Annotated in this window: 115 protein-coding genes and 5 pseudogenes (1 of these 120 only partly in view); 74 read left to right on the top strand and 46 right to left on the bottom strand. The window is 71.1% G+C overall.

Annotated elements, in window-relative coordinates; genetic code table 11:
* The 5 genes from QSK39_RS52725 to QSK39_RS52705 form a co-directional block, all read left to right on the top strand.
* Positions 1-943, top strand: partial view of a glycosyltransferase family 39 protein gene (locus QSK39_RS52725; protein WP_285485411.1) — the 3' portion only. Its footprint begins 530 nt before the window's first position; 943 of the gene's 1,473 nt are visible here — the last part of the coding sequence; the start codon falls outside the window, past its left edge; it ends in the stop codon at positions 941-943.
* A 202-nt stretch (positions 944-1,145) separates the two neighbouring features.
* Positions 1,146-1,718: a TetR/AcrR family transcriptional regulator gene (locus QSK39_RS52720; RefSeq protein WP_285485410.1), complete on the top strand. Its 573-nt coding sequence runs from the start codon at positions 1,146-1,148 to the stop codon at positions 1,716-1,718.
* Between the two features lie 78 nt (positions 1,719-1,796).
* The gene (locus QSK39_RS52715; protein WP_285485409.1) at positions 1,797-2,573 is read left to right on the top strand and encodes an SDR family NAD(P)-dependent oxidoreductase; all 777 of its coding nucleotides are present in this window, start codon (positions 1,797-1,799) and stop codon (positions 2,571-2,573) included.
* A 222-nt stretch (positions 2,574-2,795) separates the two neighbouring features.
* Positions 2,796-3,182: a hypothetical protein gene (locus QSK39_RS52710; RefSeq protein WP_285485408.1), complete on the top strand. Its 387-nt coding sequence runs from the start codon at positions 2,796-2,798 to the stop codon at positions 3,180-3,182.
* Entirely contained in the window at positions 3,179-3,871 is a 693-nt protein-coding gene (locus QSK39_RS52705) for a DUF8548 family protein (RefSeq protein WP_285485407.1), read from the top strand. The genes QSK39_RS52710 and QSK39_RS52705 overlap by 4 nt, the downstream gene beginning before the upstream one ends.
* 52 nt (positions 3,872-3,923) lie before the next feature.
* On the opposite strand, the gene QSK39_RS52700 is transcribed toward QSK39_RS52705, so the two are convergent.
* Positions 3,924-4,691, bottom strand: a complete 768-nt coding sequence (locus QSK39_RS52700; RefSeq protein WP_285485406.1) for an AraC family transcriptional regulator — start codon at positions 4,689-4,691, stop codon at positions 3,924-3,926.
* Positions 4,692-4,800: 109 nt separating this feature from the next.
* On the opposite strand from QSK39_RS52700, the gene QSK39_RS52695 reads away from it, so the two are divergent.
* The 4 genes from QSK39_RS52695 (at position 4,801) to QSK39_RS52680 (ending at position 7,003) form a co-directional block, all read left to right on the top strand.
* Entirely contained in the window at positions 4,801-5,730 is a 930-nt protein-coding gene (locus QSK39_RS52695) for an NADP-dependent oxidoreductase (protein ID WP_285485405.1), read from the top strand.
* A gap of 80 nt (positions 5,731-5,810) precedes the next feature.
* Positions 5,811-6,122 (top strand): hypothetical protein, encoded by a 312-nt coding sequence (locus QSK39_RS52690; RefSeq protein ID WP_285485404.1) that lies wholly within the window; start codon positions 5,811-5,813, stop codon positions 6,120-6,122.
* Positions 6,123-6,164: 42 nt separating this feature from the next.
* Positions 6,165-6,524, top strand: coding sequence for a hypothetical protein (locus QSK39_RS52685; RefSeq protein WP_285485403.1), 360 nt, complete (start codon positions 6,165-6,167; stop codon positions 6,522-6,524).
* 20 nt (positions 6,525-6,544) lie between these two features.
* Positions 6,545-7,003, top strand: a complete 459-nt coding sequence (locus QSK39_RS52680; protein ID WP_285485402.1) for a GNAT family N-acetyltransferase — start codon at positions 6,545-6,547, stop codon at positions 7,001-7,003.
* A 6-nt stretch (positions 7,004-7,009) separates the two neighbouring features.
* On the opposite strand, the gene QSK39_RS52675 is transcribed toward QSK39_RS52680, so the two are convergent.
* The 3 genes from QSK39_RS52675 to QSK39_RS52665 are packed head-to-tail and all read right to left on the bottom strand — an operon-like array spanning position 7,010 to position 8,364.
* Positions 7,010-7,246 carry a muconolactone Delta-isomerase family protein gene (locus QSK39_RS52675; RefSeq protein WP_285485401.1) on the bottom strand — a complete coding sequence of 79 codons (237 nt, stop codon included), beginning with the start codon at positions 7,244-7,246 and terminating at the stop codon, positions 7,010-7,012.
* 57 nt (positions 7,247-7,303) lie between these two features.
* Positions 7,304-7,651 (bottom strand): SgcJ/EcaC family oxidoreductase, encoded by a 348-nt coding sequence (locus QSK39_RS52670; RefSeq protein WP_285485400.1) that lies wholly within the window; start codon positions 7,649-7,651, stop codon positions 7,304-7,306.
* Between the two features lie 5 nt (positions 7,652-7,656).
* Positions 7,657-8,364 carry an SDR family NAD(P)-dependent oxidoreductase gene (locus QSK39_RS52665; RefSeq protein WP_285485399.1) on the bottom strand — a complete coding sequence of 236 codons (708 nt, stop codon included), beginning with the start codon at positions 8,362-8,364 and terminating at the stop codon, positions 7,657-7,659.
* 119 nt (positions 8,365-8,483) lie between these two features.
* Between QSK39_RS52665 and QSK39_RS52660 the strand changes: the two genes are divergently transcribed.
* On the top strand, positions 8,484-9,434 hold the full coding sequence (locus QSK39_RS52660) for a LysR family transcriptional regulator (protein WP_285485398.1): 951 nt from the start codon (positions 8,484-8,486) through the stop codon (positions 9,432-9,434).
* Here the strand turns inward: QSK39_RS52660 and QSK39_RS52655 are convergent.
* Positions 9,385-10,173: an SDR family NAD(P)-dependent oxidoreductase gene (locus QSK39_RS52655; RefSeq protein WP_285485397.1), complete on the bottom strand. Its 789-nt coding sequence runs from the start codon at positions 10,171-10,173 to the stop codon at positions 9,385-9,387. The genes QSK39_RS52660 and QSK39_RS52655 overlap by 50 nt on opposite strands.
* An 87-nt stretch (positions 10,174-10,260) precedes the next feature.
* Between QSK39_RS52655 and QSK39_RS52650 the strand changes: the two genes are divergently transcribed.
* Complete coding sequence (locus QSK39_RS52650) at positions 10,261-11,163, top strand: LysR family transcriptional regulator (protein WP_285485396.1); 903 nt, start codon at positions 10,261-10,263, stop codon at positions 11,161-11,163.
* Positions 11,164-11,219: 56 nt separating this feature from the next.
* Complete coding sequence (locus tag QSK39_RS52645) at positions 11,220-12,071, top strand: helix-turn-helix domain-containing protein (protein ID WP_285485395.1); 852 nt, start codon at positions 11,220-11,222, stop codon at positions 12,069-12,071.
* Between the two features lie 7 nt (positions 12,072-12,078).
* Here the strand turns inward: QSK39_RS52645 and QSK39_RS52640 are convergent, their stop codons facing one another.
* The 3 genes from QSK39_RS52640 to QSK39_RS52630 form a co-directional block, all read right to left on the bottom strand.
* Positions 12,079-12,402 carry a hypothetical protein gene (locus QSK39_RS52640; RefSeq protein ID WP_285485394.1) on the bottom strand — a complete coding sequence of 108 codons (324 nt, stop codon included), beginning with the start codon at positions 12,400-12,402 and terminating at the stop codon, positions 12,079-12,081.
* 68 nt (positions 12,403-12,470) lie between these two features.
* The gene (locus QSK39_RS52635) at positions 12,471-13,976 is read right to left on the bottom strand and encodes an MFS transporter (RefSeq protein ID WP_285485393.1); all 1,506 of its coding nucleotides are present in this window, start codon (positions 13,974-13,976) and stop codon (positions 12,471-12,473) included.
* Between the two features lie 49 nt (positions 13,977-14,025).
* Positions 14,026-14,622, bottom strand: coding sequence for a TetR/AcrR family transcriptional regulator (locus tag QSK39_RS52630; RefSeq protein ID WP_285485392.1), 597 nt, complete (start codon positions 14,620-14,622; stop codon positions 14,026-14,028).
* A 95-nt stretch (positions 14,623-14,717) separates the two neighbouring features.
* Here QSK39_RS52630 and QSK39_RS52625 point away from each other — a divergent pair, with 95 nt between their 5' ends.
* Together QSK39_RS52625 and QSK39_RS52620 are read left to right on the top strand one after the other, a co-directional pair.
* A complete protein-coding gene (locus tag QSK39_RS52625; protein WP_285485391.1) occupies positions 14,718-15,383 on the top strand; it encodes an SDR family NAD(P)-dependent oxidoreductase in 666 nt (221 codons plus the stop codon).
* Positions 15,384-15,419: 36 nt separating this feature from the next.
* Positions 15,420-16,307, top strand: coding sequence for a MurR/RpiR family transcriptional regulator (locus QSK39_RS52620; RefSeq protein WP_285485390.1), 888 nt, complete (start codon positions 15,420-15,422; stop codon positions 16,305-16,307).
* Between the two features lie 6 nt (positions 16,308-16,313).
* Here QSK39_RS52620 and proC read toward each other — a convergent pair whose 3' ends face one another.
* The 8 genes from proC to QSK39_RS52580 form a co-directional block, all read right to left on the bottom strand.
* Positions 16,314-17,087, bottom strand: a complete 774-nt coding sequence (gene proC, locus QSK39_RS52615; protein ID WP_285485389.1) for a pyrroline-5-carboxylate reductase — start codon at positions 17,085-17,087, stop codon at positions 16,314-16,316.
* Complete coding sequence (locus QSK39_RS52610; RefSeq protein WP_285485388.1) at positions 17,084-18,058, bottom strand: proline racemase family protein; 975 nt, start codon at positions 18,056-18,058, stop codon at positions 17,084-17,086. Before QSK39_RS52610 ends, proC begins: the two co-directional genes overlap by 4 nt.
* On the bottom strand, positions 18,055-18,981 hold the full coding sequence (locus tag QSK39_RS52605; protein ID WP_285485387.1) for a threonine ammonia-lyase: 927 nt from the start codon (positions 18,979-18,981) through the stop codon (positions 18,055-18,057). The genes QSK39_RS52610 and QSK39_RS52605 overlap by 4 nt, the downstream gene beginning before the upstream one ends.
* Positions 18,974-20,377, bottom strand: coding sequence for a serine hydrolase domain-containing protein (locus tag QSK39_RS52600; protein WP_285485386.1), 1,404 nt, complete (start codon positions 20,375-20,377; stop codon positions 18,974-18,976). The genes QSK39_RS52605 and QSK39_RS52600 overlap by 8 nt, the downstream gene beginning before the upstream one ends.
* A complete protein-coding gene (locus QSK39_RS52595; RefSeq protein WP_285485385.1) occupies positions 20,374-21,207 on the bottom strand; it encodes a PHB depolymerase family esterase in 834 nt (277 codons plus the stop codon). Before QSK39_RS52595 ends, QSK39_RS52600 begins: the two co-directional genes overlap by 4 nt.
* 29 nt (positions 21,208-21,236) lie before the next feature.
* Positions 21,237-22,436 (bottom strand): CopD family protein, encoded by a 1,200-nt coding sequence (locus tag QSK39_RS52590; protein WP_285485442.1) that lies wholly within the window; start codon positions 22,434-22,436, stop codon positions 21,237-21,239.
* A 158-nt stretch (positions 22,437-22,594) separates the two neighbouring features.
* Positions 22,595-23,491: a MurR/RpiR family transcriptional regulator gene (locus QSK39_RS52585; protein WP_285485384.1), complete on the bottom strand. Its 897-nt coding sequence runs from the start codon at positions 23,489-23,491 to the stop codon at positions 22,595-22,597.
* Between the two features lie 34 nt (positions 23,492-23,525).
* Positions 23,526-24,353: an alpha/beta hydrolase family protein gene (locus QSK39_RS52580; RefSeq protein WP_285485383.1), complete on the bottom strand. Its 828-nt coding sequence runs from the start codon at positions 24,351-24,353 to the stop codon at positions 23,526-23,528.
* 145 nt (positions 24,354-24,498) lie between these two features.
* Here QSK39_RS52580 and QSK39_RS52575 point away from each other — a divergent pair, with 145 nt between their 5' ends.
* From QSK39_RS52575 to QSK39_RS52560, 4 genes are read left to right on the top strand one after another with little or no spacing between them, the layout of a single operon-like run.
* Entirely contained in the window at positions 24,499-25,236 is a 738-nt protein-coding gene (locus QSK39_RS52575; protein WP_285485382.1) for an amino acid ABC transporter ATP-binding protein, read from the top strand.
* Positions 25,237-25,260: 24 nt separating this feature from the next.
* Positions 25,261-26,202 carry a transporter substrate-binding domain-containing protein gene (locus QSK39_RS52570; RefSeq protein WP_285485381.1) on the top strand — a complete coding sequence of 314 codons (942 nt, stop codon included), beginning with the start codon at positions 25,261-25,263 and terminating at the stop codon, positions 26,200-26,202.
* A 12-nt stretch (positions 26,203-26,214) separates the two neighbouring features.
* Entirely contained in the window at positions 26,215-26,859 is a 645-nt protein-coding gene (locus QSK39_RS52565; RefSeq protein ID WP_285485380.1) for an amino acid ABC transporter permease, read from the top strand.
* Positions 26,856-27,710 (top strand): amino acid ABC transporter permease, encoded by an 855-nt coding sequence (locus QSK39_RS52560; RefSeq protein WP_285485379.1) that lies wholly within the window; start codon positions 26,856-26,858, stop codon positions 27,708-27,710. Before QSK39_RS52565 ends, QSK39_RS52560 begins: the two co-directional genes overlap by 4 nt.
* A 62-nt stretch (positions 27,711-27,772) precedes the next feature.
* On the opposite strand, the gene QSK39_RS52555 is transcribed toward QSK39_RS52560, so the two are convergent.
* Both QSK39_RS52555 and QSK39_RS52550 read right to left on the bottom strand, forming a co-directional pair.
* Positions 27,773-28,588 carry a MurR/RpiR family transcriptional regulator gene (locus QSK39_RS52555; protein ID WP_285485378.1) on the bottom strand — a complete coding sequence of 272 codons (816 nt, stop codon included), beginning with the start codon at positions 28,586-28,588 and terminating at the stop codon, positions 27,773-27,775.
* Position 28,589: 1 nt separating this feature from the next.
* Positions 28,590-29,549 carry a threonine/serine dehydratase gene (locus QSK39_RS52550; protein WP_285485377.1) on the bottom strand — a complete coding sequence of 320 codons (960 nt, stop codon included), beginning with the start codon at positions 29,547-29,549 and terminating at the stop codon, positions 28,590-28,592.
* Positions 29,550-29,590: 41 nt separating this feature from the next.
* Between QSK39_RS52550 and acnA the strand changes: the two genes are divergently transcribed.
* From acnA to QSK39_RS52520, 6 genes are all read left to right on the top strand, one after another.
* Positions 29,591-32,149: an aconitate hydratase AcnA gene (acnA, locus tag QSK39_RS52545; RefSeq protein WP_285485376.1), complete on the top strand. Its 2,559-nt coding sequence runs from the start codon at positions 29,591-29,593 to the stop codon at positions 32,147-32,149.
* A complete protein-coding gene (locus QSK39_RS52540; protein WP_285485375.1) occupies positions 32,142-32,780 on the top strand; it encodes an MBL fold metallo-hydrolase in 639 nt (212 codons plus the stop codon). The genes acnA and QSK39_RS52540 overlap by 8 nt, the downstream gene beginning before the upstream one ends.
* Positions 32,777-34,984 (top strand): aminotransferase class III-fold pyridoxal phosphate-dependent enzyme, encoded by a 2,208-nt coding sequence (locus QSK39_RS52535; protein ID WP_285485374.1) that lies wholly within the window; start codon positions 32,777-32,779, stop codon positions 34,982-34,984. Before QSK39_RS52540 ends, QSK39_RS52535 begins: the two co-directional genes overlap by 4 nt.
* Before the next feature lie 9 nt (positions 34,985-34,993).
* A complete protein-coding gene (locus tag QSK39_RS52530; protein ID WP_285485373.1) occupies positions 34,994-35,665 on the top strand; it encodes a GntR family transcriptional regulator in 672 nt (223 codons plus the stop codon).
* Between the two features lie 254 nt (positions 35,666-35,919).
* Positions 35,920-37,044 (top strand): AI-2E family transporter, encoded by a 1,125-nt coding sequence (locus tag QSK39_RS52525; RefSeq protein WP_285485441.1) that lies wholly within the window; start codon positions 35,920-35,922, stop codon positions 37,042-37,044.
* Positions 37,045-37,219: 175 nt separating this feature from the next.
* The gene (locus tag QSK39_RS52520; RefSeq protein ID WP_285485372.1) at positions 37,220-37,390 is read left to right on the top strand and encodes a hypothetical protein; all 171 of its coding nucleotides are present in this window, start codon (positions 37,220-37,222) and stop codon (positions 37,388-37,390) included.
* Positions 37,391-37,475: 85 nt separating this feature from the next.
* Here QSK39_RS52520 and QSK39_RS52515 read toward each other — a convergent pair whose 3' ends face one another.
* Together QSK39_RS52515 and QSK39_RS52510 are read right to left on the bottom strand one after the other, a co-directional pair.
* Positions 37,476-38,405 carry a DMT family transporter gene (locus QSK39_RS52515; RefSeq protein WP_285485371.1) on the bottom strand — a complete coding sequence of 310 codons (930 nt, stop codon included), beginning with the start codon at positions 38,403-38,405 and terminating at the stop codon, positions 37,476-37,478.
* A gap of 593 nt (positions 38,406-38,998) precedes the next feature.
* Positions 38,999-40,393, bottom strand: a complete 1,395-nt coding sequence (locus QSK39_RS52510; protein ID WP_285485370.1) for a helix-turn-helix domain-containing protein — start codon at positions 40,391-40,393, stop codon at positions 38,999-39,001.
* Between the two features lie 684 nt (positions 40,394-41,077).
* Between QSK39_RS52510 and QSK39_RS52505 the strand changes: the two genes are divergently transcribed.
* From QSK39_RS52505 to QSK39_RS52485, 5 genes are read left to right on the top strand one after another with little or no spacing between them, the layout of a single operon-like run.
* Positions 41,078-42,319, top strand: a complete 1,242-nt coding sequence (locus tag QSK39_RS52505) for a cytochrome P450 (protein ID WP_285485369.1) — start codon at positions 41,078-41,080, stop codon at positions 42,317-42,319.
* Positions 42,316-43,557 carry a cytochrome P450 gene (locus QSK39_RS52500; protein ID WP_285485368.1) on the top strand — a complete coding sequence of 414 codons (1,242 nt, stop codon included), beginning with the start codon at positions 42,316-42,318 and terminating at the stop codon, positions 43,555-43,557. Before QSK39_RS52505 ends, QSK39_RS52500 begins: the two co-directional genes overlap by 4 nt.
* A complete protein-coding gene (locus tag QSK39_RS52495) occupies positions 43,554-44,774 on the top strand; it encodes a cytochrome P450 family protein (RefSeq protein ID WP_285485367.1) in 1,221 nt (406 codons plus the stop codon). Before QSK39_RS52500 ends, QSK39_RS52495 begins: the two co-directional genes overlap by 4 nt.
* A 13-nt stretch (positions 44,775-44,787) precedes the next feature.
* Positions 44,788-46,161, top strand: coding sequence for an NDP-hexose 2,3-dehydratase family protein (locus tag QSK39_RS52490; RefSeq protein ID WP_285485366.1), 1,374 nt, complete (start codon positions 44,788-44,790; stop codon positions 46,159-46,161).
* A 13-nt stretch (positions 46,162-46,174) separates the two neighbouring features.
* The gene (locus QSK39_RS52485; RefSeq protein WP_285485365.1) at positions 46,175-46,933 is read left to right on the top strand and encodes an NAD-dependent epimerase/dehydratase family protein; all 759 of its coding nucleotides are present in this window, start codon (positions 46,175-46,177) and stop codon (positions 46,931-46,933) included.
* A gap of 335 nt (positions 46,934-47,268) precedes the next feature.
* On the opposite strand, the gene QSK39_RS52480 is transcribed toward QSK39_RS52485, so the two are convergent.
* Positions 47,269-48,396 carry a nucleotide disphospho-sugar-binding domain-containing protein gene (locus QSK39_RS52480; RefSeq protein ID WP_285485364.1) on the bottom strand — a complete coding sequence of 376 codons (1,128 nt, stop codon included), beginning with the start codon at positions 48,394-48,396 and terminating at the stop codon, positions 47,269-47,271.
* 252 nt (positions 48,397-48,648) lie between these two features.
* Here QSK39_RS52480 and QSK39_RS52475 point away from each other — a divergent pair, with 252 nt between their 5' ends.
* The 3 genes from QSK39_RS52475 to QSK39_RS52465 are packed head-to-tail and all read left to right on the top strand — an operon-like array spanning position 48,649 to position 51,218.
* Positions 48,649-49,413 (top strand): SDR family NAD(P)-dependent oxidoreductase, encoded by a 765-nt coding sequence (locus QSK39_RS52475; protein ID WP_285485363.1) that lies wholly within the window; start codon positions 48,649-48,651, stop codon positions 49,411-49,413.
* A complete protein-coding gene (locus QSK39_RS52470; protein WP_285485362.1) occupies positions 49,400-50,980 on the top strand; it encodes a class I adenylate-forming enzyme family protein in 1,581 nt (526 codons plus the stop codon). The genes QSK39_RS52475 and QSK39_RS52470 overlap by 14 nt, the downstream gene beginning before the upstream one ends.
* Positions 50,981-51,005: 25 nt before the next feature.
* Complete coding sequence (locus tag QSK39_RS52465; RefSeq protein ID WP_285485361.1) at positions 51,006-51,218, top strand: MbtH family protein; 213 nt, start codon at positions 51,006-51,008, stop codon at positions 51,216-51,218.
* A gap of 228 nt (positions 51,219-51,446) precedes the next feature.
* Here the strand turns inward: QSK39_RS52465 and QSK39_RS52460 are convergent, their stop codons facing one another.
* From QSK39_RS52460 to QSK39_RS52450, 3 genes are all read right to left on the bottom strand, one after another.
* The gene (locus QSK39_RS52460; RefSeq protein ID WP_285485360.1) at positions 51,447-52,676 is read right to left on the bottom strand and encodes a cytochrome P450; all 1,230 of its coding nucleotides are present in this window, start codon (positions 52,674-52,676) and stop codon (positions 51,447-51,449) included.
* A 90-nt stretch (positions 52,677-52,766) separates the two neighbouring features.
* Positions 52,767-53,234, bottom strand: coding sequence for a MarR family winged helix-turn-helix transcriptional regulator (locus QSK39_RS52455; protein WP_285485359.1), 468 nt, complete (start codon positions 53,232-53,234; stop codon positions 52,767-52,769).
* Between the two features lie 180 nt (positions 53,235-53,414).
* Complete coding sequence (locus QSK39_RS52450) at positions 53,415-54,791, bottom strand: MFS transporter (protein WP_285485358.1); 1,377 nt, start codon at positions 54,789-54,791, stop codon at positions 53,415-53,417.
* A gap of 75 nt (positions 54,792-54,866) precedes the next feature.
* Here QSK39_RS52450 and QSK39_RS52445 point away from each other — a divergent pair, with 75 nt between their 5' ends.
* Positions 54,867-55,196 carry a MarR family winged helix-turn-helix transcriptional regulator gene (locus QSK39_RS52445; protein ID WP_285485357.1) on the top strand — a complete coding sequence of 110 codons (330 nt, stop codon included), beginning with the start codon at positions 54,867-54,869 and terminating at the stop codon, positions 55,194-55,196.
* Positions 55,130-55,357: a hypothetical protein gene (locus tag QSK39_RS52440; RefSeq protein ID WP_285485356.1), complete on the top strand. Its 228-nt coding sequence runs from the start codon at positions 55,130-55,132 to the stop codon at positions 55,355-55,357. The genes QSK39_RS52445 and QSK39_RS52440 overlap by 67 nt, the downstream gene beginning before the upstream one ends.
* On the opposite strand, the gene QSK39_RS52435 is transcribed toward QSK39_RS52440, so the two are convergent.
* From QSK39_RS52435 to QSK39_RS52425, 3 genes are all read right to left on the bottom strand, one after another.
* Positions 55,333-56,100, bottom strand: coding sequence for an SDR family oxidoreductase (locus tag QSK39_RS52435; RefSeq protein ID WP_285485355.1), 768 nt, complete (start codon positions 56,098-56,100; stop codon positions 55,333-55,335). The two genes, QSK39_RS52440 and QSK39_RS52435, sit on opposite strands and share 25 nt — an antisense overlap.
* 73 nt (positions 56,101-56,173) lie before the next feature.
* Positions 56,174-57,397: a cytochrome P450 gene (locus tag QSK39_RS52430; protein WP_285485354.1), complete on the bottom strand. Its 1,224-nt coding sequence runs from the start codon at positions 57,395-57,397 to the stop codon at positions 56,174-56,176.
* Positions 57,394-59,154 (bottom strand): amino acid adenylation domain-containing protein, encoded by a 1,761-nt coding sequence (locus QSK39_RS52425; protein WP_285485353.1) that lies wholly within the window; start codon positions 59,152-59,154, stop codon positions 57,394-57,396. Before QSK39_RS52425 ends, QSK39_RS52430 begins: the two co-directional genes overlap by 4 nt.
* Before the next feature lie 254 nt (positions 59,155-59,408).
* On the opposite strand from QSK39_RS52425, the gene QSK39_RS52420 reads away from it, so the two are divergent.
* The 20 genes from QSK39_RS52420 (at position 59,409) to QSK39_RS52325 (ending at position 74,121) form a co-directional block, all read left to right on the top strand.
* On the top strand, positions 59,409-59,801 hold the full coding sequence (locus QSK39_RS52420; RefSeq protein WP_285485352.1) for a SchA/CurD-like domain-containing protein: 393 nt from the start codon (positions 59,409-59,411) through the stop codon (positions 59,799-59,801).
* A complete protein-coding gene (locus tag QSK39_RS52415) occupies positions 59,798-60,856 on the top strand; it encodes an amidohydrolase family protein (RefSeq protein WP_285485351.1) in 1,059 nt (352 codons plus the stop codon). Before QSK39_RS52420 ends, QSK39_RS52415 begins: the two co-directional genes overlap by 4 nt.
* On the top strand, positions 60,837-61,700 hold the full coding sequence (locus QSK39_RS52410; protein WP_285485350.1) for a diaminopimelate epimerase: 864 nt from the start codon (positions 60,837-60,839) through the stop codon (positions 61,698-61,700). The genes QSK39_RS52415 and QSK39_RS52410 overlap by 20 nt, the downstream gene beginning before the upstream one ends.
* The gene (locus QSK39_RS52405) at positions 61,697-62,563 is read left to right on the top strand and encodes an NAD(P)-dependent oxidoreductase (RefSeq protein WP_285485349.1); all 867 of its coding nucleotides are present in this window, start codon (positions 61,697-61,699) and stop codon (positions 62,561-62,563) included. Before QSK39_RS52410 ends, QSK39_RS52405 begins: the two co-directional genes overlap by 4 nt.
* A gap of 107 nt (positions 62,564-62,670) precedes the next feature.
* On the top strand, positions 62,671-62,892 hold the full coding sequence (locus tag QSK39_RS52400; RefSeq protein ID WP_285485348.1) for a hypothetical protein: 222 nt from the start codon (positions 62,671-62,673) through the stop codon (positions 62,890-62,892).
* A 30-nt stretch (positions 62,893-62,922) separates the two neighbouring features.
* Complete coding sequence (locus QSK39_RS52395; RefSeq protein ID WP_285485347.1) at positions 62,923-63,678, top strand: SchA/CurD-like domain-containing protein; 756 nt, start codon at positions 62,923-62,925, stop codon at positions 63,676-63,678.
* A 39-nt stretch (positions 63,679-63,717) separates the two neighbouring features.
* Positions 63,718-64,038 (top strand): TcmI family type II polyketide cyclase, encoded by a 321-nt coding sequence (locus QSK39_RS52390; RefSeq protein WP_285485346.1) that lies wholly within the window; start codon positions 63,718-63,720, stop codon positions 64,036-64,038.
* Entirely contained in the window at positions 64,035-64,472 is a 438-nt protein-coding gene (locus QSK39_RS52385) for a cupin domain-containing protein (RefSeq protein ID WP_285485345.1), read from the top strand. The genes QSK39_RS52390 and QSK39_RS52385 overlap by 4 nt, the downstream gene beginning before the upstream one ends.
* On the top strand, positions 64,469-65,692 hold the full coding sequence (locus tag QSK39_RS52380) for a ketosynthase chain-length factor (RefSeq protein WP_285485344.1): 1,224 nt from the start codon (positions 64,469-64,471) through the stop codon (positions 65,690-65,692). Before QSK39_RS52385 ends, QSK39_RS52380 begins: the two co-directional genes overlap by 4 nt.
* Before the next feature lie 19 nt (positions 65,693-65,711).
* Entirely contained in the window at positions 65,712-65,963 is a 252-nt protein-coding gene (locus QSK39_RS52375; RefSeq protein ID WP_285485343.1) for an acyl carrier protein, read from the top strand.
* 2 nt (positions 65,964-65,965) lie between these two features.
* Positions 65,966-66,415 (top strand): SRPBCC family protein, encoded by a 450-nt coding sequence (locus QSK39_RS52370; protein WP_285485342.1) that lies wholly within the window; start codon positions 65,966-65,968, stop codon positions 66,413-66,415.
* A 44-nt stretch (positions 66,416-66,459) separates the two neighbouring features.
* Positions 66,460-67,212: an SDR family NAD(P)-dependent oxidoreductase gene (locus tag QSK39_RS52365; RefSeq protein ID WP_285485341.1), complete on the top strand. Its 753-nt coding sequence runs from the start codon at positions 66,460-66,462 to the stop codon at positions 67,210-67,212.
* A complete protein-coding gene (locus tag QSK39_RS52360) occupies positions 67,212-67,541 on the top strand; it encodes an antibiotic biosynthesis monooxygenase family protein (protein ID WP_285485340.1) in 330 nt (109 codons plus the stop codon). Before QSK39_RS52365 ends, QSK39_RS52360 begins: the two co-directional genes overlap by 1 nt.
* Positions 67,538-67,861, top strand: coding sequence for an antibiotic biosynthesis monooxygenase family protein (locus QSK39_RS52355; protein WP_285485339.1), 324 nt, complete (start codon positions 67,538-67,540; stop codon positions 67,859-67,861). Before QSK39_RS52360 ends, QSK39_RS52355 begins: the two co-directional genes overlap by 4 nt.
* A 35-nt stretch (positions 67,862-67,896) precedes the next feature.
* Entirely contained in the window at positions 67,897-69,171 is a 1,275-nt protein-coding gene (locus QSK39_RS52350) for a beta-ketoacyl-[acyl-carrier-protein] synthase family protein (RefSeq protein ID WP_285485338.1), read from the top strand.
* Positions 69,172-69,205: 34 nt separating this feature from the next.
* Positions 69,206-70,270 carry a methyltransferase gene (locus tag QSK39_RS52345; protein ID WP_285485337.1) on the top strand — a complete coding sequence of 355 codons (1,065 nt, stop codon included), beginning with the start codon at positions 69,206-69,208 and terminating at the stop codon, positions 70,268-70,270.
* Complete coding sequence (locus QSK39_RS52340; RefSeq protein WP_285485336.1) at positions 70,267-71,433, top strand: LLM class flavin-dependent oxidoreductase; 1,167 nt, start codon at positions 70,267-70,269, stop codon at positions 71,431-71,433. Before QSK39_RS52345 ends, QSK39_RS52340 begins: the two co-directional genes overlap by 4 nt.
* Entirely contained in the window at positions 71,430-72,317 is an 888-nt protein-coding gene (locus tag QSK39_RS52335; protein WP_285485335.1) for an NmrA/HSCARG family protein, read from the top strand. Before QSK39_RS52340 ends, QSK39_RS52335 begins: the two co-directional genes overlap by 4 nt.
* A gap of 208 nt (positions 72,318-72,525) precedes the next feature.
* Complete coding sequence (locus tag QSK39_RS52330) at positions 72,526-72,942, top strand: enediyne antibiotic chromoprotein (RefSeq protein WP_285485334.1); 417 nt, start codon at positions 72,526-72,528, stop codon at positions 72,940-72,942.
* Positions 72,943-73,011: 69 nt separating this feature from the next.
* A complete protein-coding gene (locus QSK39_RS52325) occupies positions 73,012-74,121 on the top strand; it encodes a Gfo/Idh/MocA family protein (protein WP_285485333.1) in 1,110 nt (369 codons plus the stop codon).
* Here the strand turns inward: QSK39_RS52325 and QSK39_RS53230 are convergent.
* Positions 74,105-74,161: pseudogene (locus QSK39_RS53230) on the bottom strand (hypothetical protein); the annotation flags it as partial. The gene QSK39_RS52325 and the pseudogene QSK39_RS53230 sit on opposite strands and share 17 nt — an antisense overlap.
* A gap of 36 nt (positions 74,162-74,197) precedes the next feature.
* On the opposite strand from QSK39_RS53230, the pseudogene QSK39_RS52315 reads away from it, so the two are divergent.
* From QSK39_RS52315 to QSK39_RS52300, 4 genes and pseudogenes are all read left to right on the top strand, one after another.
* Positions 74,198-74,491, top strand: a pseudogene (locus QSK39_RS52315) (sigma factor-like helix-turn-helix DNA-binding protein); the annotation flags it as partial.
* A gap of 325 nt (positions 74,492-74,816) precedes the next feature.
* On the top strand, positions 74,817-75,284 hold the full coding sequence (locus QSK39_RS52310) for a hypothetical protein (protein ID WP_285485332.1): 468 nt from the start codon (positions 74,817-74,819) through the stop codon (positions 75,282-75,284).
* Entirely contained in the window at positions 75,281-76,432 is a 1,152-nt protein-coding gene (locus tag QSK39_RS52305) for a tyrosine-type recombinase/integrase (protein WP_285485331.1), read from the top strand. Before QSK39_RS52310 ends, QSK39_RS52305 begins: the two co-directional genes overlap by 4 nt.
* A 389-nt stretch (positions 76,433-76,821) precedes the next feature.
* Positions 76,822-77,139: a hypothetical protein gene (locus QSK39_RS52300; protein ID WP_285485330.1), complete on the top strand. Its 318-nt coding sequence runs from the start codon at positions 76,822-76,824 to the stop codon at positions 77,137-77,139.
* A 784-nt stretch (positions 77,140-77,923) separates the two neighbouring features.
* On the opposite strand, the gene QSK39_RS52295 is transcribed toward QSK39_RS52300, so the two are convergent.
* On the bottom strand, positions 77,924-78,451 hold the full coding sequence (locus tag QSK39_RS52295) for a hypothetical protein (RefSeq protein ID WP_285485329.1): 528 nt from the start codon (positions 78,449-78,451) through the stop codon (positions 77,924-77,926).
* Positions 78,439-80,919 (bottom strand): DEAD/DEAH box helicase, encoded by a 2,481-nt coding sequence (locus QSK39_RS52290; RefSeq protein ID WP_285485328.1) that lies wholly within the window; start codon positions 80,917-80,919, stop codon positions 78,439-78,441. Before QSK39_RS52290 ends, QSK39_RS52295 begins: the two co-directional genes overlap by 13 nt.
* 632 nt (positions 80,920-81,551) lie before the next feature.
* On the opposite strand from QSK39_RS52290, the gene QSK39_RS52285 reads away from it, so the two are divergent.
* Together QSK39_RS52285 and QSK39_RS52280 are read left to right on the top strand one after the other, a co-directional pair.
* Complete coding sequence (locus QSK39_RS52285) at positions 81,552-83,108, top strand: hypothetical protein (RefSeq protein WP_285485327.1); 1,557 nt, start codon at positions 81,552-81,554, stop codon at positions 83,106-83,108.
* 80 nt (positions 83,109-83,188) lie between these two features.
* Complete coding sequence (locus tag QSK39_RS52280) at positions 83,189-84,262, top strand: hypothetical protein (protein ID WP_285485326.1); 1,074 nt, start codon at positions 83,189-83,191, stop codon at positions 84,260-84,262.
* On the opposite strand, the gene QSK39_RS52275 is transcribed toward QSK39_RS52280, so the two are convergent.
* Positions 84,259-85,077, bottom strand: coding sequence for an HNH endonuclease family protein (locus QSK39_RS52275; RefSeq protein WP_285485325.1), 819 nt, complete (start codon positions 85,075-85,077; stop codon positions 84,259-84,261). The two genes, QSK39_RS52280 and QSK39_RS52275, sit on opposite strands and share 4 nt — an antisense overlap.
* Complete coding sequence (locus QSK39_RS52270) at positions 85,074-86,471, bottom strand: AAA family ATPase (RefSeq protein ID WP_285485324.1); 1,398 nt, start codon at positions 86,469-86,471, stop codon at positions 85,074-85,076. Before QSK39_RS52270 ends, QSK39_RS52275 begins: the two co-directional genes overlap by 4 nt.
* Positions 86,472-86,622: 151 nt before the next feature.
* On the opposite strand from QSK39_RS52270, the pseudogene QSK39_RS52265 reads away from it, so the two are divergent.
* The 6 genes and pseudogenes from QSK39_RS52265 to QSK39_RS52240 all read left to right on the top strand — a co-directional run.
* Positions 86,623-86,766, top strand: a pseudogene (locus QSK39_RS52265) (ATP-binding cassette domain-containing protein); the annotation flags it as partial.
* A gap of 62 nt (positions 86,767-86,828) precedes the next feature.
* Positions 86,829-87,284, top strand: coding sequence for an ABC transporter ATP-binding protein (locus QSK39_RS52260; RefSeq protein ID WP_285485323.1), 456 nt, complete (start codon positions 86,829-86,831; stop codon positions 87,282-87,284).
* Positions 87,285-87,335: 51 nt separating this feature from the next.
* Positions 87,336-87,524 carry a hypothetical protein gene (locus QSK39_RS52255; RefSeq protein WP_285485322.1) on the top strand — a complete coding sequence of 63 codons (189 nt, stop codon included), beginning with the start codon at positions 87,336-87,338 and terminating at the stop codon, positions 87,522-87,524.
* Positions 87,521-88,045 carry an ABC transporter permease gene (locus QSK39_RS52250; RefSeq protein ID WP_285485321.1) on the top strand — a complete coding sequence of 175 codons (525 nt, stop codon included), beginning with the start codon at positions 87,521-87,523 and terminating at the stop codon, positions 88,043-88,045. Before QSK39_RS52255 ends, QSK39_RS52250 begins: the two co-directional genes overlap by 4 nt.
* A 483-nt stretch (positions 88,046-88,528) precedes the next feature.
* Positions 88,529-88,795, top strand: a pseudogene (locus QSK39_RS52245) (SDR family NAD(P)-dependent oxidoreductase); the annotation flags it as partial.
* 24 nt (positions 88,796-88,819) lie between these two features.
* Positions 88,820-89,053, top strand: coding sequence for a hypothetical protein (locus QSK39_RS52240; RefSeq protein ID WP_285485320.1), 234 nt, complete (start codon positions 88,820-88,822; stop codon positions 89,051-89,053).
* 299 nt (positions 89,054-89,352) lie between these two features.
* Here the strand turns inward: QSK39_RS52240 and QSK39_RS52235 are convergent, their stop codons facing one another.
* Positions 89,353-90,129, bottom strand: coding sequence for an Ltp family lipoprotein (locus QSK39_RS52235; protein WP_285485319.1), 777 nt, complete (start codon positions 90,127-90,129; stop codon positions 89,353-89,355).
* Between the two features lie 400 nt (positions 90,130-90,529).
* Between QSK39_RS52235 and QSK39_RS52230 the strand changes: the two genes are divergently transcribed.
* Positions 90,530-91,978, top strand: coding sequence for a recombinase family protein (locus tag QSK39_RS52230; protein WP_285485318.1), 1,449 nt, complete (start codon positions 90,530-90,532; stop codon positions 91,976-91,978).
* A gap of 506 nt (positions 91,979-92,484) precedes the next feature.
* Here QSK39_RS52230 and QSK39_RS52225 read toward each other — a convergent pair.
* Positions 92,485-93,201 (bottom strand): anti-sigma factor, encoded by a 717-nt coding sequence (locus QSK39_RS52225; protein WP_285485317.1) that lies wholly within the window; start codon positions 93,199-93,201, stop codon positions 92,485-92,487.
* Complete coding sequence (gene sigK, locus QSK39_RS52220; protein WP_285485316.1) at positions 93,198-93,797, bottom strand: ECF RNA polymerase sigma factor SigK; 600 nt, start codon at positions 93,795-93,797, stop codon at positions 93,198-93,200. Before sigK ends, QSK39_RS52225 begins: the two co-directional genes overlap by 4 nt.
* Before the next feature lie 216 nt (positions 93,798-94,013).
* On the opposite strand from sigK, the gene QSK39_RS52215 reads away from it, so the two are divergent.
* The 3 genes from QSK39_RS52215 to QSK39_RS52205 all read left to right on the top strand — a co-directional run bounded on the left by QSK39_RS52215 (position 94,014) and on the right by QSK39_RS52205 (position 97,412).
* Positions 94,014-94,964, top strand: coding sequence for a beta-ketoacyl-ACP synthase 3 (locus QSK39_RS52215; protein WP_285485315.1), 951 nt, complete (start codon positions 94,014-94,016; stop codon positions 94,962-94,964).
* Positions 94,965-95,043: 79 nt separating this feature from the next.
* Complete coding sequence (locus QSK39_RS52210) at positions 95,044-96,627, top strand: molybdopterin-dependent oxidoreductase (protein WP_285485314.1); 1,584 nt, start codon at positions 95,044-95,046, stop codon at positions 96,625-96,627.
* Between the two features lie 113 nt (positions 96,628-96,740).
* Positions 96,741-97,412 (top strand): fasciclin domain-containing protein, encoded by a 672-nt coding sequence (locus QSK39_RS52205; protein ID WP_285485313.1) that lies wholly within the window; start codon positions 96,741-96,743, stop codon positions 97,410-97,412.
* A 579-nt stretch (positions 97,413-97,991) separates the two neighbouring features.
* Here QSK39_RS52205 and QSK39_RS53225 read toward each other — a convergent pair.
* Together QSK39_RS53225 and QSK39_RS52195 are read right to left on the bottom strand one after the other, a co-directional pair.
* Positions 97,992-98,327 (bottom strand): annotated as a pseudogene (locus tag QSK39_RS53225) (ATP-binding protein); the annotation flags it as partial.
* Between the two features lie 371 nt (positions 98,328-98,698).
* Positions 98,699-99,556 carry an IniB N-terminal domain-containing protein gene (locus QSK39_RS52195; protein ID WP_285485311.1) on the bottom strand — a complete coding sequence of 286 codons (858 nt, stop codon included), beginning with the start codon at positions 99,554-99,556 and terminating at the stop codon, positions 98,699-98,701.
* A gap of 274 nt (positions 99,557-99,830) precedes the next feature.
* On the opposite strand from QSK39_RS52195, the gene QSK39_RS52190 reads away from it, so the two are divergent.
* Complete coding sequence (locus QSK39_RS52190) at positions 99,831-102,230, top strand: helix-turn-helix transcriptional regulator (RefSeq protein ID WP_285485310.1); 2,400 nt, start codon at positions 99,831-99,833, stop codon at positions 102,228-102,230.
* An 83-nt stretch (positions 102,231-102,313) separates the two neighbouring features.
* Here QSK39_RS52190 and QSK39_RS52185 read toward each other — a convergent pair whose 3' ends face one another.
* Together QSK39_RS52185 and QSK39_RS52180 are read right to left on the bottom strand one after the other, a co-directional pair.
* The gene (locus tag QSK39_RS52185; RefSeq protein ID WP_285485309.1) at positions 102,314-102,580 is read right to left on the bottom strand and encodes a hypothetical protein; all 267 of its coding nucleotides are present in this window, start codon (positions 102,578-102,580) and stop codon (positions 102,314-102,316) included.
* A gap of 131 nt (positions 102,581-102,711) precedes the next feature.
* Positions 102,712-102,855 (bottom strand): hypothetical protein, encoded by a 144-nt coding sequence (locus QSK39_RS52180; protein WP_285485308.1) that lies wholly within the window; start codon positions 102,853-102,855, stop codon positions 102,712-102,714.
* A 528-nt stretch (positions 102,856-103,383) separates the two neighbouring features.
* Between QSK39_RS52180 and QSK39_RS52175 the strand changes: the two genes are divergently transcribed.
* Positions 103,384-104,046, top strand: a complete 663-nt coding sequence (locus tag QSK39_RS52175) for a fasciclin domain-containing protein (RefSeq protein ID WP_285485307.1) — start codon at positions 103,384-103,386, stop codon at positions 104,044-104,046.
* A 353-nt stretch (positions 104,047-104,399) separates the two neighbouring features.
* Here QSK39_RS52175 and QSK39_RS52170 read toward each other — a convergent pair whose 3' ends face one another.
* From QSK39_RS52170 to QSK39_RS52140, 7 genes are all read right to left on the bottom strand, one after another.
* Positions 104,400-104,693 carry a hypothetical protein gene (locus QSK39_RS52170; protein WP_285485306.1) on the bottom strand — a complete coding sequence of 98 codons (294 nt, stop codon included), beginning with the start codon at positions 104,691-104,693 and terminating at the stop codon, positions 104,400-104,402.
* Positions 104,694-104,758: 65 nt separating this feature from the next.
* A complete protein-coding gene (locus QSK39_RS52165) occupies positions 104,759-105,685 on the bottom strand; it encodes a YeeE/YedE thiosulfate transporter family protein (RefSeq protein WP_285485305.1) in 927 nt (308 codons plus the stop codon).
* Positions 105,686-105,748: 63 nt separating this feature from the next.
* Positions 105,749-106,381: a hypothetical protein gene (locus QSK39_RS52160; protein ID WP_285485304.1), complete on the bottom strand. Its 633-nt coding sequence runs from the start codon at positions 106,379-106,381 to the stop codon at positions 105,749-105,751.
* A 400-nt stretch (positions 106,382-106,781) separates the two neighbouring features.
* The gene (locus QSK39_RS52155; protein WP_285485303.1) at positions 106,782-107,999 is read right to left on the bottom strand and encodes a hypothetical protein; all 1,218 of its coding nucleotides are present in this window, start codon (positions 107,997-107,999) and stop codon (positions 106,782-106,784) included.
* Positions 108,000-108,184: 185 nt separating this feature from the next.
* Complete coding sequence (locus QSK39_RS52150; RefSeq protein WP_285485302.1) at positions 108,185-108,481, bottom strand: putative quinol monooxygenase; 297 nt, start codon at positions 108,479-108,481, stop codon at positions 108,185-108,187.
* Between the two features lie 23 nt (positions 108,482-108,504).
* A complete protein-coding gene (locus QSK39_RS52145; protein ID WP_285485301.1) occupies positions 108,505-108,840 on the bottom strand; it encodes a twin-arginine translocase TatA/TatE family subunit in 336 nt (111 codons plus the stop codon).
* Positions 108,841-108,903: 63 nt separating this feature from the next.
* Positions 108,904-109,869, bottom strand: coding sequence for a ferritin-like domain-containing protein (locus QSK39_RS52140; protein WP_285485300.1), 966 nt, complete (start codon positions 109,867-109,869; stop codon positions 108,904-108,906).
* Between the two features lie 171 nt (positions 109,870-110,040).
* Between QSK39_RS52140 and QSK39_RS52135 the strand changes: the two genes are divergently transcribed.
* A complete protein-coding gene (locus QSK39_RS52135; protein ID WP_285485299.1) occupies positions 110,041-110,190 on the top strand; it encodes a hypothetical protein in 150 nt (49 codons plus the stop codon).
* Positions 110,191-110,243: 53 nt separating this feature from the next.
* Positions 110,244-111,140 (top strand): hypothetical protein, encoded by an 897-nt coding sequence (locus tag QSK39_RS52130; RefSeq protein ID WP_285485298.1) that lies wholly within the window; start codon positions 110,244-110,246, stop codon positions 111,138-111,140.
* The last annotated feature ends 91 nt before the right edge of the window (positions 111,141-111,231 follow it).

The following is a 111,231-nucleotide window of genomic DNA, read 5'->3' as shown; positions in this document are numbered from 1 at the left end:
CGTGGTCGTCCTGCTGCTCGGCGTCGCGATCGGCCTGCTGGGGTGGCACCGGGACGCGCTGCGCGCACCCGGCCCGTGGCTCGCCGGCGCCGTGGCCGTGCTCCTGGCCGTCCCGAACGTGGTGTGGGACGCGCGCAACGGCTGGCCGAACCTGGCGATGGCGCAGGTGCTGAGCGACCGGACCGGCGGCCCGCTCGGCTCCCTGGCGCAACTGCCCCTGCTGCCGCTGCTCGCGGGTCCGCCGCTCATCGTGCTGTGCGTGCTCGGAGTCCGCCGGCTGGGCTGGGGCCCGGGCCGCGGCCACCGGTGGGCGCTGGCGATCGTGGTGACCGCGATCGTCGTGTTCACCCTCGGCGGCGGCAAGCCCTACTACCCGGCGCCCGCGCTGATCGCGCTGTTCGCGGCCGGCGCGGTGCACGCCGAGGCGACCAGCCGGGGCCGACGCCGCTGGCCCGCCGTGATCGTCCTGTCAGGACTGATCGCCATCGTGATCGGCTACCCTGTCCTGCCGGCCCGCGACCAGAACGCGTTGCGCGCGCTCAACCCCACCGTCATGGAAACGTACGGCTGGCCCGAATTCGCCGGCCAGGTCAAGGCCGCGGAAGACCGGATGCCACCCGGCACCCCGATCTTCACCAGCAACTACGGCGAAGCCGGCGCGCTCACCATCGTCGGCGGACTGACGGAACCGATCCTCAGTGGACAGAACGCCTACAGCTTCTGGGAACCACCGGCCGGCCAACCGGACACCGTGCTGTGCGTCGGCGAGTTCAAAATCTCCTACCTGCGGCGATTCTGGTCGGACGTACGCGAAATCGGGCCGATCACCATGCCGGACGTAATCGGCAACCAGGAGACCGACCACCACGCGGCGATCTACGAGTGCCGGGAGCCGCACGGCACCTGGCAGCAGCTGTGGCCGTCACTGCGCCACTACGACTGAGAAGACCGCGGTGGTCATGTTTTCCACGCCGGCATGCCGAAGACCGGCTTGTGGCAATGGTCGGCAGGTCATAGCCGATAGGGATGGATTTTGATCTTCTCCGGCCCGGTTGGCACGGGCCCCCGCTGCGGCGCACCACTCCACCCGGTGACGCCGGTCACACATCTTGACTGCCTACCAACTAGAAGGTAGAAATTGTCGCGTGACCACGACAGCGGATCGGATCCTGGACAGCGCTCAGACGCTCGTGCAGGTTCGGGGGTACAACGGCTTCTCCTACGCCGACATCAGTGCTGAGCTGTCCATCACGAAGCCGAGCATCCACCACCACTTCCCCACCAAAGCCGCGCTGGCCGAGGCGCTGATCGCGCGTTACCGAGAACGGTTTGCCGTAGCGCGAAAGGAAGTCGACGACGACGCGGCGGGCGCGCGGCAGCGCCTCGTGGGCTATGCCGGGCTGTACGCCGAGACCTTTGCCCAAGGCGGCCGCATCTGCCTCTGCGGCGTCTTCGCCGTGGATGCGGAAAGCCTGCCCGTTCAGGTACGGCAGGCGACGGACGCCTTCTTCGCCGATCAGCGGCACTGGGTGGCCGGCGTGCTGGCCGAGGCGGGCATGCCCGCCACCCGGACCGGCGCGGCGGCCGAGGCTTACCTGGCGTCCCTGGAGGGGGCGCTGCTCCTGGCCCGCGCCCACGGGCAGCCGGACGCCGCCGTCGGGCCGGATCGGGATGTGGTCCGGTCGGTGGCGGCGACCTTGGTCGACGCCCTGCTCTGAAAACGCCGCCACGCGCGGCACTTTTTTCATGACCACTCAACCTTCCAACTAGTAGGTAGTCAGATGAGGAGAACCACCATGGAACAGGACTTCACCGGTCGCAAGCTCGTCGTCGTCGGCGGTAGCAGCGGCATGGGCCGTCAGATCGCCGAGGACGTCGTCAGCCGCGGCGGCAGCGCGGTCGTCATCGGTTCCCGCCTCGAACGGGTCGAGAAGACCGTGGCCGACCTGGCCACCCGCGGACAGGCGTGGGGCATCACCGCCGACCTGCGCGATCCCGCCGAGGTGACGCGGGTCCGCGAGGAACTGGCCGGCCAGCACGCCGACACGACGTTGCTGGTCAACGCGGCAGGCGTGTTCAAGCCGCTGCCGTTCCTCGACCACACCCCCGCCGACTACGACGCCTACCTGGACCTGAACAAGGCCACCTTCCTGATCACCCAGACCGTGGCGCGGAACATGGTGGACAGCGGCCGCGGTGGCGCCATCGTCACCATCGGCAGCATGTGGGCGAAGCAGGCCATCGCCGCGACCCCGTCATCGGCGTACTCGATGGCCAAGGCCGGCCTGCACGCCCTGACCCAGCATCTCGCTCTGGAACTGGCCGCCCACAAGATCCGGGTCAACGCCATCTCCCCGGCCGTGGTGGCCACCCCCATCTACGAGGGCTTCATCCCACCGGCCGAGGTCGACACCGTCCTGGCGGGATTCAACGCCTTCCACCCGATCGGCCGGATCGGCACCACCGAGGACATCTCCGCCGTGGCCACCTTCCTCCTGTCCGACCAGGCCGGCTGGGTAACCGGCGCGATCTGGGACGTCGACGGCGGCGTCACGGCAGGCCGAAACCAGTAACCATCGAGGCACTGCCAGGCCTGTACGGGTTTCACGGTTCGGAGCCCGTACAGGCCTTCGCTCCTTGGGTGCTCAGCACTTCGCCCACCACAAGGCACAACTGCGGATACCACCGGGTCGAGGTCAGCCGAACGTAACGGCGCAGCCGCCGCACGCGACTTGCCGAAGTCCGATCGGAACGCGGAGGGGACGGCTGTGCCGAGTGTGTGGAACCGACTGTCGGTGCTGGAGAAGGTCGTCAACGTCCTGCGTGAGGTGACCCCCGAGCCGCCGCGTCACCACCTCGGCCGCCCCTACGCCACGGCCTATCAGCTGGCCATCGCGCTCGACACGAGGTACCCCGAGGTCGCCCGTGAGCTGGGCTTCGAGATCGGCGGCGCCGACACCGGCCGCCACAACAGTCTCGCGCAGTACCTGGGCCGGCAGTTGTCGACGCGCATCGCCCGCGAAGGCGACATGAGCGCGATCGAAGGGGCTTTCCTGTCCGGCGACCACATGGTGGCCCTGGAATTCGTCGATGCCCACGGCGGCCACCACGCCAGCAGCCTCGTCGACAGCGGCTTCCCGCTGACGATGTTCCGCCTCCGCCCTGTCGAAGGACGGCCATGACCGCTGCCTCGGACGTTCAGCGTCTGGTCGAAGCGGCGACCGGGCTCGACATCCGGCCCCGCGCCCGTCGCTGGGCGCACCTGCCGGTGTGCGTGCTCGACGCAGTCTTCTCGATCAACGCCCGGTACACCAGCACAATCTCTGTCTGCGACCGCTACGCGAAGCACCAGGGTCTCGTACCCCACCTGGTCGACGTCGCCGACTTCGCCACCGTGGCCGGCACCACCGCCGAGCAGCCCGTCGACGCGCTGGCAGAACTGGGCCGCCGGCTGGGGCCGGACCGGTTCGCCGCCGAAGTCCTGGAGAACCGGGGCCGCACCAGCACGCGAGGCGGCGTGCTCAAGGCGGACGCCGCGGTGCGCTACGCCGAAGTCCTCGCCGACTCCGGCGTGCACACCCTCGGCGACGTGACCACGCTGCTGTCCGACCTCAGCCGGCTCGACGCCGTGGAAAGGCAGCTGCGAGCCGTCCCCGGCAACGGCGGGCACGACGTCCGGCTCGGCTACCTCTGGATGCTGGCCGGTAACGACGAGCAGGTGAAGCCGGACCGGAAGGTGCTTCGCTGGCTTAGTCGCCACCTCGGCCACGAGGTCGACGTCCCGGCCGCACGGCGGCTGCTCGCCGAAGCCGCCGCCGAGCTGGACCGGACGCCCTGGGAACTCGACCACGCGATCTGGAAGGCCGCTTGACCGGAGATCTCGGCCTCGTAGCTGGTGTTGCCGCCGACGCCGCCGGCCGACGCTAGCCGCATGCTGCGGCGCGGTAGCGGCCGGGAGTCTGGCCGACGAGGTCGGTGAACGCGTCGATGAAGCTGCTCGGGTTCGCCCAGCCCAGTCGCATTGCCGTGTCGGTGACCGAGGTGCCCGCGCAGAGTTCGAGCATGGCCCGCTGGATGCGCAACAGCGTGCGCCACTGGTGAAAGCTCATCGACAGTTCGCTGCCGAACAGGCGGCTGAGGGTTCGTTCGCTCGAACCGGTGCGGCGGCCCAGTTCGGCCAGCGTCGCCGGGCCGGCCGGGTCGGCGTGCAGCAGGTCGGTGACGGCCTTGAGGCGAGCGTCGCCCGGTTCCGGGAGGCGCAGGGGTTCCTGGGGAGCCCGGGCGAGTTCCGAGATGACGACCTCGAGCAGCAGCCGGCCGCGAGGGCTTTCGGCCGGTTCGTGGTCGGCGAGCAGCGCCAGGTAGGCCTCGCGCATCAGCGCGCTGGCGGCGAACACCGACGGCTCGGGTGGCAGGTGCCCGGCCAGTGCCGCCGGAACGCGGAGCAGCCGGACGTGGGTCTCGCCGTGCGAACGGCTGCTGTGCACGGAGAACGGGGGCACCCAGGTGATGCGGTTCGCCGGCGCCACCCAGGTCCCGACGGCGGTCGTGGTGACCAGTGCCCCGGAGGCGGCGTACCTGAGCTGACCGAAGTCGTGGAAGTGCGCGGCGACGTCCTCGCCGTGGGCCAGGGGCCCGCAGACCGCCGAATCGCCGGCCGAGAAGACCGGCTCGTGGACAAGTTCGGTCACACCCTGCACCCTAGCCCGCGTTCGCGGGCCGCCGGGCGTGGCGGGTTATCGGGATTTCCTGGCGCGACAACGGTGGTACGGGCGCGCAGCGGCGACCATCGTCGGTGTCATGCGAGTCATCACCCAGCACACGTTCGGGGGCCCCGAGGTCCTCACCATCGTGGACGCACCCGAGCCCCGCGCCCTGCCGACCGAGGTCCTCGTCCGGGTCGAGGCGATCGGGCTGAACCCTCTCGAGCCGCGCCTGCGCGCCGGCGAATTCCCGTTGCTCGGCCCGCCGCCGTTCGTCCTCGGCTGGGACATCAGCGGCGTGGTCGAGGAGGCGCCGCAGACGTGGCGGTTCCGGCCCGGCGACGAGGTGTTCGGGATGCCGCTGTTCCCGCGGGCGGCGAGCGCGTACGCCGAGATCGTGGCGGCGCCGGCGTTGCACCTGGCGCACAAGCCGGCCTCGCTCTCGCACGTCGAGGCGTCGGCGTTGCCGGTCGTCGGGCTGACGGCGTGGCAGGGCCTGGTCGACCTCGGCGGCGTGACCGAGGGCGACCGCGTCCTGATCCACGGCGGCGGCGGCGGAGTCGGCCACGTCGCGATCCAGATCGCGAAAGCGCTGGGCGCGCACGTGATCACGACGGCGAGCGGGAGCAAGCGGGAGTTCGTCGAGGGGTTCGGCGCCGACGAAGTGATCGACTACACGACGGCCGACTTCACCGAGACGGTCCAGGACATCGACGTCGTGCTCGACACCCTCGGCGGCGACGCCGTCGAGAGGTCGCTCGGAGTGCTTCGCCCGGGAGGTCATCTGGTGACGGCGGTCGCCGAGGAGGACACGGAGCTCGCGGCCAAGTTCGAGGCGGCGGGTATGCGTTTCAGCGGCATCGGGGTCGACCCCGATCCGGTCGCGCTGCGCGGCCTCGTCGACCTCGTCGAAAGGGGCAAGCTGCGGGTCCACGTGGAGGAGACGTTCCCGTTCGACCGCATCGCCGACGCCCACCGCCGGATCGAGCGCGGCCACCTCCGGGGCAAGATCGTCCTCACCGTCTGAAGTCCGGCGCCTGGGCGTCCTCTCGGGCCGATGACCGTGCGCCCGTAGCATTGCCTCGTCGGTCTTGGAGGAGGAAGCCGTTGGATCTCACGGACAGGCGCGCGGCAGTCACCACGCTTTTCGAGGCTCACCGCAAGGCGCCGTTCCCGAGTCGATGGCGCGGTGCCGACGTGGCAGGCTTCGACATGGTGATGCTCGACGCAGACCCAGCCGGTTGCGTCTCGGCCTGGCTGGAGCACCTCGGCATCTTGGACGACCGGAGACGGAACGTCCTCGCCGAATGCGAACAACGACTCATTCGGGTCATCCCCGAACTGGACGCCGACGGTCGCGAGTACTACCAAAGGCTTCTGGACATGACGATCTTGATATTGGCGGCAGACTTCCCGTAGTGGCAACACTGGCACGGTGGCCGATCGACATACTCTGCTCGGGTGATCGAGATCGGTTCGCGGGCGCGCGCGCTGCCGGCGCCTCCACCTGTCGTCTGGGACTCGCTCGTGGAGCCGCGTCGGCCAGCGGCCCGTCCGTGGCTCCACTTGCTGGCCGACGAAGTCGATCCCCGAGTCCTGAGCTCGGAGAAGCCCGGTCAGGTGGTGTGGTCCTCGCTGTGGCCGAGCCGGCCCGATGACCGGATCCACTTCGCGCTCACAGCCTCCTCCGACGGAGGGACCCTGCTGAGGTTCACGTTGCTCACCCCTGGCGAACTCCCCGACCAGAGCAAGACCGGACACCTCCGGAAACGGCTCAACCAGCTGCTGTTCGCCGATCTCCGGTTCTCCTACGGACAGTGAGACCAGTACGATCTTCGGTCATGACCAGGGACGAGTTCGTGCCAGCCGGCTTCGAACCGCCGACTTCGCTCGTCGCCGGCCGGTTCCGCCTCGAACCGCTGGGGCCGCAGCACAATCCGGCTGATCACGCCGCCTGGATGTCGAGCATCGAGCACATCCGCTCCACTCCCGGCTATCACGGCCGCACCTGGCCACCGCGCGACGGCATGACGCTCGAGGAGAACCTCGCCGACCTCCGCCGCCACGCCGACGACTTCACCCGGAACGCCGGTTTCACCTTCACGGTTCTCGACGCACGCGACGACGACGTCATCGGTTGTGTCTACCTGTACCCCTCGTCCTCCGAGGAGTGGGACGTCACCGTGCGGTCCTGGGTGCGAGCCGACAGATCGGGCCTCGACGTGCCGCTCGCTGACGCCGTCGCGCGCTGGCTCGGCACGGACTGGCCTTGGAAGCGCGTGGACCGCTGCGGTCGCTGAGCGCGGCTACGCTCGGCCCGGGTCACTCGGATGTGGCTTCAGCGGCGTCACCGTCACCGTCATCCACGCGTGCAGCGGCATCGACTCCAGCACCTGCCGCAACTCCTCCTCGTCACCCGCAGCGAACAACCCGATCGTGTGCCACTCCCCCGGGCCCTCCGGTGGCTTCCACAGCCGCCGGATGTGGTCCTGGGCCGCCAGTTCCTTGCTCCGGGCCGCCTCGCGGCGGCGCGTGTCGGCCACCTCTTCGTCGGACGTTCCCGGGGGGGACCGTCGTCCTCATGTCGACGAGGAACTCCATCACAGCCTCGAAACCTGGTAGTGGGCGATCAGCCACGCGTCACCCACGCGGCGGACGATCACGCTCAGGTGCACCGAAATCGGCTCCCGGTCCGTGAACGCGAAGTCGACGCTCACGTACCCGAGGATCACGTCTTCGGCCAGCCGGCGGGTCTCCACGATCCGGTACTCCGCCGTCATGCCCGGCGGCTGGGAGTCGTAGTACGCCGCCACGCCGTCGCGGCCCACGCTGTACGGGTGCAGGCCCTGGAAGATCGCGTCTTCGGTGAACGACGCCGCCACGCGCTTCGGGTCGTGGGCGTCGACCGCCGACTTCCAGGCGTCCAGCACCCCGGTGAGAATGTCCATGGTGCTCAGTGTCCCGCGCTCTGGCCGCCGTCGACGTGCAGGATCTCGCCGGTGACGAACGGCGCGCCCTCCAGGTACACGACCGCGTCGACGATGTCGCCCGGGTCGCCCATCCGCCCGACCGGGTGCAGGCCCGCGAGCGCGTCGTGCGTCGACGCCGGGTGCATCGGGGTGCGGATGATGCCCGGCGACACGGCGTTCACGCGGACGCCGCGCGCGGCGTACTCGATGGCCAGCGACTTCGTCACCGAGTTCAGGCCGCCCTTGGTCAGCGACGCCAGCGCCGACGGGACCGCGCTGTTCGCGTGGTCGGTCAGGCTGGTGGTGACGTTGACGACGTGCCCGCCGCCGACCTCCAGCATCGCCGCGATCGCGCGCCGGGTGACCTCGAAGAAGCCGCGCAGGTTGACGCCGGTCACGAGGTCGAAGTCCGCCGCGGTGTACTCGGTGAACGGCTTGGCGACGAAGACGCCGGCGTTGTTGACCAGCGTGTCGACGCGGCCGAACGTCGCCAGCGCCTGGTCGATCACGTGGGCGCCGACGGCCGGGTCGGCGATGTCGCCCGCGACGGCCAGGATCCCGGCGTCACCCGACGGGGTGATGGACCGCGAGTTCGCGACGACGGCGTAGCCGAGCTTGCGGTACGCCTCGACCACGGCCGCGCCGATGCCCTGCGAGGCGCCGGTGACGACCGCGACCTTCTGGGTGCTCATGAAAACCTCCAAGTGAGTGGTGCTTCCTGAGCCGAGGATGGGCCGGGCGAACCCGGTCCGCCACGACCGGTTCGCTCTCAGCTGGGAGGCGCGGACTCCCACCGCACTAAGCTCCCGGTATGGAGCTACGCCAGCTTCGGTACTTCGTGGCCGTCGCCACCGAACTGAACTTCGGCCGGGCCGCGGAGCGGCTGCGCATCGCCGGGCCTTCGCTGTCCCAGCAGATCAAGGCGCTCGAACGCGACCTCGGCGTCCGCCTCTTCGACCGCGACCGCCGGTCGGTCACGCTCACCGAATGCGGGGAATCGCTGCTGCCGCAGGTGCTCGCGCTGCTGGAGCAGGCCGACGCGCTCCGCCGCTCGGCGGCCGGGATCGCCGCGCGCGAGCCGGTGCGGCTGGGCTACGTCAACTGGCGGCCCGCCGACCTGGTCGACCGCGTCGCGGGGGTCGCGCACCTGCACGTCGACACGTGGGTGCTGCCGTCGCACGCCCAGCTGGGCCGGGTCGCCGACCGGAGCATCGACCTGGCGATCTGCTGGGCGCGGGCGGCCGACCTGACCGAACGCGACCTGGTCGCCCACCTGCTGAGTGCGGACCGCCTCCACGCGATCGGCACGGGCAGCGCGGAGGTCGCGGCGAAGGACGTCCTCGTGCTCGTCGACGACGACACCGCCAGCTGGGCGTCGTGGAACGTCTACGCCGCGGAATTCGCGCGGGTCACCGGCGCCGAGGTCGTGCGCACGCACGACGGCGGTGTGACCGGCCCGGCGTTCTTCGACCACGTCCGCCGGCTGCGCCGCCCGGTGCTCAACTCGCCGAAGGGCCAGACGACGCCGGTGCCGCCGGACCTCGCGCGCCGGCCGGTGACCGGGCCGGCGCCCCTGTGGACGTGGTCGCTGGTGTCCCGCCGCGACGAGACCCGCGCGCCGGTCCTGGCGACGATCGCGGCGCTCACCCGGGACGTCGCCGCGCTGGACCTCGACACCGGGTGGGTGCCCGCGGACGACCCGCACGCGGCGCTCAGCCGAACGCCCGCACCGCCACCGGCTGCCAGTCGTTCCACGTCTTGAGCCGGTCCTCGTACACCTCGGTGACCGCGGCCAGCGACTTGCCGAGGAACATCCGGCGCGGCGGGTCGGCGGCGTCCACGAGTTCGAGCACGGCCGCGCGGGTGGCGCGCGGGTCGCCGACGTCCCAGTGGCCCTCACCGGCGGCCGGGTAGTCCGGGTTCGGGGTGCTCCGGCGCGAGCCCACGCTCAGCCAGTCGGTCGCGTAGGGGCCCGGCTCGAGGTTGGTGACGTGGATGCCGAACTCGGCGACTTCCTGCGCCAGGGACTCGGAAAGGCCTTCCAGCGCCCACTTCGACGCGTGGTAGGCGCCGATGCCCGGAAAGGCGAGCACCCCGCCTTCGCTGGTGACCTGGATGATGTGCCCGCGGCGCTGCGCCTGCAGGATCGGCAACGCGGCCTGCGTGCCCCACAGCGCGCCGAAGAAGTTGGTCTCGAGCTGGGCGCGGACGTCGTCCTCGCCGAGTTCTTCGACCCGGCCGAAGTGGCCGTAGCCGGCGTTGTTGACCACGACGTCCAGGCCGCCGAAGTGGTCCGCCGCGCGCCGGACCGCGGCGAACGCGGCGTCGCGGTCGGTGACGTCGAGCCGCAGCGGCAGCACGGCGTCGCCGAAGCGCTCGGCGAGGCCGTCCAGGTCGGCGAGGTTCCGTGCGGTCGCGGCGACCCGGTCGCCGCGCTCGAGGGCGGCCTCGGCCCAGTGGCGGCCGAAGCCCTTCGAAGATCCTGTGATGAACCAAATCATGCTTCCATGCTGCGCCCGGCCAGGCATGAGCACCAGCGATGTCTTCGCACATCTGCTGTGCGCATTGCTCATGGCTAGGCTGGCGGCATGGCAGAAGTGACGCTGACCGGCCTGCGGGTGATCCGCGAGGTGGCGGCCACGGGCTCGTTCACCGCGGCGGCCGCCTCCCTCGGGTACACGCAGTCCGCGATCTCGCGGCAGGTGGCGATGATGGAAGCCGCCGCGGGCACGGCGTTGTTCGAGCGGCACGCCCGCGGGGTGCGGCCGAGCCCGGCCGGGGCGCTGCTGGCCCGGCACGCCACCACCGCGCTGGCGGTGCTCGACTCCGCCGAGCAGGAGCTGGCGGGCCTGCGCGACCGGCTGGCGGGGCGCCTGGCGATCGGCGCGTTCCCGGCCGCGGCGGCGGTCCTGGTCCCCCGCGCGCTGGCGGCGCTGCGCACCCGGCACCCCGGGCTGGCCGTCACGCTCGAGGAAGGCGCGACCCCGGCGCTGCTCGCCCGGCTCCGCGGCGGGCGCACCGAGGTCGTCGTGATCGGCGTCGGCGCCGGGCTGCCCGGCTACGACCTCGCGGGCCTGCACCAGGACGTCCTGACCGACGACGACCTGCGCGTCGCCGTCCCGGCCGGGCACCGGCTCGCCCACCGGCGGCTGGTGGACGTCGCGGACCTGCGTGACGAGACGTGGATCGTCGGCCGCGGCGGCCGCGGCGAACCCCAGTTCGGCGCTTGGCCGACGCTGGCCGAGCCCCGCGTCGGCCACGCGGCCGGTAGCTGGACGACCCGGCTGGGCATGGTGGCGGCCGGGCTCGGCGTCGCGCTGCTGCCCGGCGTGGCGGCCGCGTCGGTGCCGGCCGGGGTCGCGGTCGTCTCCGTCGAAGATCCGGCCTGGCGCGGCCGGGCCGCGGTCGTCGTCACCCGGCAGGGGCGCTCGGCGGGCGCCACCGCGGTCGTCGCGGCCCTGCGCGAGCAGGCCGCCGAGCTGCGCGGCTGAGCGGGGGCAGAAACCTGCCCACCCGGGACCGGCCGGGCCCGGGGACAATCGGCGGTATGGAGCCCACCGGTCAGCCCAAGGAGCTCGGCGACTTCCTCAAGGCACGCCGCGCGCAGCTGAGCCCGCGTGACGTCGGCCTGCCGGAACCCGCTTCGCCGCGACGCGTGGCCGGGCTCCGCCGCGAGGAGGTCGCGCAGCTTGCCGCGATCAGCGTCGACTACCTGACGCGGCTCGAACAGGGGCGCGTGCAGGCTTCGTCGTCGGTCCTCGCCACCCTCGCCCGCGCGCTCCGGCTGAGCGACGACCAGCAGTCCTATGTGCACGAACTGGCCGGCAAGCCCTACCGCCGGCCGCGGCGCCGGGCGGGCGAAAAACTGCGCCCCGCCATGAAAAGGCTGCTCGACCAGCTGGCCGAGACTCCCGCGATGGTGCTGGGCCACCGGCTGGACGTCGTGGCGTGGAACGAGTCGGCGGCGGCGCTGTTCACCGATTTCGCCCGCTACCCGGCGAACCGCCGCAACTACGTGTACCTGCTCTTCGCCGACCCTTCGGTGCGCGCGCTGCACACCGACTGGGAAGAGGCGGCCCGCACGGCGGTGGCGGCCCTGCACCTGGAGGCCGCGCGCGACCCGGACGCGCCGGAGCTGGCGGACCTCGTCGGCGAGCTCGCGGTGCACCACCCGGAGTTCCGCACGTGGTGGGCGGCCCACCACGTGACGAGCGCGGGCTACGGCGTGAAGCGGTACCGCCACCCGGTGGTCGGCGACCTGACGCTGGACTGCGACATGTGGGAAAGCCCCGACGGCAGTGGCCAGCGGCTCATGGTCCTGACGGCCGAGCCGGGCTCGCCGGCCCACGAAGCGTTGCGCATCCTGGCTTCGTGGACCGCCGAGCCCGCCGGCCGCTGAACCGGTGTCAGGCGGCGTGCACGTCGTACGTCAGGTGGTAGTCCGCGCCGGCCAGGGCGTTGAAGAACGCCGTCAGCGTGCCGATTCCCGCCTGCGTGTCGGTGATCGTCACCGTGCCGAGGGTGTCGTCCTTGCCGCCGTCCTCGTCGATCAGCGTCACCTTCACCGAATTCGTGAACGGGCGCAGCGTGTTGAGCGTGACGTCGTCGCCCTTGCCCAGCTTGTGCGGGCCCGAGACCGTGACGCCGTTCATCTGCACGACGACTTCGTCCTTCCCGATCACGTCGTCCTTCTTGACGCACTTCAAGGTCTTGATGTGGAGCTGGGTCATGGTCCCCTCCAGGACAATCGTGGTTGCACTGAAGACAAAGGGACCCGGCGGCAGCCCCAGATACACGGCTACCGGCGCACCAGCACCGCGGCCGCGACGATGCCGGCCACCACGACGGCCGCCAGCGCGAGCATGCTGATCCCCATGCCGTGCGCGAAAGCCGCTCGCGCGGACGCCGCCAGGTTCGCGCCGCCGGGACCCGCCGCCACCGCGAGCGCGCCCGCCAGCGAGCCTTCCGCCGCCTCGCGCGCGGGCGGTGCCAGCGCCGCCGTCGCCGAGCGGACCGAATCCGTGTAACCGGCGGAAAGGACGCTGCCCACGAGCGCGATCCCCAGTGCCGCACCGACTTCGCGCGTCGCGTCGTTGACCGCCGAGGCCACGCCGTACTGCGACGGCGGCACGCTGTCGAGGATCGCGCTCGTCGCCGCCGGGGCCGTCACCCCGATCCCCGCGCCCAGCACACAGACCGCGACCGCCAGAGCGGGGTACCCGCTGCCGGCGTCCAGCTGTCCGATGAGGACCATGCCGGCCACGACGACGGCGAGCCCGGTGCAGGTCACCGCGCGCAGCCCGAACCGGCGGACCAGCGGCGCGGAAGCCAGCGACAGCGGGAAGAGCGTCACGGCGACGGGCCACAGCGCGAGCCCCGACTTCAGCGCCGAATACCCCTGCACCAGCTGGAGGTACTGCGCCAGCGCGTAGAACATCCCGAACGCCGCGGTGAACTGCACGGTCACCGAAACCGACCCGGCCGCGAAGGCCGCGTTGCCGAACAGCCGGACGTCCAGCAGCGGCGACTCGCGCCGCAGCTCGTACCCGACGAACAGCGCGCCCAGCACCAGCCCGCCCGCGATCGACCCGAGGACCGTCGCGCTGCCCCAGCCGAGATCGGCGACGCGCAGGATGCCGAACACCACCGCGCCGATGGCCAGGGCGCTGAGCACCGCGCCGGCGACGTCGAACGCGTGCCGGCGACGGTCGCGCGACGTCGGGACCGTCAGGCTCGCGGCCACCAGGACCACCGACAGCACCGCCGGCCCGAGGAAGACCGAGTGCCACGCGAAGTGCTGCAGCAGCACCCCGGCGAGCACGAGCCCGCCGAGCCCGCCGACACCGGCCACCGCGGCCCAGGTCCCGATGGCCCGGCCGCGGCGTTCCGGCGGGAAGCTCGCGGTGATGATCGACAGCGTGGCCGGCATGATCATCGCCGCGCCGAGGCCCGTGACGGCCCGGGCCGCGATGATCCACGCCGACGTGTCGAGGAAGACCGGCGCGGCGCACCCGGCCGCGAAGACGAGCAGGCCCGCGACGAGCACACCGCGGCGCCCGTGCCGGTCACCCAGCGCACCGGCCGGCAGCACCAGCGCGGCCAGCACCAGCGTGTAGACGTCGACGATCCAGGTCTGCTCGGCCTGGCTCGCGCCGGTGTCGGCGGCCAGCGCCGGCAGCGCGGCGTTCACGATCGTCACCATGGCGATCACCAGGCCGACCGCCGTGCACATGACACCGACCGTCCACACGCGACGGCCGGTCGACAGCACGACGTCGCCGGCCACCTCGGACTCCGCCCGCATGCACCTCTTCCCTCCGGTCTCCCCCGACGCTACGTGCGGGTACCGAGACTCAGGGGCGGGTCCTGTCTCGGTTCGGCGGCCTGAGCACGTCCTCGACGAGCGTGCTCACCAGCCCGCGGGGGACGCTCGACCCCGTCAGGGCGCAGTAGACGATCGGGCCGACCAGGGCGTCCAGGGCGGCGTCGGGCCCGAGCTTCGGTGCGATCTCGCCCGCGTCGATCGCGCGGGTGAGCAGGGCGCGTTCCTCGTCCCGGCGCGGGCCGAGGTAGCGCTCGCGGAAGCTCTGGGCCGTGCCGGGGTCGTGCTGCGCCTGGGCGAGGAGCGCGAGCAGGACCTTGCCCGCCGGGTCGCGGGTGAGGAACCGCGCGAACGCCCGCAGGTAGCCGCGGATGCCATCGGCCGTGGGCTTGTCGGCCGGGACCGGGAAGCGCTTGGCGCTGTCCTCGATCAGCGTGTCGAGGAGGATCTCGACCTTCGACGGCCACCAGCGGTAGATCGTCTGCTTTGCGACGCCGGCACGGCGCGCGATCGCCTCGACGGTCAGCGCGGCGAACCCGTGCTCGACGAGCAGGTCGTCGGCGGCGTGCAGCACGGCCAGGCGCGCGGTCTCATCGCGGCGGTTGCCGGAGCGGGGGCGGTCGGTCATGCGGGACACGATAGCGCGGTTGCCGAGACGCAACGTCTTGTCTAGACGCAACGTCTCGTCTAATCTCGGGCTCCCGACCACTCGAAGGAGTACTCATGTCCGACCGTCAAGCCCTCGTCATCGGTGCCTCCCGGGGCCTGGGGCTCGTCCTGGCCGCCGAGCTCGTCCGCCGCGGCTGGCACGTCATCGCCACCACCCGCGGCGACCCGCGCGCCCTCGGCGGCGGGCTGGAGGTCGAGTCCCTGGAGATGACGAGCGCCGCCGAGCTGGCCGCGCTGCGGGAGCGCCTGGCCGGGCGCCGGCTCGACCTGCTCTTCGTCAACGCCGCGATCGACCGCGGGAACACGCCGATCGGCGACGTCTCGACCGAGACGTTCACCGAGGTCATGGTCACCAACGCGCTGAGCCCGCTGCGGACCGTCGAAGCCCTCGGGGACCTCGTCGTGCCCGGTGGCACCGTCGCGGTCATGTCGTCCGAGCAGGGCAGCGTTTCGCTCAACACCGAGGACGGCTACGAGCTCTACAAGGCCAGCAAGGCCGCGCTCAACCAGCTGATGCGCAGCTACGCGACGCGCACCGCCGGCGACGGGCGGACGAAGCTGCTCATCGACCCCGGCCACAACCGGACGCGGCTCGGTGGCCCCGACGCGCCGCTGGCTCCCGAAGAGAGCGTCCCGGCGGTCGTCGACGTCCTCGAAGCGCAGGCCGGCGTGCCCGGCCTGCGGTTCCTGGACCGGCACGGGCTCGCCGTGTCGTGGTAGCCGCGCTCGGCGCGGGGTCGTGGGTAGGCTTCCGGGGTGAGCGGTCAGGAAGAGGGCCAGGGCCAGCTGGCCGAGCGGATCGGGCAGCGGATCGGCGAGCTGTCGGCCGCCGAGCGGCGGGTGGCCGAGTACCTGTGGAAGCACCCCGGGATGATCGTCCTGTCGACCGCCGGGGAGCTCGGGGAGCTCAGCGGCACCAGTGACGCCACCGTCATCCGGACGGTCAAGTCCCTCGGCTATTCGGGACTGCCCGAGCTCAAGCGCGCGGTGGGCAGGCACGTCGTGTCGGACACGCCGGCCACCCGGCTGCGGCACCGGGTCGAGGAGGCCGGCGACGACAGCGCGTCCCAGCTCGACCAGCTGCTCGCGGAGTCCGTCGACCGCCTGACCGAGACCCGGCGGCTGCTCACCGAGCCCGCGTTCACCCAGGCCGCGGACCTCCTCGCCGGCGCGCGCGAGGTGCTCGGTTACGGCCTCGGCATCGCGGAGCTCCCGATGCGTTACCTGGCGACGCGCCTGCAGCGCCTCGGCCGCCGGGCGCGCAGCACGTCGGCGACGGGGTTCCGGCTCGCCGACGAGCTGCTGCCCCTCGACGCCGGTGACGTGTTCGTGCTGAACGCACCCGAGCGCTTGCTGCCGGACATGACGACGGCGCTGCGCCACGCCCGCGCGGCCGGGGCGGGGATCCTGCTGCTGACGGACTCGCTGGGGGCCACTTTGGACAGTCAGGTGGACGTGACGCTGCCGGCCGTGCGGTCGTCGACGGGGCTCACCCAGGAGGGGCTCAGCACGACCTTGGTGCTGGATTGCCTGCTGCTGGCGGTGGCGAAGCGGGAGCCGGCTGCGGTGTCGGCGAACACGGAGCTGCTGGCCGATCTGCGGGACCGGCTGGCACCACGGGACATGCGCTCGCGGCGCAGCTGAAGCGGCTCACCGCCCCATTTCGACCGACCGGTCCCGCGCCGCCACCACCGCGGCCATCACCGCCGCGCGCAGGGCGCGGCCCTCCAGCTCCCGCATTGCCGCGATCGTCGTGCCTCCCGGGCTGCACACCGCTGCCCGCAACCCCGCCGGGTCCGCGTCCGGGGCGCCCAGCATCCGGCCCGTTCCCTCCGCCGTCGTCAGGACCAGCTCCTCCGCCAGCGGCCGCGGCAAGCCCGCGAGCACCCCAGCGTCGATCATCGCCTCCGCCATCAGCGCGAAGTACGCCGGTCCGCCGCCCGACAGCGCCGTCACCGCGTCCAGCTGACTCTCCGCCACCTCGATCACGCGCCCGAGTGGCGCCAGCATCGTGCGGACGCGGTCGAGGTCCGCCGCCACCGCGTGCGCGCCCCCGGAGATCGCGATCGTGCCCAGGCCCACCGAGACCGGGAGGTTCGGCATCGTCCGCACCACCGCCACCTCGGGCAGGCTCGCCTCCATGCGCGCGATGGGCGTCCCGCCGACCGCCGATACGATCAGTTGGCCCGGCGCCACAAGCGAAGCCAGAGAATCCAGCAGCGCCGCGAAGTGGTACGGCTTCACGACGACGAAAACAGTCGAGGCCGAAGCAACCGCCGATTCCAGCGAAGCCACCGAAACGTCGTACCGCGACTTCAAGTACGAAGCCCGCGAAGGATTCTGCTCCACGACGGTGACGTCCGGACCGAGCCCCGCCAGCAGGGCCTCGCCCATGTTCCCGCCGCCCACGATGGTCGTGCTCATCGCAGCACGAACCCCCTTCCCACTTCGTCGTCCGGATCGAGGCTGAACGTGCACTCGCCGGTCAGGTAGGCGTTTCCCGAAACTTCGGTGGCGACAGACGAGCCGCCGGACAGGACCCGGCCGGTGAACCGGGTCCCGATGATCGAATCGTGCGTCAGCACCGCACCAAGAGGCAGTCGCCCGTCCGCGGCCAGCAACGCGAGCCGAGCGGAAGTCCCCGACCCGCACGGCGACCGGTCGACCTGGCCGTCGGCGAAGATCGTGACGCTCCGCTGGTGCGGTCCCGAAGGCGTGTCGCCGAGGTCGTCGTAGAAGATCGTGCCGTAGATGCCGCTCAAGCGGCTGTCCGCGTGCGACGCCCACGACGTCGCGTTCAGCGCGCCCTTGATCTCGCGCCCGGCCGCGATCAGCTCCGGGTAGTGCGACGGCGAGACCGTCAGCCCCACCGAAGAAGCCGGCACCGACGCGTAGATCGCCCCGCCGTAGCTGACGTCGACGCGCGCCGGGCCCGCCGGAACGTCCCGGCCGATCACGTACGCGTCCACGTTCCGGAAAGCCACCTGCCGCACGACGCCGGCAACGCACGTCACCGCCGCCGTGACCCGCCCGGACGGGACGTCCATGACCACCTCGGTGACGCCGTCGGGCACCGCGGCGACCCGGCCGGTGCGCACCGCCCACGCGCCCAGCGCGATCGTGCCGTGCCCGCACGCCGTCGAGTAGCCGTCCTTGTGCCAGAACAGGACGCCGAACTCGGCGCCGTCGTCGTCGGGCGGGACGAGGAAGCAGCCGTACATGTCGGCGTGCCCGCGCGGCTCCTGCACCAGCAGCTGCCGGACGGCGTCGATCTCCGGGGACGCCTGCGCGGCGGCCCGGCGGTCGAGCACGGTCGCCCCCGGGATGTCCGGTGTGCCCGCCGTGACGATCCGGAACGGCTCGCCGGCGGTGTGGTAGTCGGTCGTCGTGATCATCGCTCTCCCAGGATCGTGGTCAGCAGGCCCAGGTCGATGTTGCGGCCGGAAACGACCAGCACAAGAGGCCGGTCGAGCGGTACCAGCCCGGCGCGCAACGCCGCCAGCGACGTCGCCGAAGCGCCCTCGGCGACGAGCCCGGCGGTCGTCACCAGCTCGCGGACCGACCGGCGGATCGCCGCCTCGGCCACGGCGACCATGGTCACGCCGCAGTCCCGCACGATGCCGGGCGTCACGGACTCCGGTTCCAGGTTGCCGGCCAGCCCGTCCGCGATGGTCTCCCCCATCGCCACCGGCACCACCCGCCCCGCCGCGACGGCGGTCGACAACGCGCGGCACGCCTCGGCTTCCACCCCGATGACGCGGACGTCCTGCGCCGCGCGGCGAGCGCCCAGCGCCACGCCGGAGAGCAGGCCACCGGCCCCGGCCGGGACGACGACCGTGAAGTCGTCGTCCAGCACGCGAGCCACCTCGGTGAGGAGCGTGCTCTGCCCCGCGATGACGTGCGGGTCGTCGTAAGCCGAGACGTACTGCCCGGGCAGCCCGAGCGCGTGCCGCTCGGCGCCGTCGAAGTCGTCGCCCGCGAGGACGAGGTCGATCGGGTACCGCCGCAGCGCCTCGACCTTCACGGCGGCGGCCGTCTTCGGCACCACCACGGTCGCCTCGCACGACAACAGCCGGGAACCGTGGGCGATCCCGAGCGCGTGGTTGCCCGCCGACGCCGTGACGACCGGCTTGCCCGCGTACGCCGTGAGTGCCGCCAGCGCGCCCCGGATCTTGAAGGCGCCGATCGGCTGGGCGCCCTCGTACTTCAGGTACACCGGCACGTCGAGCCCGGCCTGCGGGTACGGGATCAACGGCGTCGGCGGCAGGTGCCGGGACACGACGTCCCACGCCTGGTCGAGCACGGCGGCGTCAAGCACGGGCGGTCCCCCTCGCGGGCGGCAGCTCCGTCGGGCCCGAGTTGCAGTTGACGCGGTGCTCGAGGACGACGTCGTCGCCTTCGAACCGCAGCGTCAGCCGGTCGATGAACGGGCCTTCGAGGAAGTGCCAGGTCAGGTCGAGCACGCCCGGCCCGGCCCACCGCGCGCCGGCCAGGATCGGCGCCGCGTCCTCCTGGTAGGAGTGGTGCAGCCGCCAGACGCTCACGCCCGTGCGCTGCCGCATCCACTCCCCCAGGCCGTGCTCGATCTTGTGCGTCCCCCGGTCGTCTTCGATCCCGAGCCGCACGACACCGGCGTCGACCTCGACGGACAGCGAACGAACACCCTGCTCATCGGCCTCGAAGTCGAAGGCACGAAGGGAAAGCGGACTGTCCACAACGGATTCGAGCGGCTCGGGTTCACGAGCGCGCGTCACCCACTGCGCGAGCGATTCGACCTCGTCCGACGAGAACGCTTCCCGGAACGCCGAGCGCAGCATGCTCGGCAGGTCGTGGTAGGTCGGGTCCGGCATCGCGCCGGTGACCACGACGACGCCGCCGTGGTCCGGGAACACCATGCACTCCTGCCCGAAGAGCCCGGACGCGGAGTAGACGCCGTTCTCGCCGACCCAGAACTGGTAGCCGTACCCGGAGTCGGCGACGGCGTCCGGGCCGGGCGGGACCAGCTCGGTGCCGTTCCACTCGCCGCTCACCGCCTTCCGGACGTGCAGGCCCGACGCCTTGCGCACCCACCCGGCGGGCAGCACGCGACGCCCCTCCCACACGCCGTCCTGCAGGTACAGGACGCCGAACGACAGCAGGTCGCGCGGGCGCAGCGACAACCCGTTGCCGCCGCTGGAAACGCCGGCCGGGTCGCGTTCCCACGTGTAGTCCGTGGCCCCCAGGGGTTCGAACAGCCGCGGCCGCAGGTACTCGTCGACCGGTTCGCCCGCGACCTCCTGCACGATCGCGGACAGGACGTGGCTCGTCGTGCTGCTGTAGCGGAACCCGCGGCCGGGCCGGTCGACGACCGGTTCCTCGAGGAACTCACCGGCCCAGCCGGTCTTGCGCAGCCGGGTCGTCGCACCGGAGAGCCCGCGCGCGTGCCCGGTCCGCATGGTCAGCAGGTCGCGGACGCGCATCCTGGCGTCGAGATCGCTGCCGGGGAAGAAGCCCGCGACCGGGTCTTCCAGCTCCAGCAGTCCTTCGGCCTCGGCGAACCCGACGGCGGTGGCGGTGAAGCTCTTGGTGGCCGAGTGCAGCTTGTGGCGCAGCGACGGCTCGTGCGGCCACTGCCACAGGTCGTGCACCAGCTCGCCGTGCCGGTGCACGAGCAGGGAGTGCACGCGCATGCCGCGCGCGGCGAGAGTGTCCAAAAGGGACTCGATCGGCTTCACCGCACGCTCCGGGCTCCGGCCAGCAGGCCGCCGAGGAAGTCCTGCACCACCGGCGCCACCCCGGTGCCGCGGTGCGCGACGCCGGGAACGACGTCGAACCGGACGTCGATCCCCTGCGAGACGAAGTTGTCGCGCAAGGTCTCCAGCCGGGCGACCCGGGTCTCGCCGGTCGCCTCCACGCCGTCCATCCAGTTCGGGCCGCCGGGGTTCATGATCTCCCAGGTTTCGACGTCCTCGGCGCCGACGACCATCTGCACCGGTACCCGGCGCAGCGCGTCGAGGTCGATGCGGATGCCGAAGCGCTCCTCGAAACCGCCGGTGCCGAGCCACCACGGCAGGCTGTCGTCGAGCTGGGTGATCCGGCCGGGCGCGCCGATCGACACGCCGGCGAGCCGGTCCGGGTGCGCGTAGTAGAAGCGGTGGGCGAACTGGCCGCCGCCGGAGAAGCCGTGGAGGTAGAACCGGTCGCCGCGCGCGTTGAAGGTGGCGGCGGCTTCGTCGACGATGTGCAGCAGCTCTTCGTCGAAGCGGATCCCCTGGTACTCCAGGAACTTGAAGCTGTGCAGCTCGCCCTTTTCGACCAGGCCCGCCGGGAACAGCGGCGTGAGGATCACGCACCGGTGCTCGATCGCGAACGCCTTCCAGCGGTCGCGGTAGAGCTCGGCCGACCGCCCGGTGCCGTGCTGGATGACCACGAGCGGCAGCGGTTCGGCGTCCGGCGTGTGGTCCTTGGGCACGTACAGCGCGTAGAACAGGCGCTGGTCGTGCTGCGAGGCGAAGAAGGGCGTGCCGCCGACGAAGTGGGCGCGCTCGGAGGCGAGGTCGATCATGGAGAGGTGTCCTCCTGGGACGGTGGGGGTCAGTACTCGGGGACCGCTTCGCGAGCGGGAGCGGGGTCGGCCGTCCGGGAGAGCCGTTCGCTCACCTTCGCCGTGGTGACGAAGGAGATCGCGAGCAGCACGGCCAGCAGGACGCCGATGCCGACGATGCCGCCGCTGAGCGTCGGGTCGGGTTCGCCGGCCTCGGCGCGGGCCGAGCCGGTCAGGAACGACAGCACGAAGAGCACGCCGACCGCGAGGACCACCTCGACGGTGACCAGGCCGGGGAACACGCGCAGGGCGAGCCGGAACACCGAACCCTCGTCCCCCGCCGCGCGGGCCCGGGCGATCCGGGGCATGAGCACGAACTCGTTCAGCCCGCCGACGGCGATCATGGTCGCCACCAGGCAGACCTTGACCAGCAGGAAGCGGCCGAAGCTGGTGGTGAACAGCTCGCCGGGGCTGCCGACGAGGCTCCAGGCCAGGTAGAGGCCGCTGATCAGCAGGCAGCCGACGGCGCACAGGGCGACGGTGCTGAACCGCGTCCAGATCTGCGCCCACGTGGCCCCGGCGCGCGGGGTGAGCCGGCGGCGGGCCGTCGCGAGCACGACGAGGGCCGCGATCCCGCCGACCCACGTGGACACGGCGGAGACGTGCGTGTGGTCCAGCAGGCCGTCGACGAAGGTGTCGGCCGTCTCCTTCGCGAAGTCGGTCGGCAGCAGGGTGACCTGGTAGGCGACGAAGTTGAGGGCGAGCGAGGTCAGCGCGACCGCGGTCAGGTGCGCGCGCACCCGCGGCGACCACAGGAGCACCAGCACGATCGCCGACGCCGCCCAGAGCAGGTACTGGGTGAGCGTCTGCGCGCCGGTCGAGAGCCACTCCCCCTTCTTGGCGGGCACGGTGACGTAGGTCCAGATGCTCCCCGGCTGCAACGCGCGGCCGTAGGGGATTTCGACGCCCTTGACGCGAGCGGCCTTGCCCGCGATCTGGAAGTACAGCGCGACGAGGAACCAGGTGCCCGCGACGGCGAGCAGCAGGCTCGTCCGGCGGTGGAGCACCGCGCGGTCGGCTTCGTCGACGGACTGTCGCTTGAGGACGGGACGCAACACGAGCAGGTGCAGCATCGTGGCGCCGATCGTCCCGATGAGGCCGGCGAAGTAGGCCATCTTCGTGACGATCCGCCACAACGCGGGCGTGGGGTTGGCGACGGCGGCCGGGACTTGCGCGAGCAGGAACGACATCACGGCGGTCTCCTCGGCGGGAACTGGGATGACCCGAGTGTAGCTGACACTTCTGAAATGTGAAGTATGAAGTTTCCACTACAGAACGACGGCAGTCCACAGTGGACGCCACGAGATCACCACGCGGCGATCATCCCGCGGTACAACGAAAACCGGTGTCAGGCCTGCTTCTTGCGCCGCCGCTTCGGGACGGCCGAGCGCTCGTCGCCCTGCACCAGTTCCGAGCGCAGCGAAGTGAGCAGCTCCGAGGCCCGGGTCGCGCGGGTCTCGTCACCGGAACCCAGCTGCAGCAGCAAGGCATCGGTCAGCACCTCGGCGCTGAGCATCTCCCCGGTGAAGTTGCTCGTCGACTGCGGCGCGGCGAGCGTGACGTCCACGCGGTCGGCGAACTGGGCCCCCAGCGAGCTGGAGACCAGCAGTACCCGGGCGCCGACGGCGTGCGCGTGGTCGAGCACGACCTCGATCTCGGCCAGCAGCCGGGCCGGGGTGTAGAGCACGACGACGTCGTCGGCGCGCAGGCCCAGCAGGTCGTCGGCCAGCTGGAACCCGGTGGCCCAGCTCGCCCGGGCGCGCCGGCCCATCCGGGTCAGCCGCAGGGCGAGGTAGCGGGCGAGCAGCCCGGACCCGCCGAGCCCGAAGGCGAGCACCTCGCGGGCCTCGTCGAGCAGGGCGACCGCGGCGGCGAAGTCGTCTTCCTCGACCAGCCGCCAGGTCGCCGCGAGCCGTTCGGCGGCCTCGGTGAACACCCGGGCGACCGCCGAACCCCCGCTTTCCCGCTCGTCGTGGAACTGCAGCACCGGACTGGTCTCGACGACGACCTCGGCGGCCAGCGAACGCCGCAGGTCGAGCAGCCCGCTGAAGCCGAGGGACTTCGCGGTGCGGACGACGGTCGCGTCGCTGGTCTTGGTCACGGTGCCGATCTGCTCGGCGGTCGCGAAGATCGCGTGCCGGCCGTGGTCGCGCAGGTACTCGGCCACGATCCGCTCCGCCCGGGACATCCCGGCCAGGGAGCGGTTGATCCGGGCGCTCAGCGACAGGTCTTCCCCGTCGGTCATCTGCTCTCCCCTCGGCATGGCCGCATCCTAGTGGTCACCGGCCGGCGAGCACGCCGGCGAAGAACTCCTGGACGACCGGCTGCAGCTGGAGCCCCCGGTGCGCGAGGTCGGGCACCACGTCGAAGCGCACGCCGATGCCGTGCGCTTCGAAGTTGTCCCGCAGCGAGGTCAGCCGGGCGACCCGCGTGTCGCCGCCCGCGTCGACGTCCGGCTCGGCGATCTCCCACGTCTCGGTGTCCTCGGCGCCGACGATCATCTGCACCGGCACCGCCCGCAGCGCGTCGAGGTCGAGGTCGGTGCCGAACCGCTCGCGCAGGTCGGCCGTGCCCGGCCACCACGGCACCCGCGGGTCGATCCGGGTGACGCGCCCCGGGGCCCCGATCGAGAGCGCGGACAGCCGGTGCGCGTGCAGGTAGGCGAAGCGGTGGACGAACTGGCCGCCGCCGCTGAAGCCGTGGAGCGCGAACCGCGTCGCGTCGACCCGGTACCGCTGCGCCACTTCGTCGACGATGTCGAGCAGGACGCGGTCGAACCGGACGCCGCGGAAGCTGAGCCGCTTGAAGCCGTGCAGATCGCCCGGTTCGCCGATGCCGGCCGGGAAGAGCGGGGCGAGCACCACCGTCTCGTTCTCTTCGGCGAAGCCGCGGTAGGCGTCGCGGTAGCGCTCGGCCATCCGCTGCGTCCCGTGGACCACGACGGTCAGCGGGAGCGGCTCGATCGCCGTGCGGTGCGCCCCGGGCACGTAAAGGCAGTACGAGAAGCGCTGATCCCGTTGCGAGGCGAAGAAAGCGGTCGGACCCGAGTGGTAGTACTCGACCGGATCCAGGACGCGCGCGTCGGCACTCGGGCGCGGACTCGACATGACTGCTCCTCGGCTGGGATGGCTGCGGGGTGTAGCGGCTACGACAGGTGTTGACATCTCGGTAGCACCGTCTATCTTATCGGTAGCTGATGCTACAACATCTTCTTAACTGTAGCGAACGCTTCCAAAAATCCGGAGGAAGCCGATGACCCCGCTGGTGAGCATCCGCGGCCTGTGCAAGAGCTTCGGTGACATCGAGGTCCTGCACGACGTCGATCTCGACATCCACCACGGCGAAGTGGTCGTCGTCGTCGGGCCGTCCGGCTCGGGGAAGTCGACCCTCTGCCGGTGCGTCAACCGCCTCGAACAGATCAACTCCGGGACCATCACCCTCGACGGGGAGCCCCTGCCCGCCGAGGGCCGCCGGCTCGCGCAGCTGCGGGCCGACGTCGGGATGGTCTTCCAGTCGTTCAACCTCTTCGCCCACCGCACCATCCTCGACAACGTCACCCTCGGCCCGATCCAGGTCCGCGGGGTGCCCAAGCGCGAAGCCGAAACCGAAGCGCGGCGCCTGCTCGACCGCGTCGGCGTCGGCGACCAGGCGGAGAAACGGCCCGCGGAGCTCTCCGGCGGGCAGCAGCAGCGCGTCGCGATCGCCCGCGCGCTCGCGATGAACCCCAAGCTCGTGCTGTTCGACGAACCGACCAGCGCGCTGGACCCCGAAATGGTGCACGAGGTGCTCGACGTGATGACCTCGCTCGCCGCCGACGGCACCACGATGGTCGTCGTCACCCACGAAATGGGCTTCGCCCGCAAGGCCGCCGACCGCGTCGTGTTCATGAGCGACGGCCGGATCGCCGAGCAGGGCACGCCCGCAGAGTTCTTCGACCGCACCGGCACCGACCGGGCGCGGGACTTCCTGTCCAAGGTCCTCCAGCACTGACCCGCCGTACCCCTGGGAGCCATGATGAGAATCCGCACGGCCACCTGCACCACAGTGGTCACCACCGCCCTGCTGGCGACGCTGACCGCGTGCGGCAGCGCGCCGAACCAGACCCCCGGCGCCGCCGCCAAGCCGGCCGGCGCGGAGATCGCCGGCCAGATCGACCAGACGTCCGTGGTGGACGCCGGCCCGGTCGGGCAGAACCTGCCCAGCACGCCGATGCTGGACAAGATCCGGCAGAAGGGCGAGCTGTCGTTCGCGGGCAGCCGCAACACGATCGGCTTCTCCCAGCTCGACCCCGCGTCCGGCAAGCTGTCCGGTTTCGACGCCGGGATCGCCCAGCTGCTCGCGAAGTACCTGCTCGGCAAGCCGAACGCCAAGCTGCAGAGCGGCGGCTCCGACACGCGGGAAGCGTTGCTGGGCAACCACACCATCGACACGGCCATCCAGACCTACACGATCACGGAAGACCGCGCGAAGCTCGTCAACTTCGCCGGGCCGTACTACCTGGCGGCCAGCGGCATCGTCGTGAAGACGTCGGACACGACCACGAAGCAGGCGAGCGACCTCGCCGGCAAGAAGGTGGCCACCGAGTCCGGGGCCGCGAAGGACGCGCTCCTGAAGGCGGTCCCGACCGCGCAGCCGGTCCTGTTCGACACCGCCGCGCAGTGCGTCGCCGCCGTCGAGCAGGGCCGCGCCGAAGCGATGACGCTCAACAACGCGTCGCTCTACGGCGTGGTCGCCACGAAGAGCGACGTCAAGCTGCTGGACTCGACGTTCGGCACGAACCCGTTCGGCATCGGCCTCCCGAAGGACGACCCGGCGTTCAAGGACGTCGTCAACGGGTTCCTGAAGGCGATCGAGGCCGACGGGACGTGGACGAAGCTCTGGCAGGCCACGGTCGGCAAGCTCGTCAAGACGCCCGCGCCGCAGCCGCCGCAGATCGGTTCCGTGCCCGGTTCCTGAGAGGCCACCACCATGTCCGTCCTGTTCGATCACATCGGTGAGCTGCTCACCGGCCTGCTGGTGACCCTCGAGCTGGCCGTGCTCGCCTTCCCGCTCGCCCTGCTGATCGGGACCGTGCTCGGTGTCTGCCGGGTCGGCCCGATCGGCCCGCTGCGGGCGGTGGCGGGGTGCTACGTCCAGTGCCTGCGCAACTCGCCGTTGCTGCTCGTCCTGGTCATGGTGGTGTTCGGGCTGCCGTACGTCGGGGCGACCGTGCCCTTGTTCGGCTCGGTCGTCCTCGGCCTGGGGCTGTACTTCGGCGCGTACGTCTGCGAGACGGTCCGCTCGGGTGTCGCGGCCGTCCCCACCGGGCAGATCGAAGCGGCCCGCGCGCTCGGGCTGACCTTCGCCGGCGTCCTGCGGCAGGTCGTGCTGCCGCAGGCGTTCCGGTCCATGGCCCAGCCGCTGGGCTCCATCTTCATCAACGTCTGCCTCGCGTCGGCGCTCGGCGCGGCGGTGGGCGTGCAGGAGCTCACCGGCTCCGCGCGGCAGTTCAACCTCGACCACGCCCAGCCCATCCCGAGCTTCATCGCCGCGGCGATCGGCTACCTGCTGATCACGCTCACCGCGGGCCAGCTGACCGGGGTCGTCGAACGGAAGGTGCGGATCCGCCGATGAAGACCACCGTGTTGTTCGACGAGCTCGGCCCGCGCGGGAAGGCCCGGCTGCGGATCGCGACGATCGTCGCGGTCGTGGTCGTGGCCGGCGCGCTCGTCGGGATCTTCTTCCAGCTGCAGCACGTCGGCCAGCTCGACGGCCGGCTGTGGCGGCCACTGGCGTCGTGGCCCAACATCCGCTACCTGCTCGACGGCCTGGGCATGACGCTGCGGATCGGCTTGTCGTGCGCGGCGATGTCCCTGGTGTTCGGCACGGTGTTCGGCCTCGGCCGGCTTTCACCGCGCCGCTGGCTGTCGCTGCCGGCCGCGGCAGCGATCGAGCTGTTCCGGGCGATCCCGCTGATCCTGCTGGTGTACTTCTTCCTGATCGGCCTGCCGGCGTTCGGCTGGAACCTGCCGCCGTTCTGGGTGCTGTCGATCCCGATCGTGCTGCACGCGGGCTCGGTGTTCGCGGAGATCGTCCGCGCGGGCGTGAACTCCCTCGACCGCGGCCAGTTCGACGCGGCGGCGGCGATCGGCCTCCGCCGCGGTCAGGCACTGCGCCTGGTGGTGCTGCCCCAGGTGTTCCGCGCGCTGCGGCCGGCGCTGGTGACGCAGGTGATCCGGACGCTCAAGGAGTCGAGCCTCGGGTACGTGGTCAGCTATCCCGAGCTGCTGCGCAACGGGCAGGTGCTCGGCGAGTACAACGCGAACTTCATCCAGGCGTACGCCCTGACGGCGGCGTTCTACATCGTGATCAACTTCGGGTTGTCGCGGATCGCGGAGCTGCTGGACCGGCCTCCCCGGAAGCGGCGGCGGGCTCGGGTGGCGCAGGTGGACTCCCCGGCGCCCGCACTCGAAAGCGTTTCCTGAGCACCCGAGACCGGCCTCGCCGGGGCGGCTTGCCACCACTGCCCCGGCGAGGCTTTCCACGTTCAGCGAAGTTCCTCGCGAAGCCGGGTGAGCAAGGCGTACGTGTCGCCGTCGCCGAGGGTGCCGAGCACCAGCAGGTCGGCCACGAGCATGGCGCACAACGGTTCGGCGGTCAGGCTGCCGGGCGAACCCGGGTCGCGCAGGACTGCGTCCGCCGGGATCGCGTCGGCGAGGTGCTCGGTGACCAGGACCAGCTCGGCCCCTACTCGCTTCGCGTGAGCGGTGAGCAGTTCCAGTTCGGGCAGCAGCCGTCCGGGAGCGAAGACGACGACCGCGTGCCGCGGCGAGAGGTCCGCGAGGTCGTCCGCGAACTCCACCCCGGTGGCCCCCGACGCCGAGGCGGCCTTGCCGGCCCGGGTCAGCTTCAGCGCCAGGTAGCGCGCACTCAGCTCGTTGACGCCCCAGCCGTAGCAGAACACCCGCGCCGCCGACCCGACGATCCGCAGCGCCTCGGCCAGTTCGCCGACGTCGAGCCCGCGGCCGAACGCGCTGATGCGGCCGAGCGCGTCGCGGACCACGTGCGTCGTCGCGCTCGGCAGGTCCCGGGCCACCTGCCGCCGGAAACCGACCTGCGGCGCACCGGTGGCCCCGCCGAGCGACGCCTTCAGCGCCGGCAACCCGGTGTAGCCGAGCCGACGAGCCGTACGGACCACCGTCTCGTCGCTCGTGCCGGTCCGGCGGCCGAGGTCGTCGGCCGTCGCGAGTACCACCTGGCGCGGAGGTGACGTGACGAGGTACTCCGCGACCGCCCGTTCCGGCTCACTCAGCCGGCTCCACGCGTGGTTGACCCGGCTGACCAGCGGTTCCGGCGCGCCCACGTCACACGGCCACGGCGCGCAGGAAGGTCTCCAGCGTGACGTTGCGTCCACAGAGGACGACCGCGACCTTCTTCCCCCGATACCGCTGCGCGGTCTTGACGAGGCCCGCGACGGCGACCCCGGCCGCGCCCTCGATCATCCAGCGCTCCCCCTCCGCGATCTTGCGCATCGCGGCGGCGATCTCCTCCTCGGAGACCGTGACGGTCTCGTCGATCACCTCCTGGCAGATCGGGAACGTGACCGAACCCGGCTCGACCGCCCCGGCCGAACCGTCCGACAGCGTCGGCGATTCGGGCGTCTCGATGATGTGGCCCGCCTTCAGCGAGTCCAGCAGGCAGGTCGACGCTTCCGGCCAGACGCCGACGACGCGGGTGCGCGGGCTCAGCGCCTTCAGCGCCGTGCCCACCCCGCCGATCAGGCCGCCCCCGCCGACGCAGACGAACACCGCGTCCAGGTCCGGGGCCTGCTCGGCCAGCTCCACCCCCAGCGTGCCCTGCCCCGCCACGGTGTCGACGTCGTTATACGGCGCCACGTAGGGCTTTCCCCGCTGCGCGGCTTGCTTGCGTGCTTCCTGTTCGGCGTCGAGCGGGCCGCCCGGGACCACGACGAGGTCCGCGCCCAGGGCCTCGATCGCGGCCATTTTCGCGCGGGTGGTCGTCTGGCCGACGTAGACGGTCACGGCGACGCCGGCCAGCTTGCCGGCGCGGGCGACGCCCTGGCCGTGGTTGCCCGTGGACGCGGTGATCACCCCGGTGCGCTTCGCCGCGTCGCCGAGCACGCGGATCTTGTTGGCCGAGCCGCGCACCTTGAACGAGCCGGTCGGCATCAGGTGGTCGGTCTTCAGCCACACGTCGCAGCCCAGCTCGTCCGACAGCAGCCGGCTGCGTTCGAGCGTGCTCACCGGCACTTCGGGGCGGATGCCGCGGTGCGCGTCCATGATCCGGTCCAGGAGGGAGGTCATGCCTGATATTATAGCCTATAAGCTATGCGGAGAGGCTTGATGTGAAGCGGACCTCGGACAGTTACGCCAGCCTGACCCGGCTCGACCTGGCCGGCACGCAGTACCGGGTGCACCGCCTGGACGCCGTGCCCGGCGCCGAGCGGCTGCCCCTGAGCCACAAGATCCTGCTGGAGAACCTGCTGCGCCACGAAGACGGTCACTCGGTCACCGCCGGGCAGATCGACCGGCTCGTGCGCGGCGAAACCGGCGTCGCCGCCTTCTCGCCGTCCCGGGTCTTCCTGCACGACACCAACGGCGTCCCGGTGCTGACCGACCTGGCCGCACTGCGCGACGCCGTGGCCGAAGCGGGCGGCGACCCGGCGGCGGTGCGCCCGCACATCCCCAGCCACCTGACCGTCGACCACTCGATCGCGACCGAGGTGTCCGGCCGCCCGGACGCCCTGCGCCGCAACGTCGAGATCGAGTACGCGCGCAACGCCGAACGGTTCCGCTTCCTCAAGTGGGGCGAGCGGCTCGACGGGCTGCGCGTCGTCCCGCCCGGCACCGGGATCATGCACCAGATCAACCTCGAGTATCTGGCGAGCGTCGTCGAGCGCCGTGACGGCTGGGCGTTCCCGGACACCTGCGCCGGCACCGACTCCCACACCACGATGGTCAACGCGCTGGGCGTGCTGGCCTGGGGCGTCGGCGGCGTCGAGGCCGAGGTGGCGCTGCTCGGGCAGCCGCTGAACCTGCTCGTCCCGCCCGTCGTCGGCGTCGACCTGACCGGTGAGCTCGGCCCCGGCGTCACCGCGACCGATCTGGTGCTCACCATCGCCGAAACCCTGCGGGCGCACGGCGTCGTCGGGAAGTTCGTCGAATTCACCGGTTCCGCGATCGCGCGGATCCCGCTCGCCCACCGCGCGACGATCTCGAACATGTGCCCGGAGTTCGGCGCCACCGCGGCGATGTTCCCGATCGACGACGCCACCCTCGGCTACCTGCGGCTCACCGGGCGCGCGCCCGAGCACGTCACCGCCGTCGAGGTGTATGCGAAGGAACAAGGCCTCTGGCACGACCCCGGCGCTGATCTGAACTACGCCGAGCGCGTGCGGATCGACCTCTCCGCCGTCACGCCGTCGCTCGCCGGGCCACGGCGTCCGCAGGATCGGGTCGCGCTCGCCGACGTCCCCGCGAACGCCCGGGCCGCGATCGAGTCCACAAAGGATGGTCCGGTCCCGCACGGCGCGGTCGCCATCGCGGCGATCACGTCGTGCACCAACACGTCCAACCCGCACGTGATGGTCGCCGCCGGCCTGCTCGCCCGCAATGCCCGCGCCCGCGGCCTGACGGCGAAGCCGTGGGTGAAGACCAGCCTCGCGCCGGGCTCGAAGACCGTCACCGAGTACCTGCGCCGGGCCGGGCTCGACCGGCCGCTCGACGAGCTCGGCTTCCAGCTCGTCGGGTACGGCTGCATGACGTGCATCGGCAACTCCGGGCCGCTGCTGCCGGAGGTCACCGCGGCGGTCGCCGGCGGCACGGTCGTCGCGTCGGTGCTCTCGGGCAACCGCAACTTCGACGGCCGGATCAACAACGACGTCTCGCTCAACTACCTCGCGTCGCCGCCGCTGGTGGTCGCGTACGCGCTCGCCGGGTCGATCACCCGCGACTTGACCACCGAACCCCTCGGCACCGATGCGCACGGCGAGCCGGTGTTCCTCGCCGATCTCTGGCCGGACGACGCCGAGATCGACGCCGTCGTCACCGCCCACCTGACCCCGGAGCTGTTCCGCGACGCCTACGCCGACGTCTTCGACGGCGACGAGCGCTGGGCCAGCGTGCCCTCGGCCGGCGGAGCCCGGTTCGAGTGGCCGGCCGGCTCGACGTACCTGCGCCGCCCGCCGTTCCTCGACGACGTCGCGCCGCCGCCGGAAGACCTCCGCGACGCGCGCGTGCTGCTGCTCCTCGGCGACTCGGTGACCACCGACCACATCAGCCCGGCCGGGCGCATCCCGCCGTCGAGCTGCGCCGGGCGCTACCTGACCGCGCTCGGCGAGGCGGACCTGAACACCTACGCCTCCCGCCGCGGCAACTTCGAGGTGATGGTCCGCGGCGGGTTCGCCAACCCGCGGCTGAAGAACCGCCTCGGGCCCGGGGGCCGGACCCGGGACGCCGACGGCGAAGTCGTCCCGGTGTACGACGCCGCGCGGTCGTTCACCGGCACTCCCCTGCTGGTGATCGCGGGCCGTGAGTACGGCACCGGGTCGTCGCGCGACTGGGCGGCGAAGGCCACCGCGCTGCTGAAGGTGCGGGTCGTGCTGGCCGAGTCGTTCGAGCGGATCCACCGGTCGAACCTGGTGCAGCTGGGCGTGCTGCCGCTGCAGTTCGCCGACGGGCAGAGCGCGGGCTCGCTCGGGCTCGACGGCACCGAGGAGTTCGACCTGCTCGGCATCCCCGAAGCCGTCGACGACCCCGCGCGGCCGGTCACCGTGCGGGTCCGGCCGGCCGGCGCGCCCGCGTTCGAGTTCGCCGTCCGCGCCCGGCTGGACACCCCGCAGGAGGCGGTCTACTACGCCCACGGCGGCGTCCTCCCCTACACGCTCGGCCGGTTCCGTGCCTGACGTCGATCCCCTGCTCCGGGGCCAGGGGCAGCGTTCGGACCAGGGCAGCATCGGGTTCTGCGGGGTGTACCTGGTCCACGCCGGCGCGCGGCGGATCCTCTTCGACTGCGGTCACGCCGGGCGGCGCCGCGCCCTGCTGCGCGCCCTCGGCGACCGCGGGCTGGCGCCGCGCGACATCGACGTCCTGGTGCTCTCGCACGCGCACTGGGACCACGTCCAGAACGCGGACCTCTTCGCCGACGTCCTCATCCATCCGGCGGAAGACCTTGCGCCGCAAGGAAGTCCGTTCGCCCCGCCCTGGACGGCGGCCGTCCTCGGCGGCGTTTCCGTGCACCCCGCCGCCGACGGCCTCGAACTCGCCTCCGGTGTCACGGTCACCGCGCTGCCCGGGCACACCGCGGGCTCGATCGGGCTGACCGTCGCCACCGCCGCGGGCACCGCGCTGCTGACCGGCGACGCCGTGCCGTCCGCCGGCGCCCTGCGGCGGGGACGCTGCAGCAGCGCCGTCGACGAGGTGGCCGCGGCGGAGTCGATGGCGCTCGTCCGGTCGCGCGCCGATCTCGTCTACCCCGGCCACGACCGGCCGTTCACCCTGGAAGCCGGCACTCCCGGAAAGGACCTCCCCGCATGAGCACCTTCACCGAACCGGCCCCGGCCTTCTCCCCCGGCAGCCTGCGCGCGGCGCTGCGCGAGCACTGGGACCTCGCGGACACCGTGCTGAAGCCGCTCGACAGCGAGCGCGACCTCAACGTGCTCGTCGACGAGGAGTTCGTACTGAAGATCTCGAACCCGGCCGAGCGCGCCGACGTCGTCGACATGGAGGTCCGCGCGCTCGCGCACGTGCGGGCCGCCGACCCCGGGCTGCCGGTGCCGGAGCCGGTCGGCGAGGTCGCGCGGCTGACCGACGACACCGGCCGGGCCTGCCTGGCCCGGCTGATCACGCTGCTGCCCGGCCGTCCGCTCGAGGGGAGCCCGGTCGACGACGCGATGGCCGCGCGGGTCGGCTCGGCCGCGGCGCGGGTTTCCGTGGCGCTGCAGGGGTTCTTCCACCCGGCGGCGGGACGGGAGCTGCTGTGGGACGTCCGCCGGACGCCGGCGGTCGTCGCGGCGTCCGGGATCGGCCGGGCCGAGCTCGTGGCCCGGGTGGCGCCGGCGCTCGCCGCCACCGCGACGCTGCCGGCCGGGCTGCAGCACGCCGACGTCACGCTCACCAACGTCCTGGCCGAAGCGGGCGCGGTCACTGGAGTGATCGACTTCGGCGACATGCACCACACGGCCGCCGTCACCGACCTGGCCGTCACGCTGACCTCGGTGCTGCGCCGGGCCGAGGACGTCTGGCGCGCGACCGAAGCCGTGCTGCGCGGCTACCAGCGGCACCGCGCGCTGGGTGTGGCCGAGGCCGCGGTGCTCGGCGAGCTGGTGATCGCGCGGCTGCTCACGACGCTGGCGGTGTCGGCGACGCGGCGCGAGACCCACCGCGACAACGAGCGGTACATCACCCAGTACGACGACACGAGCGAGCGCGTGCTGCGGCTGCTCGCCGACCTCACCCCGGACGAGCTGGGCGACCGGCTGGCGCGCCTGGCCGGCACCCGCGACGTCGCTTCGGCTGTCCCGGCGGGCGAGCTGCCGTCCCGGCGCGCGGCGGCGATGGGCGGCGGGCTGTCCCCGCTGTTCTACCGCCGTCCGCTCGAACTGGTCCGCGGCGAAGGCCCTTGGCTGTACGCCCGGGACGGACGGCGGTACCTCGACGCGTACAACAACGTGGCGGTCGTCGGGCACGCGCACCCCGCCGTCGCGCGGGCCGTCGGGCGGCAGCTGGCGGAGCTGAACACGCATTCGCGGTACCTGCACGGCGGCATCGTCTCCCTGGCCGAGCGGATCCTGGCGACGATGCCGCCGGAGCTGGACACGTGCCTGTTCACGACGTCCGGCACCGAGGCGAACGAGCTGGCGTGGCGCCTGGCGACGGCGTACACCGGCGGCGACGCGGCGATCATCGCCGAGCACGCGTACCACGGCTCGTCGAAGTGGATGGCGGAGCTCAGCTCGAACGAGTGGCCGCCGGGCTACCGGCCCGCACACGTCGGGACCTTCGCCGCACCGCGCGAACCCGGTGTGGCGCCCCGGATCGAGGCCGCGGGCCTGCGTCCGGCGCTGGTGCTGGCCGACTCGCAGTTCACGTCGGAGGGCATCCTCGACGCCCCCTCCGAGTTCCTGGCCGGGCTGGTCGAAGGCGCCCATTCGGCGGGTGCGCTGTACCTCGCGGACGAAGTCCAGTCCGGCTACGGACGCAGCGGGCCGCAGCTGTGGCGATTCGCTTTGGCCGGGATCACGCCCGACCTCGTGACGCTCGGCAAGCCGATGGGCGCGGGCTACCCGATCGGCGCGCTGGTCACCCGCCGCGAAATCGCCGACGTGCTGGCGCGCGAGTACGAGTACTTCTCGACGTTCGCGGCGACCCCGGCCGCGGCGGCCGCGGGCCACGCGGTCCTCGACGTCCTCGAGCTGACCGGCCTCCCGGCTCAAGCGGTCCGGGTCGGCGAGCACCTCCGCCGCGGGCTGCGCGAGCTGGCGGCCGGGTCGGCGGTGCTCGGTCCGGTGCGGGGCACGGGGTTGCTGGCGGGCGTCGACGTGCTGCCGGTCGACGGCAGTCCTTCCCGTGAAGTGGCACGGTCCCTGCTCGACGGCCTGGTCACCCGGGGCGTGCTCGCCGGTCTGACCGGTCCCGGCGGAGACGTGCTGAAGGTGCGTCCGCCGCTGGTCTGGGAGGAGGCGCACGCGGACGAGTTCGTCGCGCGCCTCGCGGAAGCGACGCGTGGTTATGGGCTATAGGCTGGCCGGATGACCAGCCCCCGCCCGGCTCTCACCAAGAACGCGTACGCCTACGAGGAGCTGCGCCGCCGCATCCTCGCCGGTGAGCTGGCCGCCGGGCAGACCATTTCCCAGGAGCACCTCGCGGTCGAGCTGGGGGTCAGCACGACTCCCCTGCGCGAGGCACTCCGGCGGCTGGACGCGGAGGGCCTGGTGACACTGGCGTCCCACCGCGACGCGCGCGTCACCGAGCTGGACGCCGCGGAGGCGCGGAGCCTCTTCGAAATCCGCGAAAACCTCGACCCCCTGGCGGCCAAGCTCGCGGCGGGCCGCCGCACGGAGGCGGACGTGGCGGCCATCGAGTCGGCACTCCGCGGCCTCGAGCCCCTCAGCGCGTCGACGGGATTCGAGGCGCTGCTGGCGCACCGGGCGTTCCACCGCAGTGTGTACACGGCGTCGCACAACCCGCTGCTGTCGTCGCTGCTCGAAGGGCTCTGGGACAAGGCGGACCGCTACCGCCTGGTGGCGCTGCGGTCCACACCGGACACCGACGAGGACCGCGAGCGCGTCCGCCAGGAGCACGCGGAGATCGCGGAGACGGTCATCGCGGGAGACGCCCGAGCAGCGGAGCGCGCGATGAAGAGGCATGTCCAGGGCAGCCTCGGACGCCGGGCGATCGCGGCGCTGGAAGGACCGCTCTGACGGCTGCACCGGAAATCGGCCCGAAGCACCCCGCCGAGCGCGAGAACCTCGGCTGAGCGCCACTCGCGAAACAGCCGCCCTCGCGGCCGGTTGAAGCCCGCCCGGCCTGGCTACCCTCCCCGAGGTTGAACACACAGCCGATCACCAGCGCGCGGCTTCGTCACCACGGGTCGCGTCGGCCTTCCTCCACGTACCCCGGGTGCGAGACAGCGCGGTGCCTCATGACCTCCACTCCCGAAGGACACCACCCGCTCGTGGGGCAACCCCACAGCGACGACGAAGGCATGGTCGCCGAGGCGGAAGCCGAAGCCGCGGAAATCAGCACCCCCGAACGGCCGCTGGGCGGGATCGGCAAGCGGCTCGACCGCCGATCGCCGTTCTTCATCGGCATGACCGCCGCGGCCGGGGTCGCCGTGACCTACGGCCTGATCCAGCTCCTCGCCGGCGCCGAGCAGATCCTCGTCCTGGTCGGGCTCGCCCTGTTCCTCGCCATCGGCGCGGAACCCGCCGTGTCGTGGCTGGTCAGCCGCCGCTTCCCGCGCTGGCTCGCCGTCACCACCGTGTTCGTCGTCGCCTTCGGCGCGGCCGGCGGGTTCCTCGCCGCCGCGATCCCCGTGATCGTCGAACAGGCCACCGCGCTGGTCAAGCAGGCCCCCGAGTACCTGCGCGAGGCCCAGGACCACAACACCTTCCTCGGCCGCCTCAACGAACGCTTCCACCTGCAGCAGGCGGTCGAGTCGGCGCTCAGCTCCGGCGGCGGCCTCGCCGGCGGTGTCCTGGGCGCCGGCAAAGCGGTCTTCAACGTCGTGACCGACGCGCTGATCGTGGTCGTCCTGACCATCTACTTCGTCGCCGACCTGCCCCGCATCCGCGCCACGATGTACCGGCTCGTCCCGCACTCCCGCCGGCCGCGGGCGATCCTCATCGGCGACGACATCTTCTCCAAGGTCGGCGGCTACGTCCTGGGCAACCTGGCCGTCTCCGTCATCGCCGGGGTGCTCACCCTGGTCTGGCTGCTGATCTTCGGCGTCCCCTACGCGGCGCTGCTGGCGATCGCGGTCGCGGTGCTCGACCTGATCCCGGTGATCGGCTCCGTGGTCGGCGGCGTCCTGGTGAGCCTCGTCGCGCTCACCGTCTCACTCCCGGTGTGCCTGGCGACCGTGGGGTTCTTCGTCGTCTACCGGCTGGTCGAGGACTACCTGCTGGTGCCGAAGATCATCGGGAACGTGCTCAAGGTCCCCGCGCTGGTCACCGTCGTCGCCGTCCTGCTCGGTGGCGCGCTGCTGGGCATCATCGGAGCCCTGGTCGCCATCCCGGTCGCCGCGGCGATCCTCCTGCTGGTCGAAGAGGTGCTCTACCCACGGCTCGACCAAGCCTGACTCCCACGAGCGGAACAGCCGGCTTGGTTTCGCTTTCGGCTCCGTCACTTCGATCGCCGCCAACGTCCTGCACACCTGGCTGCCCGCGAGCGCGCAGCCGCCGGGTCTGAGCCCCCAGGTCGGCGCCGGCGTATGGCCGATCGCCCTGATCGTCACGGTCGAGGTGCTCACCAGGGTGAGCTGGCGACGGACCTGGTTCTGGAACACGGTCCGCTACGGCATCGGCACCATCGTCGCGGTCGGATCGTTCGCGATCTCCTACGGCCACATCCACGCAGTCCTCACCGCGTGGCACTACGACCCAATCGCCGCCGTGCAAGCTGCCGCACCCACGCCCAGCAAGTGAAATACGGTGCTGTACGCGCGGCGCTCGCCCCGCCATATATGTCGTTATACAGATGGCTAGCGCGGCGTTCACGCTCGCGCTTGGGTCAGCCTGCGCGAACGGGTTCCGGCACTGGTCGCTTGCTCGAATCCAGGACCGAGTGCGGCCGTACGATCTCGCCGCGATGATCGGTGAACCGGGCCAGTGCCAGTACGCCACCGATGGCGAGGAACGCGCAGAGCAGCCCCGACACGGCGACCCAACCGCTGATCGAGCTCGCTTCACCGAGCAGCCCCACCCCGATCGCCACCGCAACGATCGGGTCCACCACCGTGATGCACGCCATCACCGTGTGCGGTGGTGCGCTGGCATACGCCTGCTGCACCAGCCAGGCCCCGACCAGCAGGGCAAGCAGGATGGCGATCGCGGAAACGATCAGCGCGGAGACCGGACCGCCGTGCTGGGCCTGCTGCAGCACCGCCCTGGTCAGCACCGATACCAGCCCGTACGCCGTGGCCGCGGCGGTGGCGAACGCAAGGCCGCGTGCCCGTCCCCGCGTCATCATGGCGAGCAGGGACATCCCGACCACGCCGGCCGCGACGAGTTTGGCGGCTTGGAGGCCGGCCGAATCGCTCACCTCGGTCGGCGTGGTGTTGTTCGCCGCAATCCACACGAAACCAGCCACGCCTGCCGCGATCGCGCCGATCGCCAGCCAGCCGCGTCCGGTGAGCTTCGGCCCGCCCGCCCTGGCAGCGAACAACGCGGTCGCACCGACCGCGAGCACACCGACCGGCTGCACCACGATAACCGGTGCGAGACCGAGCGCTACCGCGTGCAGCGTCCCGCCGACGATCATCACGAGCAGGCCGAGCAGCCAGCCTGACTGGCGCAGCAACCGGCTGAACGAACGCAGTCGCAGCGTCGGCCCGTCGTCGGCGTCCCGCATCGTCGTGTGCACCGCCCGGTGCTGCATGTGCGCGGCCAGCGCGGCGAACACGGCACCTGCCATGGCAAACGCGATCCCGATGACGTTCATCCGGAACCCTCCGATACGCGCCGCAACCGGGGCACCGGCATGCCACTCTCCCTGGGGCGGAGCTGAAAGTCAGTCATCTGGGCCACGACACAAGCCTGGCCGGCTGTAGCGCCGCACACGATCAAGCTGGCACCCCAACCGGTCCTGGGGACGACACCACCGTGCGGGGTGGAGTTTTCCCTACCAGGAGGCACCCGGAACAACCAGGGCATGGATCGTGGTTCCCTTTGCTGGTCAGCGGGTTGCCGTCACCATGGGTGCCAGGCGGGTTACCCACGTCAGCCGCGTTCGGGCTTGGCGTGATGAGCGGAACAAGTTCGACATCGCTCTGCCCATGACGGGCAAGAGCCCTCGGACACAGCCCGGCCAGCAGGACGCCTATGGCGTTCTCGCTCAGCTCGGTCCACCACTGATCCCGATCTCAAGCCGTTGGGTTCTGGATGGAGCCGCGCCGGGGGCACTCCGCTTGACCAGCACAGAACGGCCCCTGACCAGGTGTCATCCGGTCAGGGGCTGCATTCTGGCGTCGGCGCGGCAACGGCGGACCGCACGGCGGTCGGCCCGCCGTGCGGTCCGACGTCATCCGCCGGTCGTCATACCTTGATGCCCAGGACCGTAGTCGCTCGCTGGCGGACGTTCTCCAGGTCGGCCAGCGGGTCACTCGTCTCTGACACGCTCATCGCGAACGTGCGGACGAACGGGTTTATCCGGAACGCGGCCGCGCGTGCCGAGTCGTAGTGGACCGAGATGATCTGCCACTCCATGAGGTACTCGATCATCCGCTCGGCGTCGTCGACCGCGGTGCCGAGCACCGCGGCCGCCATGTCCAAGGTGAACTCGTCGGCGTGGATGTGCGACAGCGCGCACAACGCGCGCTGCGTGTCCGGGGACAACTCTTCGTACAGGGTGTAGAACCGGCCGCTGAGGTCCATCCGGCAGGACCCGATCAGATCCTTCCTCGTCTGCGGGTTGATCAAGGCCGTGAACAGCCGGTGCAGTGTCCAATGTGGATTGCGCTGCAGCCGGCCGCTCACCCACTGCAGCGCCAGCGGGAGCCCGCCGCTCAGGGTGGCCAGCCCGATCGCCGCGTCGTACTCGTCCCTGATCCGCTGCTCGCCGAGCGCCGCCGCCAGCAGGGCCACGGACAGGCCGACCGACAGCGGCTCGACCGACACCGTCGGCATGCCCGTCTGCGCCGGGAACCGGCGCCGGCACACCGCGAGCACCGCGCTCGCGCTGACGCCCGGCAGCACCGCGCGCACCTGGGCTTCGCTGACCACCTTGTCGAGGACGATCAGGAGCCGCCGGCTGGCCAGGAAGCTCCGCAGCGCCGCCGCCGCGGATTCGAGGTCCGCTCCCTCCGCCACCGGTGCGCCGACCGAACGGGACAACCGCCGCACGACGTCGAGCGGGCGCATCGCCGACTGGCCGTCGGGACTGAGGTCGATGAACAGCTGACCGTCCGGGAACAGGTGCCGCCACTTGTACGCCGCGTGCACCGCCGCCGTGGTCTTGCCCACCCACGGCGACCCGACGATGAACGCGGTGTTGCCGTTGGCCGGGGTCACCGTCTCGGCCGCGGCCACCGACTGCAGGAAGTCGTCGAGCACCGGGTAGTCCGGCAGCGTGTTGCGCAACCCCGGCAGCCGGGGCGGCAGCTCGCAGATCCGGCCCGGATCCGCCGCCTCGAAGCGGGCCGCGTCGTGCCCGCACTGGACCGCGCCGGGCCCGGCGTGCGGCAGTGACACCTGCAAAGTGGCCTTCCGCGCGACGTGGACCAGCCGAGCCGTGTCGTGCTCGTCCAGCCGCATGCCGGTGGCCAGCAGCTCCACCGTCTTGCGTTGCGGGCGGCGGGTCCGGCCCCGCTCGAGGTCACTGATCGCCCGCACGCTGATGCCCGACGCCTCCGCCAATTCTTCCTGCGTGACGCCGGATTTGATGCGCAATCTTCGTAATTCAACTCTGAATGATTCATTCGATTCGAACACAAAGCCCCCAGTACCTTCGACCGGCGATCGCGCGACCCCCCAGCTGCCGTCACCCGACAACCCCCAGCCCGCGATCACCGAGTGCGCGCACCTCAACACCCGGCGGAGCGCGCGATCCGATCGATTCAGTTCAAGCCGAATTCAACCCCAGCTACCAACCCCCAGTTTTTCACTCTTACCACAGTACCGCGATCTCCCTGCCCGGGGATCACGTCGTGGAATTCTGTTCACCGGACCTCGGCACCGAGAGTGCCCGGAGCGGCCGGACAGAGCAAGGATCAAGCTGCCGTCGGCGAACGGCCACGCAGCTCCTGTTCGGCGGCCGGCCGGAACCCGGCGGCGCATGAGGGGGAATCCGGAGTCACGTCCCGCTGACCGGGTCGCTCGGGGTGGCGCGCACGCGGCTGGGCGGCGTCGGATGGCTGAGGCCGACTGGCGATCTCCATATGGCGCACCCTCGGAGGGTCTCGTTCGGAAGATATGAGTTTGTCTATCAACGCGTCTGACATGTTGTCAAGGCACTGATGTCGCCTAAGTCCGTTTTATCCAAGTTGGCCCGAGAGCGCCGCGAAACCGCCGGAACACTGCTGCCGTTCTCTCAGGTGCCGGGCCCCTGGCGAGCCAATATGGTCGGCGGTGACGTCGAGTTCACTTTTCTTTCCCGTCAGGCCACTCGAGGTGACCATGCCGAAAACAGACGCTCCCGCATTGTTCAGCGAAGAGTTCACCGCAAATCCCTACCCCACGTACCGGGCGCTCCGGGAAAACGAACCGGTGGTGTGCAAGCGGTACGCCGGCGAGCGCATGCAGGTGTGGTTCGTCTCCCGCTACGAGGACGTCCGCGCGGCGTTCCGCGACCCGCGTTTCCGCAAGAGCCGCGAATCCGTGTCGACGGGCGGGCTGGCCAAGGGGCGGGGAAACCCCGAGCTGGCCGCGTTCCACCGGACGCTGATCATGCTGGACCCGCCGGAGCACACCACGTTGCGCCGGCTGGTGGCCAAGGAGTTCACCCCGCGCCGCATCCGGGCGATGGCGGACAAGGCGGCGGCCTACGCCGACCAGCTCGTCGCCGAGTTCCGGCCGGACGGGAAGGCGGAGCTCGTCGGCGACCTCGCCGTTCCGCTCTGCTACCACATCATCGGCGGCATGCTCGGCTCCCGGCCCGAGGAGGACTGGCCCGGGTTCGACTGGAACCGGCTGCGGGTGCTGGGCAACCGGCTGACCACCCCGGACAACAGCGCGACGACCGTCGACTACGACGCGATCAAGTTCGAGATCAAGGCGATGGTCGACGTCCTGATCGCGCGGCGCCGCGAAAACCCCGGGCCGGACGTGTTCAGCGCGTTGATCGCGGCCACCGATCGCGGCGAGCTCTCCGACGACCAGCTCTTCGGCCTGGTGGTCACCCTGGTCCTCGGCGGCATGGACACCACCGCCGCCTTCCTCGGCAACGCCCTGCTCGCACTGCTGCTCGACCCCGGTCAGCTGGAGCTGCTGCGGTCGCGCCCCGAGCTGATGGACGGCGCGGTCGAGGAGCTGCTGCGGTTCGACGGCGCCATGCAGACCGCGTCGTTCCGGTTCACCAGCGAAGACGTCGAGCTCGGCGGCACGGTGATCCCCCGCGGCGCGGTCGTCGCGCTGACCCTGGCCGCGGCCAACCGCGACCCCGAGCAGTTCCCCGACCCCGACCGGCTGGACATCACCCGGGACGCCAAGCACCACGTCGCGCTCGGGCACGGCATCCACAACTGCCTCGGCGCGGAGCTCGGCCGGATGCTGACGCGGATCACGCTCGAGACCGTGCTGCGCCGGCTCCCCGGCCTGGCGCTCGCCGCGCCGCCCGACACCCTCGACTGGCGGCCCGGCATCCTGCTGCGCGCCGTCCGCGAACTGCCCGTCACCTTCACCGACGAGGAAAGCCGATGACCCAGCAGGACGCGGTGCCCGAGCTCTTCAGCCCCGAGTTCGTGGCCTGTCCGCACGCCACCTACGAGCACATGCGGGAGGAGGACGGGGTCTCCCAGCGGTTCTACCCCGGCGGCCTGAACCGGCTCTGGTTCCTCACGCGCTACGACGACGTCCGCGCGGCGCTGATCGACCCCGACCTCGTCAAGGACCGCAGCTCCGTCACCGAGGGCTCGCTCGCGGCGCACCAGCTGATGGACCCGGAGCTGAAACCGTTCCACCGCAACCTGTCCATGCTCGACCCGCCCGAGCACACCCGGCTGCGCCGCGTGATCGCGAAGAACATGACGCCGCGCCAGGCGCGTTCGCTCCAGGAGCCCGCGGAACGGCTCGCCGACGAGCTGATCGACAAGTTCGCCGCCGACGGCGAGGCCGAGCTGATCGAGGGGTACGCCTCGCCGCTGGCCGACGGGATCATCGGCGAGCTGGTCGGGGTGCACGTGCTGCCACCGGCCGACTGGGCCCGGCTGCGCGAGCTCGGCCGCAACCTGACCAGCCCCAGCTACCAGCACCACTCCGACGACTTCGACCGGATCAAGTACGAGATCCGCGACCTCGTGCTCGAGGTGATCCGGCTGCGCCGCGAGCAGCTGGGCGACGACGTGATCAGCGACCTCGTCCGGGCCCGCGACCGCGACGAGATGACCGAGCCGGAGTTGCTCGCCATGGTCGTCACAATGGTGCTGTCCGGCGTCGACTCGGTGACCGCCTTCCTGGGGACCGCGTTGCACTCGCTGCTCACCCACCCGGACCAGCTGGAGCTGCTGCGGGCCCGGCCGGAGCTGATGGACAACGCCGTCAACGAGCTGCTGCGCTACGACAGCGGGACCCAGACGGCGACGTTCCGCTTCGCCGCCAAGGACCTGCACTACGGCGAAGAGGTGATCCCGAAGGGCTCGGTCGTGTGCCCGGTGATCACCGCCGCGCACCGGGATCCCCGGCACTACGACGAGCCCGAACGGCTCGACGTGACGCGGGAGGGCGAGCTCAACATCGCGTTCGGCATCGGCACGCACAACTGCCTCGGCCAGAAGGTGGGCCAGATGGTGAGCACCGCCGGGCTGTCGGCCGTGGTGCGCCGGCTGCCCGGCCTGCGGCTGGCCGTCGAGCCGGCCGAGCTGCGCTGGCGTTCGGGGTTGCTGCTGCGCTCGGTCTACGAGCTGCCGGTCCGGTTCGACGCGAAGGGAGCCCTCGGATGACGGACATCGCGGGCAGCAGCCCCGTTTCGGAGATGTTCACGGCGGACTTCCGGCGGGACCCGTACCCGACCTACGCCCGGCTGCGCGAGTCGGCCGCGGCGTGCCCGGTGACGGCGCCGCACGGGTTCCCGACCTACGTCGTCACCCGCTACGAAGACGCCCGGGCCGCGCTCGCCGATCCCCGGCTCAGCAAGGACATGTACGGCGCGTGGGACGCCTACACCGCCATCTTCGGCGACAGCTCGGTGCACCTCGACGACAACATGATCAACTCCGACGGCGAGAAGCACACCCGGCTCCGGCGGCTGGTCAACCTGGCCTTCACCCCGCGCCGGGTCGAAGCGCTGCGGCCGCGGGTGCAGGCGATCACCGACGAGCTGCTCGACGGCATCCCCCTGGGCGAGCCGGTCGACCTGATGGACCGGTTCAGCTTCCCCCTGCCGATCACGGTGATCTGCGAGCTGCTGGGGGTGCCGGAAGCAGAGCGGGCGGACGTGCAGCGGTGGTCGGCGACGGTCGCGCACACCGGGTTCGACGAGGAGTCGACGACCGCCCAGCAGGAGGCCGAAGGCAAGCTGCACGAGTTCCTGGTGGACCTCATCGCCCGCAAGCGCGTCGAGCGGGGCGACGACCTGATCGGCTCGCTGGTGAGCGCCCGCGAAGACGACCGGCTCGACGAGCGGGAGCTCGTGTCGTCGGCCTGGCTGCTGCTGTTCGCCGGCCACGAGACCACCGGCAACCTGATCGGCAACTCGATCTTCCACCTGCTGGAACGCCCGGAACGGGCGGCCGAGCTGATCGCCCGGCCGGAGCTGGTGGCGGACGCGGTCGAGGAGCTGCTGCGCTTCGACGGACCGGCCGAGAACGCGACCTTCCGGTACGCCACCGAGGAGCTCCGCATCGGCGACGAGGTCATCCCCCAGGGCGCGCTCGTGCAGATCGCGATCGCCGCGGCCAACCGGGACCCGGCCCGCTTCGCCGAGCCGGACGACGTCGACTTCGGGCGCGGCACCAGCGGTCACCTCGGCTTCGGCCACGGCGCGCACTACTGCCTCGGCGCGCCGCTGGCCCGGATGGAAGCGCAGATCGCGTTGTCGACGCTGTTCAAGCGCTTCCCGGGGACGCGGCTCGCCGTGCCCGCCGCGCAGGTGCCGTGGCTCGGGGTCGAGATCCCCGCGTTCCGCGGGCTCGCCGAACTGCCGGTCCTGCTGGCGTAACGGAAGGAACCGAATGCCGACGGCCACGTCCACCGGGCTGCTGCGCCACACCGACGCCGCGCTGCCCCGGCGCATCGCCGAGTCCGCCGCGACGGTCGACGGGGTGCTGACCCACCGGGAAGTGCTGGCGTGGCTGGAAAGCCGGCGGCCGCACCACGTCCAGGAGGTGCGGCGGATCCCCTTCGCCGAGCTGGGCAGCTGGGGTTTCGACCCCGGCACCGGCGACCTCGCGCACGCCAGCGGCCGGTTCTTCTCGGTCGGGGGCCTGCGGGTGCGCAGCGACTTCGGGCCGGTGCGCGAGTGGTCCCAGCCCATCATCCACCAGCCCGAGATCGGCATCCTGGGCATCGCCGTCCGCGAGATCGGCGGCGTGCTCCACTGCCTGATGCAGGCCAAGGCGGAGCCGGGCAACCCGAACGGGCTGCAGCTCGCGCCGACGGTCCAGGCGACCCGCAGCAACTACACCCGGGTGCACGGCGGCCGGGTCGTGCCCCACCTGGACCACTTCGCCGAGGCCGACCCCCGGCAGGTCATCGCCGACGTCCTGCAGTCCGAGCAGGGCGCCTGGTTCTACCGCAAGCGCAACCGGAACATGGTCGTGGAGGTCGGTCCCGAGGTCGAGTCCGGTGACGACTTCCAGTGGCTCACCCTCGGGCAGCTGCACCGCCTGCTGCTGCTGGACAACGTGGTCAACATGGACGCCCGGACGGTGCTGTCCTGCCTGCCGGCCGCGGCCGACACCGCGGGCGGCCTGCACACGACGGCGGAAGTGCTCAGCTGGATCACCCGGATGCACACCGAGCACGAGCTGGCCACCGAACCGGTGCCGCTGCGCGAGATCGAGCGCTGGCACCGGACGGACGACGCCATCGCCCACGAGTCGGGCCGGTTCTTCAGCGTCGTGGCCGTGGACGTGCGGGCCGGCTGCCGGGAGGTCGACTCCTGGCAGCAGCCGTTGCTCGAACCGCACGGGACCGGCGTCGTCGCGCTGCTGGTCAAGCGGTTCGACGGGGTGGTGCACGCCCTGATCAACGCCCGGGTCGAGCCCGGTTACCTCGACGTCGTCGAGCTGGCGCCCACGGTGCAGTGCGTGCCGGAGAACTACCGGCACCTGCCGCCCGGAAGCCGGCCGCCGTACGTGGATCTGGTGCGCGCCCGGCGGCCGGAGCGGACCTGGTTCGACGTCGAGCTTTCCGAGGAGGGCGGCCGGTTCTACGACGCCCGGAGCCGGTACGTGATCCTCGAGGTCGACGACGGTTTCTCCGTCCGGCCGGACGGGCAGTTCCAGTGGCTGACGCTGAGCCAGCTGACCGTGCTGCTGCAGCACCGCCACTACCTCAACGTCCAGGCCCGGACGCTGGTCGCGGCGCTGCGGGCGCTGACGTGAGCACCCGGCCGCGATGCAGGTGATCGGCGGCGGTTTCCTGGCGACCCACCTGCGCGCGCACTTCGGCGACCGGCACCCGGGCGTCACGGCGATCGCGGCCGGCGTGTCGAGCACGATCGTGGACTCGGCGGCCGAGTTCGACCGCGAAGCCGGGCTGCTGCACCGCGTCGCGCTCGAGTGCCGGGACCGCGGCCGGCTGGTGGTGTTCTTCTCGACGGCGTCGCCGGTGCTGTACGGGACGCCGTCCCCGGGCACCGAGACCGGGCCGGTGTTCCCCACTTCGGCGTACGGCCGTCACAAGCTGGCGCTGGAAACGGTGCTGGCGGCCAGCGGCGCCGGCTGGCTGACCCTGCGGCTGAGCAACCTCGTCGGCGCGGGCCAGCGCGAGCACCAGCTGCTGCCGGCGTTGGTCGCCCAGGTCCGGTCCGGTTCGGTGCTCGTGCGCCGCGGCGTCTCGCGGGACCTGGTGGACGTCCGCCACGCCCTCGCCGCGCTGGACGGCCTGCTGGGTGCCGGGGTGCGCGACACGGTGGTGAACGTGGCGTCCGGGGTACCGGCGCCGGTCGAGCGCATCATCGACGGCATCGCGACCCGGCTCGGCACCACGGTCGAGAAGCGGGTGGTGCACCGGCCGGCGAGCACCCCGGTGGTCAGCCTGGACCGCCTGCGGCGGCTGGTGCCCGCCGTGGAGGGGTTCGGCTTCGGGCCGGGCTATCTGTCCACTTTGCTCGATCGGTACGTGCCGGCCGGCGAGCCCGCGCTGCCCCGGTGAAACGGCGCTGCCGGGCGGCGTTCGCTCGTCCGGCCGACGAACCCGCGCTCCCCCGGTGAAACAGCGCTACCGGACAGCGCTCGCTCGCCCGGCCGACGAACCCCCGCTCCCCCGGTGAAACGGCCCGGCCTCGCCGGTGGCGCGATCGGGTCCGGCCGAATCGGGACGGCGCCGCTGTTCCGCACTTGCGCGCCGGGTGGACCGGTCGCGGTCGCTCGCGGCCGGGCTCCACAGGGGACCGGCCGCGACATCGCCGCCGCTTCCCCTCATTGCCGGCCAGGCCGGTCACCGCGAGCGGCGGTGCGACGCCCGGCAGCCGGGCATCGCACCCGGGTTCACGTCGTCCGCGTCGTCGCGGGCTCGGCCAGCTGGGCGGCCACCTCGGCCGGGCTGGGCCGGAGCGCGTTCTCCGCCGCCAGCAGCTGGGAAATCTCCCTGAGCGCCGCCGAGCCGGTGACCGCGGCGGCGGCCGCGGCGATCTCCGCCGGGTCCTCCGTGGTCCGGGCCAGGCTGAGGGCCGCGCCGACCTCGGTGATGCGGCCGGCGTTGCGGAACTGGTCGCCGAAGTGCGGGACGATCAGCTGGGGCACGCCGCACGTCGCCGCCGTCAGCGAGCTGCCCATGCCGCCGTGGTGCACGATCGCCGTGCACGTCGGCAGCAGGACGGCCAGCGGCACCCAGCCCGCCCGCACGCCGTCGGGCAGGTCGCCGAGCACCGGGCGGTCCTTCGGGTCGATGGCGATGACCACCTCGTGGCCGAGCCCGAGGAACTCCTCCAGCAGCCGCCGCCACAGCGGGGCGACCTCCGGTTCCCGCCGGGGCAGCATGGTCCCCATCGTCAGGCACACGCGCGACCCGCCGCCGGTCAGCCAGGCGGGTGCGTCGGCCGGCCGGTGGAACGGGACGTACCGCATCGGGGTCACCGGCACCTCCGCCGGGAACTGCAGGCCGCCCGGGCAGATGTCGAGCGTGCGCACGGGCTCGGCCAGCGGCGGCAGCCCGGCGTCCGCCAGCGACGCGGTCGCGGCGGCCAGGATGCCTTCCGGCGGGAACAGCCCCCAGTGGTGCCGCACCCACGGCACGCCGGCTTCCGTCGCGGCGACCGGGCCGGCCAGCTCCATGGGCTCGGAGACCACCAGGTCCGGGTGCCACTCCGCCACCAGCCGCCGCACGGCCGGCAGCGCCCGCACGGCCGCTTCGCCGCACCGCCGTCCGCTGCCCTCGGCCGCCCGTCGCGGGTCGAACCGGCCGAAGGGGATGCCCGTGGGCGGTTTCAGCAGCGTGGACACGTCACTCGGGGGCAGCACGGCGGTGGCCGGCAGGCCCATCTCCCGCACGGCCGGGGCGAACCCGTCGTCACTCGCGACGAGCACGGAGTGCCCGGCCTCCCGCAACGCCTGGGCCAGCGGCACCATCGGGAACAGGTGACCGACGCCGGACAGGGTGGTGAACAGTACTCGCAACGAAGGACTCCTCTGGTCGGCGCGGCCGTTATTCGCACACCACTTTCCCCAGGATGCGGACCACCGGACTTTCCCGGCCACTGAATCGGGGCATCTGCCGGAAAACTGCCGGTCGGCCCTTTCTTCTTTCCACCGGAACCGCATGGTCCGATTCGCGGGGCATTGCTTAGCTTGGGCCGGAAAGCACGGTTCGGCATTCGAACGAGCAGGAAGAATCGCCATGCGACGCACCACGCAGCAGCCGGGCGCCCGGTGACCCGGGTCGCCGTCATCGCCGGCGCGAACGACGACGTCGGCCCGGCGGCCGCGGTCCGGCTCGCCCGCGGCGGGTTCGACGTCGCGCTGGTCGACACCGACCTCACGGGCTTCGAAGAGACCGCGCGGCAGATCGCGCGGGCCGGACGGCAGTGCGTCGCGCTCGAAGCCGACTGCGCCGACAGCACGTCGTTCGAGAGCGCGATCCGCACGGTCGGGTCCGAGCTCGGCGGCCCGGCCGTGCTCGTCGCCGGCGTCCCGCTGGGTGTCCCGGCCGAGCGGTCGCCGTCGCTCGAGCACCACATCGGCACGGTCCGGCGCCGGCTGCGCTCGCTGTTCGTCTGCTGCCGCGCCACCACCGCGCCCATGGCGCGCCGGAAGTGGGGCCGGGTCATCACCGTCGGCCTGGCCACCGGCACCGGGGACGACGAGTGGCGCGACGCGCAGACCGTGCTGTCCGGCCTGATCGGCTTCACCCGGACCCTCGCGGTCGAGCTGGCCGCGTTCGGCATCACCGCGAACTACATCGCGCCGCTGGCCTGCGCCGCGAACCCCCGCCCGCGCCTGCGCCCGGCCGGCGACGGCGCCGAGCCCTACTCCGCGGGCGTCGCGCACGTGGCGGAGTTCCTGGTCGACGACCGGGCGAGCGCGATCACCGGGCAGGGCACCTACGTCGCGGGCTGGTCGCGCCCGCCCCGCGGCCTCGACCGGCAGCAGCTCCAGACCTCCAACGGGAAGTGGGACAGCCATGTCAGCCACTGAGCCGGCCGCGCCCGGGCACTACGTCGCGCGCATCCTCGCCGAACTGTCCGGGGACGGCTACCGGCCGGTCCTCCGCTGGCGCGACGAGACGTTCACCGCCGCCGAAGTGCGCTACGCGGTGCTGCGGGTCGCGTCGGCGCTGCACGAGGCCGGCGCCGGAGCCGGCGACACGGTGGCGATCCTGACCGCGGTGAACAGCCCGTGGATGCTGGTAGCGCGGTACGCCGCGCACCTGCTCGGCGCCGTCGTCGTGCACATCAGCGGCGCCAACCACGGGACGGTGACGCACGAGCTCTCGGTCGCGGCCCGGGCGCGCATGATCCGCGAGACCGGCGCGTCGTTCGTGGTGTTCGACGACGCGAACGCGAGCCGGGTCGCGAAGATCACCGCGCTGCTGCCGGAAAAGCCGCACCTGTGCGGGGTGGGCCGGCCGATCCGCGACACGGTGACCGTGGACGGCCGGCCGCTCGGCCACCTCCGGATGGAGTTCGAGCCCCGGGCGCCCGGGTGCTCCACGGTGATCTACACCAGCGGCAGCACGGGCCGCCCCAAGGGCGTGCACAAGACCTGGGCCGCGTGGAACGACCTCGTGCTGGCCGGCGCGGACGAACCGAAGCACTTCCTGGTGGTGAGTGCGGCCAGCCACACCGGCGGCGTCCTGGCCGACGTGGCGATCGCCTCCGGCGGCAGCGTGCTGCTGCGCGAACGGTTCGAGCCGGAACCGTTCCTGCGGGACATCGCGAAGCACCGGATCACGGACACGTTCATCGGCGTGCCGCTCCTCTACGAGCTGGCGGGCCACCCCGCCGCGCGCACGGCGGACCTGTCGTCGTTGCGAGGACTGCTTTACGGAGGCTGCCCGGCGTCGCCGGAGCGCATCGAGCAGGCCCTCGCGGTGTTCCCGGGAGTCCTGCACTTCGCTTACGGGACAACGGAAGCCGGCCCGATCGCCATGCTGCCCGCCGACGGCCACGGCGATCCCGCGCTGCGCACGACCGTCGGCCGGCCGCGGCCCGACATCGCCGTGGTCATCCGGGATCCGGAGACCGGCCGGGAAGTCGGGGTCGGCGAGGTCGGCGAAGTGACGGTGCGCAGCCCGTACGGCATGCGCGGCTACGCGGCCGACCCGGAGCTGACGGCGGCGGTGCTGCGCGACGGCTGGGTGCGCACCGGCGACTACGGCAGTTTCGACGCCGCCGGCTACCTGCGGCTGTTCGGCCGGATGAACGACGTGGTCAAGGTGCACGACACGAAGATCGCGCCGACGGAGGTCGAAAAGGTGCTCGTGGGCCACCCCGGCGTCGTCGACGCGTGCGTGTACGGCCACCGCCGCGCGGACCTCGTGGAGGAGCTGCACGCCGGCGTGGTGCTGGCCGAGGACAGCCCTCTGAGCTTCGCCGAGCTGCGGGACCACGTGTCCCGGCACATGACGCCGACGCACGCGCCGGTCAGGTTCGTGCGCTGGCCGCGGTTTCCGGTCAGCACGGCGGGAAAGGTCGACCGCGTCGCGGTCCGCCGCGCCAACGCCCTCGCCCCGGTGGCGGACGAGGGCCTGGTCGGTGCTTAGAACTTCTTCGGGTGGAGGGATTTTCGTGGGAACCAACCCGTTCGAGGACCAGGACGGTCGTTACCTGGTCCTGGTCAACGCCGCGAGCGAGCACGCGCTGTGGCCGGGGTTCGCCGAAGTGCCGGCCGGCTGGCGAATCGCGACCGGGCCCGCCGACCGGCAGTCCGCGCTCGAGTACGTCGAGCGGACCTGGACCGGCCTGCGGGCCCGGCGGCCGATCCACGCCGGGGAGGTGTAGCCCGCCTCGGACCGCGGCGCCCGGGCACGGCTCGCGCCGGGCGCCGCGGAGGCGAAGACCACTCACGCCGCACGGCCGGGCCCGGCCGGACACGACTCGCGGCCACTCACGCCGCACGGCCGGGCCCGGCTTGCGGCCAGGCCGCCGATTCGCCGCGAGCACGGCGCAACCCGCGCAAGCCGCGCGACCCGCAAACCGCGCCTCGGCACCGCGAAAACGAAGCCTCGCTCAGGCCGTGCGAACCGGCACGGCCCGCAGTCCCCTGATCTCGCCGATGGCCCGCCACCGCAGGTCCTCCGGGGCGCAACCCAGCTCCAGCACCGGAAAGCGGTCGAGCAGCAGCCGCAGGAACACCGCCAGCTCCACGCGGGCGAGGTGGCTGCCGAGGCAGCGGTGGATACCTCGGCTGTACGCGAGCTGCCCCTGGTCCGCGCGGGTGATGTCGAACCGGTCGGGGTCGGGGAAGCGGGCGGGGTCGCGGTTCGCCGCCGTGAGCGAGGAGATCACCGCGTCACCGCGCTGGATCGCGACCTCTCCGTAGGCCAGGTCCTCCGCCGCGAAAGCCAGCACCGACGTGAACGGCGCCTCGATGCGGCCGAACTCCTCCACCGCCGACGCGATGTGCCCGCGGTCTGCGCGGAGCAGGGCGAGCTGGTCCGGGTGCGTCAGCAGAGCCGCCATCCCGGTGCCGATCATGTTGCCCGTGGTCACGTAGCCGGCCACGACGATGTTGACCAGCAACGAAACCACCTCGTACCCGGCCACCTCGTCCGACGCCGGCACGGCCGCGGCCAGGGCGCTCGTCAGGTCCGGACCCGGCTGCCGGCGCTTCTCGGCGATCAGCGCGAGCAGGTAGTCGCGCAGTGAATGCAGCGCGACGCGGTGGGCCATGAAGCTGTCCTCGTCGGTGTCCTCCGCGAGCAGGCCGGCGGTGATCCGGGTCAGCTCGACGTCGGCGCCCGGCGGCGCGCCGAGCATGTCGCCGATCACCGCCAGTGGCAGGCGGTAGGCGATCCGCGGGATGACGTCCCACTCCGGTGTCTCGGCGAGCTCGTCGACCAGGGGCGCGACCACCGTCTCGATCCGGTCGGCGATCGCGTCGATCCGGTGGGTGGTGAACGCCGGCTGGACGAGCGCGCGCAGCCGCGTGTGCTCCGGCGGGTCGAAGGTGTCCAGGACGCTGGGCGGGACGAAGTCGCGGCCGGCCACCGCCGCGCCGCCGCCCGGGGTTCCCTGCCGGATCGGATCGACCTCTCCCGGCACGTTGCGGACCAGCCGCGGGTCGGCGAGCGCGTCCCGGACGAGCTCGTACTTCGTCAGCAGCCAGGCGTCGAACCCGAACGCCGTCCGGACGCGCGCGACCGGGGATTCGCGGCGGAGCCGGGCCAGTGCCGGATAAGGGTTCTGCAGGAATTCCGGATCGGAAAGATCGGCCGTGATCGTGCTCGAATCAACCATGCCGACATCATGAGCACAAATCATTTCCGCGAGCAACGGGAATAGTGGTTAACGCGAGTTTTCTGCCGGTCGGGAATTGTCGGCGCGTTTTTACCGGTCGGGTTCGGACGACCGGCCGGCGACGTGGTCGCGCAGCCGGCCGAGCACGTCGACCAGCGCGGTGCGTTCGGCGTCGGTGAGGATGCCGAACGTCAGCTCCGCGTGGGCGTCGTGCAGCGCCTTGATCTCGCCCAGGTGCTCGTGGCCCTTCGCGGTGATCTCGAGCCGGATCGACCGCCGGTCACCGGGATCGTCGCACCGCTTGAGCAGCCCTTCCTCCTCCAGACCGTCCACCAGGGACGTGATCGACCGGCCCGTGACGCCCAGCCGGTCCTTCAGCTCGCCCATCCGCGGGGTGCCGGCCTCGTCGACGGCCAGCATCAGCAGCACCCTCGAGGTCGACCAGCCCCGCTGCTGGTACGGCTGCCCGGCGAACCGGCGCAACGCGTGGGTGGTGCGCATCAGCGCATCGGCCAGCTGCGCCCCGGTCGGCGGCCCCTCCGTCTTTTCCCTCGACACGCGCCCAGGCTACACGCAATCCGGATAGACGAAAGTAAAGCTATCCGGGTTGTGACTGGTGCGGCGAAGCCGAGCACAAGCCCGCCTTCCCGCCCTGCCGCAGTTGTCGTGAGTGTTCAGGGCGGTTGGAACCACCCTGAACACTCACGACAACGCAACCACCCACCCGGCTCGCGGCGGTCAGCGCGGTCCGGGCGGCGGCCCACCGGGGCCTCCAAGTCCCCCCGGGCCGCCGGGGCCACCGGGCCCACCCGGACCGCCAGGCCCACCCGGACCGCCGAACGGCCCGCCGGGCCCCCGGGTGCCGTCGTCCGGGGCGCGCTTGATCTTCCGCACCTCGGCCGAGGCCAGCACCATCGCGGTGGTGACGACGATCGCCCCGCTCGCGAACCACAGCGTCCGGCCGAGACCGAACTTGTCGGCCGCCGGACCCGCGCCGGCCGCGCCGAGCGGCGTGAGGCCGAACGAGCACAGCGCCTCGTAGGCGGCGATGCGCGAGAACTTCTCGTGCGGGATCTCCTGCCGCAGCGTGGTCATCCAGTTGACGGTGAAGATTTCCACGCCGAGCCCGCCGAACAGCGACGCCGCGCAGATCACCAGCAGGGGCGCGCCGGCCGCGAACGCCGCCAGCGGCAACGCGAGCAGCACCGCGCCGCAGACGCCGGAGACCAGCAGCCGCTGCGGCCGCAGCTTCACCATCAGCAACCCGCCGAGGATCATGCCGACCGCGTCACACGAAAGAATGAAACCCCAGTCGCTCGCGCCGTTGAGCTGCCGATCCGACGCCACCGCGCCGAGCACCGTGAACGCCCCGACCCCGAGGGCGTTGACGATGCCGAACTGCACGGTCACGGTCCACAGCCACTTGCGGCTGGAGAACTCGGTCCAGCCTTCGCGCAGCTCGGTGATCATGCCTTCCCGCTTGCGCAGCTTCCCCTCCGCCTGCATCGCGAAGGCGAGCAGCGACGTCAGGGCGAACGTGGCCGAGTCGATGGCGAGCACCCAGCCCGGCCCGAAGGCGGACACCAGCACGCCGCCGAGCGCGGCCCCGGCGACCTGGGCGCCGTTGAGGCCGGTTCGGAAGATGGCGAACGCCCTGCTGGCGTTCTCCCGGCCGACGCTGCGCATCAGCAGGCCTTCGGTGGCCGGCATGCGGAAGGCCATCGCGAGCCCGTTGGCGGCCGAGAACGCGACCAGCTCCCAGAGCTTGATCGAATCCAGGAACACCACCAGGGCGAACAGCCCCTGCGCCACGGTGCTGACCAGGTTCGTGGCGACGATGACCAGGTGCCGCGGCAGCCGGTCGGCCACCACCCCGCCGATCACGAAGAACAGCACCGCGGGCACCGTGCCCGCCGCCGACACCAGGCCGACCGCGGTCCCCGAGCCGCCGGTGTCGAGGATCGCGAAGGCCATCGCGACCGGCGCGGCGGACGTGCCCAGTGCCGAGATGATCGCGCCCGTCATCTGCAACTTGTAGTTGCGGCTGAACCACGCTTTCTTCTTCACCGGCGAGACGGTCCCCGGCGGGCCCGTGCTCGTCCCCGTTGCTTCCATGCACGCACTCCTGAAATTAGTTTCAATCCGGACAGAGTTAGTTGCGCTTGTCAGGATTACCGGTACAGTCGGGGGGTGTCAAGCGACAAACCACCGGCGGCCCCGCCGACCGGAGCACAGCTGGGCGACGCGATCATGCGCACCACGCACGCGCTGCGCCGGTTCGCCGGGCAGCCCTACCAGCAGCGGGGCTGGTCCCCGTCCCGGGTGTTGCTGATGCTCGCCGTCGACGAGGCCGGCCGGCCGCGGATGGGCGACCTCAAGGACCGCCTCGGCGTCACCGGCCGCTCCATCACGTCCCTGGTGGACGGGCTGGAGGACGAAGGCCTGCTCGAGCGGTGCCACGATCCCGGCGACCGCCGCTCGACCCGGCTCGAGATCACCGCCAAGGCCACGAGCACCTGAGCGAGATCCAGGCCCTGCACGAAGCGCACGCCGAGCTGACGTTCGGCATCCTCGGCGACGCCGAGCGCGCCGCCCTGCTCGACGTGCTCGACCGGCTGCGCGACCACGTCGCGGGCCGGCTACCCGAACCCGGCGATCACCGGTCGCCGCCCGTCGCGTAGACGGTCTGCCCGGTGACGTAGCCCGACCGCGGGCCGGCGAGGAACGCCACGACACCCGCGATGTCCGCGGCCGAGGCGACCCGGCCGAGCGCGGTCGCCGCGCCCGCCCGGTCGAGGAAGGCCTGCCGGTCGACGTTGAGGCGGTCGGCCAGGTCGTCCACCATCGCCGTCGCGACGAAGCCCGGCGCGACGGCGTTGACGGTGACGCCGAACGGGCCGAGCTCCGCCGCGAGCGCCCGGGTGAAGCCGGTGATGGCCGCCTTCGCCGTCGCGTAGTTCGCCTGGCCCGCGTTGCCGTCGGCGGCGACGGAGCTGAAGTTGACGATGTGCCCGGACCGCCGCCGCTTCATGTGCTCGCCGACGACGCGCGAGCAGCGGATCGTGCCGCCGAGGTTGACGTCGACCGTGGCGTCCCACTCCTCGTCGGTCATGGTGAGCAGCAACCGGTCGCGGGTCACGCCGGCGCAGTTCACCAGGACGTCGACGTGCCCGAACGCGCTCACGGCCCGGCGCACCATGCTCGTCACCTGGTCGGCCGAGGTGACGTCGCAGCCGATGCCCGTGCCGGAACCGCCGAGCGCGGCCACCGTGCCGGCGAGCTCGCCCTCGTCGCGGTCGACGGCGACGACCGCGACGCCCCAGGCCGCGAGCAGTTCCGCGGTCACCGCACCGATCCCGCGCGCCGCGCCGGTGACGACGGCCACCGCCGCGCCGGCGCCGGCGCACTCCGCGAGCTCGCTCATGCGCACCCCTCGCTGACGCTCGGCGCGGCCTGAGCGGCCGGCGCAGTGTTGGATGATTCGCTCGCGAGCTCGCTCATGCGGTGAACTTGACCGGCAGGGAGCTCATCCCGTGCAGGATGCTGGAGTAGATCCACTTCTCGTCGCCGGTCTGCTCCACTTCGGACACCAGCCGGCGCAGCCCGTCGAGCACCGCGCGGACCTCCATCCGCCCCAGGTAGTGCCCGAGGCAGTAGTGCGACCCGTAGGCGAAGGTGAAGTGCTGGTTCGGGGTCCGGGCGAGGTCGAACCGGTCCGGGCCGGCGAACACGGTCTCGTCCCGGTTGGCCGAGGAGATCCACACGCTGACCACGTCCCCGGCCTTGATCTCCCGGCCGCCGACGACGACGTCCGCGGTCGCCGTCCGGCCGCCGTGCAGGGACGGCACCGTCCACCGCAGGGCTTCCTCGGTCGCGGTGGCCAGGTCGACGTCGCCGTTCTTGAGCGCCCGCCACTGGCCGGGGTTCTCGATCAGGGCCAGGATCGTGCCGGTGATCGCGTGCCGGCCGGTTTCGTCGCCGCCGATCATCAGGCCGTAGCAGTTCGCCATCAGCTCGGCCTGGTTGAGCGGCATCCCGTCGATGTGGCAGTTGGCGAGCAGCGTGACCATGTCGTCGCCGGTCGCGCCGCGGCGGGCCTTGGCCAGCCGGCTGAAGTACAGCAGGATCTCGTTCTTGGCGACCCAGCTCTCCTCGGGCGGCTCGTCGGCGTAGTCCGAGCTCCACGCGTGCGCGGTCAGGTCGAGCAGGTACTTGCGGTCGTCTCCGGGGATCTCCAGCAGATCGCAGATCGCCCCGAGCGGGACGTTGGACGAGACGTCGCGCGCGGCGTCGCACTCCCCCTTTTCGAGCGCGTCGCGCAGCAACCCGTCGACGGTCTCCTGCAGGGAATGCCCGATCAGGTCGAGCATCCGCCGGGAGAAGCCCTTCTTCAGCACGCCGCGGACCTTGTCGTGGCGCTCGCCGTCGGTCACCGCGAGCATCGCCCCCGACGCCGAGTCCCCGCCGTGCAGCAGCGTGGCCAGCGCGTTGCCGTTCTCGGTCCCGAAGTGCGCCTTGTCCTGGTACACCTGGTTGACGTCGGCGTACCGGGTGATCACCCAGAACCCGCGCTGCTCGCCGCGCGGCGGCTGCCAGTGGACGGGGTCGTGGGCGCGCAGGTGGCGCCACACCTCGCCCAGTTCGTACTCGGCGTGCAGCGTCGGCGACGCCAGGTCGAGGTCGTCGAGCGCGCCGGGGTCGGCGATCGGCCGGGTCGTCATGCTTCGCTCCGGGCTGCGGCGGCCAGCGCCTCGATGGTCGGGTGGTCGATGACGCTGCGCGGCGAGAGCTCCAGGCCGGCCTCCTGCGCGCGCAGGATCACGTCGATGGCGAGGATGCTGGTCCCGCCGAGCTCGAAGAAGTTGCTGCCGACGTCGATCGGCGCGCCCTCGAACAGCTCGCGGAAGATCGAGAAGATCGCCTTCTCCGCGGAGGTCTCCGGCGGCCGGCCGGCCGGCCGTGGCCGGACCTCCCGCTCGAGGAGCGCGGTCCGGTCGACCTTTCCGTTGGGCGACAACGGCATCTCCGCCAGCGCCGGGTAGGCGGCCGGGACCATGTGGTCGGGCAGGTACCGCAGCGCGTGCGCGCGCAGCTCGTCCGGCGAAGGCGCGCTCCCGCCGGTCGGGACCACGTGCACGACCAGCTGCCGGCCGCCGGCCCCGTCGTCCCGGACCACCGCGGCGGCCTGGGCGACGCCGGGGTGGCGGGTCAGCACGGCCTCGACTTCGCCGAGCTCGATGCGGAACCCGCGGAGCTTGACCTGGTCGTCGACGCGGCCGTGGAACACGAAGGCGCCGTCGGGGCGGCGCGAGGCGAGGTCGCCGGTGCGGTACATCCGGGCGCCCGCCGCCGAAAACGGGTCGGCGACGAACCGTTCGGCGGTCAGCGCGGGCCGGCCGAGGTAGCCCCGCGCCAGCCCGGCGCCGCCGAGGTACAGCTCGCCGATCTCCCCGGCCGGCACCGGCCGCAGCTCGGCGTCGAGGACGTACACCGAGACGCCGGCGATCGGGGTGCCGATGGTCACCGGCTCGCCCGCCGAGAGCGGCGCGGTCATGGTGGCGCACACGGTGGCCTCGGTCGGCCCGTAGGCGTTGAGCAGCCGCAGGTGCGGCGCCCACCGTGCGACGAGGTCCGGCGGGCACGACTCCCCCGCGACGACGAGCGTCCGCAGCTCGGGGAAGTCCTCCGGCGCCAGTGTCGCGACCGCCGCCGGCGGCAGGACCGCGTGCGTGACGCGCCCGTCCAGCAGCGCCGCCTTGAGCACCTCGCCGGCCAGCGTCGGGGCCGACGGGACGACCAGCGCGGCCCCGGCCGTGAACGCGGACAGGAGCTCGGTCAGGAACGCGTCGAAGCTCGGGGACGCGAACTGCAGGACCCGGCTGTCGTCGGTGACCCGCATCGCCGCGACCTTCGCGCTCGCCAGCCCGGCCAGCCCGGCGTGGGTCACCGCGACGCCCTTGGGCCGGCCCGTCGAGCCGGACGTGTAGATGACGTAGGCCAGGTTCGCCGCGGAGACTTCGCCGGTGCGCTCGCCGTCGGTCAGGTCGGTACCGGCGCGCTTCTCCAGCGCTCCGGCCGGGCCCTCGTCGCCGAGGACCACCAGCGGCACCCCGGTTTCGGGGAGGGTCGCGGCGCCGGCGCGCGTCGTGCACACCACCACGGGTGCGGCGTCGGCCAGCATGTGCGCGACCCGCTCGGCCGGGTACGCGAGATCGGCGGGCAGGAAGGCCGCCCCGGCCTTCGCCACGGCCAGCACGCTCGTCACCATCGCCGCGGACCGCGGCAGCGCCAGCGCCACCACGCGTTCGGGCCCGGCACCGTGGTCGGCCAGCAGCCGCGCCAGCCGGTTCGCCCGGGTGTTCACCTCGTCGTAGGAAAGGACTTCGCCGCCGGCGACCAGCGCGGTGCGGTGCCGGTTCCGCCGCACCGCGTGCTCCCACAATTCGTGCAAGGTGCGGTGCACGCCGACGTTCGCCATTTGCCCGACTGCCGCTCGACGAAAGTCGTGGGCAGTGCTCGCCTCGTCTTTCGATACCGTCACGCGCCCAAGCTAAACACCGGGCGGAGAACCCGGCCATGTGCTTCTGCTGGAAGTAGTGGCGGCGATCGGCAGTTTCGGCGGCAGTTGCCCCGACTGCCTGGCCAGCCGGGTGGGCCGTGCCCATCCTTGCCTGAGTGGGGCACGGATCCGATCCGCTGCGAGAACTCGCGGGAACTCCAAGAGGTGATCAGATGACACAGGTTGCGGCGATAGCCTGGACGTTTCGCCGGGAATGCAAGAGCGAAGTCGAGAACTTGCTCCTCCGCTATCCCCCGCCCGACTCGCTCCAAATATCCGACGACGACGGAAACGTGGTCGGCCGCATGCTGGCGACCGCCGTTTTCGTGCGCGACAACCTCGTCGTGCGCGTCATGGAGTTCGAAGGCCCGCTGCCCGAACTGCTGCGCCAGAAGTCCATGGAGTCGACGCACTCGGACATCGACCGCGCGCTGCAGCAGTACCTCGAGAAGCCCGCCGACCTCAGCACCCCCGAGGGGTTCCGGACGTTCTTCGCCGACTCCGCGATGCGCTGCCTGTACTTCCGCAAGCCCGCCCAGGCCCCGACGGGAGCGATCGCGCGATGATCATCGACGTCCACGGGCACATCATCTCGGCGGAAGCGGCCGAACGCGCCCCGATGCCCCGCAGCCTGGTCGACGTGGAAGGCATGATCGAGGCCAAGGCGGCCGCCGGCATCGAGCTGACCATCGTCGGCAGCCCGAGCGGCGCGCGGACCATGGCGCCCGCGGACCGGTTCGCCGGGTACCGGCAGCCGTTCGGCTACCAGCAGCCGTTCGACCAGCTGCGCGCCCTGCACGACTGGCTCGGCGAGACCGTCCAGAAGTGGTGGCGGAACCTGCGCGCCTACGTCTACTGCGACGTCTTCGGCGACGAGAAGAGCATCGCCGCCGCGGCGGAAACCCTGCGGGAGCCCGGTTTCGTCGGGCTCATCGCGAACTTCAGCGCGGACGCCGAGTACCTCGACTCCTCGCGCGCCGACGACTTCTTCGCCATGGCCGAAGAGGCCGGCGTGCCGATCCTGCTGCACGCCGGCCCGATGCCCGCGAGCTGCCGGGACATCGCGAACTACGGCCTGCTGGAGATTTTCGGCCGGCCCTGCGACGCGACCCTCGGGCTCGCCGCCCTCGTGCTGTCCGGCCGGCTGGAACGCCACCCGTCGCTCGACTTCATCTCGGCGAACTCCGGCGGCGCGTTCAGCCTGTTCGCCGACCGCATCGACTGGGCGGTCCGGCCCCGGCACTGGGACGACCGGACGACCCAGACCCGTGGGGCGGACGACGCCGCGGGTGCCCCGGTCCCCGAGCTGCACCAGACCGCGTCGTCGCTGCTGCCCAGCGAGCTGGCGGCCCGGCTGTACGTCGACACGACGTTCGACCACCCCAGCCTCCACGAGGCCAACCTGCGCCTGCTCGGTCCCCGCCACCTGGTCTTCGGCACCGACGCGCCCCCGATCCCGGTCAAGTTCGAGGACAAGGTCCAGGCCGTGCGGGACCTCCCCGTCGGTGCGGAAGAGGTCCAGGACATCCTCGCCGGGAACGCGCTGCGGCTGTTCGACCTCACGGACTTCCTCGAGGCCCGTGCGTCCGCCGAGGAGCGCCGTGTCCCCGCCGGCGGTTGACCGGGGGCCGCGGTACGCGAAGGGCTTCTGCGGCGGCAACGACTTCGTGCTGCTGATCGACCCCGACGACGACGTCCGGCTGACCCGCGGCGCCGTGCGCGGCCTGTGCGACCGCTACCGCGGCCTCGGCGGCGACGGCGTGCTCCGCCTGGTGCGCACCGAGTTCGCCGACCCGGCGCTGGCCGGCGACGCCGAGTGGTTCATGGACTGCCGCAACCCGGACGGCACGGTCGCGCCCATGTGCGGGCCGGGCCTGGGGCTGGTCGCGCGCTACCTGCTCGACGCCGGCCTGATCGCGCCGGGCGAGGTGTGGATCGGCACCAGCGTCGGCGCGAAGCGGACCGTCATCGACGACAGCGGCACGACGTCGATCGAGCTGCTGCCGCCGGAGTTCCTCGGCTCGTCGTCGGTCCGGCTGGGCGGCCGGGAGTACCCGGGCAGCGTCATCTCGCTCGGCAACCTGCACCTCGTCTGCTTCGTGACGACGCCGGTCGAGACGCTCGACCTGTCGGCCGAGCCGGTGCTGGCCGACCCCGGTTTCGGCGACGCGGACCTGGACATCACCTGGGCCAACGTCCTGGCCGACGGCCGCCTGCGCACCCGCGTGTACGAACCGGGCACCGGCGAGATGCGCTCGTGCGGCACCGCCGTGTGCGCGGCCGCCGCCGCCCGGCAGCGGTCCGAGGGCGCCTGGGGCACGACGGTCGTCGACACCGACGCCGGGCCCCTGTCGGTCACCCTCCGCGGGCACGGCAAGACCGTGTTCACCGGCGAGGCCAGCGTCGCCGCGCTGGGGACCCTCAACACGACCTGGATCACCTCACTCGACAAGGAGCCGTCATGACCGGACCGGACACCCCGATCGCGTGCCTGGGCCTCGGCGCGATGGGGTCGGGGCTCGCCCACCGGCTGCTCGACGCCGGCCGGCCGGTCTCGGTGTTCAACCGGACCGAGGCGAAGGCGAGCGCGCTGACCGACCGGGGCGCCCGGTTCGCGGCGACGCCCGCGGCCGCCGTCGAAGGCGCCGGCACCGTCCTGATCAGCCTCAGCGGGCCGGAAGCCGTGGACGAGGTGCTGTTCGGCGACGACGGCGCGGCGCACGGCCTCAAGCCCGGCACGGTGGTCGTCGACGCCTCCACGGTCTCGCCCGCCTTCTCCCGCGCCTGCACGGCCCGGCTCGCCGAAACCGGGGTCTCCCGGGTGGAGGCCTGCCTGATCGGCAACCCGCACCAGGCGAGGTCCGGCGAGGTGCGCGTACTGGCCGCGGGCGAGGAAGCCGACGTCGCCAAGGTGGCGGACCTGCTCGGCGCGATCGGCAAGCACACCTGGCACATCGGCGGCACCGGGTCGGCCGCGAGTGCGAAGCTGGCGTTCAACGCGCTGCTCGGCGTGCAGCTGGCCGGCCTGGCCGAAGCGCTCGACATCGGGGCCGCGGGCGGGGTCGACCGCGCCCGGCTCCTCGAAGCGATCGCGGGCAGCGGCTTCAGCTCGCCGGTGCTGAGCTTCCGGGCCGCGCTGGTGCGCGACGACCGGCTGGTGCCGGCGGCGTTCCGCACCGACCTGATGGCCAAGGACCTCCGGCTCGCCGAGGGGGTCGCGCGGGACAACGCGCTCGACGCCGGCCTGCTGGCGCACGCCGCTCGGCGGTTCGCCGCGGTGACCGAGCGGGGTGACGGCGAGAAGGACGCGGCCGTCGTCCTCGCCTGAGCCGGTGCGGCGGAAGTTCCGGCATTCCTGCAGGCACAAGCACGTGGTCGTCCGCCGCCGCCCGGGGTTGGCTGGGGGTACCGGAGAGAAAGGGAGGTGAGGGCCGGATGCCGGACCGTCGTTACGTCCGGAGTGGACAGTCGCGCCGCCGCCTGCGCGCGCTCGGCCGGTACACCCTGGCGGCACTGGGCGCGGTGGGCGCCGCCTTCAACGCGTTCGTCGTCCTGCCGGTCCCGCGGGAAGCGGCACCCGGTTCCCCGCCGGAACCCGCGCCGCTGACCGACGTCGAGCGGATCGCGTGGGCCGGCATCACCAGGAACTTCACCTGAACGGGGTGTCCCGAGCAGAAAGGCAGAAAAGTGTCGTTTGCCGCTATCAGCTACCACATCCGCCCGGACACCGAGGCCGAGATCGCCGAGATCTTCTCCGCCACGGGGTTCAAGCGGACCGGCTCGCCGGTCGTCTACGACGCCGACGGGAACGAGGTCGGCCTGATCCCCGCCACCGGGTTGTTCATCGGGGACGGCAGCATGGTCCGGATCATCCAGTACCAGGGCGAGCTCGGCGACGTCGCCCGGCACATGTCCCGGCAGACCACGGTGAAGTTCGCCGAGCAGCGGCTCAGCCCGTTCCTCGCCGAGCCCCGGGACACGCAGACCGAGCAGGGTTTCCTGCGGTACTTCGAAAACAGCCTGATGGCCGACTGCGGCGGGTCGACGACGCCGGACCGGCTCGCGCGCATCACGGTCATGCGGTTCCGGCACCCGGGGCCCGCCCACGCGGACTTCGCGCTGGAGAGCCGCGTGCCGATCTGGGCGGAGCCCGGGCACCCGGACGGTCCCGCGCTGCTCGCCGAACGCTGGTACCGCAACGACGAATCCGTCGTGCGGCTCTGGCAGCACACCGGCGAGCTGCGGGACGTAGCCCGCGCGGTGGCCCGGAACAAGGCGGCCTTCGCGCACGAGACCCGGCTGCTGGCCGCGCTGTCCGGCGGGACGCTGCGCGCGACCGAAGAGTCCTATCCGGACGTCGTCGGCCGGCTCGCGATGCGCTGCCTGTCCCAGCTGGCGATGCACGACTCCCCCGCGGGCGAAATCCTGCCCGCGCGCGTCTGAAACCCCTGTCCGAAAACGAGACCACCTTCGGAGGTGCGCGTGCAGAGAACACTGATCGTGGCCCGCATGGGTGCGGACGACAGCGCGGACGTCGCCCGGATCTTCGCCGATTCGGACGCGTCCGAGCTGCCGCACCTGATCGGCGTGAGCCGCCGGACCCTCTTCCGCTTCCACGGGCTCTACTTCCACCTCGTCGAAGCCGACGAGGACATCACCGGCGACCTGTACAAGGCCCGGTCCCACCCGCTCTACCAGGACATCAACCAGCGGCTCGGGGAGTTCATCAGCCCCTACGACCCCGGCTGGCGCGAACCGAAGGACGCCATGGCCGAGACCTTCTACAGCTGGAGTGCCACGTGACGCAGAAGATCGCTCTCGGCGACGTGCCCGCCAACCGGCGGCGGGGTGGTGACCTGCGGGTCGTGCTCGGCCCGAAGACGGCGGGGTCGACCACGGGGTTCATGGGCGGCGTCACGCTGCTGCCGGGCGAGTCCGTGACGGAGCACTACCACCCGTACTCGGAGGAGTTCCTCTACGTCGTCCGCGGCACGCTCGTGCTGACGCTCGACGGCGAGCCGATCGAGGTGGGCGCCGACGAAGGCGCGCTGGTGCCCAAGGACGTCCGCCACCGGCTGGAGAACCGCGGCACCGAACCCGCGTTCGCGGTGTTCCACCTGTGCCCGCTCGCGCCGCGCCCCGAGCTCGGGCACGTGGACACCGAGGCGCCGGCGAACCCCGCCGAAGCCGGCGTGGACGTCGGCGGCCCGGTCGCGTCGCTCGCGGAGCGCCGGTGACCACCGCCGTGGTGACCGGTCTCGGCATCCTCGCGCCCAACGGGATGGGCGTCGAGGAGTGCTGGGCCGCCACCCTGGCCGGGAAGACCGGCATCCGGCCGATCTCCGGGTTCGACGCTTCCCGGTACTCGGTCACGGTGGCCGGGGAGCTGGCCGGCTTCCACGCCGTCGACCGCGTCCCGCGCGGGCTGATCGTGCAGACCGACAAGTGGACCCAGCACGGCCTGGTGTGCGCCGAGAACGCGCTCGCCGACGCGGCCGTCGACGCCACCGCGCTCGGCGAGTACGAGATGGCGGTGGTCACCGCCAGCTCGTCGGGCGGGAACGAGTTCGGCCAGCGCGAGATCCAGCGCCTGTGGGAAAAGGGCCCGGAGTTCGTCGGGGCGTACCAGTCGATCGCGTGGTTCTACGCCGCCACCACCGGCCAGGTCTCGATCCGGCACGGGATGCGCGGTCCGTGCGGGGTCATCGCCACCGAGCAGGCCGGTGGGCTCGACGCCATCGGCCACGCCCGGCGCCTGCTCCGGGCGGGCACCCCGGTCATCGTCACCGGCGGCACCGACGCTTCGCTGTGCCCGTACGGGCTGGTCGCGCAGACCGCCACCGGGCGGATGTCGACGCGCGCCGACCCCGACCGCGCGTACCTGCCGTTCGACGCCGACGCGTGCGGCCACGTCGTCGGCGAAGGCGGCGCCATCGCCGTCGTCGAGGACCAGGCGGCCGCCGCCGAGCGCGGCGCGCCGCACCGCTACGGCGAGATCGCCGGCTACGCCGCGACGTTCGACCCCCCGCCGGGTTCGCCGCGACCGCCCGGCCTCCGCCGCGCGGCGCTGGAAGCGCTGGAGGACGCGGGGGTCGCACCGGGCGAGGTCGACGTCGTCTTCGCGGACGCCGCGGGAACCCCCGCGCTCGACCGTGAAGAGGCCGCCGCGATCGCCGCGATCTTCGGGCCCGAAGGGGTCCCGGTGACCGCGCCCAAGACGATGACCGGCCGGCTCCTCGCGGGCGGGGCGGCGCTCGACGTCGCGTTCGCGCTGCTGGCGATCCGGGACTCCGTGGTCCCGCCGACCGTCGGCATCCGCCGGCCGGGCGACGGCTACCACCTCGACCTGGTGCTGGACGAGCCGCGGGAAGCGCGGGTGCGGATCGCGCTGGTGCTCGCCCGCGGCCACGGCGGCTTCAACTCCGCGGTGGTCGTGCGCCAGTGCGGAACCGATTGACCGAGAAGGGAGACAGGCAGTGTTCACTTTGGACAGTCTGAGACAGATCATGGACGCCACCGGCGGCGCCGACGACGGGGTCGACCTCGGCGGGGACATCGGCGCCACCGAGTTCACCGACCTCGGCTTCGACTCGCTGGCGATGCTGGAGATCCAGGCCCGCGTCAAGCAGGAGCTGGGGATCTCCTTCCCCGAGGACTCCGCGACCCTGCTCCTGCGCCCCGACGACCTGGTCGCCTACGTCAACAGCAACCTCGTGGAGGTGGTCTAGCCGTGGCCGGGCACACCGACAACGAGATCGTGATCGACGCCCCGTTCGACCGGGTGTGGCGGATGACCAACGACGTCGCGAACTGGCCGCGGCTGTTCAGCGAGTACGCCGAAGCCGTCATCCTGGAGCAGCGCGGCGACACCGTGCAGTTCCGGCTTTCGCTGCACCCCGACGAGAACGGCAAGACGTGGAGCTGGGTGTCCGAGCGGACCCCCGACCCGGCCACCCGGACCGTGCGCGCGCACCGCGTCGACACCGGCGTCTTCAAGTACATGTCCCTGTTCTGGGAGTACGAGGACCTCGGCGGCAGCGTCCGCATGCGCTGGGTCCAGGACTTCGAGATGAAGCCGGGCGCGCCGCTGGACGACGCGGGCATGACCGACCGGCTCAACACCAACTCCGCCGGCCAGCTGAAGCTGATCAAGGACAAGGTCGAAGCGGCCGCCGACTGACCCCACCCCACTCACCCCACGCGACTGACCCAGGGAGGAAGACCATGACAACTGCCAGGAAACGCGTTCTCGTCACCGGCGGCACCCGCGGCATCGGCCGCGGCGTGGTGCTCGCGATGGCGGACGGCGGCGCCGACGTCGTCACCTGCTACCACAGCGACACCGGCGCGGCGAAGGCCCTTGAAGCCGAACTGTCCGAACGAGACGGCAACCACCACGTGGTGCAGGCCGACATCGCCCAGGAGTCCGAGATCGACCGGCTGATCGAGGTGTGCGGCGAGCGCCTCGGCGGGCTCGACGTCCTCGTGCACAACGCGGGCGCGATCAGCCACATCCCCTTCGTCAAGCTCGAAGTCGCGGACTGGAACCGGGTGCTCGACACCAACCTGACCGCCGCGTACCTGCTGGCGCAACGCGCGATGACGCACCTGCGGCCGGGCTCCACGATCATCAACATCGGGTCGAAGGTCGCCGAGATCGGCGTTCCGCTGCGCGCCCACTACACAGCCGCGAAGGCCGGGCTCACCGGCCTCACCAAGTCGCTGGCGAAGGAGCTCGGCGCGCAGGGCGTGCGCGTCAACCTGGTCGCCCCGGGGATCATCGCGACCGAGATGGCCGAGCGGGCCACCGACCACGAACGCGCGGCCGTCGAAGAGCGCCTGGAGGGCTACCGCAAGCGGATCCCGCTGGGCCGGCTCGGCGACCCGGCCGACGTCGGCGCGGTCGTCGCCTTCCTGGCGAGCGACGCCGCCGGGTTCGTCAACGGCGCGGTCATCACCGTCGACGGGGGCATGTGATGGGGGCGCAGGAGAACTTCCGGGTGATCCTCCGGTTCGAGATCAAGGAGGGCGTCGAGGCGGAGTTCGAGCAGACCTGGCTCGCCATCGCCGACGTGATCACCGGGCACCCCGCCAACCTCGGGCAGTGGCTGCTGCGCAGCACGCAGGTCGGCCCGCCGGTGTACTTCGTCCTCAGCGACTGGACGAGCGAGCCGGAGTTCCGCGAGTTCGAACGCAGCGCCGACCACCTGGAGCACCGGGTGAAGCTGCACCCGTTCCGCACGGGCGGGTCCATGGAGACGACGACGGTGGTCCACGCGCTGCAGGCCGCCGGCGCGTCCCGATGAGCCGGGTGCGCGTGCTGCTCTACCTGCGCGGCGCCGACAGCGTGCCGATCGAGCAGGCGTACCACCGGATCAGCGAGAGCCTCGCCGGGACACCCGGCCTGCTCGGCAACGAGCTGCTGCGGTCGCCGCACGACCCGGCGGAGCTGGCGGTGCTCAGCGAGTGGGCCGGCCTCGAGGAGTTCGACGCCTGGGAACGCGGCCCGGACCACCGCGCGTCGACCGCCCCGCTGCGGGACCACCAGGACGGCACCCGCGGCCGGCCGTTCGCGATCTACCAGGTCGTGTCCTCCTACCGCGCCGACGAGCTCGGCGAGTCCTGACCGTTCCCGGACCACCGTTCTCGGAGAGGAAGCTCATGGCACTGCCGGCACAGGGCCGCCGGGTCGCCGTCACCGGCATCGGCGTCGTCGCCCCGGGCGGGATCCGGAAGAAGGAGTTCTGGGACCTGCTTTCGCACGGGCGCACCGCCACCGACCGCATCACCCTGTTCGACCCCAGCGGCTTCCGGTCGCAGATCTCGGCGCAGGTCGACTTCTCGCCCGTGGAGAACGGGCTGAGCGAACGCGAGATCCGGCGGATGGACCGGGCCGCCCAGTTCGTCGTCACGAGCACCCGGGAGGCCATGGCCGACAGCGGCCTCGACTTCGGGGCGATCCCGCCCGAGCGCATCGGCGTCAGCGTCGGCAGTGCCGTCGGCGCGACGACCGCGCTGGAGCGGGAGTACGTGGTGCTCAGCGACCACGGCAAGCACTGGGAGGTCGACGAGGACTACGTCGTGCCGCACCTGTACAGCTTCATGGTGCCCAGCACGTTGGCCACCGAGGTCGCCTGGGCGGCGAACGCCGAGGGGCCCGCGGCGGTCATCTCCACCGGGTGCACGTCCGGCATCGACGCCGTCGCCCACGGCGCCGCGCTGATCCGGGAGGGCTCGGCCGACGTGGTCCTGGCCGGCGCCACCGACGCGCCGATCTCGCCGATCACCGTCGCGTGCTTCGACGCGATCCGGGCCACCTCGGCGAACAACGCCGACCCGCGGCACGCGTCCCGGCCGTTCGACCGCGAGCGCGACGGGTTCGTCATCGGGGAGGGCGCGGCCGTCCTGCTCCTCGAAGAGCTGTCGGCCGCGCGGGCCCGCGGCGCGCACGTCTACGCCGAGTTCGCCGGGTACGCCGCGCGCAGCAACGCCTTCCACATGACCGGGCTCCGGCCGGACGGCCGGGAGATGGGCGAGGCGATCGACCGCGCGCTCGAGCAGGCCCGGCTCGATCCGTCCGAAGTGGACTACATCAACGCGCACGGGTCGGGCACCAAGCAGAACGACCGGCACGAGACCGCGGCGTTCAAGCTCAGCCTGGGCGAGCACGCCCGCTCGGTGCCGGTGAGCTCCATCAAGTCGATGGTCGGCCACTCCCTCGGCGCCATCGGCTCGATCGAGCTCGCCGCCTGCGCGCTCGCGCTGGAGCACCAGGTGGTCCCGCCGACCGCCAACCTGGCCACCCCGGACCCCGAGTGCGACCTCGACTACGTCCCGGTGCACGCCCGCGAACACCCCATGGACGTCGTGCTCAGCGTCGGCAGCGGCTTCGGCGGCTTCCAGTCCGCCGCGGTGCTGACCCGGCCGACGTCCTGACCCACCCCCAGCCCATCCGATGAGAGGACACCTCGTGACCAGTGAAGTGATCGCCCCGCCGACCGCCGGGGCGGGCTTCCCGAACCTGGCCGTGCTGCCGCCCCGCGTGCGCGTCATCATGCTCGTCACCGCGCAGTGGCTTTCGCACTCGATCAACGTGCTGGCCGAGATCGGCGCCGCCGACCACCTGGTCGACGGTCCCCGCACGGTGGCCGAGATCGCCACGGCCACCGAGACCGACCCGGACGCGCTGTACCGCGTGCTGCGCGCCGCGGCCTCGCTCGGGGTGTTCGCCGAGCGGCCCGACGGCCGGTTCGAGCTGACCCCGGACGCGGACTGCCTGCGCAGCGACACCCCCGGCAGCCTGCGCAACTTCGCGCGGCACGTCGGCCACGCCTGCCGCCTGCAGTCCTACGCCTCGATGGTGGACACGGTGCGCACCGGCGAACAGGCGTTCCGGAAGGTGCACGGCATGCAGTCGTTCGACTTCTACGCCGCGCACCCGCACCTGGCTGAGGTCTTCAACGGCGCGATGACGGCCTTCAGCGAAGCGGCCGCCGACGAGCTGAGCGGACTCGGCGACTTCGGCCGGTTCGGCGTCGTCGCCGACATCGGCGGCGGGCACGGGCACATGCTGTCCGCGGTGCTGCGCGCCCACCCGGAGGTCCGGGGCATCCTGTTCGACCGGCCCGAGGTGCTCGCCGGCGCGGACCCGGTGCTCGAGCGCAACGGCGTGCGGGACCGGGTCACGCGCTCCCCCGGCGACTTCTTCGCCGACGTGCCGGTGGCGGACGCCTACGTCCTGAAGAGCGTCCTGCACGACTGGACCGACGACGAGTGCGTCGCGATCCTCGGCAACATCCGCCGGCGCATCGGCGACAACGCGGACGCGCGCGTGATCCTGTTCGAGGCGACCGTGCCCGAGCTCAACACGTTCGACTTCAGCAAGCTGATGGACATCGAGATGCTCGTCAACCTCGGCGGCCGGGAGCGGACCGAGGCCGAGTGGCGGGCGGTGTTCGACAAGAGCGGGTTCGAGCTCGCCGTCACGACCCGCGCGACGCCGCCGAACTGGGTCCTGGAGGCGAAGCCGCGATGAGCCGCTCCGTGTCGCCCGGGATCGTCTGGGCCACCAGCGCGCCGGTCGCGGCCGGGGTCGGGCACCTGAACCTCGCGAAGCTGGCGGGCATGGGTTCACTGTGGACGGTCGACCACCTGGTCAGCCCGTTCCCCCGCGCCATCTGGGACCCCGGGTTCACGTTCCTGGCCAAGGGCTCGCCCACGCCGGACGAGGCGTTCGACTTCGCCACGGCGCTGGGACACTTGGCCGCCAGGGCGGGCAACGTCCGGCTGGCCGTCGGCGTGACCGACCCGCACCGCCGCCACCCGGTGAGCCTCGCGCAGACGTTCCTGACCTTGGCGCACCTGACGCGCAAACCGCCGATCCTCGGCCTGGGCGCCGGCGAACGGGAGAACCTCGACCCCTACGGCGTCACCCACGACCGGCCGGTGGCCCGGCTGGCCGAGGCGGTGCAGATCATCCGGAAGTGCTTCGACGCCACCGAGCCGTTCGACTTCGCGGGCGAGTTCTTCCGGCTGGACCAGGCGGTGCTGGACCTGCGGGCGCCGAAAGGCCGCCGGCCCGAGATCTGGCTGGCCGCGCACGGCCCGCGGATGCTCGAGCTGACCGGCCGGTACGCCGACGGCTGGTACCCGTGGGAGCCGGTCGGCCCGGACGAGTACGGGCGGCGGCTGCGCGAGGTCCAAGGCGCGGCGAAGCGGGCCGGGCGCGACCCCGAAGCGATCCAGGCGGCGCAGGTGCTGACCGTGGTGCTCGGCCGGGACGAGCAGCACGTGCGGCGGCTGCTGCGCGCCAAGTCCGTGCGGTACCTCGCGCTGCTCGCCGACGCGGGCGCGTGGCGAGCGTTCGGTGCCGAGCACCCCCTCGGCCCGGACTTCCGCGGGGCGATGGACCTGCTGCCGCACCGGTACAGCCGGACCCAGGTCGAAGACGCCATCAGCGCGGCTCCCGACGAACTCGTCGCGAGCCGGGTGGTCGCGGGAACGCCGAAGCAGGTCCGGGACCGGATCGGCGGCCTGGTGGACGCCGGCCTGCGGCACCCGGTGCTGGTCGCGGCGTCCGCGCTGGTGACGCCCGCCGACGCGGTCTACAGCATGGCGGGCCTGGTGTGGCTCAGCCGGAGCCTGCGCACCCGCCGGGCGGCGCGGATTTCTCCAGTGGCCCAGGAGGTTTCGGCATGACTCTGGACGTACTAGTGGTGGGCGCGACCGGCCAGCAGGGTGGCGCGGTCGCCCGGGAACTGCTCGGGCGCGGGCACGTCGTCCGGGCGCTCACCCGCAAACCCGATTCGGCGGCCGCGGTCGAGCTGGCCGGCCTGGGCGCCAAGGTGGTGGTCGGCGACCTCGCCGTCGCCGCGTCGATCGAAGAGGCCGCGCACGGCGCCGACACGGCGTTCCTGCTCTCGGACTCCTTCGACGCCGGGACGGACTTCGAGACCACCGCGGGTGTCGGCGCGATCGACGGGCTGCGACGCGCGGGGGTGGGGCACATCGTCTACACCTCGGCGGCGAGCGCCGACCGGGACACCGGGGTCCCGCACTTCGACAGCAAGGCCGCGATCGAGCGGTACCTGCGGGAGAACCGCGTGCCGCACACGGTCGTCGCGCCGGCTTTCTTCATGGAGAACCGGTTCTTCGGCCTGCGGCGGACCGACGAAGGCTGGCTCCTGCCGACGCCGCTGCCCGCGGCCCGGGCGCTGCAGCAGATCGCCGTGGCCGACATCGCGGGCTTCGTGCGCCACGCGGTGGAACACCGGGACGACGTGCTCGGCGAGCGGTTCGACATCGCCGGCGACGACCCGACCGGCACGTCCGCCGCCGCGATCCTGGAACACGTCATCGGCGAACCCGTCCGCTACACGGCGATTTCGCCGGACGCGCCGTTCCTCGGCCCGGACCTCAGTGCGATGTTCAAGTACATCGACCGCGTCGGGTTCGCCGCCGACATCGCCGCGCTGCGCGCCGACTTCCCCGACGTCGGCTGGCACACGTTCGAGGCGTGGGCGAAGCTGCAGGACTGGCAGCACATCGGCGCCAAACCGATCAAGGCCGTGCCGACGGCCTGATCGTCAGGACTGCGGGTCAGGCCGGGACGCCCGCGCTCCCGGCCTGACCCGTGCTCAGCACCGGCAGAAAACAAGCAGTTGATACTTCTTGCTTGCCATGTTGTGAACTTCTCTCCTAGTATCGAGGACACGGTCAAACGATCACGGCCACCCCGGCCGCGTGGGTCCTGACCTGTACTTTCCCCTTGATGATTCGGAGTGTTCCTGCATGTCCAAAACCACCAAGGTGCGGTTCTTCGCGGCAGCCTCGGCGGCGTTCGCCGTCGTCATCGCGGGCGGCACGGCGGCAGCTGCGGCACCGGAAGCGCCGAGCGTGACGGTGTCACCGGCCACGGGCCTGGCCGACGGAGCGTCGGTGGCGGTGTCGGCCGCCGGCTACTCGGCGAACGAGACGGTGACGATCTGGGAGTGCGCCGGCGGAACCACGGGTCCGGTGTGCGACACCGGCAGCCAGACCACGACCACCGACGCCACCGGAGCGGTGTCGACGTCGTTCGTGGTGCACGAGGTGCTCACGACGGCGTCGGGCCCGGTGGACTGCACCACGGTCGCCAACGGCTGCTTCGTGGGCGCGGCGAACGAGTCCTACAGCGAAGTCGCCTCGGCGGTGATTTCGTTCGGCTGACGTCTCGCGGCCGGTCGGCTCCACCCCCAACGGCCGACCGGCCGCTTCCTTCCGTCGAGAGGCACCGGAATGAGCCTGCTCCGCGTCGGCGTCCTGGGTTGCGCGAGCATCGCCTGGCGCAAGATGCTCCCGGCGTTGACGGGCCACCCCGGCGTCGCGGTGGTAGCGCTGGCCAGCCGTGCGCCGGAGAAGGCCGCGCGGTTCACGGCCCGGTTCGGCGGCGAGGCCGTGACCGGCTACGACCGCCTCCTGGCCCGCGGCGACCTCGACGCGGTGTACCTCCCGCTCCCCGCGGCCCTGCACGCGGAATGGGTCGAGCGCGCGCTCGAGGCGGGTGTGCACGTCCTCGCCGAGAAGCCACTGGCCACCACGGCGAAGGACGCGGAACACCTGGTGGCGCTCGCGGCCGAGCGCAGGCTGGCGCTGTTCGAGAACTTCATGTTCCGCTGCCACTCCCAGCACGCGGCGGTGCGCGAAGCGGTCGCCACGGGGGCCATCGGCACCGTCCGCTCGTTGACGGCGGAGTTCACGATCCCCGCGCCGGCACCGGGCGACATGCGCTACGACCCGGAGGTCGGCGGAGGCGCACTGCTGGACATCGGCGTGTACCCGGTCCGCACGGCCCTGGACTTCCTCGGCGAGGACGGCGACGTCGCCGGAGCGACGCTGAACGTCGACGCCCGGCTGGGCGTCGACGTAGGCGGGTCCGCGGTACTGACCGGACCGGCGGGCCGAACGGCGCACGTGACCTTCGGCATGCGCCACGGGTACCGCTCCCGCTACGAGCTGACCGGCGAGCAGGGCCGGATCACGGCGTTGTGGGCGTACACACCACCGGCCGGCCACGCCCCGGTGATCCGCATCGAGAGCGGCACCGGGATCGAAGAGCGGACACTGCCACCCGACGACCAGTTCGCGGCCGTGGTGAGACGCTTCGTGTCGCGCGTACGGGACGGCGCGCCGTCCGATTTGGAAGGCCGGGCGATCGTCGCGCAGGCGGGTCTGGTGGACCGGATCCGGCAGCGGGCGGTGCTGCTGCCGGACCCGGGGTGCCAGGCGGACCGGGCCTCACCGCCGGCCGGCTCCGGACGTCCAGGTTCCGCCCGCCCGAAGCCCACAGTGATTTCAAATCACGGAAGTGCGAGCTACGCTGGTCCCCCGACCGTCCGGGCACGTTGATCGCCGCCGACGCGTTCCAGTTGCCCACGCCCACCACCATCTTGAACGTCACCCCGATGATCTGGGCGTAGGTCAGCGGGTGGAAGCCCGCGACCGCTCCGAGCCCGTCCCCGAGCTCCCCGAGCGCCCGCTCGTCGCCGGCAACGAGCCCGAGAGCCACGCGCTGCACCTCGACCTCGGCGCCCGCCTGGGCCGGCTGCTCGCCTCGCTGCCGCGCGTGCCGCAGGAGATCCTGACCCTGCGCATCGCGGTCGGCTTCTCGGCCCAGGAAACCGCCGAAGCGCTCGGGATCTCCGCGGGCAACGTCCGCGTGACGCAGCACCGCGCGCTGACCCGGCTGCGCGGCATGATCCACGACGAAGAGTTCTGAGCCAGCAGCAGCCGGGCGATGGGACCGGATCCGGCAGCCGATGGTTTGTGCTGTCAAGACCCGACCTCTTTGATCACCTGGACCGGTACCCCCCAAGTGGAGCAGTCAGCTTCCTCCCCTCGTCTGTGGCTATGATCCTGCGCATGGTGCCACCACTCGGGGACTGATCCCGCGTATCGTCTCGTCGGGAAAGCAACCGGTAAGTCGGTGGTTTGCGTAACCACTCACCAGCGAGACGGCGTCTCAGCTCCGGCCTGCGACCGCCTGATCGCCGACGGTCAAGCCCACGGCGCCACCAGCTCCACGGCAGCACGGCGGTGGGTTCGTGGCTGAGCGCGTCGTTCCTGCCCTCATACCCGATATTCATCCCCCTGCAACCGAACATCGCCGCGGACGGTCGACGGCCGCTCCCGAGCTCGCCCAAGTACCGTCCGCGCCGGCCGAAGCCACGTGGTCGTACGCGATCGCACGCGTCGACCGGTCAGGCCGCGTCTCCGAACAATCCATCGTGAATGAGCTCGGCTGGACAGCGGACGATGCACTCGACCTGACCACCATCGGCGCAAGCCTCGGGACGTACCGCCGCGCCGCGACCGGCTGGTACCGCCTCACGGCCCGGCGCGAGATCCGCCTTCCCGCCCCCATGCGCGCACGCTGCGGAATCACCCCAGGTGACCGCCTCCTGCTCGCCGCCAGCGGCGTCCACGACGCCCTCGTCATCTACACGATGCCCGAGCTCGATCGCCTGCTCTCACCACACCACGAGGCGAACCTGCAAGGCGGTCGATCATGAACGCCGGACCCCCGATCGACGAGCGAGCCGTCGCCGCGGCGGCCGAGATCGTGCTCGCCAAGCTCGGCCTGTCCCTGGATCAGGTCGCCGACCTCGCCAAACCCAAGGTGGTGCCGACGTTCGCCGAGTACGTCCCGGAAGTCGAGAAGACGACCTCCGAGAGTTCGAGCAAGACCTGGAGGTACTACTGGCAGGTGCTGGTCGACGAGTGGGGCGATCGACCGATCGACGAGCCCCTCGCCTCGGAGATCAACCAGCTGGCCAACCTGGTTCAGCAGCGGGCGGCCGCGAAATCCCCGAGCTACACGGGCCAGGGAGCGAGAGCGCTCTTCATCGACGCTGTGAAGTGCCTCTACCGGTGCGCCGCCGGCGACAAGCTGGTCACCTTGGCGGAGAGCCCGGTGGCCACCATCAAGAACAGCAGGCACCGGAACACGAAGCGACGCGCCCTCACACCTCGCGAAGTCACCGAAATCAACCGAGCGGCCGCCAATTCCGGCCCCGACCCGCTCTTCGACAGCCTCCTGCTGCGATTGCACAGCGAGACAGCCTGCCGCGTCGGCGGCGCGCTGAAACTGCGCCGCCGAGACCTCAACCCCATGGACTGCACCATCTTGCTGCGGGAGAAGGGCAGCAAGAACCGTCGCCAACCTGTCTCACCGACCCTGCTCAACGCGCTGCAGGAGCACCTCAACTCCCGAGTTCCCGGTCATGACCCGAATGACCAGGTACTGCGCCTACGCAGCGGTGCCCCCATGCGCTACCACAACTACCAGACGTTCTGGAATCGGATCTGGCGGATTTTGCCGTGGGCCAAGGCGCTCGGCGTCACGTCGCACTGGCTGCGGTACACGACGTTGACCTGGGTCGAGCGCTCGTTCGGCTACGCAGTCGCGGCAGCCTACGCAGGACACGCCAACCCCGGCACGACGAGCGACCGCGGCAGCGTGACGTTGACCTACACCTCGGCAACCATCCACGAAGTCGCAGCTGCCCTGTCCGCGCTCTCCGGGGAGCCACATCCCCTGGCCGGACTCGCACCTCTGGAGGCCGACGCAGTCGACCTCGGCAGGCGTGAGATCAGGCCACCTCTCGCAGGCGCGAGCGAGCGCCTTGACGAGTCCGATCGAGTCCGAGGTGACCGATGAACGCCCTCGTGGGTCTCGACCCCGTCGAGCAGGTCCTGGCGCAGTACGAGACCGCCCGCAGGCAAGGCGCGCCAAAGCCCGGTCGCGGCAAATTGGCCGATGCCACCGGGCTCAGTGCGCACCACGTCCGCCAAGCTGTCGAGAAGATCAACGCCGCCAGCACGGCCGGTGCGTCAGAAACAGGTAGGCAGCCGTCCCACATCGGGCTCCCGCCGTCTGGTTGGCGATCGCCCAGCCACCAGTCTGGCGGCACGGCGAGCGGTGACGGAGGCTGGCTCACCAACGGCACCGGTCGCCAGGGCATCCGATCTGGCGCCAGGCCGCGTGCCGACGCGGCCACTTGACGACCCTGCACATCAGCCGGTTCTCTCCGTTCCGGGGAGCCGGCCGTGCGAGCCACCAGACAGAGCAACTGGTGGCGGGCAGGCCGTGAGCTGGCTTGGTTCGCCTTCGGCTCCGTCACCTCGATCGCCGCCAACGTCCCGCACACTCGGCTGCCCGCCAGCTCACAGCCGCCAGGTCTGAGCCCCCAGATCGGCGCCGGCGTATGGCCGATCGCCCTGATCGTCACCGTCGAGGTGCTCACCAGAGTGAGCTGGCGACAGACCTGGTTCTGGAACACGGTCCGCTACGGCATCGGCACCATCGTGGCGATCGGCTCGTTCACGATCTCCTACGGCCACATCCACGCAGTCCTCACCGCCTAGCACCACGAACCGATCGCCGCCACCATCGGCCCTCTCGTCCTCGACGGCCTGATGACCATCAGCGGCTTCGCACTCCTCACCAGCGAACTCGACGCCGGGGAAGGCGGCGCGAAGATCAAGAGCTGAGGCTGGTCGTGGGTGCAGCATCTTCTGCTCCACCCACGACCAGCTCGATCAGGACGCCGGTCGCGGCTTCGCAGCCGGTGTCGAGCCTGGCCGCCCGTCCGGCGTGCCGACGATCTCCTCATCCAAGACATGCAACTCAAACCGGACCATGTCGTAGCCTCCGATCTCCCAGGCAAGATCGCTGTCGCCTGCCCTCCAAGCGCGGCCACTGGCCCGTTCCGACACCAACCACGCCACAAGGTCTCCTCGAAGCCGCACCCTCGCCAATCACCAGCCCCTTCAACTTACTGATCGTTTCAGAATGGGGCGGACGGTCAGTCGTCGTTGAGCCGTTGCAGGACCTGCGTGAAGTCACCACAATCGAGCAGGCCGGCAGCACCTGCATGATGTTGTCGATGCCTGCGTCTCGAACGATGAGTCCGTCGGAGCACCAGAAGTAGCGGCCATTCAGGGCCTCGCCGGTTCGGGAGTCCTTTTCCATGAGGCGTTCGACCTCAGCAAGAGTGAACACGAGTGGGGATTCTCAAGGGGCGACATCTCAACGGCGACCTGGTCTCCGCTCAGCACTAGGCTTGGGTCGGTCGCCCCCGCGCTGGGACGGTTGGTACTCTCGATCCCGCCTCAGCCAAGGGTACAACCGACCACCGCGACGCCTAGCTCAGGCACCTACGATAGTGACGGCGGCACCTACCGTGCCTGCCGCGTCCGACAAGAAGGACAGCAGGATCTCACCTGCCACCCAGCCGGGCACCTTTGCGATGTCGAGGCCGGGCTGGACAACTTGCAGGGCAACCTGGGTATCCGGCATGTTGGTCGCGAAGTACTTGAGGGCGTCACCGACCAGCGCACTGTCTCCCTTCATAAGTTTCGCGCGATTTCCGAACCGTGCCGCCAACGTCTCCCAAAAGACTCGGGGATTTGACATCCAGCGAACAGAGCGATGAGCTTGACCGACAACCTCGTCCAGGTCTTTGAGCTGCCTTCTCGGCACGTCGCTTCCGGCGAACTTGCAGTGGCATAAGGTCACATGCACCGGCGCCTTCGGCAGATCGGCGATCGGCGCCACGAAGCCTCCGTCTTCTGTGAACCATGCGGCGGGAGGACTGATCACAACGAGGTCTGCGATCTCGCCTGATCCGTCGTCGTTGACAACCCAGGCGCGAGATTCTCCGGTCAGCACCGACACGTGCCAATCTGCCATCGCTTCGTGGATGTTCTTCTTGCCGTTACGGCCTGGCTTGCCTTCGTGCCGAACGTCCACATCAGACCAGTCGGCCCTGACGAGGAGGTCGGCCGGGAAAGACAGGTGTACGTTCGGTGGGGTGTAGAGCCGATGCCGTTGCTGCTCGACGCGTCTGCGTAGTAGACAGTGAGATTGGAGTGCAGTTCAAGAGCTTCGGGTAACGAGACGCTCGCGTACGCGCCGTCGAGATAGCAAGGCAGGCCCGGGTCATCGGCAAGCGGGGTCAGCTTCCCCTCGATGCCGATCGTGGCGTGAAGCGCGAGCGCGGAACCGGCGAGTCCTTTGATTTCAAGGGCGGACGAGCTCAAGCGCTGTGGCACGAGCTCCAACTCGGCCAAAGGGACGCGGCGTCTGTTCAGCTCGAATGTCGCGCCATCCACCAGGCTTCGGGTGTCGACTTGAACGGCGAGCGGGTCGAGCGGGAACTCCCGCAGCGTTTGAGGGATGCGCAAACCCAGGCGCGGGGCTTCCATCGTATCGTCACTGGGCGTCCGACCAAGACGACCTACTTCCTGGCACCAGCGGCGAAAGCCGCTCAGGTCGGTGCTCCCGGCACTCCACACCTTTGCGCGGCCCATACTGACGCCGACCGTCACCGAAGCCGATCCGTCCCGGAATGGATCCTTGGCCTGCATGATAAGGTGACCTGCCGCGTAGGCGATGCTGTCGGTGGCTGAAACAGCCGCACCCACTGAGGTTCCGGCCAAGGTTCGATACGTCGCGAGCGTACCCCCGGGCAGTCGGGTGGCACGCATACCGACAGAAAAGTACGAAATTACATTGAGACCATTCAAGAAACGAGCGATCCAGCCGGTCTCTTCAGGAGCGAAGTCCGTGAAACCCAACGCCTCCGCGATCCTGGTCGCTGCCGAGCCCCGGGGAGCGTGGACGTACAGCAGCGGTTCGGCCGGGTCCATGACGACGATGTAGAGCTCGTATTCCTCGGAGTCCAGCGCATCGCTGCTGATCCAGCGTGGCCGCCTCTCCCTGGCGGTGACGATGATCCGCATGCGCTGGTCGTTGGTGACCCGGTCAAGCACGACTTCACCGGAAAGTTGTTCTGTCAGGCGAACATTGCCAAGTTTCACCCCGGCCTTGTCGGACGCGGTGATGCGGACGACCGTGACGTCCTTGGCCGGGCGGAGGGCAGCCAAGGACAACGGTTCGGGGAGGAGGCGTCGTTGCCGTAGATCACCTAGGGAGCCGAGGAAGCGTCGCCTGTCTCGTTCACCCTCGATCGCCGCGTCGGCGAGGCCGGCCAGGACGCGACTCCAGTCAGCGTCGGATTCATACAGCTGACGTGTCTCATCAGCGATGTCCTCGCCGGGCACGGCGAGCAGTTCTGCCGGGCCGAGACTCCCTCCAGCGCGGTTGACGCGGCCGGCGAATTGAAGCGTCGGCCCGAGCGACTGGTGTTTGCGGTGATAGACAGCAATCTTGAGCCGGGGGAAGTTGAACCCTTCGCCGAGCACGCCGACGCTGAGCAAGCCGTGGAGCTCGTCCGCTTCGAGCTTTCCCAGTATCTTTTGCAGCTGCCCCGGCGTGGTCTGCCCGGTGACCAACGCCAGTTCCGCGCCGGCTGCGCGGTAGACCTCGACCAGAGCCTTGGCTTCGTCGATCCGTCCCGCACGGACGATCAGCAGGCTTCGTCCGGCTAGGTGTTCCGGGTCGCGCAGCCTCTCGATCGCAGCCGCCGCGAGGGCCTCGTCGCGGCTCTGGTCCGCAGTTCGCGCGACGGGTATGAACGTGACCGGAGCGATGACCCCGTCTCGCAAGGCATCAGCGAGGGCGTATGAGTAGACGATCTCCGCGTTGATCTCCTTGCCGTCGGCACGTACTGGTGTCGCGGTCAACAGCGCTCGTTGAGTTCCGGGGAAGGACTCGAGCAATGTCGTCCAGGTCTTTGCAGGAACGTGGTGCGCCTCGTCGACCAGCACCGTGCGAAAGAGTCCTCTCGGCGGCTTGGCAACCTCGGCATATGACGGAGACAGCACGCCCGGGGTACCGATCACGAAGTCAGCTTCCCGGGCTGCCTCAATCCAGTCGTCCACCGTCGCCAAGCGGTGCTGGACGACTGTGACCTGGGGTTCTCGTGTGTTGCGCGGGATTACACCGAGCTGCTTGAGCGTGTACTGCGTCTTCAGAGTCTCAGCGAGTTGGTCGCGCACCAGCCGGTTCGGAGCGGCGAGAAGTACCGGCCGGTCTGTCGCGACGAGGAGTGGCACGAGCCCCAGAACTGCAGACTTTCCTGTTCCGGTCGGCAGGACTGCCATGGCCGCAGTCGGGCGGCCGGACATGAGCGCAGCACCCAAGGCCCAGGCTGCACCAACTTGAGCCCGCCGCAGTCCCGGCTGGGTTTCGGTCGCGAGGACCAGCCGGACCTGTGGCGCGACCTCCTCAAACCAGGTCATGGCGCTTCCTCTGATCACCGACCCGTAAAGCGCGTAGGCGCGCCCGACGCGGCGATCGCCTGCTCATGGACAGCCAGCGGAAGCTGTCCTTCTCCAACCGGGTCGCGTACGGCTGAGCCACAGCCGTGGCCAGTCGAGGGTATCCGTGAGCACGCGCCACAACTGCCTCCCTTTGGCATAGCGGAGCTGCGACCGGAAGCGGTCATGCCTTGCGCCATCGGTCGCTATCAAAGCTGCATGCGCAACAGCCGCGAAAGCAACTTTTCAGTTACGAAGCCACTACGAGTCGGGTCGCCACAGCAGCGTTCTCGCTGGTCACGACCAATGGATCGGTAATCACGGCACTGTTCGGAGGCCTGGTCGAAAACTCGGAAGTTCACTCACACGAGTTACGGCGAGCAATCCGCCGCTGGCGCGCACAGCGCCGGTGGCGGCTAAGGCCGATGATGCGGCACGCCGGACGGCTGGTCGACATCGACCAGCGCAATCCCACCTTCGTGATCCGAACGGCGTGACCTACGAACGGCACCGGCTCAAAGCCGACACCCGAGGGTCGTAACGGATGTTCCGCCGCTGGCGACACAAGCGGCAGCCGGCGTCCGCCCAGGCCGGGCCCGCTCCGCGGAGGACACATGCGATCGACGTCACCGGTCAGGGTGATCGGCGCAGCGCTTTTCGTGCTGGCGGGGTTCTTCGCGACCTGGTTCGCCTCGGCTCCTGCCGATGCGGCCGACACCGTGACCGCTGCCGCAACGCCGGAACAGGTGAGCCTCGTCGCGGGAGGGACGGCGGCCGGCGCGCTGACGATCGTCAACGGCGGAGCGGAACAGGTTTCGGTCGACGTTCGCCCGGTCCCGTCGGACACGTCGCTGAAGGTCGAGCTGGCAAGCAGATCCGTGGTACTGGCTGTGGGCGCCTCCGGAGCGGTCGAATTCAGCGTCACCCGCACCGCCGAAGGCAGCGGGCAAGACACCTCGGTGACCTTCATCGTGGGCTCCCCTCGGGGAACGACCTCGGCAGTGCTGGCGGTCAAGGCCGCGGCGAGCCCGGTGCTCGTCGAAACCAAGATCGACTCCGCGGTCGACCGGATCAACGAAAACCGGCCGGGCTCCGCGTCCCTAGTGATCGGCAATCCACGGGACTCGGACGTCGAGGTGACCTCGCTCGACGTGACCGCGCCGGCGTCGACGTCGGTCTCCGTCCTCTGCCCCGGCGGAACCGACGTCAGGGCCGAGGGCGGGCACACGGTCGCCAAGCCGGACTGCGCGTTCGGCATCGGTGCCCGGCAGCAGCTGCTGCTTCCCATCACCTTCACCGCGAGCGACCTAGTCACCCCCGGGCCGCGCGCCCTCAGCATCGTCGTCCACGTGGCCGGCCCCACCGGAACCAAGGCAAGCGTGGTGGCGGCGACCACGTTCACCGTCGACGTTTTCGGTGAGTCCGAAATTCTCCAAGCTGTCGGGTTCCCCGTTTTCCTGGTCCTACCCGGCGTTCTTTTCGTACTGACCAGCTTCACCCTCATCAGGCGCTGCTCCCCCTGGCGATCGACCACGCCCGTCGGAGACCAGACCGGCGGTGTCGTCGGCACCACGGCAGTCACCGGGATCCTCGGCGTCGCGTTCTCGTTCGCAATCGCCCTCCTCTACCCTTGGCTCACCGCCGAGATCTTTCCCCGCTACCGCCGTGACTACTGGCACGCCTACGGATTCCTCGACTTCTACTTCGTGTTCGCATACAGCGTCTTGCTGGGCGTGGCGGTGTGGCTGGTCGCGTGCCTCCTCTTCTTCGTCAACCACTGCCGCCGGGCCGCGCTGATACCGCAGCCCGGTGACACGGAACGGGTCCTGCTGCGCAAGCTCGGGCTACGCGGGTTCCTCGGTCGCGACGCGCGGTTCCTGCGTGTGCGAGCCGGGGACGACAGCGGCGTGCTACTGGCGAAGCGCGGCGGACGCGTTCTCGTCGCGCCACGAATCGTCACCGAGCCGGCTCTGACGGACAAGAGCAAGATCGAGGCGCTGGCCACGTCGGGGAACACCCTCAAGCTGTGGTGGGCCCTTCGACGGCAAAGCGCCAACGACCGGCTGCGCTACAAGGCGGGCGACATCGCGGAGGTCGCCGAGATGCCCAATTCTGAGGTGACCATCGACCGGCAACCGGTTGCGCTCGTCGAAGTCTCGTCGTCGGAATGACCGGAAAAGAAACGAGCGGCCGGACGAAGCCGGCCGCTCCCCCACCATGTGGGTAGTCGAGGAGAGCATACAGGAGAACGATGGCGACAATCCACGAAGCGGCCTTCACCGTCAGCTGGACGACGGTGTTCCCGTCCTTGCTCGCGGGCGAGCAAGGACGGTTGACCAGGCGCGCGGGCTACGCTGCCACGTTCGACCACCGTGGTGACAAACTCGGTCTGCCCTGGCACACAGCCATCGATCGCCCGAGCTGGAGCAGGTTCTGGTCTTCCTACCTCGGCGCTGCCTCCGCTCTGCGTGAACTGGGCCTCGCCCCCGGATCGAAACACGATTCGGCGTGGGAGCACCTGGTGCCGTTCCAGATGTGGCACCGATCGGACTTACGGGGCCCGGTGGGCACCACGGCGCGCTCCCGCGTGTTGCTGTACCCGGCCGCCGTATCCGTCATCATCGGCGTACGGGTGTCGGGAACATGGCCCATGGCGTCGCTCGCCGACGCCGTCGCCGCGTTGTACGCGGGCACGCACTGGGGAACCGCGGAGGGGGACACCGCAAACCGCTCCTTGCGCGGGATCGCAAGCGATCTGCGAAAAGAGGCCGCGGCGCTGCTGACGCACGATGGCTTCCCGGCTCCGGAACCCGGCCCCGACGTGGTCCGCACAGTCGCGGCGCCGATCGCGGGTGCGGGCAACCCCGCCGAGTTCGACCTCGGCTCGGGCACCGTCCAGACGTGTGTCGCCGGGCTGGCCGGGCTGGGGCCGCCGGGCCCGCTCAACCCGGCCAAGCTGGTCGAAGCCAACTCCGACACGAACCTGGGCGCCCGGGTCTACGTGCTCAAGAAAGGACATGCCCTCTGGAACGCCGGGCGCATCAGACAGCCTCTGCAGAACGATCCGCTGGGCTGCCTCGTGCGCAACCACACCGATCTGGTCGCGCACGTCGAAGCGGTCGGCGGGATGCTCGGCTGGGCCGGCGACCGCGCCGCCTCGGGCGCGGTACTCCCGGTGGCCGTCCACCCGTTGCTCCGGGTCGGATCGAACCGGCTTCGGATGCTCCACAGCGGCAACGCGAGCAAGACTTACCGAAGCGACGTCGCACGCTTGCGAATCGAGCCCTTCCTCCCGGCGATGGATGTCGTGGACCGAACGATCTAGACGCTCGCCGACTGCATCGCCACCTCGACGTGCCGCCGTGCCGCAGCCGGATTCTCGTCACACAGCTCCCGGAACCGGCGGGCGCAGGCAGAGTGCGCGCTGGCCGGGGAGCACCAGTCGTCGAGCATCGCCTTCGCGAGCACGTCCGGCTTTTCACCCTGGGCGTTCTGATGGGCCAGCCAGACGTTGCGGAGGACGAGCTGCCGTTCTTTGACCAGGTCTTCGTGGGCGAGCCCGAGGACGTCGATCGTGACGAGCGCGCGGTCGCGCCCTGCCGGATCGGCCGGAATGGGCATCGGCCCGTCCCACCCGATCAGGCGTTCGGGATCGATGTCTTCCGGGTCGGCCGGGCTCACGAGGTACGGCAGTTCCTCCGCCAGTAAGTCGGCTTCTGCCGTGTCGAGGCGGCGGGACCGGGCAGTTGGGAACCGGCTGCCCTTCCACTTGTTGTTGCACCGCCGGCACGCGGCGAGATAGTTGCGCGGGTCGTAGGCCAGCAGGAAGTACCCGGTTCGGGAGGCACCGCCCACATCGGCAGCTCGCCCCTTCCAAGCCGCGATCTTGCCCTTGGGCCGGAAGTGGTCGATCGTGACTTCGTCGCCGGATGAGCCGAGCTTGCGTTCGCAGTACGCGCATTTGCCGCGTTGTAGGCGCGCCAGTACAGCCCGTACCTCCGACCAGATCGGTGTCGCCGTCACGTGTGCGCCCGCCCGCTCGTTCTGGCCCGTGAGCAACCGTGCGCGGGTGAACCAGTCCGCGGCGACTGTCTCGATCCGCTCCAGGAGGTCATGGTTCGCGATCGTCAGCCGAATCATCGCCCGGAGTCCTCCAGGGGAAGCCTCTCGGCAAGGGCACGCAGATAGCGATGCCGGTCTTCGGAACTCCCATCGACCGCTCGGCGAGCCAGTTCCTCCAGTGACCTCGCCGCGTCGGGCGAGCGCGTCGTTTTCAACTCGAAGTACGAGCTGAGGAGGACCTGCTCGGCGTTGAGCCCGTGGACTTCGGCCGAAACGCGGTCGAGCGACGACGCCGACGGGTCGTCGGTCTCCCTCGCGACGCAGATGTTCGCGGCTTCGAGGGTTCCCGCCACCAGCGGGCTGTGGGAGGTGAAGATGAACTGGATGTTCGGGAACATCCTGCTGATCGTCGGCACCACGACGCGTTGCCACGCCGGGTGCAGCAGCAGGTCGATCTCGTCGACGAGGACGATGCCGCCGGTGTCGCGCAGCGGGGTGTGCTCGGGGGTCACCGCACTGAGGTGGAACATCAGGTCGCCGAGCCAGCCGAGGTAGGAGCGGAACCCGTCCGACAGGGCGCGGAACGGAACGGCCAGGCCGTGATGGACGAAGACCGGCTCTTCGCCCTCGAACGCGCCGTCGAAGTGGGCTTTCCCGGGGAGGAGTTCGTCGAGCAGGTCTCGGACTTCAGCCGACCGCCTGCGCCCGGCCGCGGGTAACCAGGAGCCAAATGGCACCAGCGAGACGCTCTCGTCGAACAGACTGGACACCCGCTGATAGCGACGTCGCCTGCGGCCCTTCTCAAGCGAGGGGTCCGCGCGCGATTCGTCCGCCACGCGCCGGTTCACCCCGTACCCGACGACGAAGAACAACGCAGAGGATTCGTCGTACAGCTCACGCCAGTACGGCCCGTCCGTCTCGCTGTATATCTCCTCGTAATCGCCGTTACGGTCCACGGTGACTTCGCTCAACAAGGCTTCAGGCTCACGCGGGCCACCGAATGCCAGTGCACCAGTCACCGTGGCGAAGGACTTCCCCTCCCGCACCAGCCGGTAGGGCACGAACCCCGAGCTGCTCAGGACCGGTCCCAGCGCCACCATCGCCGCCGCGCGCAACACGGTGGATTTCCCGGAGCCGTTGTCACCGAGCAGGAGGTTGACGTTCGGCGACCGGAGGTTGCGTCCTTCGCCCGGGAACCGCAGTGAGACGTGGGCGCCGGGAAAGCACCGCATATTCTTGAGGTGCAGGTCGGTGAGGTAGAAGAACCTCGTGGCCGGCTCCTCCGCCGGGAGCCGAGTGACGACCTGCGTGAAATCGCCTTTGCCAGGGTGGGGCCGGTCGGCTACGCGCAGGCCCTCGAGCCGCACCCGGACACGACGGCGATCCAACAGCCTTTCGAAAGTCAGGACTGCCGGCTGCACAACCTGCCTGAGGACCGTCCCACTGGCTAGCGCCGCGAGGAACCACAGCACGTTCGCCCAACTCGGGTTCATTGGGATCGCCAGACACCATGCATGAGAGAAGTGTAGAACGCAGGGCATCGCTCCTGGCGGGGTAGAGTTCACGTCGGCGTGCCGGGAAGCCTGGTCGGCGTCATGATGAAGCGTGCGAAACGAGGCTTCCATGACGATCGAAGCGATCGGCCTGACCAAGCGGTACCGCGACGTGGTCGCGGTCGACCGGCTCGACCTCCACGTCGGACTAGGCGAGGTCCATGCCCTGCGCGGCCTCAACGGCGCGGGCAAGACGACCACCATCCGGATGCTCCTCGGCATGGTGCGACCCACCGGCGGCCAGGTGTCGGTGCTGGGTACGGCTGTCCGGCCGGTGTGCACGCCGTCTGGTCCCGGGTCGGCTACCTCGTCGAAACACCTTCCGCGTACCCGGACCTCACCGTCGAAGAGAACGTCCGGCTGGTCGCCCGGTTGCACGGCCTGCGCGACGAGAAGGCCGTCGGCGCGGTGATCTCGCGGCTGGGCCTCGAGCACCACGCCCGGCACCGCGTCCGGACGCTGTCGCTCGGCAACAAACAGCGCCTCGGCCTCGCCAGAGCTCTTGTCCACCGGCCGGAGCTGCTGGTCCTCGACGAACCGGCCAACGGCCTCGATCCCGCCAGCGTCATCGAGGACCGGCAGCTGCTGCACGACCTCGCGCACCGCGACGGCGTCACCGTGTTCCTGTCCAGCCACATCCTGACCGACGTGACCCGCCTCGCGACCCGCATCGGCGTCCTGAACCGCGGCCGGCTCGTCTGGGACGGCACCGCGGTGGACCTGATCGCCTAAGCCCGCCCCCGGCTGCACGTCGCCGTCCGTGAGCGCGCCCGTGCCTCCGCGGTGCTCCACGCGGCCGGGCACCTCACCGCGGAGGACGACCGCGGGCTCGTGCTCGCGGGAGACCGGGCGGTCCGGCACCCGGACGAGGTTGCCACGCTGCTCGTCGAGGCGGGGTGCCCACCCACCCGGCTCGCCGTCGAGCAGGACGAGCTCGAAACGTGCTTCCTCCGCCTGGTCGGCGTCGCGTGAACGCCGCCGTGTGGGCCGAAGTGCTCAAAGCCCGCCGGTCCCGGCTGCCGTGGACGACCGGGCTCGCGTTCACGATCGCGGCCGGCTTCGGCGGCTTGGTCATGTTCATCCTCCAGGACGTGCGCCGCGCCCGTGCCCTCGGTCTGCTCGGTACCAAGGCCGCGCTCACCGGCGGCACCGCGGACTGGCCGGGTTACTTCGCCCTGCTGGCCCAGACGATCGCGGTCGCCGGCACGCTGCTGTTCGGGCTCGTCGTGGTGTGGGTGTTCGGCCGGGAGTTCAGCCAGAACACCGCCAAGGACCTCCTCGCCCTGCCCACCCCGCGCGCCGCGATCGTCGCCGCCGCCACGCCGCGCTCGCCGAGCACCCGCTGCGCCTGCCCGCCCGCCTCGGCGGCGCCGACCGGCGCCGGAACCTGTTCCTGCTCACCGATGACGTTGTGGACACCGACACCGAACGCACCGCGTGACGACCAGATCCGACACCGCCACAACCTTCGTGCTGCCCGTCGAGATCCCTGACCGCGAAACGCTCGAGGGCTGGTGCCGGTGGCGGCTGGCCCGGCACGACTTCGCGCCGGCACCAGCACTAACCTTGGCCGAGTACCGTGGGCTGTCGCCGCGGCGGCGGGCGCTGCATGTCCTGCACCGCGCGGCGACCCATGCGAACCTGCCGATGCAGGAAACCCCGATGTCGCAGACGGTCGGGCGGATCATGCGGTCGCGGCTGCAGACCAACGCGCTCAAGCACAAGCCCACGACCCGGCCCGGCCCGGCCCGGCCCGGGCTGATGATCACCGGCGGCGGCTACCAGGGCAAAACCGAGACCGCCTGCGAGATCGCCGCGGCGTTCGAAGACGCCTGGCTGGACCTGCACCAGCAGCCCAATCACCGCCGACCTCACCGCCGACGGAGAGCCGGACCGCGTCGTCGCGGAAGCGGCCGAGGCGCTCGGCGGCCTCGACGTCCTGATCAACAACGCGGGCAACGTCCGGGCGGCCCCTTGAGGACATCGACGTGGCGGACATCCGGGCCATGGTCGCCCTCAACCTGCTGGCCGCCGTCCTCACGACCAGGGCGGCGTTACCACACCTCCGCGCCGCGGGCGCGGCACACGAAAACGCCGCCCTGGTCCGGATTCCCTCGGCCGCAGGCCTGGTCGGCACGCCGTTCTACGCGACGTACGCCACCACAAAGAACGGAGCCATGCGCTTCGGCGAAGCCCTGCGGCACGAGCTGTACGGCAGCGGCATCCACGTCGCCTCGGTCTAACCCGGCCCGGTCGACACGCCCATGATGGCCACGACCCGAGCCGGCGCAGACCTGGGCTACGGCCTGCGGCCCGTCGACGAGGTGGTCGCGGAAATCGTGGCCGGACTGGAGGAGCGCCGCATCGACATCAACACCCAGCTGCCCGAACGCCGTGCGATGCAGGAGCTCAACGCCCGCGATCCGCTCGCCGTCGACGCCGCCCTCGTTCCCAAGCTCGCCGAACTCCGGGCGACTGTCAGCACGCACCGCAGCATCTGATCCACAGATTCCTTTGCCCGTTTCGCATTTCCACGCGGTCATGGACGACAACCTGGTCCACTTATCGTCGCCGTTACCTGAGGCCTCCGCGAGGACCCCGTCCGCTACTTCCGGCTACGCATCAGGCGATGGTCAACGCGACGCGCCCCCATAGAAGACGCCGGCCGCGTTGCTGGAACGCCTTACCCGCTTCCCGGCGCGAAACGCTCGACTTCCCGTGCTCGGCGACGACCGGCGACCAATTTCGCGACAGGTCGTATGGGTGAGGACATCCGTTACTCCCGCTGGTTGCGGCGGATCTACTTGCAGGCTGCAGTCTGGCCAGCCCCATAGGCGGCCTGGGCCTTCGTGAAGCCGTCACCCGCCGACGATGACAGCTGCTGCTTCAACCCCGAGCACGAGAACGACGTGAAGCTCAAGTAGTTCTCCGCTGACTTGACCGCCTGCGCGTTCCAGTCCACCGACAGGCTGTCGACGGCCTGGGTCGCCACGTCCTTCGGGAACCCATCGCCGGCCGACGAGGACAGCTGCCGGATCAGGCCGTTGCGCGAGAACGCGGTGAAGCTCAGGTAGTTTTGGGCGGAGGCGCGGGCCTGCTCGACCTGCGGCGGGAACTTGGGTGCTTCGCTCGTGGTGGGTGCCGGCGGCTCGACCGGAGCAGTGGCCGCGGCCGAAGCGGCGGCGTCGTTCAGGTTGGGGCTGGTGGTCTGAATGTGGTCGGGCGCGGCGACCGAGCTGGTCAGGGCAGCGGCGGGCATCCCGTTGGCGGCGTCGTTGACCGCCTTGCCGAAGGCCGCGGTCCAGAGCACGCAGATGACCAGCCCGATCGCCGACAGCACGACGGCGGTGATGGCCAGCCCCTTGTTGCTCGCCTGGCCCCGGTTGGCGCGCAGCGTCCCGACGATGCCGAAGATCAGCCCGAGGATCACCAGCGGCCACGCGACGATCCCGATGATCGGGATGAACGCGAAGATCAACCCGATCAGGCCGAGCACGAACCCGGCCGTGCCGAGGCCGTTCTTGGGCTGGTTCGCCACCGGCATCGGCACCGACGGCGGCATGGGGGCGTAAGACACGGGGCTGCCTCTTTCAGTCCAGCGGCGACGCAACGGAACGCGTCACGCTCTGTGGCATTCGTCGACATCCACATCCCGCGCGTAACAGTGCCCGAAAACCGCTTCCGGTCACGAAAAGGACTCAGCCGACGATGTTCACGATCATTTCCGCTGGTGACCGCAGTGAGCGACTGACCCACCACTGTTACCTAGGGTAATAAATTGAAACTTCAAGTTCACTCGTTCGGAGCAAGAGGGAGACGTGGGACGTCGCCCCGAGCTGAGTTACGACATGAGCGCTCACTGCCACTGGCCGGCGGCGAGCCTGCGAGACGACGCCCCACCCTCACCTCCGGAGCTGCGAAAAACGCGTGCGTCGGGAGCACCGCGGGCTAGATGACGCGTTGACTGCGCTGATCGGATGAACCGCTCAGAGCGCGCCGTCATGACCCCACAGCCGCGACATCCGTCCAGCGTGATCCCACCGCACCCGCCCTCGCGTTACGAGACCGCACCACCCGCCGGCACGGCCGACCTGCTGGCGCAGTGGATGAAAAGCAAGAAGCCGACAACCACTACTGCCCGCCCCGACCACGGCAGTGGCTTGCGGTTCGCCTTCTACGGCCGGACCTCGACCACCCGCCATCAAGACCGCGTCTCATCACAGGGCTGGCAACGCGACATGGCCGATGAGCTGGTCGGGGGCCACGGCCATGTCGTCGCCACCTACTTCGACGCCGGCACCTCACGCCGCGTCCCATGGCGACAACGCCCCCAGGCTGCCCAGCTCATGACCGAGACCTCCAGCCCGGAGTCCGCGATCGATGCGATCGTGGTCGGCGAATACGAACGCGCCTTCACCGGCACCCAGTTCAGCGCCCTCTACGCCTGGTGCACCCGGCACGGTATTCAGCTCTGGCTGCCCGAAACCGGGGGCCCGGTCGATCTCGGCAACTCCGATCATCGGGCGCTGATGTCGCTGCTGGCCACCCAGTCGCAGCGCGAAGTGCTCCGCGCCCGGCACCGGGTGTTGGCGGCGATGCACAACCAGGCCACCCAGCAGGGCCGCTACCTCGGCGGACGCCCACCTTACGGCTACCGTCTCGTCGACGCCGGCCCCCACCCCAACCCCGCCGACGCTCGCTGGGGCCGACGGCTCCAACGGCTCACCCCCGACCCACGAACCGCACCACACGTGGCCTGGATGTTCCGGCAACGTCTCGCCGGGCACAGCGTCGCCAGCATCGCCCGGCATCTCAACGAGCGCGGCATCCTTTGCCCGTCCAATGCCGACCCGGATCGTAACCGCCACCGAACCCGCGGCGCCTGGACCTTACGCACGGTCGCCGTGATCCTGGCGAACCCGCGCTACACCGGCCGCCAGACCTGGAACCGCCGCGCCACAGACACCAGAGGCCCAGCCGCAACGCCGGCCCTGTCAGCGAAGGTCGCCCATCCGGCGCTCGTCACCGAACAGGACTTCATCGCCGCCCAGCAGATCCGAGCGGCGCGACCGGCCAGTGACGGCCGGGCTCGCCGGTTCGCCTTGGCCGGGCTGATCCACTGCGGTGTCTGCGACCGGCGGCTGGACTCGCACTGGAACCATGGGCGACCGACGTACCGCTGCCGCCATGGCCACACCAGCACCCAGCGCGCGGACCAGCCGCGGCCGAAGACGCTCTACATCCGCGAAGACCATCTCATCGATCAGATCAACATCAGACTTGGAGGCCAGATCAGCGACGGCTGCACCAGGCTCGAGCCTGCCCGAACACGACACAGACACGTGGCAGCAACACTGCGCGACTCAGGAAAGATCATCGTCTACGACGGCACCGGATGGCGCCTGAAAGAGATCGATTCGAGCTAGGCCCCGAGCACCCCAGTTCCAAGATCGCGTTTCGCGATCCGTGGGGTAATACTGTGTCCGAGACCGAGTTGATCTATAACCCCACACTCAAGTTCGTCACCGATCTTCAGCTCGAGTGATCATACCCGTCGGCACTTACGCGTAGGTCTTCCCCTCGATCACGCTGGACTGCAGGGCCACGACGCCGAGGCGAGGGCGTGCCTTGCAGTAGCGGCCGCGTGCATCGTCCGCTGGCTTATGCGCCTTACTCCGCACTCCGCCGGCAACCCGCGCAGGGCGGGCTGCCCGTTTGCCCCTTCCAATCGTCAGCTCGGGCCCGCCGGAGGATGCGTTTCACGGCCACTGCCATGAGGTGGTCGGCTCAGCAGATTTTAACGGAGTTCCACGGCACCGAGAACACCGCCGACTGTGTGGCGCACCGGCGTTTCCCAGTCGCCGCCCCCCAGTCGACCGCCGTCGTCGGGACGGTGCGGGTCACGCGCAGCAGATCCTGCGGGAAGACCAGCTCAGCTGACCGCGAGGTCCGCAACCGGCGGTGTGGTCGGCTGCAGCGTTCCGGTGGCGGGCTCGACCGTCACCGAGACACCGTCGACGCCGGCAGGCAGCACGGCCTCGATGGTGCCCCCGGGCCCGACCAGTCCCGCCGACCGCGGCGCGCCCGGCCCGGTGAGCCACACCTCGTAGGCGTGGCCGGCGTCCAGCGGTGGCAAGCCCTGCGCGGCGACGAGGACTTTGCCCAGCTGCCGGGAGACCGTGGCCGAGACCGAGCCGCCGGCCACGGCCGTGCGCACGGTGGTCGCGTCCGGCGCGGACGTCAGCGCGCCGCCGTCTGCCACCGGCACCGGGCTGCCGGGGACCGAGTGGTCCAGCCCGATGCTGATCCCGCCGACGAGGACCGCCGCCGACGCGGCGACCGACGCGATCCCGATCAGCGCGCGCTTGCGCCACGGGCGCCGTCGTGCCGGAACGGCGGGTTCGGCCGGGACGCGGGGCGGCAGCTGCCGGGTCTGGGAGATCTCGGCCAGCACGCGGCGGCGCAGGCCGGGGTCAGGAACGACCGCCGCGTCGGCACCGAGGCGGGCGGCGGTCTCCCGGAACTCGGCGACCTCGCCCGCGCAGGTGGGGCATTCACCCAGGTGCCGGACGAAGGCGGCGCGTTCGAGGTCGTCGACCGCGTCGAGGGCGTACGCGCCGGCGAGGATGTGGGCGTCGGCGGTGGTCATCGGTGCACTCCCAAAGCGTCGCGCAAGCGGACCAGTCCGTCCCGCATGCGGGTCTTGACGGTGCCGATCGCGACACCGAGTTTTTCGGAAACCTCCCGGCAGGTGTAACCCTGAAAGTAGGCGAGCAGGATCGACTCTCGCTGGAGCTCGGTCAGGACGGCCAGCGCGGCACGGACCTGTGCGTGGTCGAGGCGGTTCAGCGTGGTCTCGGTGACGTCGTCGTAGGGGCGGCGCAGGTCCAGCCGGTCGGCTCGTTCCTCCCGGTTCACGGCGGACTGCTCGGAGCGGACGCGGTCGATCGCGCGCCGGTGGGCGATGGTCAGCGCCCAGGTCTGCACGCGCCCGCGTCGCTCGTCGAACGTCGCCGCCTTCCGCCAGATCTCGAGCAGGACCTCCTGGGTGACCTCTTCGGCGTGAGAGCGGGAGCGCAGGACCTGGAGCACGGTGCCGAAGATCGGCGCGGCCAGGTGGTCGTAGAGCGCGGCGAAGGCCTGCTCGTCGCCGAGGGCGGCGCGGGCGAGCAGCTGTTCCGGCGTGTTCTCCGGCTCCGGCCCCGTGCCGGGGACGGTGCGGAGCGCGACTGCGCGGGCGGTCATGGCACCTGTCCTTCCCGGCGGGCGCCGAGTCACGTGCCGCGGTCGGCGGCGTGTCACCAGGAGTTCGTCCCGGCCGGCCTGCGCGGATTGGTGTTGTGACGAGAAACCCAACTGGTCACCCACACGGACGAGCGCAGCGAAGTTGTCCACATTGGATCAGCCAAGCCGCGGTGCCGGTCGGCCCGAACACCAGGTGGACTCGACGAGGAGAATGCGATGACCGGCTCGACAGCGATCTCGTTCGGGCACTACCAGCCGAACCGAACAGTCACGAACGACGAACTCGCGGACCGGCTCGGCACGTCCGACGCGTGGATCCGCGAACGGGTGGGCGTGCACAGCCGCCGGGTCGCGGCCCCCGGCGAGTCGGTCGCCGACATGGCGACGGCCGCCGCGGAAGCCGCTTTGCGGCGGTCCGGGTGCAGCGCCGCCGACGTCGACCTCGTGATCGTCGCGACGTGCACGGCGTTCGACCAGATGCCCAGCGTCGCCTGCCGGGTCGCCGAACGGCTGGGGATCACCGCGCCCGGCGCATTCGACCTCAACGCCGCGTGCTCGGGCTTCTCCTACGCGCTGGCCGCGGCCGACCACGCCATCCGGGCGGACGCCGCGGCCCGGGCGATCGTGATCGGTGTCGACAAGATGAGCGACTTCCTCGACTGGACGGACCGCTCGACGTGCGTGATCTTCGGCGACGCCGCGGCCGCCGCCGTCGTCGAGCACGCCCCGGCCGGGATCGGGCCGGTGGTGTGGGGCTCCGCCCCGGCGAAGCGGCACTGCATCACGCTCGAAACCGCCGGCCCCGGCGCGCTGCCCGCGGTGTTCCGGCAAGAGGGCCAAGCGGTGTTCCGCTGGGCCACCACCGCACTCGCTCCGATCGCCCTGCGGGCGTGCCGCCGCGCCGGCGTCGACCCCGCCGACCTCGGCGGGGTCGTGACCCACCAGGCCAACGTCCGCATCATCCAAGCGCTGGCCCGGAAGATCGGGGCGATCGGCGCGGTGGTCGCGACGGACGTGACGGAATCCGGCAACACCTCGGCCGCCAGCATCCCGCTGGCGCTGTCGAAGCTCATCGAGCGCAGGGAAATCGCGGCGGACGCGCCGGTGCTGCTGTTCGGCTTCGGCGCCGGGCTGACTTACGCCGGGCAGGTCATCAACTGCCCATAGCACTCCCGTTTTCACCGGATGAGGTGCGACGGAAATGCCGCGGACCAATACGCCGACGGTCCTGCCTCGAATCATCGGCATGACCGCCACCGAGCTCGATACCCCGGAAGCTCCGCCGGCACCTTCACGCGCCCAACTGCGATTCTTCGCCGCCGCGTTCACCGGCATTCTGGCGCTGGCCGCCGCGCTGGCGGCCGGGCACCTGGTGGCCGGGTTCATCAGCATCAACGCCTCGCCGTACCTCGCGGTCGGCAACGGCGCGATCGACCTGACGCCGGTGGAACTGAAGGACTTCGCCGTCCGCACCTTCGGCACCTACGACAAGCTGGTGCTGCTGGGCAGCATGGCCGTGGTCATGGTGCTGGCTGCGGCGCTCGCCGGTGTCCTGTCGCGACGGTCACCGGTGCCCGGGACGGTCGTCATCGTCCTGTTCGGACTGCTCGGCGGGTTCGCCGTGTCCCGCCGCCCGGACCTGACGGTTGTCGCGCTGCTGGCCCCGATCGCGAGCCTCCTGGCCGGGGTGGCCGTCTTTCTCCTTCTCCACCGCATCGCGCCGCGCGTGTGGCGGGAACCGGAATCGGACGAGAAGACCGGAACATCGCGGCGGTCGTTCCTGCTCGGCGGCGCCGGGGTGGCCGTCGGTGCGGGCGCGATGGGTCTCGGCGGCCAGCTGATCAGCTCGACACGGGACGCCACCGCGTCGAGGGAGGCGATCGGCAAGCTCGTACCCGCGCGGACCGCGCCGATGATCCCGGCCGACGCGGACTTCGCCAAGCTCGGCACCCCGTCGTTCCTGACGCCGAACAACAAGTTCTACCGCGTCGACACCGCGTTGTCGGTGCCGCAGCTGCGCGCCGAGGACTGGACACTGCGGCTGCACGGCATGGTCGACCGCGAAATCCGCTTCAGCTACAACGACATCCGCAACCGCCCGCTGGTCGAGCGCACCGTCACGATGACGTGCGTGTCCAACGAGGTCGGCGGCGACTACGTGTCGACGTCGAACTTCATCGGCGTCGACCTGGCCGACCTGCTCGCCGAAGCCGGTGTGAAACCCGGCGCCGAGCAGCTGTTCTGCACCAGCGTCGACGGCTGGACCTCCGGCACGCCGGTCGCCGCGGCGCAGGACCGCGCCCGCGGCGCGATGCTCGCGATCGGGATGAACGGTGAGCCGTTGCCGTTGGAGCACGGGTTCCCGGCCCGGTTGGTGACACCGGGGTTGTACGGGTATGTGTCGGCGACGAAGTGGGTCGTGGACATCGAGGTCACGACGTGGGCGGCGCGTCAGGCGTATTGGCTCAAGCGGAGCTGGAGCCAGGAGGCGCCGATCAAGACGGAGTCCCGGATCGACTCGCACCGTGGGTTCGCGAACGTTGCGGTGGGGAAGGTGCGCGTCGCGGGGGTCGCGTGGGCCCAGCACACGGGGATCGAGAAGGTCGAGGTCCGCATCGACCAAGGCCCCTGGCAGGAAACCACACTGTCGCAGGAGGTCAACGTCAACACCTGGCGGATGTGGTGGACCGAACTCGACATCCCGGCCGGGGTGCACCAGGTGTTCTGCCGCGCCACCGACAAATCCGGCTACACCCAGACCGACCAGCGCGCGGGAACCGTCCCGAACGGCGCTACAGGGTGGCACAACGTCACGTTCACCGCCGCCTGAGAAATATTTTCCGATCGACCAATCCGGGCCCGGCCGGGCACCGAATCACCAGCAACAAGAGGTTCTCGCCGACTGGGCAGCCTCAGCCGCGTAATCAATTGGAGTGAATTCTCGTGCGTAACCTTCGTATTGCCGGTATCGGTCTGACCGCGGCCGCCGCGCTCACGCTGACCGCGTGCAGCGGCAGCGACTCCGCTTCCTCCTCGTCCAGCAGTGCGCCCGCGCCGTCCTCGTCCGCGGCCGCCCCGTCCTCGAGCGCCGACGCGGGCGCCTCGGACGGCATGACCACCAACGCCGACGTCTTCGGCCCGGCGTGCTCCCAGCTGCCGCAGGGTTCCGCGCCGGGTTCGCTGGACTCGATGGGCCCGCAGCCCGTCGCTTCCGCCGCCTCGACCAACCCGCTGCTGACCAAGCTGGTCGCCGCGGTCAAGGCCACCAACCTGGTCGACACCCTCAACAGCGCCCCGGCCATCACCGTGTTCGCGCCGGCGGACCCGGCCTTCGCGGCGCTGGGTGACGCGAAGTTCAACGAACTGGCGGGCAAGCCTGCGGAGCTGGCGCCGATCCTGCAGTACCACGTCGTCGGCAAGCGCTACAACGCCAAGGGCCTCGAAGGCGCCGGCACCCTCGACACGCTGAACGCCGCCGGCGGGCCGCTGAAGATCGAGGGCACGGGCGACAACATGACCGTCAACGGCGCGAAGATCCTGTGCGGCAACATTCCCACCAAGAACGCCACCGTCTTCGTGATCGACAAGGTCCTCACCCCGGGCACCAACAAGTAAACACCGACGTCCGGTCGCCGACGGGTGACCTGACACTGTACGGCCGCCTCGGCTCCACTACCTCCTGGAGCCGGGGCGGCCGTCCTTCTGGCCTGGTAGCGGAGTGCAGGAAATCCGCTGCCGGGGGACGCCGAAGCGGCGGCGTCCCGTCGGTCGTCGTCACCGCTGGTTCACTCCATGGCGCTGACGGCGGCCGGCCCTGCCCGGGCCGGTGTGATGTGCGCTCAGCGCAGCTGAATCCCGCCACCGGCAACGTCTCCCCGGCCGCTGCAATCGGATGTGGTGCCGGCCAGGGCAACCCCCGTGGTGACCGCCGGCCCGCCGCCGATCATGACGGCCACGGCCCCAGAGATGTGCGCACGCTCATCGAAATCCCCTCTCCTGCTTGGCGATTCGACACGGCGGACACGGACGGCCCGGGCAGCGGGTTGATCTCCACCGACCCGACTCACCCGATCGGGTAATCCGGGCAAGTCGCGGTCACGGAGCGGCGGGAAAGATCCGGAACGGCACCAGCGCCCACACCACCTTGCCCACGCTGTCGGTGCGCGCGCCCCAGTCCACGGTCAGCTGGTCCACCAGCCGGAGGCCGAATCGGCCGGATCCCGGCCCACCCGCACGCACCGGTGTGACGTCGGGGTCCGCGTCATGGACTTCGACCAGCAGGTGCTCGGCGGCGCGGGTGACCCGCAACTCGTGGACCGCGGTGGTGTGCTGGTAGGCGTTGCCGACCAGTTCGTCGATCACGAGCAGGACACCGCCGAACCGATCGTCGGGGCACGCCCCGAAGGTGAGCGCCTCGGCGACCACAGACCGAACCTGGCGGAGATCCGGCCGATCGCCGAGCGCGACCGTTGTTTCGGCCGCCGCGGCGAGCCGATCGGTGAGTCGCGCCAACTCCTGGTCGAAATCCATTGCCGAAACCGACTTTCCCTCGACACCCGTCCCCGTTCGGTGTTCGGGCCGGTTCGCCACCCGGATTGGTGCCGGGATCCGGATTCACCGGATCAGTCGAACGTGCAGGAGCAGGCCTGGACGCCAGGGCTGATCGTCAAGGTGAGCTGCCCGGAGCAGGTCCAGCGTCAGCGAGGCGCCGCCCGGCCCGAGAGCGAAACCACTGCTGTTCGGGTTGACCTGCCGTTGCGGCAGCTTCGCGAATGGCTTCTTCAGCGACGGGATCAGCAGGCTGCCGGCTAAGAAGCGGAAGGGCCATCACCGCACTTCGGGACGTAGTTCGCTCCCGGGCGGGTGCGGACCGGCACGGCCCCGCACCCGCCCGGACGGCGTCAGTGCGGCAGGTGGAAGTCGTTGCCGGAGCCGATGGTCAGGTGGCTCAGGTCGGCGCCGATGTTGCCGCTGAGGGCGCCTTCGCCGATGTTGCCGACAACGTCGTGGACGTCGGAGATGTTGCCGCTGTGCGAGGCGATGTCGCCGACGTGGTTGGTGACGTCGCCGAGGGTGCCGTTGTGCGAGATGTCGCCGACGTGGCTCGTGATGTCGCCGACGCCGTGCGCGGTGACATCGCCGATCGTGTGCTCCAGCCCGGTGTTCGCGCCCAGCGACCCGGTGAGGTCGCCGATCGTCGAACCGACGCCCTGCGCGCCGTCGACGGCCGACGTGACGCCGGAAACGTTGTCCAGGCCGGAGGTGAGGTCGAGGGCGCCGGCGACGTCGCCGCCGGAGACGTGGCCGGTGACGTCGCCGACCGCACCGGTGACGGTGGTGACCGGGTCGAGCTGGCCGCCGCCGACGTGGTCGATGGAGCTGGTGAGGTCACCCGCCGCGCTGAACGGGTCGGTGATGTTCTGGGTGAGGGCGGTCATCCCGCTCACCGCGCCGAGCACGTTGTTCTCGGAGGTGGCGTCGCCGAGGGAGAGGTTCTGGGTGAGGGCCTTGAGCTGCTCGATGGCGCCGGCCTGGCCGGTGGTGATCGAGTCGAGGTCCAGGCCGTTCTGGCCGCCCAGGTTGCCCACCGGCGCGAAGTCCAGGACGAGCGGGAGGATGTCGTGCAGGTCGGCACCGGAGATGTCGCCGAGGCCCGCGCCGTCGAGCGTGCCCTGCGGGTCGTCGCCGAAGGCGGTGCGGGCGGACGGGTCGTTGAGCAGGTTGAGCGTGAATTCGTACAGCGACTGCGCCGGGTTCATCGATCAGGCTCTCTGTGGGGGGCGTGGGTCACGCCGGTGACAAGCGGGTCACCGACCGCACCGACGCTAGGGCGCGGCGGGGGTGCACGACATCGGGTGTGACGCCTAGTGGTGATCTTCGGAATCCCTGAGGGGGACTCTTCACCCGTTAGGGGATCGCCGGACACCGTGGCGTGGCTCTCATCCGCGAACGGGTGCCGCGGGGACCCGTCCACCCCGCACCGCGAGCCGAACTCCTGACAGGTGGCCGAAACTCCGGTCACCTGTCGAGGAGGTGCCCACCATCGTGGAGGAGCTGCTGTCAGCACAGCTGCGGGAGTTGCTGGCCGGGATCGACACCCGGCCGGAGGACCCGGTCCGGGTGATCCTGTCGGGGCCGCCCGGGCACGGAAAGTCGACGATGCTGACGGCGATCGGCCGGCACTACCGCGCCGCCGGGGTCCCGGTGATCGACCGCGCCGCCCTGTCCGGGGCCACCTCCGCGGCCGGAGCGGCCGTCCTGCTCGACGACGCGGACACACTCACCCCGGCGGCGGCCGAGGTCCTCGTGCACCTGGCCGGCGAGACATCCCGGCTCGTGCTCACCCACACCCCCGGGGCGGCAGGAGCGCTCTTCACGGCGCTGGCCACAGCGGAGGCCCGGCACCTGCGCCTGGCTCCGTGGACCGCGGACGATGTGGTCCGCTTCGCCCGGGACGTGCTCGGGCGATCGCTGACCGGCGAACAGGCGGTCAAGGTGCAGCGGGCGACGGCCGGGATCCCGAGACTGGTGACCCGGTGCCTCGTCCTGCCGGCCGCCGACGAACTGATCGACCAGCTGCGTGCCGAGCTGGACGGACTCGGCGAACCCGCACTGACCTACCTCGTGGCCGCCGGGATCGGCGGTGAACACGACGTGGAACTGCTCGCCACGGTCCTGGACCAGGCCCGCGACGACGTCCCCGCGGTCGTCGCCGGGATCCGCGCCGCCGGGCTGCTCGCCGCCGACGACATCGTGCCGCCGCTCGTGGCGCGGGCGGTCCGCGACCACGTCACCCCCGGACGGCGGCTGGCCGTGCTGGTCCGGATGCTCGAAGCTCGCCTGGCCTCCGGGCAGCCGGTGCTGCCCATAGCCCGGGAACTGCGGAGTCTCGGGGCGTCCGGCGACCTGCCGCGTGCCGGTCTCGAGGCGGCGGCCGCCGAGGCGGTCGCGGACGACCCGGCACTGGCCGCCGACCTCTACGCCGCGGCGACCCGCGAAGGCAGTTCGGTGCAGCGCCTGGCGCCCGCTTGGGCTCGGGCCGCGGTCCTCGCCGGACAGCTCGACACGGCCCTGCGGCTCGGGGCCGAACTGCTGAGCGCGGCCGCACCCGAGGCACGGGCAGAGGGGGCGCTGCTCACCGGCACCATCATCGCCCGCCGCGGCGACCTCGCCCACGGTGCCGAGCTCCTGCGCTGGTCGGGTGACCCGGGAGCACAACGGCTCGCGGATCTCGCCGAGATCGCGCTCGGGCAAGTGGTCCCCGACGACGAACCGCCGTCGCCACCGCTGTCCGCCTACGCGCACGTCGCGGGCCGGCTGCTCGAGGGGATCCGGACATCGGTCTCCCGCCGCCCGGACGCGGCGCTGGCGACGCTGCTCGGCGCCGCCGACTCCGCCGCGGCCACCAGTGTCGATCATCTGTTGCCGGACTCGCCCGCGGCGCTGGCGGCTTTCGTGGCCCTGCACGCGGGAGAGTTCGAGCTCGCGCACGGCGTTCTCACCCGGGCACGGGCGGACGAGCGCCACACTCTGCTGCTCGGCTGGACCGCACTGCTCGCCGGTGACCTCGGCGCCGCCGCGGCCCACCGGATGGCCGTGCGCCGCCAGGAAGTCGTCTTGGCTCCCCGCGACGAACTGCTGTTGCGGGGACTCGAACTCGGGCTCGCGCGCCGCGGTGAGACGCCTGCAGCGGTGCGCGGGCACTGGAACACGGCCTACGAGGCGATGATGCGCCAGCCGGTCGACCTGTTCACCCTGCTCCCCCTCGGCGAGCTGCTGGTCGCCGCGGCCCGGCTGGGCGAGGGCTTCCGCGTCGCCATGCACCACGACCGTGCCCGCGCCCTGCTGGAGCGGCACGGCTCACCGCCGCTGTGGACGACCTGGCTCACCTGGTCGGCGTTCCACGCCGCGATCGCCGGCGGCGACCCGGAAACCGCACGAAGATCCTTGACCTCGTTCGATCCGGCAGCTGGGCGGCTCGGACCCGCACTGGCCGCGGCCGGCCAGGAATGGCTCGCCGTCCTCGACGGCACCGTCGAGCCGGATCGCGTGCTCGTCACGGCAGACAGCCTTTACCGAGCAGGTCTTCGCTGGGACGCGGCGCGGCTGGCCGGGCAGGCGGCGATCCGGCTCACCGACCGCGCGGCGATGGTTTCCCTGCTGCGTGCGGCGAAACGGTTCACCCACGGCACCTCCGTTCCCGAAGAGCGTGTCGCGGTGACGCCGGCCGAACCACCTGTCTTGACCACTCGCGAACGCGAAATCGGCCGGCTGCTCGTCGCCGGTCACATCTACCGGGAGATCGGCGAGCAGCTCCATATTTCCGGCAAGACGGTCGAGCACCACGTCGGCCGGATCCGCGCCAAGCTCGGTGTCACCGACCGCCGCACGCTCACGACGGTGCTGAGTGGCCTGCTCGGCGACGACGGGTGACCGCGCGGAGGTGACGAAGCGGGACACCGGTTCGTCCGGTGCCCCGCTGCGCCGGGATCCGAGGGGACGGCGAGCGCGGCCGGTCAGCCGAGGTCGAGCAGGCCGCCGCCGAGCAGGCCGTCGTAGCAGTCGCCGTCGTCGTCGTGGTGGCCGCCGGTGATGTGCAGGCCGAGCAGGATGCTCAGGTGCAGGCCGTGGTACTGGTGGCCGGGTTCGTGGTCGGCGACCGCGACACTCGGCAGCGGGGTCGCGGTGGAAGCCGAAGCCGCGGCCGGGGCGGCCAGCAGGAAGCCGAGTGCCGCGGCCGGCAGCGCGGCGGTCGCCAGAATGCGACGGCGGAGTGTGCTCACGGTGGATCTCCTTCTCCTCGAACGAACATCGGACCCGATCCCGGCGGGATCACGGACCATTCGAAGCGACCGGACGCGGCGGACAGGGCCGCGGCGCACGGACCAGCCCTGTGGGTGACGAACCGGGGTGTTCAGGCGAGGCCGAGCAGGAGCACCGGCGACGTCGTCGGCTGCGGCGAGCCGGCGACCGGCTCGGTGGTGATCAGACCCCGTCCCCGGGACAGGGTCGCGGTCGCGACGCTCGCTCGCTGGTGCAAGGCCCGCCGAGCCCGCACTACCGGAACCGTCGGAGATCCGACCTGCGGTGGGAGTTGCCGGGTCGTGGTGATCTCGGTGAGCACCCGGTTGCGCAGCCGCTCGCCGGGGATCGTGGTGACGGCGGCGCCGAGCCGGGCGGCGGTCTCCTCGAATCAGCGGACTTGGATTTCGGCGGGGGCCCGAGCGCCTCGCGGACGCGGTCCGGTCCAGTGTGGACAAGGTGCCTCCGATGGCGTCGCCGTAGGGGCGGCGTAGGTCGAGCGGCCCGGCTCGGTCCTGGCGATCCCGCGACGCCTGTTCGGAGCGGCCACAAGTCGTTCGACGCCGGTAGTGACCGGTATCGGTGTGATGTCTCAGGCCGGTCGCGTTCACTCGATCGGGTCAACCGAGTTCCGGAGGCCATCCGCGCCAGTGGTGGTGGCGAACGGCCGTGTGAAGCCCCACCCAGCCCGGTTCGGCGACCACGCCGAACGACCAGCACCAAGCGGCGTCGCAGGAGGTCCCCCGCGGACTGATCGTCGGCCGTTGGATTTGGAGTGACTTTCGTGAACAAGCTTCGCATTGCCGGAATCGGCCTGACGGCGGCCGCCGCGCTCACGCTGACCGCGTGCGGCGGCAGCAGCGACTCGGCCTCCTCGAGCTCCAGCTCGATGGCCCCGTCGTCGTCGGCAAGCGCCGCCGGCTCGACCGGCTCCCCGGACGGCGTGACCACCAACGCCGACGTGTTCGGCCCCGCGTGCGGCCAGCTGCCGCAGGGCTCCGCGCCGGGCTCGCTCGACTCGATGGGACCGCAGCCGGTCGCCTCCGCCGCGTCGACGAACCCGCTGCTGACCAAGCTGGTCGCCGCGGTCAAGGCCACCAACCTCGTGGACACGCTCAACAGCCAGGAAGCGATCACGGTGTTCGCGCCGGCCGACCCGGCATTCGCGGCCCTCGGTGACGCGAAGTTCGCGGAGCTGGCGGGCAAGCCGGCCGAGCTGGCCCCGATCCTGCAGTACCACGTCGTCGGCAAGCGCTACGACGCCAAGGGACTCGCCGCCGCCGGCTCGGTCGACACCCTCAACACCGCCGGCGGTCCGGTCAAGCTCGAGGGCTCGGGCGAGAACATGACGATCAACGGCGCCAAGATCTTGTGCGGCAACATTCCCACGAAGAACGCCACGGTCTTCGTGATCGACAAGGTCCTCACGCCGGGCACCAACAAGTAACACCGGCCCCGGGCCATGGCCGTTCCCTTGCGGGCGGCCCGTCACCGGGTGAGGCCGAAGCGGCGGCGTCCAGCCGGTCGCCGTCACCGCCGGATCACTCCAGGCGGCGACGGTGGCCGGCTCCTATCGCGAAGACCGCTCTCGTGGCCGAAAAAGCACGCCGAGGCCAAACACCGCGGCGGCGAGTCGGCGGGCTACCCGCCGGCCGCGATCCCCGGAGTCAGCTCACCCGATGTCGCCCGCAGGGTGACGACTGCGGGCGAGGTGAAGGTCAACGGGCCTCACTCCGCACGCCGAAAGCCTTGTCACGCTTACTCGATCTCGCCCGACCAGCGCGCCGGTCGGGATGGCGGTCAGGCGATCATCTGCATACCGCCGAAGAAAATCACCAGCAGCGCCCCGATTCCGAAGCCCGTCAAGAGCGCGCCGCCGAGACTGGGCCGGATCCGGACTCCCGCGTACGCCAGGCCCAGCGCGAGCATCATCCAGGCACCCACCAAGGCGAGGTGCGTCATCATCGTGCTGCTGAGATCGAACGCGACCTTCGCGCCGCCGGCCACGATGAGGGCGAAGGCGATCGAGATTCCCACGTGGGCCCACCGGTTCTTGGTCGTACCGCCGGTCGAGTGCGGGTGACTGCGGGTCATGGTGACCTCCTCGTCGGATCACTCCAGTCTCACACGGTTCGCGCCCGGTGATCCTTACCGCACGATTACCCCGGTGCGGGAGTCTTGGCTACTACGCTGCGTACGGTCCGCGCGAGCGCGATCCCACCGATGACGGCGGCCACGACGACCCACGAGGAGACGTTGAGCTGGGCGACGCCCGAGAGTCCGTGACCGAGGGTGCAGCCGCCCGCGAGCCAACCGCCCGCGCCGAGCAGGAACCCACCGACGGCCAGCCGGACGTAGCGGACCGATCGCTCGCCGCGGACGCGGAGATCGCCGGTCACGCGGGCGGCGACCGCGCCGCCCAGGACGATGCCCGGCAGGAACGCCGTCAGCCACCAGTTCGGCTCGCCGGTGGCGAGACCGCCCACCGCACCGACCGTGCTGGGACCGAAGCCCGCGCCGCCGACGCCGGCCAGTACCCAGCCCACGATCGTCACCACGCCGAGTGCCGTACCGGCGACCGGCCAGTTCCACTGCCCGCGCTGCGGGTGATCCGCGTGGCGCCACAAGCACAATGCCGCGACGACGGCAGCGAGGAATGCGAGGGCGAACGCCACCCGCGGGACGCCGAGCAGACCGGGAAAGGTCGCGGCCGGCCCCGGTGGCAGAAGCATCGGACCGGGTAGCACGACCCGGCGTGCGGACAACTCGCCGGCTGCCCAGCCGCCCAGTCCGGCCGCGCAACCGAGCATGCCCGAGCCGAGCTTGAAGAACAGACCCGAAACACACGTGCCCGCCACCGCCATGCCCACACCGATCACGAGCCCGCCGACGACGTCGGCGACGGGCGTGAACGGCAGCCCCTGGTTCAGGCCGCCGGCGAGGGGAGTCAGGAACAGCACCGAGAGCCCTGCCGCGGCGACCGCCACGCCCAGCAGCCAGCTCCGGGCGAGCAGGAAACGTCCGACGAGGACGCCCGCAAACACGGAGTGAAAACACAGCTGTGCTCGTTGCAGCACGTAGCCCATCGCCACACCGGCAGCCCCGCCGGTGATGATCGTGATCGTGCTCTCGGGAATGACGCTCCTCCTCTACCGTTCCCGGGTGGTTCGGAACCCGGCCGCCACCGGATCGGTCGCCCGTCCGGGCGCCGCGGCTGGTGCCCGGCGCTCTCGTTGCGCGGGGACGGCGGGAACGGTGGAGCTGTCTGTTGTGGACGCTCGTGCGACGAGCACGATCGCCGCGGCGAGCAACACGATGTCCTTGAGCACGTACTGGCCCTCGAGGGTCGGTGCGTGCCCCGGACCGCTGAACAGCCGGCCGGGAAGCAGCACGACCGGGGAGAGGATCCCGGCCAGCTCCAGCGCCAGCAGATACCGGACCCGGTGGAACAACCAGCCGGTCACCAGCGACAGCCCGATCACGCATTCTAGTGCCGCCGTCCCGGCAAGCGCGACGGAAAAGGGGACCAAAGCCGGCACCACTCCCCAGGTCAGCTCGCGACTGGTGGCTGCGACCAGGTTCTCGGCGGGGCTGACGCCGGGAAAGAACTTGAGCACGCCGAATCCCAGGAACACCAGGCCCATGTTGATCCGCAGCAGAGTCAGCCCGTGCCGTACCGCCAAACCGGCCAGGAGGTCGTGGAAGATCATGGTTGTGGCGCGAAACGTGTGCACTGCGACCTCCACTGCTCGCCGACGCTGTCCTGAGACGTTCGCGTCCACGGGGCCGGAAGATCGGCGCCGCCATGCTGGTGAGTGACGGCGTCCACTCGTTCGGCCGCACCTCACCCGGCGTCGGAGGAGCTTGATTCCGTGAGCCTCAGCGGGTGAGGACTGCCGAATAGCGGACGAACGGTCCACTGTAGACTTTTTCGTCGTTGCACTCGATGTACGACGCGTACGTGGTGCCTGGCCCGCTCGTGCACGTGACCGTTGAGCAGGTGTAGCCGATTCCGCCTGATCGTGCCGGACAGGTCGGGCCGGCCGCTTCGCTCTCAGGGGACGCCGATGCCGCGCCGACCGTGAGGGCTGACATCGCAAGAGTCGAAGCTGCTGCGGCTCGTGCCAGGTTCTGCATTCTCCTCGTCGAGTGCAGCTGTCACCGGCCGAAGCACGTCCCGGTTCACGGGTGCCGGATCAGGGTGGCCCGGGTGGGAGTCACCGGGAACCACACGTCCCGCCGGAGGATCCAGGTGCCGTCCGGGGTCAGGTGGACGGTGCCGAGGTTGATGAGGGCAGCCGTGCCGGGGAATCCGCCGGCGACGATGCGGTCGCCCTCGTGCAGCACGCCGGGGCCGGCGGTGACCGTCGACAGCCGGCCGGGGCCGGCGGCGAGGCCGACCGGGCGATCGGCGGTCGCCGTCCGGGAGCTCAGTCCTGACGTCCGCAGCGTTGTCAAGTCTGTGCCGGCACCAGCGGTGGCGCCACCGGTGGTGACGACACCGATCAGTCCATCGTGGAGCGTCAGCAGGTCGCCCGGTTGCGCGTCTGCCGCACCGGTGACGGTGAAGGTGCCGTCGAGACGCGGGGTCGCGGTGACGGTACGAGTGGCCGGATCGCCGGCTGCCGCGACCAAGGAGGCGATGCCCCGTTCCCCGCGGTCGCCGAACGCGAGCCCGGTGTTCCACGCGGCTGCCTGCGGCGGCAGGTCCACGGTGAGCAACCCGTCGAGGGACGGGGCTGCGGTGCCGGCGATTCCGTGCTCCACGACGCTGGTGCCGAACCGAGCGGTCGGCATGCCCGGTGCGGCGAGGGCGACCGCCCAGCTACCCGGAGCCCCGGGCGCCGATCTGGAGACGACGAAGCCGTAAGCCGCCGGGGCAGGCCCGCTCGTGGAGACGGCCACCTGGGCCCGCACCATGAGCGTCGCAGTGTCCGGTGCGCCTGTGGTCGACGGCGTGGTCATGAAGCCCAGCGACGTCCTTCCGGCGGCGTCGTCACGGCGCAGGACCACCAGCGTCACGTTCTGCCCGGCTTGCCTGCCGAGCGGCCCGGCGTAGAGCACGGCGGCTTCCGATCCGGGCGCCCCGGCTGGGCTGGCGTTCGCCCAAGCCAGCTTCGCCCGGTCGACCAGCGCGGTGTCCCCGGCCAGGGGGCCACGCGCCGGCCACTGGGCGACAGCCACGGGCTGGGCCGGGGCTTCATCACCGCTCGAGGCCATCACGAGCGCGGCACCACCGCCGGCCACGACGACCGCGACGACCGCGGCCACCGCGACACCCGGCCAAAGCCGCCGCCGTCGTGCCTGCGTCCGCGGTGCCCGATGCGCGACGGAGGCAGCCTCGCCGGCCGCAAGCTCGGTGCGCAGGACCGCGGCCGAATCCGGCGGATGCTGGTTCATCGTCGTCCCTTCGAAGTCGGCCTCAGCGGGGTCTGCAGGGACGGTGACCCGGCTTCCCCCAGCGCTGCTCGACGAACACCTCGAACTGCTTGTCCGTCCTCGGCAACAGCCGGCTCCTCTCGACCTCGGCACCCACTACAGAGCCGGTGGACGTGCCGAATGGTTGCGTCGCCGAGGAGCGACGGTCACGTCACCGCGATGACGTCGACCGGGCGGATGTCCGGATCGGCCGCGAGCAGGTCTTCGGCGACCTGCCCGAGCGCGACCGGGATCTGCCCGCCGAGATGGGCTTGACGGGCTTCTTCGGTCTCGAAGGTGTCGAAAATGCCGTAGGTGGTGTCGTCGATCTTGAATGCGTACCAGGTGACGGTCCCGGTCTCGGCGGCGGCGAGTGCGCGGCCCTGCTCCAGGAACGCGGCAAGCTCGTCACCTTTGCCAGGCTTGGCTTTGAGGGTCACGAGAAGTCCTCGGTCGACAGTCATGGGCGGGTCCTTTCGATGGTGCGTCAGGTGGCTTCCAGGTCCACCCCGGACACTCGCCCGGTCGGCGACGGCTCCGGGGTGGGCGGTTCGACCGGCGGTGGGTCCAGCACGAATCGCGTCAGGGCGGTGCGGGGATCCAGATTGCGGAGTTGGTTGAGCTCGCCCAGCGGTTTGCGCAACTGCTCGAACTCCGGTCCGATCTCGCTGCTGATCTGCTCGTGCGCGTTCGCGACGGCGTCCTTGGCTTTCTGCGCCGTCCTCCGCACGGTCGCGATGGCGCCGGGCAAACGTTCCGGGCCCAGGATGAACAGCGCCGCGACCAGCAGGACGAACAGGTGTTCCGGGCTGAGTCCGAGCATGGTGCCTCTCCGGTCGCGGGGGGTGCGGGACCGCCCCGACGGCGGTCCCGCACCCCTGGCGGATCAGTTGGCGGCGCTGGTGTTCACTTCGCCGTTGACGCCCTTGGGGAAGAACCCGCCGGACTTGGCGGCCTTGTTCGTCAAGTACACGATGTTGAGCACCTGGCCGGGCGAGCGGCTGTAGGCGATGCCGTTGGCGTCGGTCGGGACGATGTTGGCGTTGCCGTGGCTGTCGATGACGCCTTGGTCGTCATCGGTCGGGCCGTCGAGGCTGTCACGGGCGTTGGAGAGCTTGACGGTCGCCTTGCCGTCGCCGCGCTGGTAGAGCGCGCTGCGGATGTTGGCCGCGTGGTACGCCTCCACCGCGAGGATGCCCGCGGCGGCCTCGAGGTAGGTCTTGTTGGTGATCAGCGGGGCCGCACCCTTGTACGCCGTCACACCGACGTCCTCGAACAGGAACGCGGCGAGCAGGAAGTTCTCTTCGCAGGAGAACGCGTCGAAGGTCTGGCCGGGCTTGACCAGGCCGGCGGCCTGGGCGGCGGCGGTGAAACTGGACTGCAGGTCGATCGCCGGGCGGCTGACCGCCGCCGAGCCGAGCGCGGAACGCAGGAACTGCACGTGCGCCTTCTCGTCACCCGCGATCTCCTGGGCGTACTGCTTCGCGGCCTTGGTCTGGAACCGGACAGCGCGGCCGCCGGTCACGCCGCCACGGGTGCCGGTGCCGGTCGTCATCGAGTCGGCGAGCCCCTTGCCGGTGACGGCGTGCAGGTAGAACTCGGCTTCGAGGTACTCGAGGTTGAGGGCGAAGTTGAGGACGGCTCCGTCACTGACCTCAGCCGACGCGGCGGCCGCCGCAGCAGTGGGCCGGGCGGTCGCGGCGGACGCGGTCCCGGTGGCGAGGCCGCCGAGCGCACCCGCCCCGACGACACCGAGGCCGGTCATCCCGGCCGCTTTGAGGAAACGGCGACGGTCCTGGTCGTTCTCCGCGCTCCGGTTGATCATCGACGCGGCATAGCGTTTGCCAAACACGGACGAACTCCTCCCCGCCCGCGCGCGAAGGCGGCGGGCGACACCCACCACCGGCTCCCGGCGCTGGGGGATGGATCCTTCGTGGACAGTTCACGTTCGGGGCCGGTCGCGGCGCGGATGGGTTGATTCCCCAACCGGGTGGCCGGCGGCGAACAGGGCCGACGACCCAGCGTGTCCAGCCAGGTGACTGCGGTGACCCAAGGAGTGATTTCCGCTATTCTTGGCAAGAAAATCAGCGAGTTTACCCGCTACTCAGTGGTAGCAAACCTTATTGGAGTGAAAGAAAAAACTTCGATCTACCCCCAATCCGGCGATGCCTGACGCCCCGAACCACGACCGACAGTGAAGTCCACACTCGAAGGGGGGTGAGATAGATGGATACTTCCCTGACGGACGACACGCTGGTCCGGCACCCGGTGGTACTTCGAGTGCTGGTGGTGGCCGGTGCGTTGTTCGGGTTCACGCTACTGGCCTTGGCCGTGTCGGCGGCCGCGGACGCTTCCGAGGGTCCGCCCCCGGATCGGCCGGGGTTGCTTGATCACGTCGGGAGCACGGTTCACGGCGTGCTCAAGCCGGCCGAACCGGCGCTCACGCCGGTCACCGAGCCCGTGCGCGCGGTGACGTCGCAGGTGGCGCGGGTCGCGAAGCCGGTGACGAACGGGCTCGAGCCTGTTCTCGCGCCGGTCACGCGTCCGGTGCTGCACGCGGTGGAGCCGGTGTTGTCGGCTCTCCGTCCGGTCACCGAGCCCGTGCTGCACGCGGTGTCCCCGGTGACCTCGCCGGTGCTCCGTGCCACGGCACCCCTGACCGACCCGGTGGTGCGGGCGGTCGGGGCCGAGCACGTGGTCCCGGCGGTGACCGGACTCCAGGAGAGCGAACGGCCGGCACATCCCGCGCCGCGTGAAGACATCGTGTCTTCGCCGAGCGTGACTGCGCCTGCCGGAAGCGGTACTCCGGTCACGGTCACCTCGGCCGATCCGCAGCGTTCTCGTTTCGTGCACGCTGCTGTCCGGCCGGCTGCCGGACATTCCGGTTCGCGGATCGGCGTTGCCGATCCGACATCCGGATCGGGCGGCGGCGGGCTGCCCGCCGACGTCTCCGGCGCAAGCGGGGCGATGTCGGCGAGTCCGGGTGGCCAGCACGGTGGCGAGTACGCCGTGACCACGGCCGGGAGCGCTGTTCCCGGCTCCGATCGCACGTGGCGGGCACCGCCCGCCGGCGCGTGGTCGTTGCACTGGCTGGAGTACTACGGCAACGACCATCCGAGCTGACGAACCCTTTCCACCCTCAAAATCCACAATGGACAGAGAGCAGGGAAAGGGAAGTCATGCACAAGTACGTGCGACGCGGCCTGACCGCCGC

It is taken from the genome of Amycolatopsis sp. NBRC 101858 (assembly GCF_030269325.1).
Classification (GTDB): Bacteria; Actinomycetota; Actinomycetes; order Mycobacteriales; family Pseudonocardiaceae; genus Amycolatopsis; species Amycolatopsis ponsaeliensis.
Note: the sequence above shows the minus strand (reverse complement) of the source record. Positions and strands in the feature narration are given on the sequence as shown.

Excerpts from the sequence above, each read along its gene's own strand:
- QSK39_RS52715 (WP_285485409.1), top strand. The coding sequence starts at position 1,797 with ATGGAACAGGACTTCACCGGTCGCAAGCTCGTCGTCGTCGGCGGTAGC.
- QSK39_RS52705 (WP_285485407.1), top strand. The coding sequence starts at position 3,179 with ATGACCGCTGCCTCGGACGTTCAGCGTCTGGTCGAAGCGGCGACCGGG.
- QSK39_RS52695 (WP_285485405.1), top strand. The coding sequence starts at position 4,801 with ATGCGAGTCATCACCCAGCACACGTTCGGGGGCCCCGAGGTCCTCACC.
- QSK39_RS52680 (WP_285485402.1), top strand. The coding sequence starts at position 6,545 with ATGACCAGGGACGAGTTCGTGCCAGCCGGCTTCGAACCGCCGACTTCG.
- QSK39_RS52670 (WP_285485400.1), bottom strand. The coding sequence starts at position 7,651 with ATGGACATTCTCACCGGGGTGCTGGACGCCTGGAAGTCGGCGGTCGAC.
- QSK39_RS52665 (WP_285485399.1), bottom strand. The coding sequence starts at position 8,364 with ATGAGCACCCAGAAGGTCGCGGTCGTCACCGGCGCCTCGCAGGGCATC.
- QSK39_RS52660 (WP_285485398.1), top strand. The coding sequence starts at position 8,484 with ATGGAGCTACGCCAGCTTCGGTACTTCGTGGCCGTCGCCACCGAACTG.
- QSK39_RS52655 (WP_285485397.1), bottom strand. The coding sequence starts at position 10,173 with ATGATTTGGTTCATCACAGGATCTTCGAAGGGCTTCGGCCGCCACTGG.
- QSK39_RS52650 (WP_285485396.1), top strand. The coding sequence starts at position 10,261 with ATGGCAGAAGTGACGCTGACCGGCCTGCGGGTGATCCGCGAGGTGGCG.
- QSK39_RS52645 (WP_285485395.1), top strand. The coding sequence starts at position 11,220 with ATGGAGCCCACCGGTCAGCCCAAGGAGCTCGGCGACTTCCTCAAGGCA.
- QSK39_RS52640 (WP_285485394.1), bottom strand. The coding sequence starts at position 12,402 with ATGACCCAGCTCCACATCAAGACCTTGAAGTGCGTCAAGAAGGACGAC.
- QSK39_RS52635 (WP_285485393.1), bottom strand. The coding sequence starts at position 13,976 with ATGCGGGCGGAGTCCGAGGTGGCCGGCGACGTCGTGCTGTCGACCGGC.
- QSK39_RS52630 (WP_285485392.1), bottom strand. The coding sequence starts at position 14,622 with ATGACCGACCGCCCCCGCTCCGGCAACCGCCGCGATGAGACCGCGCGC.
- QSK39_RS52625 (WP_285485391.1), top strand. The coding sequence starts at position 14,718 with ATGTCCGACCGTCAAGCCCTCGTCATCGGTGCCTCCCGGGGCCTGGGG.
- proC (WP_285485389.1), bottom strand. The coding sequence starts at position 17,087 with ATGAGCACGACCATCGTGGGCGGCGGGAACATGGGCGAGGCCCTGCTG.
- QSK39_RS52610 (WP_285485388.1), bottom strand. The coding sequence starts at position 18,058 with ATGATCACGACGACCGACTACCACACCGCCGGCGAGCCGTTCCGGATC.
- QSK39_RS52595 (WP_285485385.1), bottom strand. The coding sequence starts at position 21,207 with ATGATCGACCTCGCCTCCGAGCGCGCCCACTTCGTCGGCGGCACGCCC.
- QSK39_RS52590 (WP_285485442.1), bottom strand. The coding sequence starts at position 22,436 with ATGTCGTTCCTGCTCGCGCAAGTCCCGGCCGCCGTCGCCAACCCCACG.
- QSK39_RS52585 (WP_285485384.1), bottom strand. The coding sequence starts at position 23,491 with ATGACCGACGGGGAAGACCTGTCGCTGAGCGCCCGGATCAACCGCTCC.
- QSK39_RS52580 (WP_285485383.1), bottom strand. The coding sequence starts at position 24,353 with ATGTCGAGTCCGCGCCCGAGTGCCGACGCGCGCGTCCTGGATCCGGTC.
- QSK39_RS52575 (WP_285485382.1), top strand. The coding sequence starts at position 24,499 with ATGACCCCGCTGGTGAGCATCCGCGGCCTGTGCAAGAGCTTCGGTGAC.
- QSK39_RS52570 (WP_285485381.1), top strand. The coding sequence starts at position 25,261 with ATGAGAATCCGCACGGCCACCTGCACCACAGTGGTCACCACCGCCCTG.
- QSK39_RS52565 (WP_285485380.1), top strand. The coding sequence starts at position 26,215 with ATGTCCGTCCTGTTCGATCACATCGGTGAGCTGCTCACCGGCCTGCTG.
- QSK39_RS52560 (WP_285485379.1), top strand. The coding sequence starts at position 26,856 with ATGAAGACCACCGTGTTGTTCGACGAGCTCGGCCCGCGCGGGAAGGCC.
- QSK39_RS52550 (WP_285485377.1), bottom strand. The coding sequence starts at position 29,549 with ATGACCTCCCTCCTGGACCGGATCATGGACGCGCACCGCGGCATCCGC.
- QSK39_RS52535 (WP_285485374.1), top strand. The coding sequence starts at position 32,777 with ATGAGCACCTTCACCGAACCGGCCCCGGCCTTCTCCCCCGGCAGCCTG.
- QSK39_RS52530 (WP_285485373.1), top strand. The coding sequence starts at position 34,994 with ATGACCAGCCCCCGCCCGGCTCTCACCAAGAACGCGTACGCCTACGAG.
- QSK39_RS52515 (WP_285485371.1), bottom strand. The coding sequence starts at position 38,405 with ATGAACGTCATCGGGATCGCGTTTGCCATGGCAGGTGCCGTGTTCGCC.
- QSK39_RS52505 (WP_285485369.1), top strand. The coding sequence starts at position 41,078 with ATGCCGAAAACAGACGCTCCCGCATTGTTCAGCGAAGAGTTCACCGCA.
- QSK39_RS52500 (WP_285485368.1), top strand. The coding sequence starts at position 42,316 with ATGACCCAGCAGGACGCGGTGCCCGAGCTCTTCAGCCCCGAGTTCGTG.
- QSK39_RS52495 (WP_285485367.1), top strand. The coding sequence starts at position 43,554 with ATGACGGACATCGCGGGCAGCAGCCCCGTTTCGGAGATGTTCACGGCG.
- QSK39_RS52490 (WP_285485366.1), top strand. The coding sequence starts at position 44,788 with ATGCCGACGGCCACGTCCACCGGGCTGCTGCGCCACACCGACGCCGCG.
- QSK39_RS52485 (WP_285485365.1), top strand. The coding sequence starts at position 46,175 with ATGCAGGTGATCGGCGGCGGTTTCCTGGCGACCCACCTGCGCGCGCAC.
- QSK39_RS52470 (WP_285485362.1), top strand. The coding sequence starts at position 49,400 with ATGTCAGCCACTGAGCCGGCCGCGCCCGGGCACTACGTCGCGCGCATC.
- QSK39_RS52460 (WP_285485360.1), bottom strand. The coding sequence starts at position 52,676 with ATGGTTGATTCGAGCACGATCACGGCCGATCTTTCCGATCCGGAATTC.
- QSK39_RS52450 (WP_285485358.1), bottom strand. The coding sequence starts at position 54,791 with ATGGAAGCAACGGGGACGAGCACGGGCCCGCCGGGGACCGTCTCGCCG.
- QSK39_RS52435 (WP_285485355.1), bottom strand. The coding sequence starts at position 56,100 with ATGAGCGAGCTCGCGGAGTGCGCCGGCGCCGGCGCGGCGGTGGCCGTC.
- QSK39_RS52430 (WP_285485354.1), bottom strand. The coding sequence starts at position 57,397 with ATGACGACCCGGCCGATCGCCGACCCCGGCGCGCTCGACGACCTCGAC.
- QSK39_RS52425 (WP_285485353.1), bottom strand. The coding sequence starts at position 59,154 with ATGGCGAACGTCGGCGTGCACCGCACCTTGCACGAATTGTGGGAGCAC.
- QSK39_RS52420 (WP_285485352.1), top strand. The coding sequence starts at position 59,409 with ATGACACAGGTTGCGGCGATAGCCTGGACGTTTCGCCGGGAATGCAAG.
- QSK39_RS52415 (WP_285485351.1), top strand. The coding sequence starts at position 59,798 with ATGATCATCGACGTCCACGGGCACATCATCTCGGCGGAAGCGGCCGAA.
- QSK39_RS52405 (WP_285485349.1), top strand. The coding sequence starts at position 61,697 with ATGACCGGACCGGACACCCCGATCGCGTGCCTGGGCCTCGGCGCGATG.
- QSK39_RS52400 (WP_285485348.1), top strand. The coding sequence starts at position 62,671 with ATGCCGGACCGTCGTTACGTCCGGAGTGGACAGTCGCGCCGCCGCCTG.
- QSK39_RS52365 (WP_285485341.1), top strand. The coding sequence starts at position 66,460 with ATGACAACTGCCAGGAAACGCGTTCTCGTCACCGGCGGCACCCGCGGC.
- QSK39_RS52360 (WP_285485340.1), top strand. The coding sequence starts at position 67,212 with ATGGGGGCGCAGGAGAACTTCCGGGTGATCCTCCGGTTCGAGATCAAG.
- QSK39_RS52355 (WP_285485339.1), top strand. The coding sequence starts at position 67,538 with ATGAGCCGGGTGCGCGTGCTGCTCTACCTGCGCGGCGCCGACAGCGTG.
- QSK39_RS52350 (WP_285485338.1), top strand. The coding sequence starts at position 67,897 with ATGGCACTGCCGGCACAGGGCCGCCGGGTCGCCGTCACCGGCATCGGC.
- QSK39_RS52340 (WP_285485336.1), top strand. The coding sequence starts at position 70,267 with ATGAGCCGCTCCGTGTCGCCCGGGATCGTCTGGGCCACCAGCGCGCCG.
- QSK39_RS52335 (WP_285485335.1), top strand. The coding sequence starts at position 71,430 with ATGACTCTGGACGTACTAGTGGTGGGCGCGACCGGCCAGCAGGGTGGC.
- QSK39_RS52330 (WP_285485334.1), top strand. The coding sequence starts at position 72,526 with ATGTCCAAAACCACCAAGGTGCGGTTCTTCGCGGCAGCCTCGGCGGCG.
- QSK39_RS52325 (WP_285485333.1), top strand. The coding sequence starts at position 73,012 with ATGAGCCTGCTCCGCGTCGGCGTCCTGGGTTGCGCGAGCATCGCCTGG.
- QSK39_RS52305 (WP_285485331.1), top strand. The coding sequence starts at position 75,281 with ATGAACGCCGGACCCCCGATCGACGAGCGAGCCGTCGCCGCGGCGGCC.
- QSK39_RS52290 (WP_285485328.1), bottom strand. The coding sequence starts at position 80,919 with ATGACCTGGTTTGAGGAGGTCGCGCCACAGGTCCGGCTGGTCCTCGCG.
- QSK39_RS52285 (WP_285485327.1), top strand. The coding sequence starts at position 81,552 with ATGCGATCGACGTCACCGGTCAGGGTGATCGGCGCAGCGCTTTTCGTG.
- QSK39_RS52280 (WP_285485326.1), top strand. The coding sequence starts at position 83,189 with ATGGCGACAATCCACGAAGCGGCCTTCACCGTCAGCTGGACGACGGTG.
- QSK39_RS52275 (WP_285485325.1), bottom strand. The coding sequence starts at position 85,077 with ATGATTCGGCTGACGATCGCGAACCATGACCTCCTGGAGCGGATCGAG.
- QSK39_RS52240 (WP_285485320.1), top strand. The coding sequence starts at position 88,820 with ATGGCCACGACCCGAGCCGGCGCAGACCTGGGCTACGGCCTGCGGCCC.
- QSK39_RS52230 (WP_285485318.1), top strand. The coding sequence starts at position 90,530 with ATGAACCGCTCAGAGCGCGCCGTCATGACCCCACAGCCGCGACATCCG.
- QSK39_RS52225 (WP_285485317.1), bottom strand. The coding sequence starts at position 93,201 with ATGACCACCGCCGACGCCCACATCCTCGCCGGCGCGTACGCCCTCGAC.
- sigK (WP_285485316.1), bottom strand. The coding sequence starts at position 93,797 with ATGACCGCCCGCGCAGTCGCGCTCCGCACCGTCCCCGGCACGGGGCCG.
- QSK39_RS52215 (WP_285485315.1), top strand. The coding sequence starts at position 94,014 with ATGACCGGCTCGACAGCGATCTCGTTCGGGCACTACCAGCCGAACCGA.
- QSK39_RS52210 (WP_285485314.1), top strand. The coding sequence starts at position 95,044 with ATGACCGCCACCGAGCTCGATACCCCGGAAGCTCCGCCGGCACCTTCA.
- QSK39_RS52195 (WP_285485311.1), bottom strand. The coding sequence starts at position 99,556 with ATGAACCCGGCGCAGTCGCTGTACGAATTCACGCTCAACCTGCTCAAC.
- QSK39_RS52170 (WP_285485306.1), bottom strand. The coding sequence starts at position 104,693 with ATGACCCGCAGTCACCCGCACTCGACCGGCGGTACGACCAAGAACCGG.
- QSK39_RS52165 (WP_285485305.1), bottom strand. The coding sequence starts at position 105,685 with ATGGGCTACGTGCTGCAACGAGCACAGCTGTGTTTTCACTCCGTGTTT.
- QSK39_RS52155 (WP_285485303.1), bottom strand. The coding sequence starts at position 107,999 with ATGAACCAGCATCCGCCGGATTCGGCCGCGGTCCTGCGCACCGAGCTT.
- QSK39_RS52150 (WP_285485302.1), bottom strand. The coding sequence starts at position 108,481 with ATGACTGTCGACCGAGGACTTCTCGTGACCCTCAAAGCCAAGCCTGGC.
- QSK39_RS52145 (WP_285485301.1), bottom strand. The coding sequence starts at position 108,840 with ATGCTCGGACTCAGCCCGGAACACCTGTTCGTCCTGCTGGTCGCGGCG.
- QSK39_RS52130 (WP_285485298.1), top strand. The coding sequence starts at position 110,244 with ATGGATACTTCCCTGACGGACGACACGCTGGTCCGGCACCCGGTGGTA.